Origin of the sequence: Ectobacillus funiculus (assembly GCF_004138295.1) — a bacterium.
GTDB lineage: Bacteria > Bacillota > Bacilli > Bacillales > Bacillaceae_G > Ectobacillus > Ectobacillus funiculus.
Window position 1 is genome coordinate 1 of sequence record NZ_SCFM01000006.1, and the last position, 115,343, is coordinate 115,343.

A 115,343-nucleotide genomic window follows, 5' to 3' on the forward strand; every position below is an offset into this window, starting at 1 on the left:
CTTGAAACCTCATTTTCGCATCATTGTAGACAAAAGAATCATTACTTTTATCTAAATAATCGTACTGAGCAGTAATTGTCGTATAGGAAGGAACCTGATAACGAATAAAACCACCTGCAAATCCAATCCCTTCCAAATGTTCATACAAACCAGCTATATATACATTGTAAACCTTTCTCTCACACCCAAATGCTCGTTCTAGGCGTATCGCTTGTTCTTCAGTGGGAACAATAGAAAAACGAAAACCAGAAGTGATCCAACCATCTGGTAAAGATTTTTTTGTTCCTTTTATATAAGTTCCATCTTCCCTAGTTGCCATGTTCAACACCAACTTCCATGTATTGGTAATAACATTATAACGAATGTGCGTTCGGTTCTCAATAACCAACTACAAAGAAGAGAAAAAATAGCCTTACGCCTACTGAAAATTCATCCCCCACCTACTCATTTGGGCTACGCCCTTCACATTCCTTGAGGAAGGGGACTTCTTTTCAGAAAATCTGTTAAAAGGAGATTCTTATGATCAAACTTGTACTCATCCGCCATGGGCAAAGTCTATGGAACCTCGAAAACCGCTTTACCGGCTGGACTGATGTAGACTTATCGGATAACGGACTAAACGAAGCAAGAGAAGCAGGCATCATCTTAAGAAAAAATGGATATACGTTTGACGTGGCTTATACCTCTGTTTTAAAAAGAGCGATTCGCACCTTATGGATTATTCTTCATGAAATGGATCTCGCTTGGGTTCCTGTCCATAAATCGTGGAGATTAAACGAACGCCATTACGGTGCACTGCAAGGTCTAAATAAAGCAGAGACCGCCGCAAAATACGGGGAAAAACAAGTGTATACATGGAGAAGATCGATGAACATTAGACCGCCTGAACTTGATAAAAATGATCCAAGATATCAGTATTCAGATCCTAGATATAAGAATGTGAAAGAAGAGGAATTTCCTCTTACCGAAAGTCTTGCGGATACAAAAAAACGCGTTTTGAAATACTGGGATGAAGCAATCGCACCTGCATTAAAGGGTGGACAAAGAGCCATCATCTCAGCCCACGGAAATACACTGCGAGCCATCATTCAATATCTGGATCAAATGTCCGAGGATGGGATTGCCACCTTAAATATCCCGACAAGCATACCGCTTGTATATGAATTTGATAATACTTTAAAGCCAATCCGGCATTACTACCTAGGTATGGATGGAGAAATGGCTCCGGGAATCATTCCAAAGCATATCCCGTCTGAACTGCTTGATAAAGAGGAAATTGCTGATTTTCATATCAATTCCTGGGAAGAATAAGACTCTCTAACCCTATTTATGGTAAACATGCCCCAGTTTTATAAATTCTTATCTTGCCAAGAAAGCAGTTCCTTTGTGAAGGTTGCCGGAAAGGTCCTTACTTTGAGTAAACAAAGAAATTTTTATAACTATACAAATAAAGAAGTTATTCGTCTGTATGTTAAATGAACTTTTTCAGTTCCCTCATTTTTAGAGATGTTTTTTCCTACAAAGTGTAAATACTATAAGAGCAAGGGGGTGCAGACTATGACCAATCACGTTAATAAAGGAAAACAAAAAAGCTCAGTAAGACAGTCCGGCAATGCATTTGATTCAGATCGCGCGAAAAGCGAGAAAATGGAGCGCCATCACCAGCTCCGCCAGCAACGTGAGAACGACTAGGAGAGGAAGATTACAATGGGAAAAAAACAAAAAAATCGTGGCACCGTTCAAGGAACTAGCGTAAACCCGCAGGGCCTAACGCCGGATGAAGCATCACGCGATCCAAAAACTGCTCTTGAAAATCGTGCTAAAAAAAGCAATACAAAAATCTAAAACACGAAGCCGCGGCTTCGTGTTTTTTTATTGCCTCTTTGTGAGAAAGAATATGCCTTTTATAAGCCATGTGCTTCTTCTTCGAACGATAAATCTGCACCCGCGATCGTCAGCAAATCATGTTTATCATACGAATCTTGGAGCAGAAGCCGCATCGCCTGGGAGCGGACTGACTTTTCTACAATGTTCCGCACATACCGCCCGTTGCTAAACGCTGTAATGGCAGAAGAATATTTCACTGCATTGAGATGATCTCGCAGCTTCCATTCCGCTTCCTTGGACAATTGGTACTCTCTCTCTTCATACATCTGCTTCCCAATTTCAAGCAGCTGATTGACTGTATAATCTGGAAATTCAATAATAAATGGAAAACGGGATTGAAGCCCTGGGTTTAAGGAAAGAAAATGATTCATCTCCCGTGAATACCCAGCTAATATGAGGACAAAATCATGCTGCTTATCCTCCATATGCTTGACGAGAGTGTCAATTGCCTCTTTGCCAAAATCCTTTTCTCCTCCTCTCGCCAATGAATACGCCTCGTCAATAAATAGAATGCCTCCTAGCGACTTTCGAATTAAATCACGCGTTTTTTGTGCTGTATGACCAATATATTCCCCAACGAGATCCGCACGCTCAGCCTCTATGAGGTGCCCCTTAGATAGTACGTTCATTTCAAATAGAAGTTTCCCAATGATACGCGCAACGGTCGTTTTTCCTGTTCCAGGATTTCCTTTAAAAAGCATATGCAGCACTTGCTTCTCTGCCTTAAGCCCTGTTTCCTGCCGCTTTTTGTTCACGTAAATCCAAGCATAGATTTCCTTAATAATAGATTTGACCTCGTTCATCCCAACGAGTTTGCTCATCTCTTCCTCTATTTGCTTTAGCATTTCATGCTTTGGGGACGGTTCCGTCAATATCGACTTTGGCGGCGGAACAGGGGCGGGCGCTTTGGTTCTCGTATTTAACACAATATTAATTTGATTATTATTTTTCTTCCGAATGGACTGTTCCATATAATCACCCCTAACCTTTTAGCACTCTCCTAACAATTCAACATTTATGCAGCATTTTCTGTTATAATTTAGAAAAAATATAATGGGTGGTGAGATGTTGGAGACAAAGCGAATTCAAAATGATGAATTGCTCGATACGATTCGTACATTTGCTGCTTACCTAACGAGTAAGGGCAGAAAGCAATCCACCATTAAACGTTACATGTACGATATCGAGGACTTTATCCACTGGCTTGAAAAAAAAGAAAAAGCTTCTTCTAACAATATATGGGCATCTCTATGTACAAAAGACTACGAAAATTACTTTTTTGAATTAAAAACGATTCGTCATTATTCCGAGAAAACGATACATCGCGTGTTCATCGTTCTCAATCGATTATATCAATTTTTCCAGTTATCCAATCCTGGGATGAAAAACCCTTTGAAAGAGATGGAAATGGTGATCCAACCAGACCGCGCACTGCGCACGTCTGATTTTATTACAGAACAGGAAGAGCATCGTTTGAAGAATATCCTTTCGTCTCTTGAACATTTATCGGAAAAGCAACTGCCGGCCCGTTCTTTACTAATTGACCGAAACATCAGCATCATTACGTTGCTTCTTGATTACGGATTATCTTTACAAGAGCTCATCTCATTAAATATGCACCATGTTCATTTTGAAACAAACACGCTCTCCATTCCGCCTGTTTCCGGTATCGCACGTACGATTACCCTTACCATCCAAGACAAAAAACAGCTCTACAAATACTATAAAATCATCCCAGAACCGGTTCGTCCAAAGTATCATTCTGATGATCCACTGTTTGTCGCATTTGACTTTAATCGCAATACGTACCGTTGGGTATATGAAAACGATGCCCCTAAGGCCTTAACCGAAATTGCTGTACAAAAGATGATTCGCCAGGAGGTTGCACGTGCAGGATTGCGAAAAGGAATCTCCGGCCAGCACTTCCGTAATACATTTATTCTCAGACTCATTGAACAAGAAGTGAGCGAACAGGAGATTATCAAGCGAGTAGGCTTTAAAACGAAGCTCTCTCTCAAACGATATTACGATTATGCAAAAAAAAACCCTCTTACTGAATAAGAGGGTTTCCTTATGTATACATGTATCCTATTCAAGCTCAATAGATACATTTTTTTGCGGCATGAATGTAGAAATCGCGTGCTTATAAATAAGCTGTTGCTTTCCATCTGTTTCCAGTAACACTGTGAAGTTATCGAAGCCTTTAATCAGACCGCGAAGCTGGAATCCATTTAGCAAGTACAGCGTTACAAACGTATTATCCTTGCGGAGTTGGTTTAAAAATTGGTCTTGGATATTGATAGATTGCTTCATGTCGAATCCTCCTCTTTTTCTCTACCTACGTATTATTCGCCTTTAACCGTAGGTTTCCTTCTACATAGCTGAAAATTTCTTCCTTTTTTTCGCCCTCTGTCATGTCAAACCATGTAACATCCATTTTATTGCGGAACCATGTTAACTGACGTTTTGCGTAACGCCTTGAGTTTGTTTTTAAAGCCTCTACAGCTTCCTCTAAGGTTGTTATCCCTTCAAAGTATGTATACAACTCCTTATATCCAATCGCTTGAATTGATTGACAATGACGCAAGCCCTGATCATACAGTGATTTAACCTCCTCGAGCAAGCCCTGCTCCATCATAAGATCGACCCGCTGATTAATGCGATTGTACAGTTTGTCCCGCGCCATTGTCAGACCAACAATAGCGGTGTCATATAGCAAGATTTGCTGCTGCCCTTCTAACGTTTCGCTCATCGTTTTTCCTGTTGTATGCAAAATCTCGAGTGCACGAATTACGCGGCGTACATTGTTTGGATGAATGCGTTCAGCACTTTGCGGATCAGCATGCTTTAGCATATCGTATACCGCCCCTACTCCATCCGTTTCTGCTAATCTTTCAAGGCTTTCGCGGTACGCCTCATCTCCCGGTGATTCTGAAAATTGGTAATCATACAAGACAGACTGTATGTACAGCCCTGTCCCGCCTACAATAATCGGCAACTTACCCCGTTTTGAGATATCATGAATGTGCATTCGTACAAGCTGTTGAAACTCTGCTGCCGAGAACGGTTCATCGGGGTCGCGAATGTCAATCATATAATGAGGAATTCCTTCCATTTCCTCTTTCGTTACCTTCGCTGTGCCAATATCCATCTCTCGATACACCTGCATAGAATCGCCGCTTATAATCTCACCATCGAATGCCTTTGCCATATCAATGCTTAGCTTCGTCTTACCGACCGCTGTCGGTCCGATAATGACAACGACCTTTTCTTGCTGTATTCCTCCCATATGGCTCCACTCTCTTTTTATATAAAGTTGTACATCTGATTATTATACCCAATTTCTGAAGTTTTAGAAGAGAAAAAGTATAAATTCCCCAATATGGTACATGAAATTTCATAAACAGACAGGCAGGCTCCCGTTATTTAAAAACGAATCTTTATTTCATTAATGGGACAGTATACCAAAAGAACTCTGTTCTATTTGGTATACTCTTAAAATCTTAATTCAGGGTAAATCACAGAATGATGCCAACTTATGGAGGAAAACATATGCTTGAAAAGGGTGGAATATCAGCTAAACAATTTGAAAAATTGGTTTTTATCTACTGTGGGGAGTTCAATATCAGGAGCTATACTTTCTTCAAACAAAAAACAGAATAAGCGCCCTATCTTGCAGGCTTATTCTGCTTTTCGCATGGTTTGGTTAGAGACTTGCAACAATCCACTTTCTATTTTCGCGTTCGTGCACCTCAACCGGAACGCCAAAAAAACGGCTTAATGCCTCAGCATCCAGCACTTGTTCTGTAGCACCCGTTTCAAATATCGTTCCTTCCTTGAGAAGAAGTGTATGCGTAAAGCATGGAACGATTTCTTCAATATGATGCGTTACATAAATAAGCGTCGGCGCATCGGGCTTAGAAGCGATGTCAGAAATCATGGCGAGCACCTGCTCGCGCGCCAATAAATCAAGACCTGTACATGGCTCATCCAAGATTAAAATATCTGGGGAAGCCATTAACGCTCTTGCGATTAATACCTTCTGCTGCTCTCCTTGCGAAAACGTATGATATTGCCTTCCAATAAGCTTTTCACATCCAAATAACACAAGCAGCTCCCGCGCCCTTTGTTCATCGTCTGCTTCTACCCCGTCATAAAGCCCAATCGTTGCAAATTTGCCGCTCATCACAACCTCTTCCGCTGTTTCATGACCGTAAAATCTTTGCTGCAAGGACGAACTGACAAGACCGATGCGCTTTCGGAATTCCGGCAGCTTAACCGTTCCATACCGTTGTCCTAACACTGTCACCGAACCAGTAGATGGCCAAATATAACCCGTTAAAATATTTAAAAGCGTCGTCTTTCCGGAACCGTTCAAGCCGACGAGGCACCAGTTCTCACCGCGATTAACTTGCCATGAAACATCAGTTAGAATTTGCTTACCTTGTCTAACCCACGAAATGTTTTGTAAATCGATGACCATAGAAACCCCTCTTTTTTCAACAAATTATGTATACATATTCCAAAACACTACTATATTAGCCATTCCGTATGTTGTTTGTGCCATCTGCCCATTTTTGTGCAGTTTATGGAACCAATCCCCTATAAACAAAGGATTGGTTCTTAGTATTTATCACATTACCCTTTTAAACATCTTCTCCAGCTCATACGTTGAATGATGCACAAGAATTGGTCTGCCATGCGGGCATGTATATGGGTTTGTTGTCTTACGCAAGTCCTCAAGCAACGCAAAAATCTCATCATTTGTAATATATTGATTTGCTTTAATAGAAGCCTTACAGCTCATCATAATCGCCGCTTCTTCCCGCAGCTTACGGATATCAACCCGCTTCAGTTTCAGCACCTGCTGCATCATTTCCTCAATAACTTCAACCTCTTGTCCTTTCGGAAACCATGTCGGATGCGAGCGCACAAGAAAGCTTTGATGGCCGAATGGCTCTAAAAACAATCCAACCTTCCGGAGCTCTTCCAGCTGCTCCTCAAGCCGCAAAAACTCGGGCAATGAAACATCGATACGGTACGGAACGAGCAGCTCCTGCACCTCAGAAGCAACCTGTCCAACCTTCTCACGAAAATATTCATAGTTGATTCTCTCCTGCGCCGCGTGCTGATCGAGTATATACAACCCTTGATCATTTTGAGCCAAAATATATGTGCCGTGCATTTGCCCGATTGGATATAGAGGAGGCAATTCATTTCCTGTTTGTGGCGGACACTCCTCGAACATCCCATCGTCGGCTCTTTCTAGCTCCTCTGCCATAAGCGTATCCCCTGCATCTGCTTCATACTGGATCTCCTCTTGTACAGCAGCTTTAGGGTGGATATATTTCTGCTTCTCTACCGCTGCCTCCTGCACAATAGGCGCAGCAGGCGGCTTGTACTCATTGACAAATGTACGAGTCGGAAGAGAAGCGGCAGGGGCCCCATGATCAAATTGAAAGGTCTCCTGCACACTTTCTTGTTTTATTTTTTTATTCGTTGTCACAGATGCATCGGGAATCAGCTGCAGGTTATGAAACGCCTGTTGAATCGCTGTTTCCATCAATTTTAAAAGTTCAGCCTCCTTGCTGAAGCGTACCTCAAGCTTTGCCGGGTGAACATTCACATCTACAAGCATCGGATCCATTTCGATTGATAAAAAACCAATCGGATACCGCCCGATTGGGAGCAGCGTATGATACCCTTGTTGAATCGCCTTTACTAGCGAAAAGTTCTTTACATAGCGTCCGTTGACAATCGTTGAAATATAATTTCGTGATGCCCGCGTAAGTTCCGGGAGTGCCATATAGCCTGTTATCGTAAAATCAAGAGACTCCGCTTGAATTGGAATCATTTTTTTCGCTGCCGTTACACCGTAAATGGCGGCTAACACTTGCTGAACATCGCCATTTCCAGACGTATGCAGCAGCTTTTTCTCATTATGAAACAATCGAAAAGAGACATCTGGATGAGACATCGCAAGGCGATAGACGATATCCGTAATACTGCCTAGTTCGGTATTAATTGTTTTCATATATTTTAAACGGGCCGGTGTGTTAAAAAATAAATTGCGAACCGTAATATCTGTTCCTTTTCGACTTGCCGCCTTTTCAAGGCGCATCACCTCGCCGCCTTTAATGACGAGATGCGTCCCTGCAGTATCCCCCGTACTTGTTATGAGTTCTAATTCACTAACAGATGCGATGCTTGGCAGCGCTTCGCCGCGAAAGCCAAGCGTACGGATGCGAAATAAATCGTTTTCGTCTTGAATCTTGCTTGTCGCGTGACGATCGAATGCCAATAGGCAATCATCTTCCGCTATACCATCGCCGTTATCAAGAATGCGAATACTCGACAAGCCTGCCTCCTCAAGGTGAATCTCAACTGTTGTACTATGGGCATCGACCGCGTTTTCAACGAGCTCTTTTACAACAGAAGCAGGGCGTTCTACGACCTCGCCCGCCGCAATGAGATTGGATAGCTGTTCGTCAAGCTTTCGAATTTTCCCCATGTTTTATCCCTTCTTTAGCTTTTTTTGCAGCTTGTACATTTCATTCAATGCTTCAAGCGGCGTCATGTCTAATAAATCCATTGTTTGGATTCGGTTCAATATCTCTTTTTCCTGTGAAGAAAGAGCATTCATTTGCATTGCAGCCGGACGTTCGTTTATAGAAAAGAAGGAGAGCTGCCCTTCCTTTGCAAGCAATGATTCCTCCTGCTGAACAGGCGGTGCATTTTCACGTACTTCCTGCCCTTCTAGTGATTCGAGCACATCCTTTGCACGTGCAATGAGCGAGGATGGAAGACCAGCAAGCTCGGCAACATGAATACCGTAGCTTTTATCCGCTGCCCCTTCTTTAATCTTATGAAGAAATACGACCTTGCCGTTTTCCTCAATTGCAGAAACATGAACATTTTGCAGCTTGTCCAACTGATCCGCCAATATCGTCAGCTCATGATAATGAGTAGAAAATAATGTTTTAGCCCCGATATGATGATGAATATATTCAATAATCGCCTGCGCCAGTGCCATACCATCATACGTGGATGTTCCGCGCCCAATTTCATCGAATAAAATCAGGCTTCTGTGCGTCGCATTTGCAATTGCATGCTTTGCCTCAAGCATTTCGACCATAAATGTACTTTGGCCCGAAATTAAGTCGTCCGCAGCACCGATACGTGTAAAAATTTGATCAAAGACCGGCAGAACTGCCTCTTTCGCTGGTACAAAGCAGCCGATTTGCGACATGACCGCAATCAGCGCCAACTGCCTCATATATGTGCTTTTCCCTGACATGTTCGGACCTGTAATAAGGAGCATATTCAAGTCCTCACGCATCACGCAATCATTCGGCACATATGTTTTCTTCTCCAGCACCTTCTCAACGACAGGATGACGACCGTCAATGAGAACAAGCTCCTGGTTCGCACTAAGCACAGGTCTTACAAACTGTTCCTCTTCGCTCACTGTCGCAAAGCTTTGAAACACATCCAGCTCGCTAATTGCTTTCGCAAGCTGCTGCAGCTTTGGAATATACGCTTTTACCTGCTCACGCAGCTGCAGGAATAAATCATACTCCAATTGAACAATTTTCTCTTCCGCTTCTAAAATCATCGCTTCTTTTTCCTTCAGCTCATCGGTTACAAAGCGTTCAGCATTCGCTAGTGTTTGCTTACGCTCATATCGTCCCTCTGGAAGAGAAGAAAGATTGGCACGGGTAATTTCAATATAATAACCAAAAATACGGTTATAGCCGATTTTCAGTGACCGGATGCCCGTTAGTTCACGTTCCCGTTTTTCCAAGTCAGCAATCCACGTTTTTCCGTTCTTGCTAACATACCGGTATTGATCAAGCTTTTCATGATAGCCATCCTTGATGATATCCCCATCCTTCACTGATAATGGCGGATTTTCTTGGATGCTTTTTTCAAGCAGCGCAGCCAGTTCCTCACACGGGTCAACCCCCCGCATAAGTTCAAGTATATATGGATTATCCAATTCTCCCATAAGCTGTAAAATCCCTGGCACTTGCAGGAGCGAGCGCTTGAGCTGAAGAAGATCTCTTGCGTTGACATTCCCATACGCTACCTTTCCGGACAGCCTCTCTAAATCATACACCTCTTTTAATTTTTCCTTTAAATCCTCACGAATGAAATAGCTGTTTACAAACGTCTCAACCATACCGTGGCGCTGTGCAATCTGCTCCTGACGCACGAGCGGACGCTCCATCCATTGCTTAAGCATGCGGGCTCCCATCGCTGTTTTTGTTTTATCAAGCAGCCATAGCAAAGATCCCGCCTTTTCCTTCGTACGAATCGTTTCCGTCAGCTCAAGATTGCGCTTTGAATGCACATCCATTTTCATAAAATGGTTGCTTTGATACATCTCTACTGGCTGCAAATGATCTAACGAACGCTTTTGCGTACGCCAAACATAACGAAGCAAGCGTCCGACCGTCTCGATGAGCTTTGTTTCCGGCAGATCCTGTGCGACATGCTCCAAGCCTTCCGGAATCGATGTGTCTTCCTCGTAGGAAATTGTAATTTTCAAAAGATCGGTCAACTTCTTCAGTTCATCTCCGGAAAATAAAGAGCTGACGACAACCTCCTTCGCCCCAAGTCCGTGCACTTCCAACAGCACGTCCTCCATAGAACCGCGCAGCAACGTGACCGTATTTTGTCCCGTTGTTAAGTCGTTGCACGCTAGACCATAGGAACCATCTTCAAAGCCTGTAATCGATACGAGAAAGTTATTCTCCTTCTCATCAAGAGAGCGTCCCTCCATCATCGTGCCGGGTGTAATCAGCTGCACAACTTCGCGGCGCACAACCCCCTTAGCTGTTTTTGGATCCTCTACCTGCTCACAAATGGCAACCTTATATCCTTTTTCAATCAGCTGCTCTATATAATTTTTAGCGGAATGATACGGTACCCCGCACATTGGAATGCGCTCGCTTCCACCGCCATCACGGCTTGTTAGGGTAATTTCCAATTCATGCGCCGCCTTTACGGCATCACCAAAAAACATCTCGTAAAAATCTCCGAGACGAAAAAATAAAAAGGCATCTTCATAGTCTGCCTTAATTGTTAAATATTGCTGTATCATAGGCGTATACTGTGCCATTTCAATCCTCCGGCTTTCTAGTTTCCTCATGTATTTCATCTTATTATAACATGTTCTCAAATATAGGGTACAATTAAAGAAGGCTCGCCGATTGGCAAGAGCAGCGGCGTCATTGCACTATATTCTTAACATTCCTGACCACTTCAAATAACTGCCACTGGAAATTTATACAGTCCTACAGTAAGATAAAAAGCTAGGAAGAAAACCTCCCTAGCTTCGTATTACTCTTCTTCGGAATCTAACATAAAGTTTGGATCTAGATCCTCAAATTCTTCATCATCCACGCTGTAGTAGTATTCTTCATCATCATGGCAGCCTTCCGGATTCACCCTCACGCATACCTTTGTTTCACCTACAACCTCGCAAATAAATTCACGTTCAACAGTCGCCACAATTTTGTTGCCGTTTGGAGAGATTACAGCCTCTAAGCAATTCGGATGCTGCAGCACGCGGGCAATAATTTCATGATCATCCCCTGTAAAGTTCTTGTCACGATAACGAACCTTTACCTCTTCCTCATAGCGAACACGTTCTGTAACAACCTCTGTTTTTGTATTTTCGTCATACGAGTACCATGTATTCACATCATAATAGCCCTCGATTTGCACGTACTTGCCGTACTTATTCGCTTCATATACATGGTTAATGACCCAGCAGCCTAAAATGCTCGTTGGATAGTTGTTCGGATCTACTGTATGAGTAGATTTTGTATACTTGCGGCCTTTTCCGACAACAGCCTTTGTAATAATCTCTCTATATTCGGACATTCCAAACCCTCCTCAATGAATATTCAATTCATCATATGCGTGACATTCGTGGAATGTGCTATCGCCTAAAAAAAAGAGATGGATGTACCATTTCCTTTTCGGAATTCGTACAATACATTGTATGCGGTAGCGCCCAAATATGTTCGTAGTTTTTCTATGAGTGCCCTATGAAAAGAACAGGAGAATTATGACAAGCACCTGAAGATGATTTATGTGTATTAGGAAAAGCAGTCGCAGCTTTAGAGAAGCCGGTTTATGGAAGGATTTCGTTTGTTCTTCATCATTAAAAAAGCGGACAAGGCCCGAAAAATTATACTTTCTTACAGTGCAAAAAGGCGTCCCCTTCTATTCAAGAGGAACGCCTTTCTTTGTCTTATGAACAACCACAGCCGGTGCCGCAGCTCCCGCTATGCTTGCTTTGCACTTCTGCGCCTGTTTCACCCATCAGCACATCTCCTCCTGTCGATAACAAAATCTCATCTGTTACCGTATTGGAAATGGTGTTAGCAACAAGCTGCAGCAAGTCATTCACATATGTCTGGGAGGACTGAAACTCCTGCACAATTGGAATTTCATCAAGCTTATCTTGCAATGCATCGATTTCAGCTTCTACCTTCTTCAATGCTTCCGTCTTTCCATAATGCTGCAAATTCACAGCCTGCTTTTGCAGCGCCTTAATTTGACTGATTGTTTGTTTAATTGTTTCATTTTGGTGAATTTTCGCCTCTGCACGCTTAAAGAAGTCTACTTCTTCTGTTTCAGAAATCATTTTCGCTAATTCCCTTGCCCGTGCAACAATATCATCTTTTGTATATTGTGTCATATACTACTTCACCTCAATTGGCTTTTCTAACAACTCTCCATCTAGTGTCCATGTTTTTGCTGCTATAATTTTTACCTGCACAAGCTGACCGATTGTAGACTTCGGAGCTTTGAAGTTTACAAGCTTGTTCTTACGTGTGTAGCCTGCAAGTACATCCGGGTTATTTTTACTTTCTCCCTCAACAAGCACTTCGACAATTTGTCCCTCATACGCCTTATTCTTTTCCGCAGATAGCTCGTTCACAAGTGCGTTCAAGCGCTGCAAACGCTCCTTCTTCACAGCCATCGGTACATTATCTTCCATCTTTGCAGCAGGCGTACCTTCGCGTGGAGAGTAGATAAATGTATACGCACTGTCATACCCTACTTCACGGTAAAGCGATAAAGTTTCCTCAAATTGTTCTTCCGTCTCATTCGGGAAGCCGACAATAATATCTGTTGTTAAGGTAACACCAGGAATAGCCTCTTTGATTTTGCGAACAAGCTCCAGATATTGCTCACGCGTATACTTACGCGCCATCATTTTCAATACTTCCGTGCTGCCGGATTGTACTGGCAAATGAATATGTTCTACAAGGTTTCCGCCCTTCGCTAAAATCTCAATAAGACGGTCATCAAAATCACGCGGATGGCTCGTTGTAAAACGGATGCGCGGAATATCAATTTTACGGATCTCATCCATTAAATCACCAAGACCATATTTCATATCCTCAAAATCTTTACCATAGGCGTTAACGTTTTGACCAAGAAGAGTAATCTCCTTATAACCCTGTGCTGCCAAATGACGAACTTCCTGAATGATGTCCTCTGGGCGACGGCTGCGTTCCTTACCGCGTGTATATGGCACAATACAGTACGTGCAGAACTTATCACAGCCGTACATAATATTTACCCACGCTTTAATATCGCCGCGGCGTACCTTTGGAAGGTTTTCGATTACATCACCTTCCTTCGACCACACCTCGACCACCGTTGCCTTTGAAAACATTGCTTCACGCAAAATGTTTGGAAGACGATGAATATTATGTGTACCAAATACCATATCAACAAATTGATGAGTTTTCATGATTTTGTTGACAACAGACTCTTCCTGCGACATACAGCCGCATACCCCAATTAAAAGATCAGGGTTTTTCATCTTAAGCGGTTTTAAATGACCAATTTCACCAAACACTTTATTTTCGGCATTTTCACGGATTGCACAGGTGTTAAGTAAAACGACATCTGCATCCTCAACCGTAAAAGTAGGCTCATAGCCAAGCCCCATAAAAATACCAGCCATTACCTCTGTATCATGCTCGTTCATTTGACAGCCATATGTGCGGATGTAAAACTTCTTGCCTGTCCCCATACCTAGGAATTCTTCAGGAATCTCGAAATCTCGATGAACTTGAATTTCCTCTTTCCCGCGTTTTTTTGCATCCTTTAAAGAAGGCGGCTGATACACTTTCTCAAAATATTTGCTGTAATCCTGATCGGATTTTTTGTCCGAAGAATTCACTTGTTGACTTTGCAATCGTTGTTGTTCGTTCACGACGAATCTCCCTCCATATCCAATTTCTTTGCATACTATCGTGCACCTTGTTTCTTTTGCACACATTATTATAGTATAAAGCGTTTGACCTAATTAAACAATATAGAGGGGCTTTGTCGATCACTGCATCTTAAGACAAGTTTATAACAATACAAACACTTATAAGTTTCCGTTACATTTCTGTCATTTTGAACTTCCCCAATTTGAATTACCCCCACCTACGCTACGCTTAGAAGTAGGGGTACTCTTTCAACAAAATCTGATAGAAAGGTTTACTACAATATGAAATTCCTTAAAGAAACTCGTCGAGTGGTGAGCCCTACCCTTAGGCGAAAACAGAAGCTTAGTTGCCCTTATACTGTATTTCTAGAATGTCTAGCCACGTCGAATTGTCTTCTAGCCAGGAAATTTATACTTTCCCACAGTGGTATACAAAAGCCCCCCTGTCACCAGAGAGGCTTCCTCGCTTACATAAATTCTGCTACAAGCTCATTAAACATGTCTTTGTCTAAAGAAAGGTTTGCTTGAGACAGAGGCTGCTCGCTATATCCTTTGATAAGCTCTTGGTAAGAAGGCTGCTGCTTATTCTGATAGATAATACCAGTGACAAGACCATCGTTTTCCATCAATGTCTGCATTGCCATCATACGGTTAGATGAATCATAGCCTTCTACCGTGCTTAATCGTTTTAAATTTTCTTTGAACCAGTCATATGTGTTCACCTTGTTATATGTTACACATGGACTAAACACATTAATTAAAGAAAATCCTTTATGGTTAATCCCCGCTTCAATGATTTGTGTTAATTCCTTCAAATCACTGGAGAAGCTTTGCGCTACAAAAGTCGCACCTGCTGTTAAGGCCATTTCCATAACAGACAATGCAGGTTCAATAGACCCTTGTGGCGTACTCTTTGTTTTGAAGCCAGAACTGCTTCGCGGAGATGTTTGTCCTTTTGTCAAACCATAGATTTGGTTATCCATGACAATATATGTTAAATCAATATTACGACGAATCGCATGAATTGTATGGCCCATACCAATCGCAAAACCATCCCCGTCGCCACCCGCAGCAATCACTGTTAAATCTCGGTTCGCCATTTTCACGCCCTGCGCAATTGGAAGAGCACGACCATGAATGCCGTGGAAGCCATACGAGTTGATGTAACCAGAGATACGGCCAGAACATCCGATACCGGACACAACTGCCATTTGCTCAGGCTCCAAGCCTGCATTTGCAGCGGCACGTTGAATTGCAGCTTGCACGGAGAAATCTCCGCAGCCTGGACACCAGTTTGGTTTTACATCATTGCGAAACTCTTTAAACGTTGCCATTTAAAACAACCCCTTTTTTGCATTCGTTGTAGATTTCTTTTGGCAGGAATGGATTTCCATCATACTTTAAGAAGCTGGAAATCTTCTCGCCATGGCCAAGGTTCATTTTAATAATGTTTGCAAGTTGTCCAGTCGCGTTGTTTTCTACAACAACCACTTTCTTTGCATTTTGCACAAGCGGCAGAAGCTCCTGTTTCGGGAATGGATGAATTAGACGAATATGGGCATGATTTACTTTCAAGCCAGATTGCTCTAAACGCTCCATCGCTTCTTCGATTGTCCCGCGCGTAGAGTTAAAACCGACTAGCAGGACGTCTGCTTCCTCGTGCTTTGCATTTTTGAATACAGGGGTGTCAAATTTAGAACGTAAACTATCTAGCTTACGCATACGTTTATCCATTTGGGCGATACGATTAGCTGCTGATTCAGATGGCTTTCCTGTTTCTGCATGCTCTACACCTGTTACGTGGTGAATACCATTTTTCGTTCCAGGAATCACACGTGGAGAAATGCCATCCTGAGTCACTTCATAACGCTTGAAGTACTCTTTTCCTTGTTTTTCCGGCTGCGCATTTAAGTCCAGCTTTCCGCGGCGAATTTGAATTTTATTATAATCTAACGGCTGTGCCGTTTGTTTTCCTAGGGATAATTGTAAATCTGTTAAAAGAATAACCGGGCATTGGTATTCTTCAGCAATATTAAACGCTTCCACAGCATCATAAAATGCCTCTTCTACTGTACTTGGCGCGATAACTACCTTTGGAATTTCTCCATGCGTACCGTAAATCATCGCCATTAAGTCAGATTGCTCTTGTTTTGTAGGGAGTCCCGTACTTGGACCTCCGCGTTGTGTATCTACAATAACTAACGGTGTTTCTGTGATTCCAGATAAACCAATTGCCTCCATCATAAGGGATAGACCCGGTCCTGCAGACGCTGTCAATGTCCGTACGCCACCGTAGTTCGCACCGATTGCCATTGTACAGGCTGCAATCTCATCTTCCGTTTGAATAACAGTACCGCCTACTTTCGGAAGCTTTTTAATCAAATATTCCATAATTTCAGAAGCAGGGGTGATTGGATACGCAGCCATAAAGCGGGCTCCGCCAGCTAGTGCCCCGAATGCGATTGCATCATTACCAATCATGAACATGCGCTGATTGCCATCAGCCTTCTCTAATTGCATTAAGCTTACTTTATCTCCAAGCAGTTCTTTCATGTATTGAGAACCGCGTTTAATAGCTTCCATATTCTTGTCCACAACTTGCTTCCCTTTGCGGCCAAAAATTTCTTCTACCACTTTCACATACACATTCTCATCTAAGCCTAAAACAGCGCTTGAAGCTCCAACAGCAACCATGTTTTTCATAAGAGACGTGCCTAGCTCCGTAGCCATATCTGTGAATGGAACCGCATACAAAGATACCGTAGCGCTCTCTGGAATTGTTGGATTAAATTTGGCATCTGCTACAACAATACCACCGTCACGCAATTCATGGAAGTTCACATCAATTGTTTCCTGATCAAAAGCTACCAGTATATCTAAGTCATCAGAGATTGAACGAACATCTGTTGTGCTTACTCTAATTTTATTGTTCGTATGACCGCCTTTAATGCGTGATGAGAAATGGCGATAGCCGTACAGGTAGTATCCTAAGCGGTTTAGTGCAATACAGAAAATTTCCCCCGTACTTTCAATACCTTCACCTTGCTGTCCCCCAACTTTCCAGGAAAGTTGACTAATCATCTCCTACACCCCTTTGGATTGCCTTCATTGTAGTGTATTTTATTACTCTTCCAGTTTACCACTTTCTAAAAAAAGAAACTACAATGTATACAAATTATACCTGTTCTAATTTGATAGGATTTTTGCATAGTCCTAATTCGTTTACAATTCTAGACCTCTTGACAAAAAAATGCAATAATTTGACATAAATTTATTAACATTTTTTTAAAATTTATTACAATCCCACATTCAGCAGGCTAGTTTTAGTATAATGGTAAGTTAAAATGTTACGCCCCTCATAAAATTCCCATATAAAAAAGAATGAACCTGCTCTTCTGTATAGTGCTTAACTAGTTCATTTTTTAAGTTTTCATATTCTGCATATCTTCCAAGATTATGTACAGTTTCTGTAATCCCATCAAAATCCGAACCAAATCCAACATGGTGCTCCCCCCCTAATGAGCATATATGCTCTAGGTGCTGTAGGATATGCGTAATCGCAGCAGGCCCCCCCTCTGTCAAAAACATGGGCACAAACGTAATACCAATCCTTCCGTTTCGTGCAATCAACGCACGAATTTGTTCATCCTTTAAGTTTCGGGGATGCGGGCAAAGCGAATAGCAATTAGAATGAGAGGCAATTGGAAAATGAGCGAGCTGCATCACATCCCAAAATCCCCGTTCTGACAAATGGGAGACATCTGTCCATAAGCGGTATTCGTTCAACTGTTGTACGACCTGCTTCCCAAAATCGGATAGCCCTGCTCCTCTCGTCTCTAGTGCACCATCTGCTACCGCGTTCGCATAATTCCAGGTTAATCCAACAGAGCGCACACCTAAACGATATAAAGTTTGCAAACGCGTTAAGCTGCTGCCGATCGCATCGCAGCCTTCTAATGTCAAAAGTGCTCCTATCTCTTCTTCTTGAAGCGCTAGGATGTCTTTTCTTGTTGAAACAAGTTTCATTTCTGGATGCTGCTTTAAAATATCTTCGTAGAAAATATGAATCATTTCTAGAGCGATCTCAAAACGCTGCTCGTGAGGCACCTCTTCCGGAACATAGACAGCAAAGCATTGCAGCTTTCCTTTTCCTTTTTTGAGACCTTCAAGAGTAACGTGCAAAGAATCATCTTTGTTAAAAGCAGCTCTTCTTTTCCTTTGCCATATTTGCCACAATACATCACAGTGTGCATCAAAGACTACCATTTTAATCTCCTTTCATATAGAAAACAGCCCGTTTGCTTCAGCAAACAGGCTGTTAAAATTAACGAGGTTCAATGATAAGCTTGATCGCAGTCCGTTCTTCGCCATCAATCATAATATCAGTAAAAGCAGGAATACAAATCAAGTCAACTCCGCTTGGTGCTACAAATCCTCTTGCGATCGCTACTGCCTTCACAGCCTGATTTAATGCACCAGCGCCAATGGCTTGGATTTCTGCGGAGCCGCGCTCACGAATCACACCGGCAAGTGCACCAGCTACAGAATTAGGGACCGAAGTTGCTTTAACTTTTAATATCTCCATTCGTCGTTTCCTCCTCGTTTTTCTTTCAAAGTTATAAGCGGTTATTAAGTTCACTTTACTTATATTCACGAGGAGGTTTTCATATTCCTGCTTATCCATCGGAAGTTTTCGAAAAAATTTTAATATATTGTCTATTCTAACAATTTATTGTCTACTTTTAAGAAATGTTGACATAAACTGTTTTTTGCTTCTATAGCAGCCATTCCGGGCTATCGCAGACAACGGACATCACGACCGTTCATGATCACTCAAAATCCCTCTAACGGCTTGTTACTCAAAAAATGTTTGGTCATCATTCAGCAAAATACGTTCAATTCTGCTCGCTTTGCCTGTCGATGGATTTACATCAATGAGAACCGCGCTAAGCTGAGTACGGCCTTCTGCCACCTCGAATCGTACCGGCAGCGCTGTTAAAAACTTTTTCAAAACAGCTCCACGTTCCATTCCCAATATCCCATCATACGGCCCCGTCATTCCCACATCCGTAATATACGCCGTACCGTTTGGTAAGATCCGGTTATCCGCTGTTTGTACATGCGTATGCGTTCCGACAACAGCTGTAGCTCTTCCGTCTACATACCATCCAAGTGCCTGCTTTTCGCTTGTTGCCTCCGCATGAAAATCGATAAAGATAATAGAAGTTCTCTTCTTTGCTTGTGCAATCAAATCATCCACCTTTTTAAATGGACAATCAAGCGGTGGCAAAAAGGTTCTTCCCTGCAAATTAATGATAGCAACCTCTATACCATTACAATTTAAGAAAATGAGCCCTTTTCCCGGTGTACCTTCCGGAAAATTCGCTGGTCTTACTAAATACTTGGCGTTATCTATAAATTCAAATATTTCACGATTATCCCACGCATGATTACCTAGCGTCACAGCTTGAGCGCCCGCTTCTAAAAAACTCCGGTAAATTTTTTCAGTAATCCCGCGCCCACCAGCCGCATTTTCACCATTTATAATAGTGACCGTTGGCGAGTACTTCTTTTTTAATTTTGGAACGTAGTCCTGAATCATCTGTCTTCCAGAGGAACCGACAACGTCCCCTACAAATAAAATTCTCATTGTTGCAACCCTTTCTCACATCGGCCTTGTTTTTATACTTTCCTGCTAATAAGAAAAGCAGATACAGCTCGCTTAAAGTGCAAAAAAATAAAGTGGTGCGAGACCACTTTATTTCCGATCACTGTCTTCTGCCTATCAGCATAAATCACGATCTGTTTTATTTAGCATATTCAACCGCACGCGTTTCACGGATTACCGTTACTTTAATATGTCCTGGGTAATCAAGCTCATTTTCAATGCGTTTACGAATATCACGTGCTAAGCGGTGCGCTTCAAGATCATCAATGGCATCAGGCTTAACGAGAATACGAACCTCGCGTCCAGCTTGAATAGCATATGATTTTTCCACACCTTCATAGGACTCTGAAATCTCTTCAAGCTTCTCTAGGCGGCGAATATAATTTTCCAGCGTTTCACTTCTTGCCCCTGGTCGTGCTGCAGACAATGCATCTGCTGCTGCAACGAGCACGGCAATGACAGATGTAGGTGCTGTATCACCGTGGTGAGATGCAATTGCGTTAATCACGATCGGATGCTCTTTATATTTCGTTGCAAGCTCCACGCCAATTTCAACATGGCTGCCTTCAACCTCATGGTCAATAGCTTTTCCGATATCGTGCAGCAATCCAGCCCGGCGTGCCAGCTTTTCGTCCTCACCAAGTTCAGCTGCCATAAGTCCCGCTAGATATGCAACCTCCATAGAATGCTTTAACACATTTTGACCGTAGCTCGTTCTAAATTTCAGACGACCTAAAATCTTGATTAAATCAGGATGCAATCCATGTACACCCACTTCAAACGTTGTTTGTTCACCCACTTCACGGATGTATTCATCCACCTCACGTCTCGATTTTTCAACCATCTCCTCGATACGGGCCGGATGAATGCGTCCATCTTGCACCAGCTTATCTAGCGCAATACGGGCTGTTTCACGACGAATTGGATCAAAACCTGATAAAATAACTGCTTCTGGTGTATCATCAATAATTAAATCAATACCTGTAAGCGTTTCTAGCGTACGGATATTCCGTCCTTCACGACCAATGATACGACCCTTCATTTCATCGTTTGGAAGGTTTACAACAGAAACCGTTGTTTCTGCAACATGGTCAGCTGCGCAGCGTTGAATCGCCATTGACAAAATTTCCTTCGCTCTTTTGTCAGCCTCTTCCTTCGCCCGCACTTCGCTTTCCTTAATCATAACGGCACTTTCATGCGAAAGCTCGTTTTCTACCTTTTCTAAAATAATCGCGCGCGCTTCCTCTCGCGTTAAGCTTGAGATACGCTCTAACTCGTCTTGCTGCCTTTGGACCAACTCTCCCACTTTGCTTTCCAACTCTTCAATCTGCTGTTGTCTGAGTGTTAGAGAATCCTCTTTCTTTTCAAGCAACTGCTCGCGTTTATCAAGCGATTCATCCTTGCGATCGAGGTTCTCCTCCTTTTGCATTAGACGATTTTCTTGTTTTTGCAACTCACTTCTTCGATCTCGAATCTCTAATTCCGCTTCTGTACGAAGTGTATGAATTTCATCCTTTGCTTCTAACAGCGCTTCTTTCTTCAATGCCTCTCCTTCACGCCTTGCCTCTTCGACAATTTGCTTCGCAGCATTGGTAGCACCGTTAATCTTCGCTTCCGCAATGGATTTTCGAACAAAAAATCCAACAACTGCACCGACGATAGCGGCAAGCAAAATGGAGATGAGTGCCACAACTATGCTCATAAATTCACCTCCTCTTGCTATGAATAGGAAAAGATTGCCGGCATGTACATTATCATGTCTCAATGTACAATAAATGACGTGCTGTCCTTTTTTAGGACCCTTTTCATTTTCATTAAAATTGACACCTTATAAGGTCATAGTTTAAAGCTCGGAACTAAAACACCGTCTGGCGGGTCTTGTCCGGAATTACAATCCTTCTTTTTCAAGAGAACTGTAAGGTTAGAAAAGAATATACATTCTTATTGTATCGGGCGCTATTTTCATTGTCAAGGGTTGCATCCTTTTACTTTCTTTACCTATAAACGTTTGACACGTTCTCCAGACGAAAAACCAGCTAAAAACCATACTGAAAGCAATAAAAAAAGACACATTGCTGTGCCTTTTTACCCTTTAGTCCTCTAAAAGTGAAAAATCATCATCTTCTGTTTCTGTAATCGTACGCGGTGCATCAGAATCGATGCCATAGTGCTCACGGATTTTGAATGAAATCTCATTAAGAATTTCTTTATTTTCTTTTAAGAAGGTTTTTGAATTTTCGCGTCCTTGTCCAAGGCGTTCCTCATTGTAGGAATACCAAGCTCCACTCTTTTGCACGATATCCAGTTCCGCTGCCATGTCGAGCGCTTCCCCTTCTTTGGAAATCCCTTCTCCATACATGATATCCACGTCTGCTTGACGAAACGGAGGAGCTACCTTATTTTTCACAACTTTAATTTTTGTTTTATTCCCCACAATATCATTGCCTTGCTTTAATTGCTCAGCGCGGCGCACTTCTAAACGTACTGTCGCGTAAAACTTAAGCGCGCGACCCCCAGGAGTTGTTTCAGGGTTACCGAACATTACGCCTACTTTTTCACGGATTTGGTTGATAAAAATTGTAATCGTTTTGGATTTATTGATAGCACCTGATAATTTACGAAGCGCTTGGGACATTAAACGTGCCTGCAAACCAACGTGAGCATCTCCCATGTCTCCTTCAATTTCCGCTTTCGGAACAAGGGCCGCTACAGAGTCGACAACAATAATATCAATCGCGCCGCTGCGAACCAATGCTTCTGCGATTTCTAACCCTTGCTCACCAGTGTCTGGTTGAGAAAGGAGCAGTTCATCGATATTTACTCCTAATTTTTGTGCATATACCGGATCAAGCGCATGCTCCGCATCAATAAAGGCCGCCTGTCCACCGCGCGCCTGTACTTCTGCAATCGCATGAAGTGCTACTGTTGTTTTACCCGAGCTTTCCGGTCCGTACACTTCGATGATACGACCGCGGGGAAATCCGCCGACTCCAAGTGCTACGTCCAATGCTAATGATCCACTCGGTACAGTGGAAATTTTACGCTCGGACTGCTCTCCAAGCTTCATAATGGAACCTTTCCCAAATTGCTTCTCTATTTGCTTTAACGCCATTTCTAACGCTGCTTGACGATCACTCACTAGATTTCCTCCTTTGTTCTATGACTATCTTTATTATACTTGTTTTTATTTAAAAATGCCACTAAAAATCGAACATTCATTCGTTTCTTTATTTTTCCTCTTTCTGTTACTCTGTTTTCCCTAGAGAAAAAGAAAAAGCTAGATGGACTAACCTTCTAGCTTTTTATATAAATGATACATGCCGTATCTCATCGCACGTTCTCGTATTTGCTGCCTTGTTCCCCATAGCTTGAGAGGAACTACTAACGTTTTCATACCTTTTCCCGCAATCCCGACAAACACTGTACCAGGCGGTTTCCCTTCTAGTTCCCCAGGTCCGGCCACGCCCGTAAAGCTAATCCCAATGTCCGCCTTCAACAGTTTGCTGACATTTTCAGCAAGCAAAGCTGCGGAAGCTTCACTGACCGCTCCGTCTGTTTCCAGGACGCCAGCAGGTACACCTAGCACATGCTGCTTCACTTCGTTGCTATAGCAAATAACTCCCCCGTAAAAGAAAGAGGATACGCCTGCTACTTCTGTGATTTTCTCACTGAACAGCCCACCCGTTAAGCTTTCCGCAGATGCCAGCGTCATTCCTTTTTTCTTTAGCAAGGAAACTAGCTTTCCTTGCAACGAATCTTGATCATAGCCGTAAAAGAATTCGCCTACTCTGTCTAATATCGCCCGTTCCACATTATCTATTAATCTGTTTGCTTCATCCTTTGAAGCATGCTTGGCCGTTAGACGAAGCGTCACCTCACCCTCTGCAGCAAGAGGAGCAATGGTTGGGTTCGTTTGTGTATCAATTAAATCCTGCAGTGTTTCCTCCAACTGTGATTCTCCGATACCGAAAAAGCGAAGCACACGGGAATGCAAGGTTTCCTTCGAGGTAAGGGGAAGTAAAAAAGGCTCCACATAGCTGTCATACATCGGTCTCATTTCCTTAGGCGGACCTGGTAGCAAAATATATGTCTTGTTATCTCGACGTAAGCCCATTCCCGGTGCCATACCATGATCATTCGGGAATACAACGCTACCTTCGAGTACAAGCGCCTGCTTCTTATTATTCTCTGTAAATGTACGCCCTGTTCGTGCATAGTATTCTTCAATGGATCTAAGAGCATCATCGTTATAGACAAGCGAGCTTCCTACAGCCAAGGCAATCGTTTCCTTCGTCAAATCGTCCTTTGTCGGCCCAAGACCTCCAGTAAAAATAAGAATATCAGCTCGCTGCTGTGCTGTCTCAATGGCAGAACGTAAACGATCGGCATTGTCACCGACTACTGTTTGGTAGTACATATTCATGCCAATTGCTGCTAGTTTTTGAGATAAGAACTGCGCATTCGTATTTAAAATTTGACCGAGCAAGAGCTCGGTTCCGACTGCAATAATTTCCGCATTCATCCCGATACCCCCCTATTTTGAATTTGCAAAAACAGCCTTATTTTTCACAAAATAATCCCATCCTGATAAAACGGTAAATACAACAGCAACTGCCATAGATACATCCGCAAGAGAGAATGGCAGCCATTGCAACGGAACATTATGAAGCAAATAAGCAGAAATTGCAACAACCTGCGTCCACATCTTTATTTTCCCCAACATTTTGGCTGCCGCTACCTCACCAGTTTCCGCGAGCAGCAACCGCAAGCCTGTAACAGCAAACTCTCTTGTAATGATAAGAATTGCAATCCAAGCATATATGTAATGAAGATCTACGAGTGCAACTAAGGCCGCCGATACAAGAAGCTTATCAGCGAGCGGGTCAAGGAATTTCCCTAAGTTTGTAACAAGATCGTATTTACGTGCATAGTATCCATCTACCCAATCTGTAGCAGACGCAATGATGAAGATAAGCGCCCCTACGAAATGCTGTATGGGCAAAACAACAGCCCCGATCGTATACGCCCCCCAATCAAACGGGACAAGCATCACAAGTAGAAACACCGGGATTAAAGCAATTCTTGAAACAGTAATTTTATTTGGCAAGTTCACAACTATTCCTCCATCATATGTAAAGCGGTTATTCATTGAAAAAAAGTCATCGCAATGATGACTATTGTTGAGCAGGTTGCCCTGCCTGTGATACACTCAAATTTTTAATAAGCAAAATTTGATGATAAAACTCTTTCGGATCCTGCGGATAAGCAACGGCTTGACCATTAATTTTGATGTCAGCATTTGGCGAACTTCCGATGTTCAAACGAACAGCTTCTTCGGCTGACATATCCTGCTGATGGCTTTCACCCTCATTTAACGTACCGCTGTAAAACATCTTTCCTGCACCATTCTTAATATCGATGTAGCATGGTCCTTTAGCGGTAATCTCCACAGTAAATCCTTTGTTATTACGAAGCTCCATCGTAGTAGTCTTTCCCGATGTTTGGACTGCCTTTAGTTCTTGCACAGGCTCCTGAGCCGGCTGTGTTTTTTCCGTCTTCGCTTTTTCTTCCTTAGGCTCCTCTTGCTGTTTGCCTAAAGTGGAATCCTTTGCCTCCTGTACTTGGGCGTCGGAGCTCGGCGTCACTTTTTCTGCTTGATGTTCCGACGGCTTTGCGAAAAGCTGTGCAGTAAGCCAAATCCCGACTCCAACAGCTATAACAAGCAATGCAATAAACATTTTCGGCATATGATCCATAATCTTGGAAGAAGCGTTGCGCGATACCGTTTCTCTCGGTTGTTGTGAGCGGAGCGGCACATCCTGCGTTGGTGTTACAGGCATCCTTCCGAAATGCTCCTGTGCAATCGCCTCCGGGTCGAGTCCAACAGTTTCCGCATACTGTTTAATAAAGCCACGAACGTAAAATTCCCCTGGCAGTGCGTCGTAATTTCCTTCCTCAATGCTGACCAAATAACGCTTTTGAATTTTTGTCATTTCCTGCAGTTGATCAAGAGAAAGGCCTTTTGCTTCTCTTGCTTCCCTGAGCTTTTGTCCTAGTTCTGTCACTGATAACACCTCGATATGTACCTAAAAATCAAACATGGAAAAGTTATTTTTCTTATCCAGCTCAATGTCGTCCACTAGATCGTACTTAATTTCTTCATCATCACTATTCCTTAACTCGATAATGTAATCAATATCATCCATTGTATACTCTGATTGACCTACAAAAATGTCCGGATGCTCAATTACCTTTGTGGCTGGGAGGCTCATAATTTCCCTCACGAGTTGCCAATGCCGTTCGTTTGCCCTTTTTGTAGAAACAATACCGTCTAAAATAAAAATATTGTTCTCGTTATACTCATCTTGAATAAGCTGACTGCGCACAGTTTGTTTAATGAGTGTCGAGGAGACGAAAATCCAACGCTTATTTGCACACACGCTTGAGGCTACAATGGACTCTGTTTTTCCAACACGAGGCATTCCGCGAATGCCGATTACCTTATGACCTTCCTTTTTCATCAATTCGGCCATAAAATCAACAAGCAACCCAAGCTCATCACGCACAAATCGAAATGTTTTCTTATCATCCGCATCCCTTTGGATATACCTTCCATGCCGGACAGCAAGCCGATCTCGAAGTTTTGGCTGACGATATTTCGTTACTGTTATGTTGTCCATTGTATTAAGAATTGATTCAAGCCTTGTAATCTGCTCCTGATTGTCACATCTAAGCAGCAGTCCTCGCCGGGAATTGTCCACCCCGTTAATCGTTACAATATTAATGCCCAGCATCCCTATTAAGGAAGCCACGTCACCAAGCAAACCAGGTCGATTCTTATGAATTTCATACTCGAAATACCATTCAATCATCTTCTAGCCTCCCCGCTTCCCTTACATCTACGTATTCTATATTATATGATTTTATATCAATAGGAAAGTTAAATTATGCTATCTGCCTCTTCAAATGTATACATACTTGAAAAAACTGGATCTCACACCATAAGAAAAAGAGAGGACAGCGCCTCTCTTTTTTCTTACTTATGTTGGACAATCTTAAGCATTAAGTTAGCAATTGTATGTTGCTCCTGCTCGTCTGCCACTTTCCAAAGGTCTGCTAACACGCGCTCTTCTGGATTGCGGGCTTCTACTTCGTTTGCCAAATAGTCGCCTATGCGGTATGCCATTTCATTGATAGAGTTGCCATCAAGACCTTTGCTATCTGCAGCATTTAAACGCTCTCCTAGAAAACCTTTCCATTGATCCCAATTGTCTAATACTGACATTACAATGCACCCCTTTGTAAAAGTAATAATTGGTTCACTCTTACTATGCGTCAGTTTCTTCGTTTTTATGTATCAACAATGCCATCCGCCGTTCACTCCAATAATTTGCCCTGTAATATAAGAAGCCTCCTTTGATAATAAAAAAGCTACGGTATTCGCGATTTCTTCCGGAACCCCGAGTCTGCCGAGCGGAATGTCATCCGCAAGAGCTCTTGTTTCGTCTTCTGAAAATATCCGGAGCATTTCTGTATCGATCGCACCGGGAGCAACAGCATTTACCCGAATACCGCTTAGTGCGACTTCCTTTGCTATCGCCTTCACATAGGTGTTTTGCCCTCCCTTGAGCATCGAATATAAAACCTCGCAGGATGCTCCAATCTGACCCCAAATGGAAGAAATAATCACGACACCGCCTGTGCGGCGGCGAATCATTGCAGGCAGAGCCAGGTTCACTAACTTATATACATTTGTCAGCTGCAGATGTGTCATCTGCTCTAACTCTTCATTTGTAACATCCGTCACAAGCCCAAACACACTTTTCCCAGCTGTATAGACAATTGCATCCAATTCATGCGTCACAGAACCCCACAATGCTTCTGCCCCGTCCCCGTCAGTTAAGTCTGCCTGAACGAGCGTAACCCCAATGTGCTTGGAAGCAAGCTCCTGCTGCAGCTTCCTTACAGCATTTTCATTGTGATGATAATGCAAATATAACGAATAGCCATCAGCCGCAAGTCGATGTGCAACTGCAGAACCAATGCCGCCGCTTGCTCCTGTAATCAATGCATATTTCCCCATGGTACATTCCTCCGTTTTTTGTAAAAAGGCACACTCGCCCTGTTTTGCTCCCAAGAGAGCCTATGCTCCTAAAGAAAACTCGCCGATTGGCGAGCCCTGCCCCCCGGGTGAAGACAGAGGCGTAGCCCTACTTATACTTTCTTCCTAAAATTTCTCGCTACGTCAAACGGGCTTCCAGCTAGAAATTTATACTTTCTTAAAGTGAAAAAAAAGCATCCTAAAGGAAGGATGCTTTTTTATCGCTTCGGAACCACCTGGCAAATACTCATTCGCTTCTCATTAATAAATTCCTGTGCAGCTGACTTTAAATCATCGATTGTAATTTCCTCTAGAATTGGCAAAGCATCAAACAAGCTAGAACCGTTAAACGCATAACGTGTAAATTGGTTGGCAATGAATTCCGGAGAATTCAGCGAACGCAAAACACCGCCAATCTTTTTCTTTTTCACACGGCTTAGCGTCTCTTCTGATAGCCCTTCATAATTTGTATCGAGTAAAATAGAACGCAAACGCTCCGCAAGCTCATCCGGTTGTTTCGTATCGCCCCCAACCATCGCAAATCCAAAATTGCTTTCTGCTGTGTAGTCATAGGAAAATGTATCATCAATCAAACCGTCCTGGTAAAGACGCTCATAGTTATCAGAGCTTCTTCCAAATAAATAATCCATGAGCAGCGTTGTTGCAATTTCAAATTTCAGCAGCTCGCGGCCTGTTTTCCCAGATTGCTTCGTTTTAATGCCTACTAAGCATTTGGGTGTTTGTACTGTCATTTGAATCACTGTTTTCTTTTCACTTACCTCTTCCGGCTCCTCCTCGAAGAAGCGCTCAATGCTCGGCTGATCCGTATACGGTTTATTGGCTTGATTGTCGCGTACAAGCTGCATCATTTTCTCTGGATCAATTGGACCAACAATAAACAGCAGCATATTGCTCGGATGATAAAACGTACGATAGCATTCATATAGCAAATCTTTTGTAATCTTGCTGATCGACTGAATTGTACCAGCAATATCAATCTTAACCGGATGTTTTTTATATAAACTTTCAATCAATCCAAAGTATAAGCGCCAATCTGCATTGTCTTGATACATTTGAATTTCCTGTCCGATAATCCCCTTTTCCTTTTCGACGGTTTGCTCCGTAAAATATGGATCCTGTACAAAATCGAGAAGTGTTTGTAAGTTCACTTCTACATTTGAAGTGCAGGAGAATAGATACGCTGTGCGCGTAAAGGATGTAAATGCATTGGAGGATGCCCCCTGCTTCCCAAAATCCTGAAACACATCCCGATCTTCTTTCTCAAACAGCTTATGTTCTAAAAAGTGGGCAATGCCATCTGGAACACGCAGCTTTTCATCCTTGCCAAGCGGTATAAACTCATTATCAATTGAGCCGTATTTTGTCGTAAAGGTCGCATATGTTTTATTAAAGCCGCTCTTTGGCAAGATATATACCTCAAGACCGTTCGGCTGCTTTTCATAATACAGCTGCTCTTTCAGCTGTCCATATTCAATTTTCTCCATGCTACGCCTCCTCCGATCCTTGCAATAAGTAAATCGTATCTAACTCAATTTTATTAGCAACTGCTATAATCTCATCTCGCGTTACACGATCTACATCACCAAGCCACGCTTCCATCGGACGCTTATAATCGGCAACAACATCATGATATAGTAATTCAATCAATCCGCGCGGTGTATCAAGAGTCTCTAGAATTTGATTTTTAATAACCGCTTTTGTTTGAGACAGATCCTCCTCTGTAAAATCACCATTTCGCATCGCCGTCAGTTGCTCCCCGATGATGTTCACTGCTTTTTCATAATTTTGCGCTTCAATTCCTGACATCACAAATAGGATTCCTTTGTGGCTCTCATACCGAGAAGCTGCATAATAGGCAAGACTATGCTTCTCCCGCACATTTCGGAAAAGCTTAGAATGTGCAAAACCGCCATATAAGCCATTAAATACTTGGAGTGCAAAATAATCATTATCTTTGTATGTAATATGTGTACGATAGCCAATATTCAACTTGCTTTGCTTTAAATCCTGCTTTTCCACTACCTCGCGTTCCTGCCTAGGGGCTACAGACTGAGCCGTTTGTTTCTGTTGCTGCTGCCGCACCGGGATAGAAAAATATTTTTCTACAAGTTGCAGCGCATTTTCCGTCACATCACCAACGATATATAAATCAATTTCATCCTCTAACAAAGCTTTCTTATAATATTCATACAATGACTGCGGCGTAATGGAAGACACAGCCTCCTCCTGGCCATTTGGACTAAGGCGATACGGCTCCTCCTTGCACATTTCCTCAATAAGACGTTGATTTGCGTAGCGCATTTTATCATCAAATGCTGATTCAATCCGCTGCAAAAGTGCGCGTTTTTCGCTTTCCACAATTGATGCAACAAAAGCACCATTCTCTTCTGCGGGGTGCAACAAAACATCCGCAAGCATTGCCACAGTTTTCTCCAACAAAGGAGGTGCATCTTGCAGATATGTCTCATTGGCAACATCCATATAAATTGAGATAACATGCTCTTCGCCCTTTTTATTCACATCAACAGCTAATGCAGCACCATACAAATCCTCTACATACTGGCGAATACTTTTAACAGATGGATGTTGCTTTGTTCCGCTTTGCAGAACATATGGTAAAATGGCGCGGTAGGTGACATTTTCCTCCGAAAGCGGCGCCTTCATGCGAAGCACAAGCGTATTTGTTTTATACTTAACGGTTGGAATGATATGTACAGTCAATCCTTCTAGACGGTGTATCTGCTGAGACACAACTTCCATTCTTGTTCCTCCTCTATTAAGAGATGTTCTTTTTCAATATACATTTTTTAGCAAACAGTATGCAAGTTTCTTGTACAAATGAAGCTAGTTATGTCTATTGTATGATAAAAAAGAAGATTATTTACGTTTTTGCTAAAGAAAACTCGCCGATTGGCGAGCCCTGCCTTTGGGCGAAGACAGAGGCGTAGTTGCACTTATACTTTATTCCTAAAATTTCTCACTACGTCGAATTGGCTCCTAGCTAGAAGCTTATCCCTCTTAAAGTATGATAAAAAGCCCATCCATGGGCTTTTTATCATCTCTTTCCTTTTTCATACGGTACGCCCAGAGCTTTCGGTGCTTCCGCACGTCCAACAAAGCCAACAAGGGCAAGAATTGTGAATACATAAGGCAGGATTGTTAAAATCACGCTCGGAACACCTCTTAAAAACGGGATGGTCCCACCCGTAATAGCAAGTGATTGAGCAAAACCAAAAAACAAAGCGGCACCAAGCGCACCAATGGGATGCCATTTTCCAAAAATCATTGCAGCTAATGCAAGAAAGCCCTGTCCAGTAATCGTTCCGCCAGAAAAATTGCCGGAAATTGATGTAGCAAATACTGCACCTCCGACTCCTGCAAACATCCCGGAAATACATACAGCGATATAACGCATTTTATACACATTAATTCCCATCGTATCTGCAGCCATCGGATGCTCCCCGACCGCTCGCAGACGCAAGCCAAACGGCGTCTTATAAATCATATACCATACAACAAAGGCAAGAATGATAGCAATATAGGATGTATACGGCACATCCGAGAAAAAGATTCTCCCGATAATCGGGATATCGGAAAGAATCGGGACATCCACCTTTTCAATGCGAAACTGAATAAAATCAGTTTGTCCCTTTCCAAAGATTTTCTTAATCGCAAACACTGTTAAGCCAAGAGCGAGAAAATTAATAGCAACGCCGCTCACTGTCTGATCTGCTTTTAGTGTGATGGATGCGACCCCGTGAAGCAGCGCAAACAAGCCGCTGGCAATCGCTGCAACAATCAGTGACACCCATGGCGCTGCCGTCCCCCAGGTATCGCCCATTAAAAGCGTTGTAACGATTCCGATAAACGCACCGAACAGCATTAATCCCTCCAGTGCGATATTGACAACGCCGGATCGTTCGCTAAATACCCCGCCAAGCGCAGTAAAGATGAGCGGTGTTGCTGTATAAAGCGTTCCGGAAACAATAATCCCTAATAACTCCAAGAAGCTCATCTACTTCCCCTCCTTACTCAAACGGGAAAGCAACCAACGAAGGACGTAGCTGCTTGCCACAAAGAAAATAATAAAGGCGATGATCACATTAATGAGTTCGGATGGAACGTTAGCTGTAAAGTTCATTTGCGGCGCAGCACTTTTTAATCCGCCAAATAATAAAGCTGCAAGCAAAATACCAAAGGCGTTATTACCCCCAAGTAAAGCAACAGCAATCCCGTCAAATCCAATTCCCGTAAAGGAGGACATGGCAGTCATATTCTGAAAGGTGCCCAATCCTTCCATTGCTCCGCCAATCCCAGCAAATGCCCCCGCAATCGACATTGAAAGTACAATATTCCGGGAGACCTTCATCCCAGCGTATTGCGATGCATATGTATTAAACCCCACAGCCTTCAATTCATACCCAAGAGCTGTACGATCAATCAAAAACCACATCAGGACAGCCATAATAAGCGCAACAACAATGCCCCAGTGCAAGCGTGAGCCTCCTGTTATATTCGAAAGCATAGTAGATGCTAAGGAGGCCGTTTCCTGGATGTCGTAAGATTTTTCATTTCCGGCATCTAAAAAGCGTTTGATAAAATCATACGTGAGATACAAGGCAACATAATTCAGCATAATCGTCACAATGACTTCATTCACTTTAAATTTTCCCTTTAAAAATCCCGGAATAAATCCCCAGATTCCACCCGCAATCGCCGCCCCTAAAATAGAAAGGGGAATATGAAGGACACTTGGCAAATGCAGCGCATAACCAGCCCACACAGATGCGAACCACCCTACAAGAAGCTGCCCTTCGACACCGATATTAAACAGACCTGTGCGAAATGCAAATGCAACGGATAAGCCTGCCAGCACAAGCGGAATCATCGTACGAAGGGTCTCTCCAAATGCCCGGGGTGTTCCGACCATCCCTTCCCATAATGCACCGTACCCAGCAATAGGATCATAACCGCTTACCATCATCACAATTGCGCCGACAAGCAGACCAAATACAGCTGATACAATTGGTACTAACACTCCAATCATCCGGGGCGATAATGTAATTTTAGGCATCTTCCTTCACCTTCTCTCTTTGCTTGCCGCCAGCCATTAGTAATCCAAGCTCTTGTTCATCTGTTTGCTTAGCATCTACAATATCAACAATTTGTCCCTCATAGATAACTGCAATCCGATCGCTCACATTAATAACTTCATCCAACTCTAAGGAAATAAGCAGTACTGCCTTGCCTTTATCACGCTGCTCAATGAGCTTTTTATGAATAAATTCAATGGCGCCAACATCAAGCCCCCGAGTTGGCTGCGCTGCGATTAACAATTCTGGATTACGATCCACCTCACGGGCGATAATAGCTTTTTGCTGATTTCCTCCAGACAAAGCGCGTGCAGGTGTATATTCACTCGGTGTGCGGACGTCGAATTGCTGAATCAGCATTTTTGCTTTCTCATACACCTTGTTAAAATTTAGAATGCCACCTTTTGAAAATGGCGGCTTATAGTAGGTTTGCAGCACCATATTGTCACCAATTGAAAAATCTAGTACAAGTCCGTGCTTATGACGATCCTGCGGAATATGCCCTACCCCTTCCTCTGTGATGCGGCGGGTCGGCCAATTTGTAATCTCTTTCCCGCTTAGCGTAATAGATCCTGACTCAACTTTTCGTAAGCCGGTAATGGCTTCAATCAGCTCGCTTTGGCCATTGCCTTCTATCCCGGCAATGCCCATCACTTCTCCCGCACGAACGGCTAAGTCAAGCCCCTTTACAGCAGGGAGGCCGCGGGTATCATGCACAGTCAAATTACGGATGCTAAGCACATCCTGACGAGGCTTTGCGTCTGACTTTTCTGTTTTAAAGCTCACTTGACGCCCGACCATCAACTCTGCTAATTTGTCCTCATTTGTCTCCGCAATTGTCACTGTTCCAATTCCTTTTCCTTTGCGGATAATCGTACAACGGTTGCTTACCTCCATAATTTCCTTCAGTTTATGTGTAATGAGAACAATGGATTTTCCCTCATGCACGAGACGCTTCATAATAGCGATTAGTTCATGAATTTCCTGCGGAGTTAATACTGCCGTTGGTTCATCAAAAATCAAAATTTCCGCACCACGGTATAGCGTTTTTAAAATTTCCACACGTTGCTGCATCCCAACAGAAATGTCCTCAATTTTCGCATACGGATCTACCGCCAAGCCGTATTGCTCAGACAGCTTTTTAATTTCTAGCGCAGCATCTGCAATATTAATTTTGCCACCCTTCGTCGGTTCATTTCCGAGAATGATATTTTCTGTTACAGTGAAATTATGCACAAGCATAAAATGCTGGTGCACCATGCCAATTCCTAAATCGTTTGCAACGTTTGGACTTGTAATCTTAACCGGTTTTCCTTTCACCCGAATTTCGCCTTCCTCGGGCTGATACAAGCCAAACAACACATTCATTAGTGTGGATTTTCCGGCACCATTCTCTCCTAGCAGTGCGTGAATCTCACCCTTTTTCACTTGAAGTGTAATATTGTCGTTTGCAACAATGCCTGGAAAGATTTTGGTGATGCCATTCATTTCAATTACATACTCATAGCTCATAGCAAGACCTCCTCCATTGGAAGCTCCATATAGTGTATGGTAAAGAAAACTCGCCGATTGGCGAGCCCTGCTTTTGGGCGAAGACAGAGGCGTAGTTGCCCTTATACTTTGTTCCTAAAATTTCTAACTACGTCGAATCGGCCTCCAGCTAGAAATTTATACTTTCTTAAAGTGTAAAGAAAACCCGCTGATTGGTGAGCCCTGCCCCCCGAGCGAAGACAGAGGCGTAGCCCTACTTACACTGTATTCCTAAAATTCCCCACTACGTCGAATTGACTTCTAGCTAGGAATTTATACTTTCTTACAGTGAAAATACATACGAAGGCTAGCTCTCTGAACTAACCCTCGCACTGCTTTTCTTCTCTACTTCTTTAAAGCAGCTTCATATGCCTTATATTCTTCTTCCGTAGCTGGAACCTTGATTTCACCGTTCAAAATTTTCTTCGTGAATTCCTCTACCTTTGTTTGCGCATCTTGACTGACATTATCTTTTGTAGGTGCAATGCCTACTCCCTCTTCCTTGAGGCCAAACTCAAGCGTTTTCCCACCCTCTAATTTGCCATCCTTCATTTCTTGAGCTACTTCAGCCACCGCTACATCAACGCGCTTGACCATAGAAGTTAATGTTACGTTTTCTGGCATGCCTTCTTGATGCTGATCACGGTCAACACCAATTACCCAGACCTTTGTGCCTTTTTTCGCACGATTTTTCGCCTCTGTAAATACGCCATTTCCAGTTGCGCCAGATGCATGATAAATAACATCCACACCTTGCCCATACATCGCCGATGCTAGAACAGAGCCTTTTTCCGGCTTATCGAACGCTTCCGCATACTCAGCGACAACCTCAATATTCGGATTCACTGCCTTTACTCCCGCTTTAAATCCATACTCAAACTTTTGAATGAGCGGACTTTTTGTTCCGCCGATAAAGCCGACCTTATTCGATTTTGTTGTTAGAGCCGCAACAACACCGACAAGAAAGGAACCTTCATTTTCCTTAAATGTAATGCTTGTGACATTCTTTTTGTCAATCACACTGTCAACAATCGCAAATTGGTTGTTTGGAAATTGATCTGCTACCTTTTCAACAGCTTCCTGCATTAAGTAGCCGATACCAAATGTTAGGTTATAGTTGCCTTCAGCGAATTTTGTTAGGTTTGGCTCATATTCAGAATCGCGAGTAGACTGCAAATAACGGTAGTCTTCATTCTCTTTCAAACTGTTCTTTTTACCAAACTCTGTTAATCCCTCCCAAGCGGACTGGTTAAAAGATTTATCGTCCACCCCGCCAACATCTGTAACCATGCCAACTTTAAAACCACTGGTTTTTTTCGTATCGCCAGCTTCCTTATTAGCGTTACCGCAAGCCCCTAACATAGTGCTAGCAGCCAGTGTTAAAGATAAAAGTAGCCCTGCTTTTTTCTTCATCCTCTATGTCCCTCCTAGTTGATATAAAAGAAATGGATATATATATCATGTCCCTTTCTTTCCTTCATCTTCCTAAAAAGAACAAATAAAATTACAATGGTTTCATTTTTTGTAAAACAAATAAAAGGTACAAACAGGAGAAATGCAAAATTGCGTTTCTCTCGTTTGTACCTTTTTTACACTGTAGGAAAGGATAAATTCCCAGCTGGAAGTTCATTCGACGCAGTGGGGAATTTTAGGAATACAGTATAAGTAGGGCTACGCCTCTATCTTCACCCAAGGACAGGCTTGCCAATCGGCGAGTTTTCTTTACGAACTTTTTTCTTGTACGTCCTTCACCAATACTTCGCGTGGCTTGCTTCCTTCATACGGACCAACAACTCCGTTCATTTCCATTGCGTCAATTAAACGGGCCGCACGCGTATAGCCAATCCGAAAGCGCCTTTGCAGCATAGAGACGGAAGCTGTTTGCATATCTACAACAAGTTGTACTGCCTCCTCATATAAATTATCCTCTACATCCTGCACACTCTCTGTTCCCTCTTTCGGGATCATATCCTCCTGATATTGCGCTTTTTGTTGCGATATGACATACTCCACAACTTTTTCGACTTCTTCATCAGATAAAAATGCACCTTGTACACGAATCGGTTTCGATGCCCCCACCGGAAGAAACAGCATGTCCCCGCGGCCAAGAAGCTTATCTGCTCCCCCTGTATCCAAAATGGTACGTGAATCAGTTTGCGATGAAACAGCAAAGGCGATCCTTGAGGGAATATTCGCTTTAATGACGCCCGTAATGACATCAACGGATGGACGCTGTGTTGCTAGTATTAAATGAATGCCGGCTGCACGTGCCATCTGGGCGAGACGCATAATGCTATCTTCCACATCTGAGGAAGCAACCATCATGAGATCAGCAAGCTCGTCCACAATTACAACAATATAAGGCAATGTTGGCTGCTTTGCATCCGCATGCTCATTATATTGGTTCACGTACTCATTATACCCTTCAATATTACGCGTTCCGCTATGAGCAAATAACTCGTAGCGTCTCTCCATTTCACTTACAACCTTTTTTAGTGCCTGTGATGCTTTTTTCGGATCTGTGACAACAGGTGCAAGCAGATGCGGCACACCATTATACATGTTCAGCTCTACCATTTTTGGATCGATCATCATCATTTTCACTTCATGCGGCTTTGTCCGCATCAAAATACTGATAATGATACCATTAATACAAACACTTTTTCCGCTGCCAGTTGCACCAGCAACAAGAAGATGCGGCATTTTATTAAGCCGTGCAACAACTGCCTCACCAGCAATATCACGGCCAAGACCAATCAATAGCTTCTCGTCCTGATGTTTGCTTGCTTTCCCTTCAAGAACCTCCCGCAGTGTGACCATTGCGATTTCCGAGTTTGGTACCTCGATACCAATTGCCGACTTCCCTGGAATAGGCGCCTCAATCCGTATATCCTTCGCAGCTAAAGCAAGTGCTAAATCATCACTTAAACTGACAATCTTACTAACCTTCACACCTGTCCCTGGATATACCTCATATTTTGTAACAGCCGGTCCCCTATGCACCTCTGTCACCTTAGCTTTCACACCAAAGCTTTTGAAGGTTTCTTCTAATATCTCAACATTTTCCTTTATTTTATCTGTATCATCAGCAATGCCCCGTTTGCTCGGCGATTTGAGCAAATCCAGCGACGGAATGGTATAATCCTTTGCTTCAACGTGCACAAACTGCAGGTTTGGCTCAGGAACAGCTATAACTGCTGGTTCTGCTGCGCCTTCCTCCTTCTGCGGCGTTGGAATGCCTAAATTAATCTTGATTGTCCGATTTTCCTCCTTTGGCGGTGCTGCTGGAGGCTCATCATCCTCCCCGTGCAAGGCATATGTATCATTAATAATAATAGGAGGCGTATCTTCTTCTTCATCCTCATCTGCTTGTTGCTCCATTATAGCTCTTTCATGACGCTCGCTTCTTGTTTTCGTAGCTTTCTTTTTCTCCGTTTTCTCCGCTGCTCTACTTTCCTTCCAACCTTTATAATCCTGACCAAATGCCGCTAGCTGTCCTCTGACAAGCATAAAAACCGGAGACAACACCTCGCCCAAATGCTTATTTGTAATACAAAGAAGACCAAGCACAATAAAAATCGCTCCAATAATGTAAGCTCCCATCGCATCAAATAAAAAATAACATGAGGCAAACATAAGCGCCCCGAGCATGCCTCCTCCTAGATCCTTAGAGCCAATTTCCCCTTTTGCTTCCATGAGGAACAAATCCTTCGTGTTCACAATAACAGACGGACTTGGAAGCTTTCCGTTGTTAGTTAGCATTTGAAACAATGTCACATGGCTGAACATTAAAATAGCCAGTACGATTAAATACACTCCAATCATACGTTTAGTCGCTAAATTCGGCCATTGCCGCTTTAGCACGAAATACACAGACAAACTGATTGCCCCAAGCAAGCCAATCATGTACCATTGGCCAAAGAAAAAGCGGAAAAACAAAACAAAAGCCTTTCCGATCACACCAAGCTGTAAAATTGTAATGAGAGAGAGTGCGAAAAGAGACAAACCGACAATCTCGTAGCGCATCGTTGGCCGCACTGATTGCCGTTCCTTCATTTTTTTACCTCTCTTTTGCTTTGTCATTTTTTCACCTCGAAACTTATTATACATAAAAAGCAGACACTGCTCGCCCTTGCTCCCGGCGTAAAACCCCCCGCGCACCAAACACACGGTTCGGGAAAAACTTATTCATAGAAGCTTTCCGTGTGTTCCTTGGCACACAAGGCGCTTTTTATCTTTTGTGCCGAAGGTTATTCCGGAGATCGGAGCAGGCCGTGGGAACTAGATAATTCCAAAATAAGGAATACTTTCTTAATTTGGAACGGAAGAAAGCAGCCTTGTTGGCTGCTCCATCTGTCGTTTTTCTTTATATTATACTATATATTCCTTTTAAATTCCTGCTTTTTATCATTTCCCTACAGAAGACCCCCACTTCAAGCACATAATGAGCGTAGTCCGTTGGTAAGTGGGGCGAGTTCAATGAATGATCACTTTTTGCCCGGGCTGGTATTGTAAGTAATGCTGCGGATCACTGCTCAATATTCGTACAACCTTATACTCGTTATCAGGCGTTGCCTCCACAACCAAATCGCAACCGCCGCAATTTACAAGCCTTTGCTTTGTAAATACTGTCTCATCTACTGGGTATAAGACTTCTTCCGGCAGGATTGTATATAAAATCATTGCAGCAGTCCCCCTCCTTCTTGGGGCTGCACACGGCTGTCAATCATTTCATTTAACTTGCGGAGGGCAGGACCTATTCCTCCCACCTCATCGATGAGACCGTATTTAACGGCATCAATCCCCACAACATTCGTGCCAATATCACGTGTTAAATTCCCCTTCGCAAACATAAGCTCTTTGAATCGATCTTCCGTCACCTTTGAATTCTTAGTGACAAACCGAATGACACGTTCCTGCATCTTATCCAGATATTCGAACGTTTGCGGAACGCCAATCACCAAGCCCGTTAAGCGGATTGGATGAATCGTCATTGTCGCTGTTTCTGCAATAAAGGAATAATTTGTAGAGACGGCGATCGGAACACCGATGGAGTGTCCTCCTCCCAGTACGATAGAAACAGTTGGCTTAGATAGAGAGGCAATCATTTCAGAAATGGCGAGACCTGCCTCCACGTCTCCCCCTACTGTATTTAATAAAATAAGCAATCCTTCAATTTTTGGATTTTGCTCGATGGCAACAATTTGCGGAATAACATGTTCATATTTTGTCGTTTTATTTTGAGGAGGGAGCTGTACATGTCCCTCAATTTGTCCAACAATTGTTAAGCAGTGAATGCGGGATTCATTTAGCTGCGGGACATTTGTTTGTCCAAGCTGCTGTATTTTTTCCACAATGCTATCTTTTACTTCTTCTTTTTTTTCCGTTCCTTCTTGGTTTATTATGTATTCGCGATCTGCCATAATCCTGCTCCTTTCGCCATTATACAAGTAGTATTTGTTACATTCCGTTTTTCATGCGGAGAAAGGACATGCATATGAAGTCAATATCGAATCTATAGGTGAGAAGGGTCATCCCGCTATCCAAAAACAAAGCGCTCCTGCCGGGAGCGCTTTGTTTTTATTTTAAGATAAGAAAGTATAACTTTTCGGGGCGATGTCTTCGCCAATCAGCGAGCCTGCTTTATTAGACTTCCATGATGATCGGTAAAATCATTGGCTTTCGCTTCGTTCTCTCAAATAAGAATTGACTGAGAGAGTCACGAATATTTTGTTTTAATGTAGACCATTCAATAGCGTATTCCCGAATGGATTGCTCAATAATTTCCTTCACTAGCCTCGCAGAACCATCAATAAGCTGTTCAGACTCTCGTACATATACAAAGCCGCGCGAAATGATCTCTGGGCCAGATACAATTGTTTTTGCTTCCTTGCTAAGCGTAATAACAACTACAAGGATGCCATCCTGAGAGAGCAGCTTCCGATCACGCAATACGATATTACCAACGTCCCCAACACCAAGACCATCAATTAACACATTACCAGCTTGTACCTTCGTTCCAGCTTTCGCTCTACCTTCCTTGAACTCGATAACCTCGCCTTTTTCTACAATAAAAGTACGGTGAGGTGAAATACCAGTAGCAGATGCAAGCTTCGCATGTGCCTTTTGCATACGGAATTCCCCATGTACGGGAATGAAATATTTCGGCTTCATAATATTTAACATTAACTTTAATTCTTCTTGACTTGCATGACCCGATACGTGAATTTTCTTTTCGCCGTAATATATAACATTAGCGCCAGCACGAAACAGCAGGTCAATCGTCTTGGACACAGATGTTTCATTCCCCGGAATCGGACTAGCTGCAATAATCACTGTATCACCTTTTCGAATGGCTACTTGTTTGTGTGCATTTTTAGCCATTCGTGAGAGTGCTGCCATCGGTTCTCCCTGACTGCCTGTTGTTAAAACTGCTATCTTACACTCTGGATAATTATCAATATCCTGCAGTGAAATTAACATGTCGTCTGGAATATGCAAGTAACCAAGATTGCGAGCAATATCCACAACCTTCACCATGCTTCGGCCCACGACTGCTACCTTCCGATCATTTTCAAAGGCTGCATCAAATACTTGCTGAAGGCGGTGAACATTTGATGCAAAGGAAGCAACAATAATCCGCCCCTCCGCATTATGAAATTCTTTTGAAATCTCTACACCTACTGATCTTTCAGAGCCGGTAAAGCCAGGACGCTCCGCATTTGTGCTGTCCGACAATAAACATAGCACACCCTCGTTACCGATTTGTGCCATCTTTCCAATGTCAGCGCCATATACGTCCACAGGAGTTTGATCAAATTTAAAATCACCTGTATAAACAATCGAACCTTGTGAGGTATGAACACATATCCCGACTGCATCAGGAATGCTATGCGTCACACGGAAAAATGAAACTTGTGCGGTTTCAAATTCCAAAACAGAATTTGCATCTATAGTTTTTAATGTTACACGTCCGAGCAATCCTGCCTCGCTCAATTTATCTTCAACTAATGCTAATGTTAAGCGTGTACCGTAAACCGGAACAGGTAGCTTTCTTAGTACGTATGAAACACCACCAATATGATCTTCGTGACCGTGCGTTAAGAAAATCCCTTTTACTCGTTCCTTATTTTCCTGCAAATACGTGATATCAGGGATTACAATATCAATTCCGAACATCTCTTCCTCTGGAAACATCAATCCAGCGTCTACGACAAAAATATCCGAATCTACTTCAATAACATACATGTTCTTGCCAATTTCCCCTACTCCACCTAGGGCGAATACTTTAATTTTTTCTGTCTCTTTCCTCACCTTTTAACCTCCAAATTTTGTTAAGTATACCCGTACTAAGTCACTTAGAGATATTATACCTGATACAAGAAATAGAATACAAGTTAATTTCTAGCAATGAACAGGGTTTTAACAGATCCCGCAACATGCCCGAACCGATAAAGAAAACTCGCCAATTGGCGAGCCCTACTTATACTTTATTCCTAACATTTCTCGCTACGTCGAATTGACATCGAGCTAGAAATTTATCCTTTCTTAAAGTGTAATAAAAACGAAAAGAAGCTAATCACCTACCGCTATATGTAGGTAATTAGCTTCCTTTTCTTCTAAAGCCGACTTTTTCAGCATCTTTGCAGCATAAAAACAAGTTGTGTTTTCTTTATTGACGCGGAATCGACTGAACGATTTGTGACAATTGCTTTTGCTCGCTTTCACTTAAAGGAGCGAGCGGCAAACGTACAGATCCAGCGTCTGTTCCGAGCATTTGCATTGCTGCTTTAACAGCAGTTGGATTTGGAGCCATAAAGAGCGCCTTTGTAATGCGCAGTACAAATTGATGAAGACGCTGCGCCTTTTTCGTGTCACCACTTCGGAAAGCAGCAATCATCGCCTGTATATCATTGCCGATTACATGAGCAGCAACGGAAATAACACCATTTGCGCCAACTGCAAGTGCTGGCAACGTTAAGCCGTCATCACCGCTGTAAACAGCAAAGTTTTCATCCGTTCTCTCAATAATTTCTGTCATCGCCAAAACGTCACCAGATGCATCCTTTAGCGCCATAACGTTTGGCAGCTGTGATAAACGAACGATTGTATCAACCGTCACATTTATGGAGGTACGTCCTGGGATATTATAAAGCATAACAGGAAGCTTCGTGCTCTCAGCAATCGTTTTGAAATGCTGATACAGTCCTTCTTGATTTGGCTTATTGTAGTACGGCGCCACAAGCATTACCGCATCTACACCTGTTTCTTCCGCTTTCTTCGTTAATTCAATTGAAGCTTGTGTGTTATTATTGCCCGTTCCAGCGACAACCGGAATTCTTCCTTTCACTACCTCTACAACATGGCGAAATAGCGCTAGCTTTTCGTCTGTTGTTAAGGTTGGGGATTCTCCGGTCGTCCCCGCTACTACAAGGGCTGTTGTTCCGTTATCGATTAAATATTCCACTAATTGCGTTGTTTTCGCGAGGTCAAGACGCCCATCTTGATCAAATGGCGTCACCATCGCAGTCGCAACTGCTCCAAAATCGATCATGCTCTCACTCCTTAATGTTCCACTTGCTTTGCTTCCGCTAATTGAAAGGCGCCGTGCAGAGCATTTACAGCCTCCACTAAATCGCTTTCCTTGACGAGCACCCAAATGGTCGTATAACTGTCGGCTGATTGTAAAATTTGAATCCCTTTCTCTGACAACGCCGTTACAATTTTGGACGTTACGCCTGGGACACCTGTAATACCAGCACCAACAATAGATACCTTTGCACATCGACGCGCAACAAGTGGCTCATAGCCGATGGCGCGCAGCACAGTAACGGCACGATCTGCTAAATCATCGCTCACTGTGTAGGCAACGCCTGTCGGAGAAATATTAATAAAGTCTACACTAATTCCTTCATTCGCCATTTCCTTGAACACTTGCGCATGCAAATCGTACGGGCCATCCTTAGCGAGCACCTTGATCTGTGTTACATTTGGTACGTGTGCAATTCCCGTTACAAGACGTTCCTGAACATCTCTCCCCTTCACTGCACCTCCATATGCTGTAACAAGCGTTCCAACACCGTCAGAATAAGTGGAACGAACACGGATGGGCACCTTTGCATGCATCGCAATTTCAACAGCTCGCGGGTGTATGACCTTCGCCCCCTGATACGCCATATTACAAATTTCATTGTATGTCACCACATCGAGCGGTCTTGCATCCTGTACAATACGTGGATCAGCGGTCATCACACCCTCTACATCTGTAAAAATGTCAATATATTCCACCTGGAGTGCCACTCCGAGAGCAGAAGCAGATGTGTCGCTGCCACCGCGTCCGAGCGTTGTCGGGTCACCGGTTTTCGTTTGTCCTTGAAAACCGGTGACAACTACGACATCAAACTCGCGCAACGTCTTCAATAAGCGGTCGCACTTCATTTCTATAATCTTTGCATTTGTAAAATCATCATTTGTGACAAAACCGGCCTGCGCTCCGGTAAAAGCAGAGGCGTTAATCCCATTCTCGTTTAACATGTTGGAAAACACGACAGCAGAAATTATCTCGCCACAGGATAAGAGAAGATCTTGCTCACGTTTAGAAATACGGGAGTTCTTATCCTTCACTAAGCTAAGAAGCGTGTCGGTTGCATACGGCTCTCCTTTTCGACCCATTGCCGATACAACTACAACAACCTTGTATCCTTCCTCTAATGCCCTTGCGATATGTTTGAACGCATGCTTTCTGCCGTTTTCATCGCGTACAGATGTACCGCCGAATTTTTGCACAATAATTTTCATGTTTGCACCCTCTTTGATGTTACACTAATCCTAGTTTCACCAATCGTTCTGCAATTTGAACTGAGTTCCAAGCGGCACCTTTTAACAAATTATCAGATACAACCCAAAGATGGAAGCCTTTGTCATTATTCAAATCTTTACGGATGCGGCCAACAAATACCTCGTTTTTGCCTGTTGCATCAAGAGGTGTTGGGTACAGCTGCTCCGCTGGATTATCTTGAAGCACAACGCCTTCTGCGCTCGCTAAAAGAGTACGAAGATCTTCCACTGTTACTCCGTCCTGTTCTATTTCAATATATACAGACTCAGAATGTCCCGATACAACTGGGAGACGTACGCAAGTTGCTGCGACTTCTAATTCTGGCATATGCATAATTTTTTTCGTTTCATTAATCATTTTCATTTCTTCATAAGTAAAGCCATTGTCCGTAAATTTATCAATTTGCGGAATTGCGTTGAACGCGATTGGATAATGTTTATCCAAGGCCTTCACAGGCAAGATATTTGCTTCTGGAGTTTCTCCATTGAGCATCGCTTGCGCTTGTGTTTTCAATTCTTCGATTGCAGTCACACCTGCACCAGATACCGCTTGGTATGTTGATACAATTACACGGCCTAATCCGTATGCTTGGCGAATCGGCTCAAGTGCTACAACCATTTGAATTGTAGAGCAGTTTGGATTTGCGATGATGCCGTTATGCTCAAGCAAATCTTTTTCATTTACTTCCGGCACTACAAGCGGTGTGTTTGCATCCATACGGAACGCACTTGTGTTATCAACAACAATGGCACCGCGCTTTGCCGCTTCCGGCGCAAGCTCTAAAGATACAGACCCACCTGCGCTAAATAAAGCGATATCCACTCCTTCAAAGCTCTCTGGAGTTGCTTCTTGGATTGTAAATTCTTCACCTTTAAATACTAGCTTCTTGCCCGCCGAACGTTTTGAAGATAAAAGTGTTAACTTTCCGATTGGAAAGTTGCGGTTTTCTAAAGTTTTTAACATTTGTTCTCCAACTGCGCCGGTTGCTCCGACTACAGCAACATGAAAAGCTTGTTTCTTTGTCATGACTAGACCCCTTTCAGCACTACTTGCTTGCAAAAAGATGGAGCCTATTGTCGTCTCCATCTTTATTAGAACAATTTTACCATACTTGTTGCAAAGTCATGAGATTTTTTTTTGAAAATTGTTGCGTTTTTTGAGTATTAATTCATATAACGGAATTTTTCTACAATTACTGGTTGGAATTGCTTTCCTTCTATGGAAGAAACAACTGTATCACGAAGCAGTTCCATACGAGCAACCATTGAATTCGGCTTTTTCTCTGGCGCATCCTGCCCAAATGGAACAAAATAAATATTTTTTGTTGCCATCAAACGCATAAGATTTACACCATTTAGTCCGAGGGCATCATTCGTTGAAATCGCAAGCACAACCGGCTTGCAATTGCGCAATGTTGCTTTTATTGCCATAAGCACCGGGGAATCTGTCATCGCATTGGCAAGCTTGCTCATGGAGTTTCCTGTCATCGGAGCAACGACCATGCAATCAAGCGGAAGCTTAGGACCAAGGGGCTCAGCTCCTACAATACTGTCAATCACCGGAAATCCCGTAATTTCTTCGATTTTCCGAACCCATTCTTCTCCTTCTCCAAAACGGGTATTTGTTGATTTTAAGGTATAGGAAACAACAGGCCGCACCTCTGCCCCCTCATCGACAAGCTGCTGCAAATAGGGCATAACTTCTGCATACGTACAATGGGATCCTGTAAATCCAAACCCAATGCGTTTTCCTTTTAAACTCATTTGCCATTCTCCTTTCTTACCTTTAAATCCTCTGTGAATAAGGAGGATAGTACATTTGCAAGAATTTGCCCCGCAGTTTTCGGTGCAACAATACCTGGAAGGCCTGGTGCCAAAAAGGCCTTGACGCCCCTTTTCTCAGCATAGCGAAAATCAGTCCCGCCCGGCTTTGATGCTAAGTCGACAATCAGTGTATGCGCTGGCATCTTTGCAATCACACTTGCCGTTACGATAAGATGCGGAATCGTATTAATTACGATATCAACATCATGCACTTCTTTCTCTAAATCCTGCATCTGAAACGGTGTAAATGTCATTTCTGTAATGCGGGCAATGTGCTCAGAGCGGCGTGCCCCCACTTTCACATGTGCTCCTAGCGCTTGAAACGTACGCGCTACACTCATTCCTGTTCTTCCAAAGCCAAGCACCATTACCTTCGAACCATGTATTGTATAATCGGTATGCTGAATTACCATCATAATGGTGCCTTCTACGGTTGGAATCGAGTTATAAATAGCCACGTCATCGCGCTCAAATAACTTAACGAGCTTTCTTTGGCAGGACGAAGCCAAGTTATCTAAGTAAGCATTGCTAATCCCAGAATATATAGTGAAATGCGGCGGCGTTCTTTCTATTTGTTCTTTTGTCAGCACTACTTTCTCGTTTGAAAAAATTGTATCAATTCCGCCTTCTGTATTTGTCCCGGCTACCGGTAAAACCACTGCATCTAACGAGGCGAAGTCCAATTCGTGCATGTGTTCCTTAGAAGCTCCCGTAAATCCATGATCCAACTGATCGAAGCCGACTAATGACAACTTTGCATCCAATTCAATTAGCTTTCGGATGACCTCAAGCTGTCTCGCATCTCCTCCTATCACAGCTATATGCATGTCAGTTAACATATTCCGCTTCACCTTCTTTTTCAGCTAATCTATATAAGCAAATCGCCTAACTCTTTAGTTTCCTCCACATCATATGTATCGTACAAGAGTAAGGTGATTGTATAGCAGGAAAAAGAACATGAAAAAAGACGGCTATCGGGCCGCCTCTCATACACTATTCCTGATAATCTGATAAATCAAAAATAATCATGTCCTGCCCAACCTTTTTCAAGCGGCTCCAAGAAACACGCGTCTCCTGTTGTGAACGTTTGAATGCATTCCACTTACCAAGCGGAATAATCAGAGCTTGAATCTTTCCATCCTGTTCATCAATTTCTAAATCCGCATGCCCAAGTATCCCCATCCGCTCTGCACGCTCTAAATCGACAATCTCCTTTCCGCTTAACTCACTTAACCTCATTTTTCTCACCCCCGTCTACTTACTACGTATTCGGACAACTAAAAAAAAATACCTACAAGTTAAGACTTGTAGGTAATACCTTTTGGAAGCGTTCCTGTCGGGCTAATAAGCGCCGCAGAAAATTCATCCGTAAAGGTGCTGCGAATAAGTTGATCCACATGTTCTTTAGTCACACTGTTTACGCTCTCAATAATCTCATCAAGAGATCGGTGTTTTTTCAACAGCAGCTCATTTTTACCGTTTCGGCTCATGCGGCTGTTCGTGCTCTCAAGGCTGAGCATTAAACTCCCCTTCAGCTGCTCCTTGCTATTGCGAAGCTCCTTCTCTGTAATCCCGGTACCCTTGAGCTTATCGAGCGTTTGTCCAATCGTTTCATATAGGGTTTCAAGCTGCTGGTTTCCTGTACCTGCGTAAATCGTTAGCATCCCTGTATCTTCATAAGAAGAGTGGTAGGAGAAAACGGAATACGCTAACCCGCGCTGTTCACGCACTTCTTGAAATAAACGGCTGCTCATGCTTCCTCCCAAAACATTGTTCAGCACGATAAAGCTGTATACATCCTCAGACCCAATGCTCAGCCCTTTATATCCTAAGCATAAGTGAGCCTGTTCCGTTTCCTTCTTGCGGGATACACGATTTGTATGAAATTGCGGCTTATGTACAGATTGACGGTTTGTCACTCCCTCATAACCACCGAAGTAGGATTCTACTGTTTGCATGAATGATTCATCTACATTACCAGCAATTGAAATTACAACATTTTCGGGCGTATAATGATCTTTTATGTATTGGCGAAGCGTATCACCAGTAAATGTGGCTAACGTCTCCTCTGTTCCCAAAATCGGATACGCAAGCGGATGGGATTCATATGTTGCCTTTGTCAGCAAATCATGCACGATATCATCTGGTGTATCTTCATACATTTTGATTTCTTCATATACAACATTTCTTTCCTTTTCGAGTTCTTCCTCCACAAATGTTGAATTGAAAAACATATCTGCTAAAATCTCAAGCGCATACTTAGCATGCTCATCCAATACCTTTGCGTAATAGCACGTATATTCCTTTGAAGTAAACGCATTGACTTGTCCGCCGATGCTATCAAAGGATTCGGCAATATCCCGCGCTGTGCGTGTTGTTGTCCCTTTAAAAAACATATGCTCTAAAAAGTGAGAGATGCCGTTGTTTTTCTCATTTTCATTGCGCGAACCCGTATGAATCCACACACCGATGGCAACGGAACGAACGGTAGGGATATGTTCAAATACAATTCTTACACCGTTTTTACAAGTATATTTATTAATCAAGTGCCATCCTCCTATAGTTCAATTTTGCTCTTGCTAGAAATATGGTGCTATCATTTAATCATATCAATTTTATAAAGCTCTGTCATGTAAATCTGTTTAATCTATTCGTTTTTCATCAAGCAGCATGGATACGCTTCCGATTTTATATCCTTTTTTCTTTAATTGTACAATGAGTGTATCAAGAGAACGCGCAGTAGGCGAGGTAGGATGCATCAAAACAATGGCACCTGGATGCACTTTTGTAAGTACACGATTCAATAATACGCTTGGCTCAGGCCGCTGCCAGTCAATTGTATCTACCGTCCACATAATCGTTCCCATTCCATGCTTGGCAGCAAGTGTTACAACCTCATCACGAAAACTGCCGCTTGGGGGTGCAAACCAACGCACCTGTTGATTTGTTGTTACTTCAATCATAGCATTTGTTTTTGTTAACTGCTCCTCAATCGCTCTCGCCGATAGTGTTTTCATATTCGGATGCGTATATGAATGATTCCCTACCTCTTGGTCTGCTTCTGCAATCATTTTTGCAAGACTTGGATTCTCCTTTACCCAGCGTCCCTCTAAAAAAAAGGTGGCTTTTACATTATGCTTTTTTAATGTTTCTAACATATTTGGGAGATATTCATTTCCCCATGCGACATTAATCGTAAGAGCTACCATTTTTTTCTCAGGATGCCCCCGGTAAACCGGTGCGGGTGATAAATCCTGTAAATGTACCTTTGGAGGCACCTCTTCAAAAACAAGTTTATTTTTATCAAATACACCTTGCTTTTCCATATTCCTATATGAGGCCTGTACATCAACAATACGGCCGTTATAGCCCGGCACTGCCTTCCATATCTTATCAATCTTTGCGTCGTCAGCAGGAATATTGTATTCCTTTGCTTTTTGCGCAATCTCTTCATACAAAGGTGCTTGCAATTTAGCAGCCTGTACAGCCTCCATTTTCATATCCTGTAAATAATGAGCTGTATATGGATTTTGAACTGATATGTAGACAAGCGCAACTAGACAAAAAAAAGCGGCAATGCGATATAGCTGTTTCCTCATCTGTTATACCTCCTCCTCACACACTATGTATACCTCTTTCACAGTAGAACAAAAAACGCGGACATGTCTCGTGTTGCCCGTAAACAGGATCCTCTTACCTAGTAAGAGTTTTTTCAGCGAGGTTTGTCCCAACAGCGAGCAGGTCAAGAATCCTTCATCGCTCTCTAGCATGGCCCCTTTCTTATTGTATAAAAAAAGGCCACAGGTTATCCCGTGGCTGCTGAAAAAGTACTTGTTTTGCGTAAGAAGCAAGTTCGTTAGTTATACACAGATAGAGAAAACTCGCCGATTGACAAGCCTTGCCCTTAGGTGAAGACAGAGACGTAGTTGCCCTTATACTTTATTCCTAAAATTTCTAACTACGTCGAACTGTCTTCCTGCTAGAAATTTATACTTTCTTAAAGTGTAAAGTGAAAAGAAGCTAACCTCCTGCAGATTTGTAGGCGGTTAGCTTCTTTTTCTTTTGAAAGGAATATTTCAGATGCTCTTGTTACCTGAGGATCTGCTTATCCTTATTCCTGCGTTTGCTGTTCTCTTTCTCTTTGTTCTCTCTGCTCTTTTAGGAGCACTTTACGGGATAAATTCACACGGCCTTGCTTATCAATTTCAATAACCTTGACAAGAACCTCATCACCGATTGCGACAACGTCCTCTACTTTAGGAACGCGCTCCTCTGCCAATTCGGAAATATGAACAAGACCATCTTTTCCACTGAACAGTTCCACAAATGCACCGAACTTTTCAATGCGTTTGACTTTGCCTAAGTAGATTTGACCAACCTCTACTTCACGCACAATATCTTCGATGATTTTCTTCGCTTTTTGATTCATCTCTTCATTTGTTGAAGCAATGAACACTGTACCATCTTGTTCAATATCAATTTTCACGCCAGTTTCTTCGATGATCTTATTGATTTGCTTTCCGCTTGGTCCAATGACATCGCGAATTTTATCTGGATTAATCGTCATCGTTAAAATTTTTGGTGCATATTGTGACAGCTGTGTGCGTGGCTCATTAATCACAGAAAGCATATGCTCTAGGATTTGCATGCGGCCAACCTTCGCTTGCTGCAGCGCTTCCTCTAAAATTTCACGAGATAAGCCTTCAATTTTAATGTCCATTTGCAATGCAGTTACACCTTTTGCCGTTCCTGCTACCTTAAAGTCCATATCACCAAGGTGGTCTTCCATACCTTGAATGTCTGTTAACACTGTATAATGCTCTCCGGACTGCACAAGACCCATCGCAATCCCTGCCACTGGCGCCTTAATCGGAACACCTGCATCCATCATCGCAAGTGTGCTTGCACAAATACTTGCTTGTGATGTAGAGCCGTTTGATTCCAATACCTCAGACACAAGGCGAACTGTATATGGAAAATCCTTTTCAGACGGCAGCACTGCTTCTAGCGCCCGCTCTCCTAGGGCACCATGACCAATTTCACGACGGCCTGGCCCACGTAATGGACCCGTTTCCCCAACGCTGAAGGATGGGAAGTTATAGTGGTGCATGAAGCGTTTAGACTCTTCAATCCCTAAGCCATCCAAAATCTGCACATCACCTAAAGCACCTAATGTACAAATGCTAAGTGCCTGTGTTTGCCCGCGCGTAAATAATCCAGAGCCGTGTGTACGTGGAAGAATTCCTACTTGAGAAGCTAACGGACGGATTTCATCCACCTTACGGCCGTCTGGGCGAACTTTTTCTACCGTAATGAGACGACGTACCTCGCCCTTGACAATTTTATATAAGATTTCACTAACTTGTCCCAATGTTTCAGGTGTTGCTTCATTTTCTTCATAATGCGCAAGAATGCGTTTTTTCACTTCATTGATTGCTTCCTCGCGCGCATGCTTTTCATGCACTTGAATAGCTGCAACCATGTCAGCCTCTGCCATTTGGCGAACCTCTGCTTCTAAAGACGCATCTACTTCATACAAAGTAACTGCGAGCTTCTCCTTACCAACTGCTTGAACAACTTCCTCCTGGAAGGCAATTAGACGCTTGATTTCGTTATGTCCAAACATAATGGCTTCTAGCATCACTTCTTCAGGCACCTCGTCTGCACCTGCTTCTACCATGTTAATGGCATCCTTCGTTCCCGCTACCACAAGGTGAATGTCACTTTGCTCTGCCTGCTCAACGCTTGGATTGATGATAAATTCACCATTGATGCGGCCAACGATCACACCGGCAATTGGTCCCTCAAACGGAATATCTGAAATAGAAAGCGCTAAAGAAGATCCAACCATTGCAGCGATTTCGGAAGAACAATCTTGGTCCACGCTGACAACTATGCTGATAACCTGCACTTCGTTACGGAAACCGTCTGCGAACAATGGACGAATTGGACGGTCGATCAGACGACTAGCCAAAATGGCTTTCTCACTCGGACGGCCTTCCCGTTTAATAAAGCCTCCGGGAATTTTCCCTACTGCGTATAAGCGTTCTTCATAGTTCACGGTTAATGGAAAGAAACTCACATTTTTTGGTTCTTTTGAAGCTGTTGCTGTAGATAATACAACGGTATCACCGTATCTTACAAGAACAGCGCCATTTGCTTGCTTCGCAAGCTGTCCCGTCTCAATTACGAGCGGACGCCCTGCTAAATCTATGGAAAAGACTTGCTTTTCTTGAGCCATTAAAGTACCCCTCTCAAATTAAAATATAAGTAACTGCCTCTATGTAAAGAAATTATATATTAGCATATATCCTTCCCTAGTATTGCCAGAAAGCGGGAAGGGTATGAAGAGAATAAACTTTTTTCCCTAACAAAAAAGCGGGAATATTCCCGCTTTTGTTGACTATCGACGTAATCCAAGCTTTTTAATCAATTCACGGTAGCGAGTTACGTCTTTGTTACGAAGGTAGTTAAGTAAGTTACGACGCTTACCAACCATCTTCAAAAGACCGCGACGTGAGTGATGATCTTTCTTGTGAGTGCGTAAATGTTCATTTAAAGTGTTGATTTGCTCAGTTAGGACAGCGATCTGAACCTCTGGAGAACCAGTGTCAGCTTCGTGAGTTTTAAATTGAGCGATGATTTCGTTTTTACGTTCTTGTGCTAAAGCCATCCTATTCACCTCCTCATCATAATCCCCAATTCCCTAGCATACGTTGGTGAAGCGTTATGCCAAGCAATGGTTCCAATAAAGTACATAAATTAGAATACTATCTTTTACTAGAAAAAGCAAGCCGATTTCTCGAGCTGCTGAAAATATTGTTGGGCCTTTTCTTTATCCCGCTGAATTTGCGCGACTAGTTCTGCAATACCATTAAATTTCTGTTCGGCACGAATACGAATATGCCATTCCACCTCTACACACTCATCATAAATGTCTTCCTGAAATTCAAAGACATGCACTTCGATAGAAAGAATCTTCTCATCCTGCTCAAATGTCGGTTTATAGCCAATATTACATACTGCTGGATACCAATGCTCTTTTACCTTCAAACGAACGGCGTACACACCGACAGGAGGCAAAATATAATCATCATTTAAGGCAACATTTGCAGTAGGGAATCCAATTTGTCTGCCACGCTTGTCACCGTGCACAACTGTTCCTTCTACTCGATAGTATCTTCCCAAAATAGATGGGACTTCTTCCATCTTTCCTTCCCTGATAAGACCTCGAAGCAAAGTAGAGCTAATTTTCTCTTCTTGAAATTCCACTTTTTCAATCACAGTCTGTGTAAACTCCCCTCTTGCATGAAACGGCAGCGTCTCCATCGTTCCTTTTCCAAGACGACCGTAAGTAAAGTCAAAGCCCGCTACAACATGCTTCACCTGAAGACTTATAATATAATCATCTACAAACTGCTGCGGCAGCAACTTTGCAAAAGCTTCATCAAATTTCACGATATAAAGAATATCAATACCTAAGTTTGCAATGATATCCTCCTTCATCTTCAAAGGAGTAATCGATTCGACGTGCGCCTCCGCCCGTCGCAGCACAACTGACGGATGCGGATAAAATGTCATTACAGCACTTTTAAAGCCCCGTTCCTCCGCAATTCTCTTCGCGGTCAGAATGACTTCCTGGTGCCCAAGATGAATGCCATCAAAATATCCAAGTGCCATGACACTTGGCTCTTCTTCCTTCCACTGATGAGGGTGAGTCAAATGAATTAATTTCACGCTCGAATTCACCTTTTTCTGTTATAATGCTTCCATTTCCTCATTATAGCTTTAATTCTTGATTATTCACAAGCACTTTTGTCGGCTTTAATAAACCGACTTGCTTAGGATGCGGCTCATAAATCGCCAGGCACTGCCCGCTTTTGTCAAAAACCGTAAAAAAACTGGCAGCCGTGTTCTGCTCATTCCGTAAAAACGCTCCATTTTTCACCTTTTCCGCCTGCTCGTCCCCGACAATGAGCTTCGGAAATTCAGTAAGCGCTTCTTCAATAGACAAAAGGCTTTCTTGCATCGTTCCGCTTTCTATTTGCTGCTGAATCTCTTCAAACGTAAGGCAGCGATCTAACGTGAAGTGTCCGGAAGCTGTTCGGACCAAATGTGACATATGCGCTGGAAATCCAAGCTTCTCTCCAATCATCACCGCTAATGTGCGAACATACGTCCCTTTGCTGCACGTCACACGAAAGCGGAGAGATACTGTAGGACCACTCCATTCTTCCTCTTCGCTAAGCAATGTGAATTCATGAATGGTAATCGTTCGAATAGGACGCTCCACCTCTATGCCTTGCCGTGCATATTCATATAGCTTCCGCCCATTCACCTTGACGGCAGAAAACATGGGCGGCATTTGTTCAATCGTCCCCGTTAGAGCCCGGAGCACTTCCTCAACCTCAGCGCGTGTAATCACGCGGCTTACATCCTTGCGTTCCACTAGTTCACCGGAAGCATCCTCTGTTGTAGTGGAGAAGCCAAGCGTCACTTCTCCCTCATAGGTTTTTGTTTCACTCGTTAAAAATTGGGCAATTTTCGTTGCCCTTCCAATACAAATCGGTAAAACACCGGTTACATCCGGATCGAGCGTACCTGTATGGCCAACCCGCTTTTCTCTTAAGAGCTTTCTCACCTTAAAAACACAATCATGAGAAGTCATGCCCGTTGGTTTATGTAATAGCAATACACCTTCCATGCGTTACACCCTCCATTATTTAGACAGAAAAAAGGGATAGACAATGACGTCTACCCGCTACTCTTCCTAGTTATCATCCTTGTTTATCTCATGCAAGAGCGTTTCAATTCGGTGACCGTAATCAATCGATTCATCAAATTCGAAGGAGATTTCCGGTGTTTTACGCAAGCGAATACGCTGGCCAATTTCAGAACGAATGAATCCCTTCGCTTTCGCTAGCCCTTTGAGTGTATTTTGTCGTTGCTCATCATCTCCCAATACGGAGATATATACCTTCGCTAGCTGCAAATCACCGCTTACTTGTACATCTGTAACTGTGACAAATCCAATGCGCGGGTCTTTAATTTTACGACCAATAATGTCGCCTAGCTCTTTTTTCATCTGTTCCCCCACGCGGTTCGCACGTAGCTTCATGTTATCACCTCATTCAATACCATTCCATCCTCGTTATCGTGCGTTCAATCTCCGGAAAGGAATCCATCATTTCCAGTGCTTTTTGAAGTTCTCTTTCACACGCCACCCGACTGGATGAAACAGAGACAATTGCAATTTCTGCACGTTGCCACAAATCCTGATACCCGATTTCAGCAACGGACACATTGTACCGCTGCCGAAGCCGGGTGAGAATACGCTGCAAAACTGCACGTTTATCCTTCAGCGACTGTGCTTCATAGAAAATGCATTCGCAAAAGAGGGAAGCAATCACTTCCGCTCTACCTCTTGCATTACGTACGCCTCGATAATGTCGCCTTCTTTCACATCATTAAAGCGTTCGACTGTAATACCGCACTCATAGTTTTGTGCAACTTCCTTTACATCATCCTTGAAACGTTTTAATGTATCAAGCTTGCCTTCAAAAATGACAACACCGTCACGAATCACACGAACGCTACTATCACGCGTAATTTTTCCATCTGTTACATAACAACCAGCAATTGTACCAACTTTTGATACTTTAAAGGTTTGACGAACCTCTGCTTGTCCGATTACCTTTTCCTCAAATTCTGGATCAAGCATTCCCTTCATCGCTGATTCAATTTCTTCGATTACATTGTAAATAATACGGTGTAAGCGAATATCAACATTTTCTGTTTCAGCTGTACGCTTCGCATTCACGTCCGGACGAACGTTAAAGCCGATTACAATGGCATTTGATGCAGACGCGAGGATAATATCAGATTCAGTAATTGCACCTGCACCTGTGTGAATAATTTTCACTTTCGCGCCTTCTACTTCAATCTTTTGAAGCGATGCCGCCAATGCCTCTACAGAGCCCTGTACGTCCGCTTTGACGATTAAGTTAATTTCCTTTACATCGCCTTGCTGGATTTGCTGGAACAAGTCCTCCAAGCTTAGCTTCGCTTTATCGCTGCGCTGCTCAACTACAGCGCGCTGGGATCTAGATTCCCCAACTTGACGAGCTGTCTTTTCGTCACTAAATACTAAGAAGCGATCCCCTGCATGCGGCACATCATTTAAGCCTGTAATTTCAACCGGAGTCGATGGACCAGCTTCCTTCACGCGGCGGCCAATATCATTAACCATGGCGCGCACACGTCCGTACGCAGCACCAACAACAATCGGATCTCCCACTCGAAGTGTACCGTTTTGTACAAGAAGTGTCGCAACTGGTCCTTTTCCTTTATCAAGCTGCGCTTCAATAACTGTTCCGTGCGCAAGGCGTTTTGGATTTGCTTTGTATTCCTCTACCTCACTCACAAGAAGAATCATTTCCAATAGGTTGTCGATTCCTTCACCTTTTAATGCAGAAATCGGTACGAAAATCGTTTCGCCGCCCCAAGCTTCTGCTACTAAGCCATATTCCGTTAATTCCTGCATCACGCGGTCTGGATTAGCAGCCTCTTTATCCATTTTGTTAACCGCTACAATAATTGGCACACCTGCAGCTTTTGCATGGTTGATTGCTTCAACTGTCTGTGGCATTACACCGTCATCTGCCGCAACAACAAGAATCGTAATATCTGTTACCTGTGCTCCGCGAGCACGCATTGTTGTAAACGCAGCATGGCCTGGTGTATCTAAAAACGTAATCTGCTTATCGTTGATTTCAACCTGGTACGCACCGATATGCTGGGTAATACCACCAGCTTCTCCTGCTGTTACCTTGGAGTTGCGAATTGAATCAAGAAGTGTTGTTTTTCCATGGTCAACGTGACCCATAATTGTAACAACAGGCGGACGCTCTTCAAGCTCTTCCTCTTCATGTACTTCATCTAGATGTGTTTCAAAATTTGTTTCATCAAAAACAACTTCTTCTTCAACTGAAATACCGTATTCCCCAGCAATTAACTCAATTGAATCTTTATCTAACTCTTGATTGATTGTCGCCATAATGCCAAGCATAAATAGCTTTTTAATGATTTCAGAAGGCTCTTTTCCTAATTTCTTTGCCAATTCACCAACTGTTAAAGAACCAACAAATGTAATTTGGTTCGGCGTTTCGCTCGACTGATTTTGTCGCCCTTGATGCGCACCTCTGCCTACTGCAGCAAACCGCGCATTATCTCCAGTTCCTTGCTTTTTCTTCTTCTTTTTGTTGCTGTTTTTCTTGCTTGTGTTTACTACCTCTGCCTCTTTATCAGCTTCCTCGTCGAATTCTTCCACAATTGAACGTTTTGGAGCTTTTGTTTCTGCAGTGCTTCCCTGATACTCTTGGTCTAATTTTCCAACTACATCGTCATCTAACATTGTCATATGATTTGAAACCTCTATATTCATTTCTTTTAGTTTTGATATTACGTCTTTACTTGATACATTGTACTTCTTTGCGTATTCATGAACACGAATTTTACTCATACATTCACCCCCGATAAGTTGTATCGAGCATGCTAAGCAGCTTTTTCGCAAAGCCTTCATCTAGCACGGCTACGACTACCCGCTCATCTCTCCCTATTGCATGCCCTAGTAACTGACGATTTTCCACATGCCTTAGCGGCACCTGATAGTACGTCGTTTTATCCGTCATTCGTTTTGCTGTGTTTTTTGATGCATCCTGCGCAAGCAATACGAGCTTGGCCTTGCCGCTGCGAATTTCCTTTAAAACGAGCTCCTCGCCGGAAATGATCCTTCTTGCCCGATTGGCTAAACCTAAAAATGATGCCCAATCTCCCACTTACACTGACTCCTTTTCAGCAAGTTCTAACAACTGCTCATAAAGGGATGGATCGATCTTCGCCTTTAAATGATGCTCTAGCACATGCTTTTTTTGCGCGTTTAAAATACATTCCTTATCTTTAGAGAGATAGGCTCCACGACCTGATTTCTTTCCCGTTAAATCAATGGAAACTTCCCCTTCTTTCGACCGGACAATACGAATGAGTTCGCGCTTCGGCTTCATTTCCTGCGTCGCAACACACTTGCGTAACGGAATTTTTCGATTGCTCACGCTATCACCTCTTATTCGATTTCATATTCCCCATTGTCGAATGTGTCAGCGCTGGCTGCTTGACTAAGAATACCCGCTTTTTCCGCTTCAGATTCGCTTTTAATATCAATCTTCCAACCTGTGAGTTTAGCAGCCAAACGTGCGTTTTGTCCACGCTTGCCAATCGCAAGGGATAACTGATGATCCGGCACGATAACCGTCGTTGCTTTTTCCTCCTCGTTCACGCGAACTTCCACGACCTGTGAAGGACTTAATGCATTTGCTACGTACTCTACTGGGTCATTGGACCAACGAACGATATCGATTTTTTCACCTTTTAATTCGTTGACGATTTGCTGCACACGTTGTCCTTTTGGACCAACGCAGGAACCAACTGGATCTACATCCGCGTTGTCGGAGTGCACCGAAATCTTCGAACGGTCTCCCGCCTCCCTCGCAACAGAGCGAATCTCAACTGTTCCGTCATAAATTTCTGGAACTTCCAGCTCAAACAAGCGCTTCAGCAGTCCTGGATGTGTGCGGGATACAAAGATTTGTGGACCCTTCGTTGTTTTCTCTACCTTTGTAATATACACGCGGATACGATCATGCGGCTTATAATGCTCATTTGGCATTTGCTCGCCTACTGGCAGCAGCGCCTCTACCTTACCCAAGCTCACATAAATGAAACGCGCATCCTGACGCTGCACAATTCCAACCATAATATCTTCTTCGCGATCAATAAATTCAGAATAAATCACACCGCGCTCTGCTTCACGAACACGCTGCGTTACTACCTGTTTCGCTGTTTGTGCAGCAATGCGTCCAAAATCCTTTGGCGTTACTTCAAGTTCTACAATATCGCCTACTTGGAAGTTTGGATTATATTCCCGCGCCTTTTCTACTGAAATCTCAAGACGAGGGTCAAACACACTGTCCACTACATCTTTTCGAGCCAGCACTTTAATCGTTCCCGTTGTAGGATTAAAGCTGACGCGTACGTTTTGTGCTTGATTGAAGTTACGTTTGTAAGCTGAAATTAATGCAGCTTCAATCGCTTCAATAATAACTTCTTTGCTGATGCCCTTTTCTTTTTCTAAGACGAGCAAAGCATCAATTAATTCAGTGCTCATGATGGTCCCCCTTCTTACTAAAACATCACTGCAAGGCGCGCACTTGCAACATTCTCCATTGAAATTTGAATTTCCTTTTTGCGCGTTTTAATCGTAATTAAAACTGTCAATATCGTACCGTCGTATGCCAGCAGCTTTCCTTCAAACACAGATTCACCATTAATTGGTTCATTCGTTTGAATCGCTACTTGCTTCCCGACTGCTTTTACAAAATCTTGTTCCTTCTTTAGAGGTCGTTCCGCACCAGGAGACGACACATCTAAGAAATATAAATGAGGGATTGGGTCCTTTTTATCTAACACTTCGCTTAAACGCTCGCTTACCGTACCGCAATCCTCAATATCCACTCCTGTTTCAGAGTCGATAAAGACGCGCAAAAACCAATCTTTGCCCTCTTTTACATACTCGACGTCAACAAGTTCTAAATCCATGTCCTCGACAATCGGTCTTGCTAGCTGCTCTACAACTTCTGTTACTTCATTGCTCACAAAACAGCCTCCTTTCAAAGTGCTTATACAACACAAAACGGTCCTAGTACACTACGTATACGACCAAACTAATCCGTTTCTTAGCATGAGTTAGCCCTGCTCCTAAAAATAAATGAGCGTAGGATAACAAAAGCCCCTGCTAAAAGCAGGGAATATCTGTCTTAGTATTGCCAAATTCAAGCAGTAAAACGTGTAGAAAAATATGTATATAAATCAGCAGCTTTAGGGCCTGAAAGAAGTAGATAGTAATACGAAAGAGTGGGTTGCCCCACTCTTCTACATACAATATACACGACATGAATAATTCATTTTTTACTGTAACATATATTGCTATATTTTGCAAAGACTTTCTCTCTAAGAAAGCTGTACGGTTCAGACGAAGCCGATTCGTAAAAGCTTTCCGCATATCCTTTGGCATAGAAGATATTTTTTCCTTTTTTGCCGAAAACTATTCCAAATGCTGAAGCAGGTTATCAAAGCTAGACATCATCCTCTAAAAGTTATACCTTCCTAGCTTTTAAAATAATGACAGCTGGTTTTGATCCGGCAACGCCTCTAAGCAGCCTAGACTGTCTAAATACTCAAGGATTGTTTTCGAAATTTTACTGCGCTGCTGTAAATCCTCCTTTGATAAGAATTCTCCCTCCTGCCTCGCCTTTACAATATTCAGCGCCGCATTCGTACCAAGACCGGCAACTGCATTGAACGGCAAGATAAGAGAATTCCCGTCAATAATGAAATCAGTTGCGCTAGAGCGGTATAAATCCACCTTTTGGAAAGAATACTCACGCTCACACATTTCAAGTGCCATCTCGAGCACAGTAAGTAAGCTCTTCTCCTTCGGGGATGCATCCAATCCCTTTTGGACAATCTCTTCAATTTTCGCACGAATCGCAGCTGAGCCTCTTACCATTGACTCCACATCAAAATCATCCGCTCGCACTGTAAAATATGCTGCATAGTACATAAGCGGGAAATGCACCTTGAAATAGGCAATGCGTACCGCCATTAATACATAAGCAGCGGCATGGGCTTTAGGAAACATGTATTTTATCTTTTTGCATGAATCAATATACCACGCTGGTACATTATTTTTGCGCATTTCCTCTTCCCATTCCGTCGGAACCCCTTTCCCCTTACGTACGGATTCCATAATTTTAAATGCAAGCGATGGCTCTAATCCTTGATAAATCAAATACACCATAATATCATCACGACAACCGATTACCTCGCTTAGCGTACACGTTCCGCTATAAATGAGCTCATTGGCGTTGCCGAGCCATACATCTGTCCCGTGCGACAGTCCCGAGATTTGGACAAGCTCGGAGAAGGTTGTCGGTTTCGTTTCCTCTAGCATTTGACGAACGAATTTTGTTCCGAATTCCGGAATTCCAAGTGTGCCTGTTTTACAGTTGATTTGTTCCTCGGTAACGCCAATTGACTCCGTCCCTGAAAAAATCTTCATGACCTCTGGGTCGTCCGTTGGAATTGTTTTTGGATCAATGCCGCTTAAATCCTGCAGCATACGGATAACAGTCGGATCATCGTGTCCGAGTATATCGAGCTTTAACAGATTATCGTGGATGGAATGGAAATCAAAATGTGTCGTTCGCCACTCAGCTGATGTATCGTCTGCCGGAAATTGAATCGGCGTAAAGTCAAATACGTCCATGTAATCCGGCACAACGATAATGCCGCCTGGATGCTGACCTGTTGTCCGCTTTACACCCGTGCATCCTGTCGCAAGACGCTCTACCTCAGCGCCACGAATGGTTAGGTTACGATCAGATGCATAGCCTTTTACATAACCAAAAGCCGTTTTGTCAGCAACAGTACCAATCGTTCCAGCACGGTACACATTATCCTCACCAAAGAGTATCTTCGTATAGTTATGGGCGCGCGGCTGATACTCGCCGCTGAAGTTGAGATCGATATCCGGTACCTTATCTCCTTTAAAACCAAGAAATGTTTCAAATGGAATATCATGCCCATCCTTTTTATATCTTGTACCACACTGCGGACAATCGGCATCTGGCAAATCAAAACCGGAACCGACCGAACCATCATTAAAGAAATGCGAGTGCTTGCAATTTGGACAAACATAATGCGGCGGCAACGGATTAACCTCTGTAATCTCCATCATGGTCGCAACAAGCGAGGAACCAACCGAGCCACGCGAACCTACAAGATAACCATCATCAAGCGATTTTTTCACGAGCTTATGGGAAATTAAGTAAATCACCGCAAAACCGTGACCGATAATACTCTTTAGTTCCTTTTCAAGGCGTGCTTCTACGATTTCCGGAAGCGTTTCACCATAGATGCTTCTTGCCATCACATAGCTCATTTCACGTGTTTCTTCATCGGCTCCTTCAATGCGCGGGGTATATAGGTCATCCTTAACCGGCTTTACGTCCCCAATCATCGAAGCGACTTTTTGGGTGTTTGTTACAACAATTTCCTTCGCTTTCTCTTCGCCTAAAAAAGAAAAGGCGTCTAGCATTTCATTTGTTGTGCGGAAATATACCGGCGGCAGCTGATGGCGATTCAGCGGATTTGCGCCTCCCTGTGAGCCGATGAGAATCTTGCGGTATATGCTGTCCTCTGGATTTAGGTAGTGAACATTCCCGGTTGCCACAACCGGCTTCTCAAGCGTTTCTCCGAGCTTCACAAGATTTGAAATAATGGTGCGCAGCTGGCCTTCATCCCGCACTAATTCTAGTTCAATTAAATGCGTCAGCACCTGAGGAGGCATTACTTCGATATAATCGTAAAATTGCGCGACCTCTTCCGCTTCTTCAAACGACTTTTGCATCATCGCTTCAAATACTTCTCCCTTGTCACAAGCTGTACCAATGAGAAGACCTTCGCGATGCTTTTTCAAGAGTGATCGCGGCAAACGCGGTACGCGGTAGTAATATCGCAGATGCGCATATGACACAAGCTTATACAGGTTTTTCAATCCTTCATCTGACACGGCTAAAATGGTTGCGTGACTCGGGCGGCCTCTTTTATAGGAATCACCTTGTCCCATACTGTCGTTGAGCTGGTCATGGTATTCTATCCCGCGTCCGACCGCTTCCTTGAGCATTTTTGTCAGCAAATAGCCTGTTGCCTCCGCATCATAAATCGCACGGTGATGCTGCGTTAGTTCAATGTCAAACTTCTTACATAGTGTGTTGAGACGATGGTTTTTCATTTCTGGATGCAAAAAGCGTGCTAGCTCAAGCGTATCAATGACAGGGTTAGTTGGCTTTGCCAATCCGTATTTTTTAAAGCCAACGTTAATAAAGCCCATATCAAATGACGCGTTATGCGCAACGAGTGTATCATTCGCAATCCAGCCTGCAAAGTTTCGGAGAACAACATCAATATCCGGCGCATCTTTTACCATATCATCCGTAATGCCTGTGAGTTCAATCGTAGTAGCAGATAAAGGGTGATGCGGATTGGCGAATGCCTCAAATCGATCTACAATTTCACCGTCTCGGATTTTAACTGCCGCCAGTTCAATAATCGTATCATATACAGCGGACAGACCCGTTGTTTCTACGTCAAAGACGACATATGTTTCATCAGCAAGAGAGCGATGCACCTCGTTATACGCAATCGGTACGCCATCATTTACAAGATTGACCTCTACACCATATATCACCTTAATGCCCGCTTTCTTTCCAGCCGCATATGCCTCTGGGAACGACTGCGCGACTGCGTGATCCGTCACGGCAACAGCCGGATGCCCCCATTTTGCAGCTTGCGCAATTAGCTTAGACACCGGTGTGACTGCGTCCATTTGGCTCATCGGTGTATGCAGGTGAAGTTCAACCCGTTTCTCTTCTTCAGGCGCTGTATCCTTCCTGGATGGACCTTTTACTTCATTAATATCGTTTGCAATCATAACAAGATCGCGGACAAATGTGTCGTTTTGTACAGAACCGCGTACCTTTAGCCACATTCCTTTTTTAATTGCTTGTACGAGCGGAACATCCTCTTTATCGCGTGAAAACATTTTTACTATTAGCGAATCTGTATAATCGGTAATTTTCAACGTTAATAATGTCCGGCCGCTGCGAAGCTCCTTTGTCTCTACATCAAAGACATAGCCTTGAATGGTCTTTCGTTTCTCTTCATCCTGAATCTCACGAATGGAGACAATCTCTTCATCCCCGCGAATGAGATAGCCGATTACAAGAGGTTCATCAGATGGTGGCGCACCAGCACCCGCTTCATCCTCACGCTTCGCCATATCTTCGATTGCCTTTTGCACCTTTTCGCGGTCTTCTTGTTCTTTTTGCTCCATAAAGCGCTGCATTTCTTCCTGGTTCTGCTGCACAGTTGTATCCAGCTGAAAACGCGGAAATCCGAATGACTCGTAACGATCCCCAATCGGTTTTGCCCAGTTTTTCTTAACAGTCGCTTCCTCAAGCTCATTTTTCACTGTGACAGTGAGTCTTACGCCGCTTATATGCGGAAGCTGATCCTTTAAATACAGGAACATCGGCGACAGTGACAGCTTATTCATACAAAGCGGCCAATACGATTGCACGTCATGCTCCGTATATTGTCCATCATCCGTCTGCAGCGTAAACGACACATCGGCAATGTGTGAAAATGCTTGCACGAGCTGATTTTCTAACAGCTCATATATATTTGCGGGCAACAGACGCGGCAATGCAAATTGAAAGCACCAAGCTTTGTTTGGTTTATCCACGACAAGTTTTGTAATACCGCCGCCAGCAAAATACTCCGTTTGCATTGCTTCAGGAAACCCCAGCTGCCCAAGTAAAATTTGAAAGCGCTCCTGCTGCTCCGTTGTTAACACTGCCATCATCTTCCTCCTCCCTTATCATAAGCAAGGAAAGGTACCTCAATGAGGTACCTCTTCTCTTATTGTAAAATATTTGTGATATATTGGTATAGTCCTTCAATATGCACTTCTTCAGATTCACCTGTCGCGCGCACCTTTACTTCAACAATGCCTTCTTCTGCCTTTTTGCCTACTGTAACGCGTACAGGAATTCCAAACAGGTCAGAATCGGCAAATTTCACACCAGCACGTTCTGGACGGTCATCAAGCAAAGTATCTATACCTTGTTTCTTTAACGATTGATAGATATACTCCGCTTTCTCTCTTTGAATATCTGTTTTTACATTTACCGGAATCACATGTACATGGAACGGTGCGACTGCAGATGGCCATAGCAAGCCGCTTTCATCGTTAAACTGCTCCGCAATGGCCGCCACCACACGGGAAACGCCAATGCCGTAGCAACCCATGATAAGCGGCTGTGTTTTTCCGTTTTCATCTAGATACGTAGCGTCCATCGCTTCACTATAACGTGTACCAAGCTTGAAAATATGCCCTGCTTCAATACCAAGAGCAAACTTGATCGTGCCTTGTCCATCTGGAGAAGGATCTCCTTCCTCGATGAAACGTAAATCCGCGTACTGACTTACTGTAAAATCACGACCCGGGTTGACATTCACATAATGATAGCCCTCTTCATTGGCCCCGCAGCTTCCGTTTACAATTGCAGCTACCGCATGATCTGCAATAATCTCAAGCTCATCGGATACACCGATTGGACCAAGGGAACCAAATGTACAATTCATGAGGCGCTGTACATCTTCAGGAGATGCCAGTTCAACAACAGAAGCACCATATAAATTTTTCACCTTTACGTCGTTTACTTCATGGTTGCCGCGTACAAGAACGAGTACAAACTTGTCGTCCACCTGAAAGACCATCGACTTAATACAAGATGTCTCCTCCATTTGCAAGAATGCAGCCACCTCATCGATTGACTTTTGATTTGGTGTTGCTACCTTCTCTAGCTCTTTCATTGCTTCACTGCTTTTTTCATAAGTTGCGACAACTTCTGCCATTTCAACATTTGCCGCATAATCCGATGTATCGGAATACGCAATTGTGTCTTCACCAATATCAGACAAAATCATGAACTCATGTGTACCCTTTCCGCCTATCGCACCAGCGTCTGCGATAACAGCGCGGAAGTTTAAGCCGCAGCGGCGAAACACATTTGAATATGCTTCATACATTTTATTATACACTTCATCCAAGCTTTCCCGCGAGCTATGGAAGGAATAGGCATCCTTCATTAAAAACTCTCTGCCGCGTAATAAGCCAAAACGCGGACGTTTTTCGTCACGGAATTTTGTTTGGATTTGGTACAGCGTCAGCGGAAGCTTTTTATACGATTTTACCTCGTCCCGCACAAGGGCTGTAATTACCTCCTCATGCGTAGCTCCGAGCGCGAACTCGCGCGAATGACGATCGTTCATACGCATAAGCTCTGGACCATACGAATACCAGCGCCCTGATTCCTGCCATAGCTCTGCTGGCTGAAGTGCTGGCATCAACAGCTCCATTGCCCCCGCATTTTCCATCTCCTCACGAATAATACCCTCAACCTTTTGCAATACTTTTAGTCCAAGCGGTAAAAAGCTGTATATACCGGATGCATTTTGGCGCATGAAGCCGGCGCGAAGAAGCAGCTGATGACTTCTTACTTCTGCATCAGATGGCACTTCTCGCAAAGTTGGACTAAACATCATACTTTGTCTCATTGACGTACACCTCTCCATTATAATGCCGACGCTGCTAAACAAGCAGCGTCAGACGTAATTTCTCCATTTCTATAAGAAAAGTTTTTTTATATCATTCCATGTTACAACAAGCATAAGCAGCATCAGTAACGCAAAGCCAATAAAATGGACAAGACCTTCCTTTTGACGATCAATTGGCTTTCCACGCAATGCCTCTACTAAGAAAAACATTAAACGTCCGCCATCGAGTGCCGGAACCGGCAGCAAATTAAATAAGCCAAGATTGATGCTCAAAGCAGCCGTTAATCCAAGTAAATTCACAAAGCCTGACTCCGCAACCTTTCCTGTTAGATTATAAATACCAACTGGACCGGACAAAGCATCAATACTAAATTGTCCAGTTACAAGCTGCACGAGTGAAACAAAGACCAGTTTTGTCCATTTATACGTTTGTTCCGCTCCAAGCTTCAAGGAGCCAAGCAGCGATTTCTCAACCGGGCCGTACACCCCTAGGCGGCCAACCTCCTGCTTTCCTTCCTTCTCAGCAGTTGGGGTCACTTTTAGGACAATTCTTTCCTTATTCCGTTCCAACTCCATCGTCATTTCATTCCCAGGATTTTTCCTAATAATGGTTGTCACGTTTGTCCACGTGTCTACTTCAGTGCCGTTAATCGATTTGATAACGTCTCCTTGGTGCAGCCCTGCCTTTTCACCAGCACTATTTGGCACAAGTTCTCCGATAATCGGCTTATCAACAGGGATTCCTTGCATAAGGCCGATAATGACAAACAGTAAAAACGCAAGCACAAAGTTCATCGCAGGACCGGCAAAAATAGCAAGAGCTCGCTGTCCCAACGATTTGGAGCCAAACTGCCGGTTATACGGGGCAATTTGAATTTCTTCTCCACCAGATACATAATAGGCCTTCTCGTGAACACGGAACGTTTGCAGCTCTTCCTCGTACTCCTCGTACCCAGAAATCGTAAGGGCATGCTCTAAATCCGCGCGTTCTACCTCGATTACTCTAGCATTCGGGTACTTATCGCGATTGTCTAATACGAGCTTGATGACTTCTTCCTTCTCATTCAATAACAATCCGACCTTTGCACCAGGCTTTAGTTCAATCGTTTCCGGATCCTCCCCAGCCATGCGCACGTAGCCGCCAAGCGGAAGCAAGCGAATCGTATAGACTGTTTCATTTTTGGTAAATGAAAAAATTTTAGGACCGAAACCAATCGCAAACTCTCGGCAAAGAATACCAGCGCGCTTTGCAAAATACAGATGTCCTAACTCGTGGAAAAAGACGAGTGCTCCAAAAACTAAAATAAAGGCAATCGCTGTGTTCAACTCAATACCCACCTTTGCTAAATTTGTTCCATCACATATCGTCTTGTCGCCCAGTCAATCTCCCGAATCTCATCTAAGTTCGGATGAGAGATGACACTGTGATGGTGCATCGCTTTCTCTATTAGCTCTTCAATGGTCAAAAAGCCGATCTTCCCTTGCAAAAAGGCAGCAACAGCTGCTTCATTTGCTGCGTTCATAACAGCCGGCAAGCTGCCTCCCGTTCTTCCTGCTTCGTAAGCAAACTGCAAGCAGCGGAATCTGCCAAAGTCCATTTGCTGAAAATGGAGCGCTCCAATTTCCCATAGCTGCAGCTGCTTTGTCGCTTGAAGCGGCAAACGCGTTGGATACGTAAGCGCATATTGAATCGGGACACGCATATCTGGTGTTCCTAGCTGCGCAATAACGCTTCGATCCCCAAACTCTACAAGTGAATGTACGATGCTTTCCTTATGTAGTAGCACATCAATTTGATCATAAGGGATGTTAAATAGCCAATGCGCTTCGATAACCTCTAATCCCTTATTCATCATTGTAGCAGAATCGATTGTAATTTTCGAACCCATCGACCAATTTGGATGCTTCAAAGCATCCTCCACTGTAACATGTGTAAGCTCCTCCCGTGTTTTGTCTCGGAAACTTCCACCAGAGGCTGTTAAAATAAGACGAGAAATCTGCTCTCGCTTCTCACCATTTAAGCATTGAAAAATCGCAGAATGCTCACTATCTACAGGGAGCAAATCAACACCATACTTGCAGGCAGCCTCCATTACGAGATGACCTGCTGTTACAAGTGTTTCTTTATTGGCAATGGCAATTGTCTTTCTTGCTTCAATTGCACTAAGCGTCGGCATTAAACCTACACTCCCGACTACTGCATTCACGACAACGTCAGCAGCTGTGTGCAAAGCAACCTCAAGCAGCCCTTCTTCTCCCCAAACGACTTTCACGTTGCCAAGCATCACTCGCAGTCGCTTTGCGTCCTCTTCCTTTTGCACCGATATGAGCTGCGGAAGAAATTCTCGAGCCGCTTGCACCGCAAACTCAATATTGCTTCCTACCGAGAAAGCAACCAATTGAAAATGTTCCGGATGCAGCCGAATCACGTCAAGTGTCTGTACCCCAACAGATCCACTCGCTCCGAGCACACTAATTTTTTTCATTGTTCCATCTCCTTGTTTGACGAAACGAGTTTACATATCATGCAGATAATAGAGACTGCCGCCATGCTTTGGTCAAGGCTCTATGAAATAAAATGCAAAAAGTGCAACAGCGGCAATACGAACAGCACGCTATCTAGACGATCCAAAATTCCGCCGTGTCCCGGCAAGATGTTACCAGAATCCTTAACTCCGTAATGGCGCTTAAATGCCGATTCTACAAGATCGCCAATTTGCCCAAATACAGAAACAGCTGCTGTTACGGCAACTAACATTCCTATATTGTCCGCGACAGGTGAAAAATGGTTGTACACCAGAGCCACTATAACAGCGCAAATAACACCGCCGACCGCTCCCTCTACCGTTTTATTCGGACTAATTTCCGGCCACAGCTTCCGCTTGCCAATGGCCCGGCCAATAAAATATGCCCCCGTATCCGTTGCCCAAATCACGAACAGTGTATATAGAATATACTTCAAGCCTTCCATTCTCGTTTCGTTTAAATAGTAAAATCCCATACCTACATAAAGAGTTGCCATCAGCAAAAAAGATGCATCATCAAAAGTAAATGTATTCTTGGAAAGAACCGTATATGATAAAAGAAGCAGGACAACCAAAAACGTTATTTCTGCTTTTGTCAGATGCAGCACTTCTACAACCTCATGGCTGGCTACCGTGCTTGGCAGTAAAACCACCGCAAGCAAAAAGGCTGCTAGGAAGGTTGGAACAGAAAAAAGCGGCAACTGCTTCATACGTACTAGCTCATACAGCCCGATAAAAGCAAGTCCATACACAAGCCATAAAAATGGCTTTCCTCCGTACCATACGAATGGAACAAATAAGGCCAATGCCACAAACCCTGTAATCAATCGTTGTTTCAAAAACAAGACCTCACTTTCTTATACGCCACCGAACCTGCGACCTCTCCTTTGAAAGTTTATGACGGCTTCAAGCAAGTGGGACTCCGTAAAGTCTGGCCAATAACGATCTGTAAACCACAGCTCCGTATAAGCAATTTGCCAAAGCATAAAATTACTGATACGAATTTCGCCACTCGTACGAATTAACAAATCCGGATCCGGCAACTTACTCGTCATTAAATAGGAGGAAATCACTTCCTCGGTGATGTCATCTGCGTTAAGTTTTCCACTGTTACTATCTCTAACCAAATCCCTCACCGCATAAACCATTTCATCACGGCTTCCATAGTTTAACGCAAAATTTAAGATTAAACCTGTGTTATTTGCAGTGTCTTGCATAGCTTTCTCTATTGCCGCAAGCGTATGAGCCGGAAGTCCCTCTTTTTGTCCCATTAAGCGAACCTGTACGTTTTCTTCTACAAGCTCCGGCAAGAAGGTACCTAAAAACTCCTGAGGAAGCTTCATTAAATAATCCACTTCCAACTTTGGTCGCTTCCAGTTCTCTGTTGAAAATGCATAAAGTGTTAATACCTTCACGCCAAGTCGACTAGCGCATTTTGTAATTTTCCGCACTACTTTCATACCCTCATGGTGACCGGCAATACGCGGCAAACCTCTTTTCCTTGCCCATCTGCCATTCCCATCCATAATGATGGCAATATGCTGCGGAATTTCCCCTTGCTGTACTTCCTCCATTAGCTCCTCAAACGATGAAACCGTCTTATCTTTCCAAATGGAAAATCTCTTTAACATGTTTGAAACCTCCACGAGCACACGTATTCCATAAAAGTGTAAAAAGACCCCCTTAAGCAGAGGGTCGTGCATAGACAAAAATGAGGATTACACTTCCATAATCTCTTTTTCTTTGTCCTTTGTAATATCATCAATTTTTGCAATGTGCTTGTCTGTTTCTTTTTGAACTGTTTCTGTATGACCGCGCAGCTCATCTTCAGTAATTTCACCATTTTTCTCAAGCTTCTTCAGCTCATCGTTTCCATCACGGCGAACATTACGAACAGCTACCTTTGCCTCTTCCGCATACTTTTTCACAGTTTTCACTAAGTCGCGACGGCGCTCTTCTGTTAACGCTGGAAACACAATGCGAATAATGGAACCGTCGTTAGATGGATTTAATCCCAAATCAGATGTTTGAATCGCCTTTTCAATGTCTTTTAAGGAAGACTTATCATACGGCTGAATCACAAGCATCCGCGGTTCTGGTACAGTAATATTTGCCAGCTGGATAACAGGTGTTGGGGCACCGTAATAATCCACCGTAATTTTCTCAAGTACACCTGCGCTCGCACGTCCTGCACGGATCGAAGCTAATTCACGTGTATATGCGGAAATTGCTTTCTCCATTTTTTCTTTTGTATTTTTTAATACTTGCTGCGCCATGGTTTATTTCCCCCTTACAATTGTTCCGATGTTTTCGCCAAGAACGGCACGTTTAATATTTCCTTCTTCCATGATCGAGAACACAATCAACGCGATGTCATTATCCATACATAGGGAAGAAGCTGTGGAATCCATTACGCCTAATCCTTCTTTTAAGACATCTAAGTATGTTAACGTATCATATTTCGTCGCTGTTTCATCAATTGTCGGATCTGCACTATATACGCCATCCACATTATTTTTAGCCATAAGGATCACATCAGCTTCAATTTCAGCTGCACGTAAGGCTGCTGTCGTATCTGTTGAGAAGTACGGATTTCCTGTCCCAGCAGCAAAAATAACAACGCGTTTCTTTTCCAAATGGCGGATTGCTTTTCTGCGAATATAAGGCTCCGCAACCTGTCTCATTTCAATTGACGTTTGCACGCGTGTTTGAATACCTAAATTCTCTAAACTGTCTTGCAGTGCAAGGGAATTCATTACAGTGGCTAACATCCCCATGTAATCGGCTGTAGCCCGATCCATTCCCATCTCGCTTCCCGTTTTGCCGCGCCAAATGTTCCCGCCGCCAACAACAACTGCTACTTCTACGTCAAGTTCAGCAATTTCCTTCACCTGTTGCGCAATTGATTTAATAACGGTCGGATTAATTCCAAATCCATGACTACCTGCTAAAGCTTCTCCGCTTAGTTTTAGTACAACTCGTTTATATTTAGCTTGACTCATAATGAACCTCCGTTGCTCCGATCTTTATCTGCACCCTCGCTGCCCATTGCCTGGCGGCAGTGCACTTGGTTATTTTAAAAAAGGGAACACTACGTGTCCCCTTATCTTTATTAGTTGTTGCCTCTTACTTGGTTCATTACTTCTTCTGCGAAGTTATCTTGACGCTTTTCAATACCTTCTCCTACCGCATAGCGAACGAAGGATTTTACAGCAGCGCCTTTAGATTGTACATATTTTCCAACCTTTGTATCTGGGTCTTTTACAAACGCTTGGTCTACTAAGCAGATCTCTTCAAAGAATTTGCCTAGGCGGCCTTCTACCATTTTTGCAACGATATTTTCAGGCTTGCCTTCGTTTAACGCTTGTTGCGTTAATACTTGACGCTCGCGCTCGATTTCTTCTTCTGTTACCGCACTGCGATCTACATATTTCGGATTTACTGCAGCAATATGCATAGATACGTCTTTTGCAAGAGCGTCATCATTTGTTCCTGTAAGAACAGACAATACGCCAATACGGCCGCCCATATGAAGATATGCACCAAATGCATCAGCATCTGTTTTTGTTACGATTTCAAAGCGGCGAAGAGTTAGTTTCTCACCGATTTTTGCAACCGCTGTGTTGATATGATGCTCTACTGTTACACCGCTGTCCATTGTTTGAGCCAATGCTTCTTCAACAGATGCAGGCTTTTTCGCTAATAAATGAGCTGCCAATTCTTTTGTTAACGCTTGGAAGCCTTCATTTTTTGCTACGAAGTCTGTTTCAGAGTTTACTTCAAGAATTACTGCTTCGTTTCCTTTTGTTTCGATTGCTGTTAAACCTTCAGCAGCAATGCGGTCCGCTTTTTTCGCAGCTTTCGCGATTCCTTTTTCACGAAGAAAATCGATCGCTTTTTCCATATCGCCATTTGTTTCTGTTAACGCGTTTTTGCAATCAAGCATGCCCGCGCCTGTTTTTTCACGAAGCTCTTTTACCATTTGTGCAGTAACTGCCATGTTCTTCATCCTCCTGTTATGTATATAACTCAGAAAGAGCAAATATACTCTTCCTAGACATATGATTTTCTTACTTTAAAAAAGGTGATAAAAGGCTTACCCCCTTATCACCTTTCCCATCTGTTACGCAGTAACTGTTTCTTCTCCTTGCTTTGCTTCAAGGATAGCGTCAGCCATTTTAGATGTAAGAAGTTTTACAGCGCGAATTGCGTCATCGTTCGCAGGAATTACATGGTCAATTTCATCTGGATCACAGTTTGTATCAACAATACCGATTAACGGGATGTTTAACTTACGTGCTTCCGCAACAGCGATGCGCTCTTTGCGTGGATCTACGATGAAGATTGCATCTGGAAGATCCTTCATATCTTTAATTCCGCCTAAGAATTTCTCAAGACGCTCTAATTCTTTTTTAAGCTGAACAACTTCTTTTTTAGGAAGTACATCGAATGTGCCGTCTTCTTGCATTCTTTCGATGTCTTTCAAACGTTTTACGCGTTTTTGGATTGTTTGGAAGTTTGTTAATGTACCACCTAACCAACGTTGGTTTACGAAGTACATACCTGCGCGTTCTGCTTCTTCTTTAATCGCATCTTGCGCTTGCTTTTTTGTACCAACGAAAAGAACAGTACCGCCGTTTGCTGCGATTCCTTTCATTACGTTGTAAGCTTCTTCAACTTTTTTAACTGTTTTTTGAAGATCGATGATATAGATGCCGTTACGCTCAGTGAAAATGTAACGTTTCATTTTAGGGTTCCAACGACGTGTTTGGTGTCCGAAATGTACACCTGCTTCAAGCAATTGTTTCATAGAAATTACTGACATGCTTAGTTCCTCCTGAATGGTTTTATTCTCCTCCGTTTACTTCACCTTTAAGCGTAACTGCACAAGAAGCAGCACCAACACTTAAATCTGTAAACGTGTGTATTCACACCATTGACTACTATATCATAACAAGATATGACATTCAAGTCGAAAATTAGTGTTTTTGCGAAACTTCTTGAATTTCTTTTCAAGAGAGTTAGCAATCTTTTTAAACCTTGTACATAAAATCGTAATTCTCACTTCTACAGTATTACCACTTTTCCATCATTTCAAAACAAAAGCCCTCCAAATCCGGAGAGCTTTTGCTTTAATTTGCTTTTAATTTTGATAGTTCCTGCAAAAACTTATCATTGAGCACCTTAATATACGTTCCCTTCATTCCAAGAGAGCGTGATTCAATTACACCCGCACTTTCAAGCTTGCGAAGTGCGTTGACAATAACAGAACGAGTAATTCCAACACGATCCGCGATTTTACTAGCAACTAGCAAGCCTTCCGTTCCATTTAGCTCTTCGAAAATATGTTCAATCGCTTCTAATTCACTATAAGATAAGGAACTGATGGCCATTTGAACAACCGCTTTGCTGCGAGCTTCTTCTTCAATTTCCTCTGCTTTTTCGCGTAAAATCTCCATGGCTACTACTGTTGCTCCATACTCTGCAAGAATTAAATCCTCATCCAAGAACTCTTTTGCTAAGCGAGCTAGCTCCAGTGTACCTAAACGTTCGCCGCCTCCGACAATTGGCACAATCGTTGTTAATCCGTCTTGAAACAAGTCCTTATTTTCAACCGGAAAAGCAGTGTATTCGCTGTGAATATCCAAGTTTGGAGATGTTTCTGTAATATTGAAGAGGCTTTTTGTATACTCCTCCGGAAATTGTCGCTCTGCCAGCATTTGCTTCATCCGATCACTTTCAATGTGTTGATGAATTGCATGACCAAGCAATTTCCCCCGGCGACTTACGATAAACACGTTTGCTTCAATTACACCGCATAGCGTGTCAGCCATTTCTCTGAAGTTTACAGGCTTTCCTGCAGCCTGCTGCAGAAGAGCATTAATTTTTCTTGTTTTGTCTAATAGTGCCATTGTTCTTTTTTCCTCCCACACCGCGCATCCTCCCTCCCTATTTCACGGGAGGGAGGCATCACACGGGATACTTTCCTTATAAAATAAATTGACTTACATCCTTGTTTTTTGCTATGCTAACTAACTTTTCCTCAACATATTGAGGAGTGATGGTTATTTTTTCCAAAGTGATTTCAGAGGCCTCAAACGACAAATCTTCCAACAGCTTTTCCATAATCGTATGCAGTCTTCTTGCCCCGATGTTATCCGTATCCTGGTTTACCTCGTAAGCAATCTCAGCAATTTTACGAATAGCTTCGTCAGAAAATTCAATCTCTATACCTTCTGTCGATAACAATGCACGATATTGTTTAATCAAAGCATTATCTGGCTCTATAAGTATTTTAATAAAATCCTCACTAGAAAGCTTTGTCAGCTCTACACGAATCGGAAAACGACCTTGCAGCTCCGGAATGAGGTCAGACGGCTTTGACATATGAAAAGCGCCGGCTGCGACGAATAAAATATGGTCGGTTTTCACAGGACCGTACTTCGTAACAACCGTCGAACCTTCGACAATCGGTAAAATATCACGCTGTACACCTTCTCGAGAAACATCGGCGCTATTTGCGTTTTTCCCAGCAATCTTATCGATTTCATCAATGAAGATGATGCCAAGCTGCTCCGCCCGATAAATCGCCTCCTGCGTCACTTCTTCCATATCGATGAGACGCTGTGCTTCTTCATTCGCAAGCACCTTTCTCGCTTCTTTTACAGTCAGCTTGCGGCGCTTTGTTTTCTTTGGCATAAGGTTTCCTAACGCATCTTGAAAGTTCATGCCCATCTGCTCCATGCCTGTGCCTTGAAGCATATCAAACATAGATGGCTGCTGCTCTTCCACCTCAATCGAAATGACCTCATCTTCAAGAAGACCGGCAGCTAGTTTTTGCTCTATTTCTTTTTGTTTTAACCGTGTGTCCGCTTCCTCTTGGTGAGCTTCCGTTTTCGTATCATTGTTTTGCTGTCCGCCAAACAGCATTTCGAGCGGATTCTTGAATGTATGCTGCTTCGGTTTTCCCGGTACGATCGCTTCGATAATGCGTTGATTTGCCAGTTCTTCCGCTTTATCCTTGACGCGAACCACTTTCTCTTCTTTTACAATACGAATTGATGTTTCCATTAAGTCCCGAACCATCGATTCAACATCTCGCCCTACATATCCGACCTCAGTAAATTTCGTTGCCTCTACCTTGAGGAATGGCGCGCCAACAAGTTTTGCTAAACGTCTGGCAATCTCTGTTTTACCAACCCCCGTCGGCCCAATCATTAAAATGTTTTTTGGGGCGATTTCATCGCGAATGGCTTCATCCAGCAAGCTTCGGCGATAGCGGTTACGCAACGCAACTGCCACCGCTTTTTTTGCATTTTTTTGGCCGATAATATATTGGTCAAGCTTCTCGACAATTTGACGTGGTGTAAAATGTAAATGCATTAGTACATCCCCCTTTACAGTTCCTCAACGATGATATTTCCGTTCGTATACACACAAATATCGCTTGCAACCTCAAGGCTCGCCTTTGCGATCTCTTTCGCTGTCAACCCTTCCCCTGCAAACTGCTTTAAAGCGCGACCTGCAGCAAGGGCATAGTTGCCTCCTGATCCAATCGCTAAAATGCCATCATCTGGTTCGATCACTTCGCCCGTACCAGAGATGAGGAGTAAATTTCTTTCATCCATCACGATGAGAAGCGCCTCTAATTGACGAAGCATCTTATCGCCCCGCCATTTCTTAGCCATTTCCACAGCAGCCCGCGGCAAATTGCCATTGTACTCCTCTAGCTTCCCTTCAAACATTTCAAATAAAGTAAACGCATCAGCAACTGAACCAGCAAAGCCAGCAAGCACTTTTCCCTGAAACAGTTTACGAACCTTGCGCGCTGTATGCTTCATAACAACCGCATTTCCAAATGTCACCTGACCGTCTCCTGCCATTGCACATTTTCCTTTATGATGAATGGCAAATATCGTTGTCGCATGAAAGTTTCCCATAGAAAAACTCCTTTTACCTTGTCGTTTTGTCACACCAATACCATTATATGGAGCATTCTGTCATTCTAGCATCATTATGCTCTCGGATGATGCTTTGTATAAACAAATCGCAATCTCTCCTTGGAAACATGCGTATAAATTTGAGTTGTGGATAAATGAGCATGTCCAAGCAGCTCTTGTACAGTACGTAAATCTGCGCCTTCATCCAGCATATGAGTTGCAAACGTATGCCGCAGCACATGCGGACTTAAACGCATTGTTAAGGAAGCCTTTTCAATGATTTCATTCAAAACGTACCGTACACCCCTTTCCGTTAAAGGGGCTCCTTTTGCATTTAAAAACAAAGCTGCGCTCTCCTGTCGGCTCTTCTTACACAATTCCTGCCTTCCGCTTTTGATATATGTATGTAGCGAATCATAGGCGTAGCTCCCAAATGGAACATAGCGCTGTTTTTTTCCCTTTCCAGTGACTAGAATCGTTCCAACCGTGAAATCAACATCTGCCAGACATAGCTGACAGCATTCACCTACTCGAATACCAGTTGCGTATAGAAGCTCCAGCAACGCTTGGTTGCGCTGCCCAAGCGCTGTACCCTGATCACAAACGGCAAATAGCTTCTCCAGCTCCTCAGCATATAGAAACTCGGGAATCGCCTCTTCCTTTTTTGGAAGGGATGCAAAAGAAAACGGATTATCCTCGCAATACCCCTCTCTCATGAAAAATCTATACAGGCTGCGCAGACTCGATATTTTCCTGGCCACTGTTTTTCGTGCCAGCTTTTTGCCGTGAAGCACAGTTAAATATAAACGAACATCGGAATATACAACATCCTCAAACGAAGCAATTCCTTGCTGCATCATAAATGTCATAAAATGTTCAAAGTCATCTTCATAACTTGCAAGTGTATATTTCGAATAATTTCGTTCAATTTGTAAATACTCGACAAACAGATTTAACTTTTCCTTTATATCCATAGATTTCTCACCTTTTAAGCAAGAAAGGCTACTAAATCGTATCACAACGTAGTAGCCTTTGCAAGTAAATTGACTAAATATTTACAAAATTTTGAATTATTCCTAAAGCCCGCTGTGCGTACGCTTCGTAACGCTCCAGCTTCTTCTTAATTTTTGTTTCCAGCGGCGGGAACAGTCCGAAGTTTGCATTCATCGGCTGAAATGTTTTCGCGTTTGTTGATGTAATATAATGCGCCATACTGCCCATCGCCGTTTCTGGAGGCAGCGAGATCAGCTCCTGCCCCTTTACCATTCTAGCGGCATTAACTCCTGCAAGCAAGCCAGACGCCGCAGATTCTACATAGCCTTCTACACCTGTCATTTGCCCCGCAAAGAATAAATCCTCGCGCTGCTTATATTGGTAGGTAGGAAGAAGCAGGTTTGGTGAGTTAATAAACGTATTACGGTGCATAACACCATAACGGATGATTTCCGCATTTTCAAGCCCCGGAATGAGACTGAGTACTTCTTTTTGAGCGCCCCACTTTAAATGCGTTTGGAAGCCTACAAGATTGTACAACGTTCCTGCCGCATCATCCTGACGAAGCTGCACGACCGCAAACGGGCGTTTTCCTGTACGAGGATCCTCTAACCCAACCGGTTTCATTGGACCGAATAATAAGGTTTGCTTTCCGCGCTGCGCCATAACTTCCACAGGCATGCAACCTTCAAAGTAAATTTCTTTCTCAAATTCTTTAAGCGGCACAACCTCAGCAGAGATAAGCGCTTCGTAAAAACGGTTAAATTCCTCCTCTGTCATCGGACAGTTGAGATATGCCGCCTCTCCCTTATCATAACGCGATTTTAAATACGCAACCTCCATATTGACGCTCTCTTTCTCAATAATAGGTGCGGCTGCATCGTAGAAATAAAAATAGTCTTCTCCTGTTAGCTCCTTCAGCCTGTCAGATAATGCTTTAGAAGTAAGCGGACCTGTCGCAATTATGGTCGGTCCAGCCGGTATTTCAGTTATTTCCTCCGTTACAACGGTTATATTCGGATGATTTTTCACATAGTCTGTTACCTTCGCCGCAAATTCATGACGATCGACCGCAAGCGCTCCACCTGCTGGCACAGAGCACTCATCCGCTGCCCGAATGATGACGGAATCTAACCGCCGCATCTCTTCCTTCAGCACACCAACCGCATTCGTTAAACTATTCCCTCTAAGAGAGTTACTACATACAAGCTCAGCAAATTTATCTGTATGATGAGCAGGCGTCTGCTTCACCGGTCTCATCTCATACAGCATAACCTTTACACCGCGCTTGGCGATTTGATACGCTGCCTCACTGCCAGCTAAGCCAGCTCCGATTACATGAACTGTTTGTTCCATTTCTATCACCTTTTCTCTTTCTTTTCCGAAAAAAATGTGAGCATTTTCGGCTCACATTTGTTGTTCCTCTTCATAATCACAAGATACACATTGCACCTGAAGACCTTTTTTGAGCTTCTTCTCTACAAGCATTCCTTCACATTTTGGACATTTTCTGCCCACTGGCTTATCCCAGGATAGAAAATCACAGTCCGGATACGTGCTGCAGCCATAGAAAGTACGTTTTTTCTTATTACTGCGCCGTTCGATGATTTCGCCTTCGCCGCATTTCGGACAATCGATATCAATCCCCTTCATGATTGGCTTTGTATTACGACAATCTGGGAAGTTCGAGCACGCCATAAATTTTCCATAGCGGCCCATTTTAAATACCATCGCATTTCCGCATTGCTCGCAATCTTCACCGGCTGGCTCATCCTTAATCTCAACTTCCCGCATTTCTTTCTCTGCTTTTTCAAGATGCTGTTCAAAGCCTCGATAAAATGCATCGATAACTTTGACCCAATTTGCCTCTCCATCTTCAATTTTATCTAAGCTATCCTCCATATTGACTGTAAACTCAATATTGATAATGTCTGGGAAGAATTCAAGGATGAGTTCAATAACAATCTCCCCAAGCTCAGTAGGCACAAAGCGTTTATTTTCAAGTGCCACGTAGCCGCGTTTTTGGATGGTTTCGAGCGTCGGCACATACGTAGACGGGCGGCCAATCCCAACCTCCTCCAGCGTTTTTACAAGCCGAGCCTCTGTATAGCGCGGCGGCGGCTGCGTAAAATGCTGCTTCGGCTCGATATCCTTCGAAAATACCGTTTCACCAATTTCAAATGGCGGAAGTAAACGATCTTTTTCTTCCACGCCATCATCGTTTGACTCAACATACACTTTCATAAACCCAGGAAACTTCACAACCGAGCCATGAGCGCGGAACTGCACTCCGTTATTGACCAAGGCAACCGTTACGGTATCCATGACAGCGGGTGCCATCAGGCTCGCGACAAAACGCTCCCAAATCAGCTTATACAGGCGGTATTGGTCCTTGCTTAATACAGCCTTTAGTTCCTCTGGCTTCCGAAGCGTTGAAGTTGGACGAATCGCTTCATGCGCATCTTGCGCATTCGTATTCTTCCCTTCCTTTCGCTTCTCCGTAGCTACATAGTCAGACCCGAATTTTTCCTCAATATAGTTCCTTGCTTCTGCCTGCGCTGTTTCAGATATACGAGTAGAATCTGTTCTCATATATGTAATTAAACCAATGGTCCCCTCTTTACCAATGTCAATTCCTTCGTATAGCTGCTGCGCAAGCATCATGGTCTTTTTCGCTCTCATATTAAGTTTACGGGCCGCCTCCTGCTGTAAGGAGGACGTCGTAAACGGAACAGCCGGATTACGCTTTCGTTCGCGCTTCGTAACGCTTTCAACAGCAAAGGTGTTTGTATCTAATTTTGCTAAAATTTCTTTTACCTCTTGCTCATGCTTCGGCTCCTTCTTTTCTCCGTCTACACCGTAAAAGCTAGCCTCAAATACATCCTTACCTTTTACAAACTCGCCTTTAATTGTCCAAAACTCTTCCGGGATAAATGATTTAATTTCCTTTTCGCGTTCCGAAATTAACCGAACTGCTACAGATTGAACACGTCCTGCACTTAAGCCCTTTTTCACTTTCTTCCATAATAGTGGGCTAATATTATATCCGACAAGACGATCCAGAATACGGCGTGCCTGCTGCGCATCGACTAAATGCATATTAATTGCACGCGGCTTTTTAAAAGACTCTTTCACAGCATCCTTTGTAATCTCATTAAAAACAACGCGGCATTCCGATGATATATCCACATTTAATGTATGGGCCAAATGCCACGCAATCGCTTCTCCCTCACGATCCGGGTCGGCTGCGAGATAAATTTTCTTTGCTTTTTTTGCGGCTGCCTTCAAGTCCTTTACAACAGGCCCTTTGCCTCGTATCGTGATGTATTTCGGTTCATAGTTATTTTCGACCTCAATGCCCATCTGACTTTTTGGCAAATCGCGTACATGTCCCATGGACGCTACTACTTTATATTTCTTCCCTAAATATTTTTCAATCGTCTTCGCCTTTGACGGTGATTCAACAATTACGAGATACTCTGACATCTTGGTTTCCTCCCTCAAGAGGTGAATTCAAGTCTTCATTTATAGTATTGATTCGCCTTCTTTTTGTCAATTCAGAATGAATATAAAATAACACATATGATGGAGGAGTTGTCAATATTTCTTTCGCAAAAACATGAAAATTGTCCATAAAATAGTAATTTTTTCAAAATTCTTCGGTAATATCAGCTGCATGCAGCACAAGCTTCGCCCCTTGTTGAATAAGCCAATTTGTGCCTGCTGATGTTTCCATATGGATGGGTCCCGGAATAGCAAACACTTCCCTGTTCTGTTCTAGGGCACAGTCAACTGTAATAAGGGAGCCGCTCCTCTCCTTTGCCTCCACTACAACAACGCCCTTTGACAACCCGCTTATAATACGATTTCGCCTTGGGAAGTACCACTTTTGCGGCCGAAAGTGCGGCGGATATTCTGTTACATATAAAACATACTGAGAATGCTTTTGTAATACAGTATAGTTGTCTTTTGGATATATATACCGAAAACCTCCTCCAAGCACAGCAATTGTATACCTATTTTGGTGTGCAGCGCTAATATGCGCTGCCATATCAATGCCATATGCCATACCGCTGACGATCACCCAATCCTCTTTCAAAAGCTCTGACAAAATAGATTGTACGCTCAAGATACCGTAATGAGAGGGGCGTCTTGTACCAACAACAGCCAGTTTTTTCTCATGCTGCATAAGAAAAAGATCACCCTTCCCATATAATACAAACGGCGGATCAGCAATCTCTTTTAGAAGGCTCGGGTATGTATCATCAAAGATAGTAGTATAACATATATCATGACGCTGTAACTCATCTAAAATAGAGGAAATCGTAATGGAATGAAGGGTAGAATAAAGCTGAGCAGCTCGTTTGGAGGAAATAGCGAGCAACGAGGAAAAATCATGAGGAGAGAGGTTATACAACTGCTTTAAGTCTGGGTCCCAGCGCAGCAAACGTTCCATTGCCCGCCAGTTATCAGCAAGACTGTGATGCAAATGAAGCAAACGTTCCCGTTTCGCTTTCATAATACGCCCCCTTTACCGTAACCTAATGGTATGCAAAATAGAAGGGCACTCTCCTAAAAGAGAGCATCCTTCTATTTTCATCTTTCAGCGTCTTTCCATGAGAAAGCAGCCGCCTCAAGCCCAAGATGAAGCAAACTATTACATTAGTGTGTTTTGCAGGATTCTAATAATCCCTTTTCTTCTAGCACAGAGATTAATGTCTCGCCCATCACGGATGGAGTTGGTGCTACTTTAATGCCGCACTCCTCCATTGTTTTAATCTTCTCAGCAGCTGTGCCTTTGCCGCCAGAAATGATAGCACCCGCATGGCCCATACGTTTGCCGGCAGGCGCAGTTTGACCGCCGATAAAGCCTACAACCGGCTTTTTCATATTTGCGCGTACCCACTCAGCCGCTTCCTCTTCCGCTGTACCGCCAATCTCACCAATCATGATGACAGCGTATGTATCCTGATCCTCATTAAACGCTTGCAATACATCGATGAAGTTTGTGCCATTTACAGGATCCCCGCCGATTCCAACGGCTGTAGACTGACCAATTCCAGCCACAGTTAATTGATGTACCGCTTCGTATGTTAAAGTACCGGAGCGAGACACAATGCCAACGTGACCTTTTTTGTGAATATAGCCAGGCATAATACCGATTTTGCACTCTTCAGGCGTGATTACACCAGGGCAGTTTGGTCCCACTAAACGTGTTTTCTTGCCTTCCATGTACTTTTTCACCTTAACCATATCAAGGACAGGGATACCCTCTGTAATACATACTACTAAATCAAGTTCCGCATCTACCGCTTCCATGATAGAATCAGCGGCGAACGCAGGTGGAACGTAAACAACAGAGGCAGTTGCACCCGTCGCTTGCACTGCTTGCTCAACTGTATCAAAAACAGGTACGCCAATAACCTCCGTACCGCCTTTGCCAGGAGATGTGCCGCCAACGATTTGCGTTCCGTACTCGATCATTTGTGTTGCATGAAATAAACCTTGTTTACCTGTAATACCTTGTACGATTACCTTTGTATCCTTATTAATAAATACGCTCATCTTTCTCCCCCGCTTTCTGTTAGCCCACAAGCGAAACGATTTTTTGTGCACCGTCTGCCATCGATTCAGCAGCTGTAATATTCAAGCCGGACTCACTTAAAATTTTCTTGCCAAGCTCTACATTTGTGCCTTCTAGGCGCACAACAAGAGGCAGCTCTAGACCAACCTGCTTCGTCGCTTCCACAACACCGTTTGCAATCACATCACACTTCATAATACCGCCAAAGATGTTAACGAAAATTCCTTTTACATTTTGGTCAGAAAGGATGATTTTAAACGCTTCCGTTACCTTTTCTGTTGTTGCGCCGCCGCCTACATCCAAGAAGTTTGCAGGGTCCCCGCCGTAATACTTAATGATATCCATTGTTGCCATCGCAAGACCTGCACCATTTACCATACAGCCAATATTGCCATCTAAAGAAATGTAGTTTAGGTCATATTTAGAGGCTTCAATCTCTTTTGGATCTTCTTCATCTAGATCGCGAAGCGCAAGAATATCCTTATGGCGATATAATGCATTAGAGTCAAAGTTCAGCTTCGCATCAAGCGCCATAACTTTGCCGTCTCCTGTTACAACAAGCGGATTGATTTCCGCAATGGAACAGTCCTTCTCCACAAATGCTGTGTACAAGCTCATCATGAACTTCGCAGCCTGCCCGACAAGCTCCTTTGGAATATTGATATTGAACGCAATACGGCGTGCTTGAAAGGCTTGTAAGCCTACAGCCGGGTTGATATATTCTTTAAAGATTTTTTCTGGGGTTTTCTCTGCTACTTCCTCAATTTCAGTTCCGCCTTCTTCAGAGGCCATCAATACAACTTGTGAAGTAGCACGATCTAATACTAAACCAACATAATATTCTTTTTTAATGTCACAGCCCTCTTCAATAAGTAAGCGCTTTACTTCTTTGCCCTCTGGACCTGTTTGATGGGTTACAAGCGTGCTACCTAAAATTTGCTCCGCATATGTACGAACTTCCTCTAGGCTTTTTGCTACTTTCACGCCTCCAGCTTTGCCGCGTCCACCGGCATGGATTTGTGCTTTAACTACGCATACAGCTGTTCCTAATCCTTTTGCAGCTTCTACAGCTTCTTCTACTGTGAAAGCCACTTTCCCATTAGGAACGCTTACACCATAGTTTCTAAGGACCTCTTTGCCTTGATACTCATGGATATTCATGGTTCCCATCCTCCCCATTGTTAGTGAACGAATAAAACACTTCGGTATTATTGTATAAAATCTCACAAAGACTGTCTATAAGAAAGTATCAAGAATAAAAATATTCTAAAAATATAGAATTTATATTTTTATTGAAGCAATGGAAAACCGGCCCCCTCTGCAGGAGGACCGATAAAGATAGCTACTGTTAAGTTTGTCCCATTCTAGAACAGAACTTTCACTTGCCAGCTTCTTATATACCAAACCGCATATTTATACCATATGTTTAATAGGAGCAAATGATTTTCGATGTTCCGGCAATATCCCATGATGCTCAATCGCAGCTAAATGCTCCTTTGTCCCATAGCCTGCGTGCTTTTCAAAGCCATACTGCGGATAGCGCAGACCAAGCTCCTTCATCATCCGGTCACGCGTCACCTTTGCGACGACAGAGGCAGCTGAAATGGATATGCTTTTGGCATCACCTTTGATAATGGACGTTTGCGCAATCGGAAGCGGCAGCTTCATTGCATCGATGAGCAAATGCTGCGGTGTGATAGATAAACTTCCAATCGCCTCTATCATCGCCTTTTTTGTTGCTTCGTATACGTTGATTTCATCAATTTCTTCAGCGCTGATAATGCCAATCCCAATGGCAAGCGCCTGTTCTTGAATAATAGAGAAAAAAGCTTCTCGCTTCGCTTCACTGAGCTTTTTCGAATCGTTCAATCCCGCTAAATAAAAATTTCCAGGCAAAATAACCGCCGCCGCTACAACCGGTCCAGCCAGCGGACCTCTGCCAACCTCATCAACGCCCGCTATAAGCGTAATGCCTTGAGAGCGAAGCGCTTTTTCATACGTTGACATGTAAGAAAACAATTGCTGATCCTGCTGCTGCAGCTGTTTTTGTTTTCGCCAACTAGCTATGAGCTTTTGCACTCCTTTTCGTTCATCCTGCAGCAATTCGACAAAGCGCTGATCCTGTTCCGTTTCTATTTCCTCTAGCAACAGCTTTATTAATTTAATCGTCCGCACTGCCATATAGTCCCCCCCCTAATAAAGAAAACTCGCCGACTGGCGAGCCCTGTCCTTGGGCGAAGCCAGAGGCGTAGCCCTACTTATATTTTATTCCTAAAATTTCTCACTACGTCGAGCTGTCTTCCAGCTAGAAATTTATCCTTGCTTAAAGTGATATAAAAGGCACGCATATGCGCACCTTTTATGCTTCTATTTCTGCATATTCATTCGGCTCTTCGAAAGTAATTCGCCCTAGCTTACCAGCTCGCAACTCTCTCAGCACAATTTCTGCCGTTTTATCGTAATCAATGATGCCGCCGCTTAATAAGCAGCCTCTTCGCTTTCCGATGTCATCAAATAACTCCACAATATCCTCAGAAAGATGGGTGAGATTATAGCGTTCCTTTAACTTTTCTGGATAATGTGCAGAAAGGAAGCGGAGCGCATAGACAGCCACATCTTGTAAATTTAAAATGGCGTCCTTAATTGCACCGGATGTGGCTAGGCGAAGCCCAACTAGCTCATCTTCGAATTTTGGCCAAAGAATCCCCGGCGTATCAAGCAATTCAAGTTCCTTACCAACCTTAATCCATTGCTGCGCAGTCGTTACCCCTGGCCGGTCACCTGTTTTGGCAATATTCTTTTTCGCAATTTTATTGATCAACGTTGATTTTCCTACGTTCGGAATCCCAACAATTAATGCACGGACCGCCCTTGGATTGACACCTTTAGCAATCATTCTATCGAATTTTTCCTTCACCAATTCCTTACAGGCAGCGGTAATTTCTTTCATCCCCTGCCCCGCTTGCGCATTAATAGAAATGGCTTTAAAGCCCTTTTGCTCAAAATACGCAATCCATTTGCGTGTTAGCCTCTCGTCCGCCATATCAGCTTTATTTAATACAACGAGACGGGGCTTATGAGCAATAATTTCATCAATCATCGGATTTCGGGACGAAGCAGGAAGACGGGCGTCAACGAGCTCAATCACTACATCGATTAGCTTTAACTGCTCCGTTACTTGGCGCCTTGCTTTTGCCATATGTCCGGGAAACCATTGAATTGTCATATTATCACCTGCTTACGATTAATACTAGCCTGCCGATCGACAAGCTGGTTTGTGTTTCTATCTATTTTTCGATAACGCGGGCATCTTTAATCGGCCAGTACACAATATTTGCCTTGCCGATGACTTGATCCATAGAAATGGTTCCGATTGTTCGGCTATCCTTGCTAAAACGGCGGTTGTCACCCATAACAAACAGCTGCCCCTTAGGTACAGTACGAGCTCCTGTAACTTCTTCAAGTGTGAAGTCATATGTAAGAGATCCTTCTGTTACTTGCTTTTTATATGTCTCTAAATACGGCTCTTCATACGCTTTCCCATTTACATATAATACATCATTCTTATACTCGATACGATCGCCCGGCAGTCCGATAACCCGCTTAATATAGTCTTTATCCTCTGTTGCCCGAAACACAATAATATCAAACCGTTTCGGTTCTCCGAGATTATATCCGAGTTTATTCACAATCATACGATCCCTGTTATGTAATGTCGGCATCATGGAAACACCATCAACTAAAATCGGCGCAAAGAGGAAGTGACGAATGACAGCTGCAAGCACAACGGCTACAACAATCGCTTTAATCCATTCCCACGTTTGGCTTTTTTCCTTCGCCATATATATTCTCCTCCATAGGTGGTGTGTATAGGCCATATCGGAAAAAGGGAGCTTGTACATACAAGCTCCCATACAGTCATTATCGAATTTCTTTGATACGTGCTTTTTTACCGCGAAGGTTACGCAAGTAGTACAATTTCGCACGGCGAACTTTACCGCGACGCATTACTTGGATTTCCGCAATACGTGGTGTGTGTAATGGGAATGTACGCTCAACGCCTACACCGTAAGATACTTTACGAACTGTAAATGTTTCGCTGATTCCGCCGCCACGACGTTTGATTACAACGCCTTCGAACACCTGGATACGCTCGCGAGTACCCTCTACTACTTTTACATGCACACGCACTGTGTCCCCTGGACGGAATGCAGGTAAATCAGTCTTTAATTGGGATTTTGTGATTTCTTCAATCAATTGTTGCATTTCTGATTCTCTCCTTTTAAACCGATGCTCTTACACTCTATCTCCTGCAGCGGAACATCGTTGTTAATGCGACGTAAGTCACAAGGGATATCTTAACACATATGAACCTAGCTTGCAATAGCTATCTAGGAAAGTGTTAAGCCTTTTTACTTGTCTTCTTCAAATTCACGCAGCCACTGCTGCTCCTGCTTTGACCAGTCACGCCCCTCAAGCAAATCGACACGGCGCATATACGTGCGGCGTAACGATTCCTTCCGGCGCCATTCCTCTATCTTGGCATGATTGCCCGATAGCAAAACATCCGGAACCTTCATCCCCCGGAAGTCAGCGGGACGTGTATAGTGGGGATGCTCTAACAGACCTGTGCTGAACGAATCCTGAACGTGCGACTCCTCCTTGCCAAGCACCCCTGGCAGCAAACGAACAACACTGTCTGTGACAACCATGGCGGCCAGTTCGCCGCCTGTTAAGACATAGTCCCCAATAGAAATCTCATCCGTTACGAGATGCTCCCGGATCCGTTCATCGTAGCCCTCATAATGGCCGCAAATTAAAACGAGATGCTCTTCCTCTGCCAACGCTTCCGCTTTTCGCTGCGTCAGGCGCTCTCCTTGCGGGCACATGAGAAGAACACGCGGCTTTGTTTCAGCAGTGCCTGTAAGCTGCTCCACCGCATCAAAAATCGGCTGCGGAGCAAGAACCATACCTGCCCCTCCTCCGTACGGATAGTCATCCACGCTGCCATGCTTGCTTGCTGAGTACTCCCGGAAATTTACAACACGGATGGATACAGCTTCTTTTTCCTGCGCTTTTTTTAAAATCGAAGAACCGAACACACCTGTGAACATTTCAGGAAACAATGTTACGATATCGATTTTCATTCTAACAACCCTTCCATCACATAAATTACGACAAGTTTATTTGCCACATCAACCTTTAATACAACATCTGCAATATATGGGATATAGGCTTCTTTTCCGTTCGGACGCTTCACGACCCAAACATCATTTGCACCTGGAGATAGAATCTCTGTAACCACGCCAAGCTCTTCTCCATCCTCGGAAACAACCTTACAATCAATAATTTCATGGTAATAATACTCATTTTCCTCAAGCTTGCCAAGCTGGTCCTCTGACACCTTTAAAAAGGAGCCCTTAAACTGTTCGACGTCGTTGATATTGTCATAGCCCACAAATGTAAGAAGATCAAAGGTTTTATGCGTACGGTGCGATGCAACCTTCACTTCAATCGGCTCTTTGCTTTTCTCCTTCCAAATGTATAGCGTACTGCCTTTTTTGTAACGCTCCTCAGGAAAGTCTGTGCTAGAAATCACACGGACTTCTCCTCGTAAGCCTTGCGTATTCACAATCTTCCCAACGTTAAACCATTTTGCCATAGGATGATCCACTCCGTTTTCTCATTTATGTATATTAGTTTCTCCATAACTTTCTTCGCTTAATAAAGAAAAGCGGACAAGGCCCGCCTTTTATGGCAGCGTAGGGGTGAGCCGGAGTAAAAGGCGCTTTTTGCCTTTTGCGGAGGTTCAGCCCGGAGTCTGCCATTTTGGGCCTTGGGAGCTAGACATCGCCCCTAAAAGTTATATTTTCTTATCTTGTACAGAAAACTCGCCGATTGGCAAGCCCTGCTCTTGGGCGAAGACAGAGGCGTAGTTGTACTTACACATCGCCTTACATTTTCCTAAATTGCAAAAAAGGGAGAGGAACAATCGTCCTCGCCCTTTTTCCCGCTATTGAATTTCAAGCGTCAGCTTTTCGTTTTTTTGATGACCAGCCGCATAAACGACGGTCCGAATCGCTTTTGCAATACGGCCTTGCTTGCCGATTACTTTTCCAACATCCTCAGGATGTACAGTTAATCGATATATGGTAGCTCCATTAGTCGTGTCTTGTGTAACCTTTACATCCTCAGGATAATCCACAAGGGCCTTGACAATCGCTTCGATTAACCCCGTCATACGCCGATTACTTGCCTTGACGTGCTACGTGGAACTTCTCTAAAATACCTTGTTTAGAGAACAAGTTGCGAACTGTGTCAGATGGTTTCGCACCGTCTGCCAACCATTTTAATGCTGCTTCTTCGTTGATTTTGATTTCAGCTGGTTGCGCAACTGGATTGTAGTAGCCGATTTCCTCGATGAAACGTCCATCACGAGGAGAACGAGAATCTGCAACAACTACACGATAGAAAGGAGATTTTTTAGCTCCCATACGTTTTAAACGAATTTTAACTGCCATTTATAAAGCACCTCCGAATTTGTTTCACACAGATACTAATATTAGCAAATGTGTTTAGGGTTGTAAAGTATAAATTCTTAACAGCTTATTTTTTCCTTCAGCTATCTTGCTATTTACATGAAGGGAAACTTAAAGCCGCCTTTTTTCTTGCCTTTTTGCATACTTGTCATTGTTTTCATCATCTTCTTCATATCATCAAACTGCTTGAGAAGACGGTTTATCTCTTGAACAGTCGTCCCGCTTCCCTTTGCGATCCGCTTTTTGCGGCTGGCATTGATGATTTCCGGCTGCTCCCGTTCTAGTTTTGTCATTGAACGAATAATAGCCTCAACATGACCAATTTGCTTTTCGTCCACCTGAACGTTTTTCAGGCCCTTCATTTTGTTGGCACCAGGAATCATACCAAGCAATTCATCAAGTGGTCCTAGTTGACGCACTTGTCCCAATTGCTCCAAAAAGTCATCTAACGTAAATGACTGTGTACGCATTTTTTCTTCAAGCTCTTTTGCTTTTTCCATATCAACAGTGGCTTGTGCTTTCTCAATAAGCGTCAGCACATCCCCCATACCTAAAATACGGGAAGCCATACGCTCCGGATGAAACGGCTCAAGCGCATCAAGCTTTTCGCCCATACCTGCAAACTTGATTGGCGTGTTTGTGACAGCTTTAATAGACAGAGCGGCGCCTCCGCGCGTATCACCGTCTAGCTTCGTAAGCACAACGCCCGTCAAGCCAAGCTGTTCATGAAAACTTTGTGCCACATTGACTGCATCTTGTCCTGTCATCGCATCAACAACAAGGAAAATTTCATCAGGTTTTGTAACCTCTTTTACTTGTTTGAGTTCATCCATAAGCGTTTCATCAATATGAAGACGACCTGCTGTATCGATAAGTACATAGTCACGATGCTCTTCTTTCGCCTTTTCGATCGCTTGTTTTGCAATCTCCACTGGGCTTACTTGATCACCAAGGGAAAAAACAGGCATATCAAGTTGCTTTCCAAGTGTTTCAAGCTGTTTGATAGCGGCAGGACGGTAAATGTCGGCTGCTACAAGCATTGGCTGGCGATTATACTTTTTGCGAAGCAAATTTGCAAGCTTTCCTGTTGTTGTCGTTTTACCAGCGCCCTGCAGACCTACCATCATAATGACAGTCGGCGGACGGCTTGCGACAGCAATTTTGCTTTGCTCACCGCCCATAAGCTGCGTGAGCTCATCCTGTACAACCTTGATAACCTGCTGCCCAGGCGTTAAGCTTTTCATCACATCTTGCCCAACAGCACGCTCAGACACGCGTTTCACAAAGTCTTTTACTACTTTAAAGTTAACATCCGCTTCCAGCAAAGCAAGACGCACTTCGCGCATCATTTCTTTTACATCGGCTTCGGTAACTTTCCCTTTGCCGCGGATTTTCTGCAATGTCTGTTGAAGTCGGTCGGCTAATCCTTCAAATGCCATAATGCCGTCCTCCTACTCTAAATTTTCAATAGCTTCAACAATGTGCTTCACTTCTTCATTTACATGCTCGTGTTTATTAAGTACATCCTGCATCTCTGCAAGAAGCTGCTGCCGTTTTTGAAACTTTTCAAACAATAACAGCTTTGCTTCATACTCCTCAAGCATTGCTTCTGTACGCTTAATATTGTCGTATACTGCTTGGCGGCTTACTTCAAACTCCTGAGCAATCTCACCGAGCGAGTAGTCGTCTAAATAATAAAGAGACATATAGCTTCGCTGCTTCGCAGTTAACAACGATTGATAAAAATCGTATAAATAATTCATTCTCGTTGTCTTTTCGAGCACGTTGATCACCCTTTGTTAAGTGAATTCCCTTTACAACATTAGTGTACAGAGAAATAAAACACGTGTCAAGCTTTTCCTCTTGCAAGCTCTATTCTGCTTCCTTATCGATCAAGTCTCCAAACAAGCCGTATACATACTGTTCAGGGTTAAATTCTTGAAGATCGTCCATTTTCTCACCAAGACCAACAAACTTTACAGGCACCTTCATTTCATTTCGGATTGCAAGCACAATCCCGCCTTTTGCTGTACCGTCAAGCTTCGTTAATACAATCCCGCTTACGTCCGTCACTTCACGGAAGGTTTTTGCCTGACTTAAGCCGTTTTGTCCTGTTGTCGCGTCAATCACAAGCAGCACTTCATGAGGTGCACCGGGAACCTCGCGCTCAATAACGCGCTTTACCTTCTCAAGCTCCTTCATGAGATTGACTTTATTCTGAAGGCGGCCTGCCGTATCGCAAAGCAGTACATCTACCTTGCGCGCTTTCGCTGCCTGAACCGCATCGTACATCACAGCTGCCGGGTCAGATCCTGACCCTTGCTTAATGACATCCACACCTACACGCTCTCCCCATACTTCGAGCTGCTCGATGGCACCGGCGCGGAAAGTATCCCCAGCCGCCAGCAAAACTGTTTTTCCTTGGCTCTTCAATCTGTGTGCAAGCTTACCGATTGTTGTTGTTTTTCCTACACCGTTGACGCCTACAAACAAAATGACAGTAAGCCCATTTTCTTGCAGATGCAATTCGCCGTTAAAATCATCGTCGCTTTTATAAATTTCTACGAGCTTCTCAGAAATAACCGCCTGCACGTCCTTTGTATCCTGAATATTACGGCGCTTTACCTCATCCTTTAGCTCTTCAATCAGCTCCATTACTGTTGTCACACCAACATCGGCGCCAATTAGAATTTCTTCTAGCTCTTCAAAAAAATCCTCATCTACTTTTCGATACCGGTATACAAGATCATTCACCTTTTCGGAAAAGGAAGTACGTGTTTTTTCAAGACCTTGTCGAAACTTTTCTGTTACTGATTCTGTTTGACGAGAAATTGTTTCCTTTAACTTTTTAAAAAAACTCATTACGCCACATCCTTTCTAATCATTCGCAATTGTTTTAGCATCATCATCAAGCCGAACAGAAACAAGCCTAGAAACGCCAGACTCCTGCATGGTAACACCATAGAGCACATCGCATTCCTCCATTGTTCCCTTTCGGTGCGTAATGACGATAAATTGTGTTTCTTGACTGAACTTCCGTAAATACTGCGCAAAGCGCGATACGTTCGCTTCATCGAGTGCCGCCTCTACCTCATCAAGTACACAAAACGGAACAGGCCGCACCCGTAAAATAGCAAACAAAAGTGCAATTGCGGTGAACGAACGCTCCCCGCCAGACAGCAGTCCAAGATTTTGCAGCTTTTTCCCAGGCGGCTGTGCTACGATATCAATGCCTGTGTTCAATAAATCCTTTTCGTCTGTCATAATCAAGTCTGCTCGTCCACCCCCAAACAGCTCGCGAAACACCGCTTGAAATTCAGTGCGAATTGCCCCAAATGTATAAGCAAACCGCTTCTTCATCTCTTCATCCATCTCGCTGATGACCCCATGCAGCGTATTCTTTGCCTCCTGTAAATCACCGCGTTGTTCGAGAAGGAAATGATAACGTTCGGACACTCTCTCATATTCTTCAATCGCACCTAAGTTCACTGTGCCAAGCTCCTCAATAGACAGCTTGATCAGCTTTACCCGTTTACGCGCCTCTTCTACAGGCATCATAAGCGAATATTTCAGTTTCGCCGCTTCATACGAAATTGTATACGTTTCACGCAGATGCTGCAGTCGATTCTCCAATTCTACATCGAGACGCCCTAGCTGCACTTCCTGATCTTTGACGACATCCAGTACATATTTATGCTGCCGCTTTGTTTCCTTCGTTTCTCTTTCCGCATCCTCTAATGCAGTTTGAAGACCGAGACGCTGCTCCCGGCGCGCACTAATCAATTCAACTGTCTGATTCCGATCATGCGCCTTTTTCTCAATTTGCTCCGACAAATGAGCCTCTCCGCTTGAGCTGGAAGCTGTCTCGCGCTTCAGCAGATCTAAATCCCCCTCTGCCCTAGACAGTATTTCATTTGCATCACCCTGTTCCCGTAGCAACCGAGCCACCGTTTCCTTCTGATTCTGCAAACGCTGCTGCTCCTGCGCAACCTGTACTTTGATATCTGTAATTTCGGTCTGCAGCTTTTCCTTGGAGGAGCGCTGCTCACTTTTTTGCTTCGTTAAACTCTTCATCTGTTCGTCTAACGTTGCAATCGTTCCACTGATTTGCTCAAGCTCTTGCTGCAGCACTTTTTCTCTCTCCGCTGTCTTTGTGTGCTCCTCATGAAAATCATTCATCTCTAAATCGTAAAGAGCAAGACGGTCATTGATGCGATGCTCTTCCACTTCTAACTGGGTAATCTCTTCTTTTTGCGCACGCTCATTTGCCCGGATATTCTCAATAATCGTCCGAAGCTCAGACGCCTTCTTTTCCAGCCCGCCGATTTCACTTTTTAAAGATTGAATATATTTCTCTAGGGCACTCGTTTTACGCTCCATATCCGCCAGCTTCTCCGTCCATGCCTCAAGCTCTCGCTGCCGTCCAAGCAACGATGTTTTCGCCTGCTTTACAGCGCCCCCTGTCATGGATCCGCCTGGGTTCACCACATCCCCCTCAAGCGTAACAATGCGGTATCGATATTGCAGCAATCGCGCCAGCTCATTCGCACCTTTTAAATCACTCGTCACAATAACTGTCCCGAGCAAATTTGTAATTACACTCCGGTACGGTGGCTGATACGCAATAAGCTCAGACGCCACACCTATAAAAGCTGCATGCTGCTGCGCAGCCTGCAAAATGTCAGATGATATATATCTGCCCTTGATTGCTGTCATTGGCAAAAACGTAGCACGCCCATACTGATGCTTCTTCAAAAAAGCAATTGCTCCTCTGGCATGCTGTTCCTCTTGGACAACAATGTGCTGGGCCGCGGCGCCTAATGCTGTTTCAATAGCGGTTTCATATTTCTCGGGTACAGTAATAAGCTCAGCAACAGCTCCTTCGACTCCATCCAGCCGTCCGCCGCGCTCTTTCAGCACTTCCCTGACGCCTTGATAAAAACCGGTATATTCCTCTTGCATTTCCTCAAGCATTTCTTTACGGGAACGCGCCTTTTGTAAATATTGGTACGCTTGATACAGCTTCGCTTCATCCTCTGTTTGCTGCGTTCTCATACGTGCAACCTTTTGCTCAGTCTCCTGCAGCAGCGAGATGTGCTGGGCCATAGCTGACTGAAGTGCTTCATACTCGACATTTAAACGTGCCTTCTTCTCTTCAATAGAAGTTCGCAACTCTAAAAATTTACTATTTTCTTCGTTTAGACGTCTCGTTTTAAATTCCTTCTGCTTCGTTTGCTCGCCTATTAAAACCAACTCATTCCGAAGACCAGCCTGCTTGTTCAACAACTCGATATAGTCGCCTTGCAGCTTCTCAATTTCTTCCTCGACGTTTTGTTCATATGTCATCATGACCTGCTGATGCTGATGGAGACGCTGCTCTAGTTCCTTTACTGAATGAGCGAATGCTTGCAGCTGGCTCTTTTCTTGCTTCACATCCACTTCATATTGCTGAAGTTTTCTCGTTAAGTCCTGGATGGTTTTCTCGAGCTGTGTGCGGTTGACAGCCGCATTCTTTTTCCGCTCCTTTAGTACTTCCCTTTGCCCCTCAAGCTTCTCAAGCTCCTTACTTGATAGGAGAAGCACCTCCTGCAAAGAAGCGATTGACTCATCAATAGCATGCATATGCTCGCGATGCTCCTCCGTCTTCGCCTCACCTGCTTGCAGCTTTGCGGACAGCTTGACTTCGTGATCTTTATTGTTTGCAAGCTCTTCCTGCAGGCGTTCCCATTTCGTATGCAGCTCCTCAATTTCATATACGATCAGGGCTGTTTCTACCTTTTCCAGCTCTTCCTTCTTTTCCAGATAATCCTTCGCAACAGAGGATTGGATGCGAAGCGGCTCAACCTGGCTGCTCAGTTCGTGGATAATATCCTCAACACGATTTAAATTTTCCTGTGTTTCCTCGAGCTTCGCCTCTGCCTTTTTCTTGCGTGTTTTATATTTCAACACTCCGGCTGTTTCCTCAAAAATCCCCCGGCGATCCTCAGATTTACTGCTTAAAATCTCCTCGACCTTCCCTTGGCTAATAATCGAAAACGCTTCCCGGCCCATGCCCGAATCCATAAATAAATCAACGATATCCTTAAGGCGGCATGATTGCTTATTAATCAAAAAGTCACTATCCCCAGAGCGGTATACGCGCCGCGTTACACTTACCTCATTATATTCAATGGGCAGCTGCTGATCCTCATTATCAAGCGTTAATGTTACCTCCGCTATGTTGAGCGATTTACGCGAATCACTGCCAGCAAAAATAATATCCTCCATTTTTGCACCGCGCAGTGATTTAACAGATTGCTCGCCAAGAACCCAGCGAATCGCATCTGTAATATTGCTTTTACCACTTCCATTCGGACCGACTACCGCCGTGACACCTGGAACAAAGTCAATGGCCACGCGCTCTGCGAACGATTTAAATCCAACGATATCTAGTCTTTTGAGGAACATTTATCACTTTCCCCCTTTTTACGCAGAATGAATCCCCCTTTGATCAGGGGGATTCATTCTTGATGTTCTTTTAGCTTTTTTAACGCTTCCTCTGCGGCATGCTGCTCCGCTTCCTTTTTTGATTTTCCGCTTCCCAGGCCCAAGGCCACTCCATTTAAAGTAACACGGGAAATAAACTCACGATTATGCGCAGGACCCTTCTCCTGCAAAATTTGATACTCAATGCTCCCGCTGCCGTCACGCTGAATCAATTCCTGCAGCTGACTTTTAAAATCCATCACATGAGAAAAAGCACCCTCGTTAATTTTCGGATACACGATATGTTTTAAAAATTCCCAAACGCGCTCTAACCCTTGATCTAAGTACAGCGCCCCAATAAATGCCTCAAACACATCGGCCAATAGCGCCGGGCGTTCACGTCCACCTGTCATCTCCTCGCCTTTCCCTAGTAAAACAAGCTCACCAAATGACAATTCATTGGCAAATTGCACAAGAGATGGTTCACAAACGATAGCAGCGCGAAGCTTTGTAAGCTCCCCCTCGCTCATAGTCGGGTATTTTTGAAACAAATATTGTGAGATGGTTAGTTCCAATACCGCATCTCCTAAAAATTCCAAACGCTCGTTATCTTCATGAGGTTTTTTGCGATGCTCATTCACATAAGATGAATGCGTGAAAGCTTGAATTAGCAGCTTTTCATTCTGAAATGCAATGCCCGTCCTGTCTTGAAACTGTTTGAAAGCCTCGCGATATTTCGCTTCAAATCTTTTGTCTCTATGTCTTCTGTACGGCATAGGTTCCTCCTAAACATCCGCAGGTATGCATATATGCTGAGAAAGCCCCGTAGAAACGGGACTTGCTCAAAATCTTATACGTGGCTCTCTATGTAGCTAACAGCATCGCCAACAGTTGCGATTTTCTCTGCATCCTCATCGGAAATTTCCATTTCGAACTCATCTTCTAACTGCATAACAAGTTCTACTACATCTAAAGAATCCGCACCTAGATCCTCTTTAAAATTAGCAGAAGGGACTACTTCTGTTTCGTCTACTCCAAGACGATCTACGATGATTTTTGTTACACGCTCTAAAACGTCTGACATTATGGTTCACCTCCCCTCAAGTATTATATTAGATATTGTACAGAAAAACTAGACAAAATCAATTCTTTGTTATATAAAGGGACCCCTACATGCTCATGCCGCCGTTGACATGCAGCGTATGGCCTGTAATATAGCCGCTGCGATCGGATGCAAGGAACGTTACCGCATGCGCAATATCATCCGCCTCACCGAATTTTGCAAGCGGAATCAGTTTTAGCATTTCCTGCTTTACCTCTTCTGTCAGTTTGTCCGTCATATCTGTTACGATAAAGCCAGGCGCAACCGTGTTTACCGTGATATTGCGAGGCGCAAGCTCCTTTGCCGCAGTTTTCGTTAAACCAATCACACCAGCCTTCGCTGCCACATAGTTTGCTTGTCCAGGGTTTCCTGTTACCCCAACAACAGAGGCGATGTTGATAATGCGACCAGCGCGCTGCTTCATCATGTGGCGGGATACTGCTTTTGTTGTCAAAAATACGCCTTTTAGGTTCGTATTAATGACTGCATCCCATTCTTCTTCCTTCATACGCATTAACAGATTATCTTTTGTAATGCCGGCATTATTGACAAGAATGTCAATTTTTCCAAATGTATCTACAGCTTGCTTGATCATCGCGTTTACTTCCTCACCGTTTCCGATGTCAGCCTTTACTGCAATCGCTTCGCTGCCAAGCTTTTGAATTTCATCGACTACTTCCTTTGCCTTTAGTTCGTTGCCTGCATAGTTAACAACTACCTTTGCGCCGTTCTTTGCCAATTCAAGCGCTACAGCGCGGCCGATTCCGCGGGACGCTCCTGTTACAACTGCAACCTTATCTTGTAGCATCAGCCTTCTCCTCTCAATTTTGAAATTGTGCTCTGAAGCGTTTCTTCATCGTAAATTGCATATGTCTGCACAGATGGAGCGATTGATTTCATCAATCCTGCCAACACTTTACCTGGACCAATTTCTACAACTGTATCTACACCTAGTTCTGCCATACGTTCAATTGCTGGATACCAAAGCACTGGAGAATAGAGCTGCTCGACTAGCTTTTCCTTGATTTCTTCTTTGTTTGTTATCACGTCTGCTGTTACGTTTGCCACTACCGGGATGCTCGCGTCATGCATTGCGATCCCATCAAGGACCGCACGGAATTTTTCTGCAGCCGGCTTCATAAGAGAGGAGTGAAACGGACCGCTCACGCGAAGAGGAATCGCCCGCTTGGCACCGTTTTCCTTCGCTTTTTGTGATGCAAGCTCCACACCTGTTTTCGTTCCGGAAATTACGATTTGCGCGCGGCTGTTCATATTCGCAATTTGCACTGGGTGTCCTTGCTTTGTTACTTCCTCTGTTACATCCCGAAGTAAAGCAGGATCCATGCCTAAAATAGCTGCCATTGCGCCTTCGCCGTTTGGCACTGCTTCCTCCATATATTCACCGCGCTTGCGCACTGCATAAATGCCATCTTCAAATGAAAACGCGCCCGCAGCTACCAGCGCACTATATTCACCGAGGCTATGCCCTGCTACATAATCAGGCGTAATGCCAGATTGCTTTAAAGCCGTTAGAATAGCAACGCTTGTTGTTAGAAGAGCTGGCTGTGCATTTGTTGTTAATGTCAGTTCCTCCTGAGGTCCTTCGAATATGAGCTTTGAAAGCGATACACCTAGGATCTCATCAGCTTTCTTGAACACTTGCGCAACCTCTTCATACTGATCTGCTAATTGTTTCCCCATGCCAACAGCTTGCGACCCTTGACCTGGGAACAAAAATGCGATTTTTCCCATTTATTTTACCTCCTCTGTTTGCCTCTCAACCGCCTCTGTAATCGTTGCAACCATATTATTTGCTATCATTTCTCTTGTTTGACGAATCGCGCTGAATACCGCGTGCTCATCAGAGGATCCATGCGCCTTAATCACAGGTGCCTTCAAACCGAACAAGGCTGCTCCTCCATACTCAGAATAATCCATTTGCTTCTTTAATCCAAGCAGCTTGGGCTTTAACATTGCTGCCGCCAGCTTGCTGATAAACGAGCTTGTCAGCTGCTTTTTCAGCAGGGAAAATATAGAAAGAGCCGCACCCTCAAGCGCCTTTAATGCGATATTTCCTGTAAAGCCATCGCTCACAACCACATCGGCAGCCCCTTCTAATAAATCCCGCGCCTCCACGTTTCCAACAAAGTTTAAGGAAGAGTTCTTCAGCAAATCAAATGTCTGTTTTGTTAATTCATTTCCTTTACCGTCTTCCGTTCCTACATTCAGCAGCCCGACGCGCGGCGCTGAAATCCCTCTTACCTTTTCAGCATAAATGCTGCCCATCACTGCATACTGATACAAATGCATCGGCTTCGCATCTACATTTGCGCCAACATCCAGCATAATAAATCCTTTTCCGTCAGTTGTCGGCATTGTCGGAGATAGCGCTGGACGTTCAATGCCCTCAATGCGCCCAATTACAAACAATCCAGCTGCCATAAGCGCACCTGTATTGCCTGCTGAGATACACGCATCTGCGTCCCCTTCCTTTACCTGTTGAGCGGTCAATACCATGGAGGCATTCTTCTTACGACGCACCGCTCGTACTGGCTCATCTGTTGCTTCAATCACTTCATCTGTATGTAAAATGGAAATGCGTTCTTCCTTCGTTAAGTATTTGCGAATTTCCTCTTCTTTTCCAACTAGCGTAATATGTATGTCTGAAAACGTTTCGACAGCCTTGATCGCGCCAAGCACAACGGCTTTAGGCGCGTGATCGCCGCCCATCGCATCGATTGCAATTTTCATTTGCTGCTCCCATCCTCACTGTTTTTACTCGACCGATACATTTCAAACTTCCCGGTAAACACAATTTCATTTCCGACAAAACTTCTGACCTCTACCACCGTTCTGCCTTTGTCATTTTCAATATTAGACACGCGCGCTTTTGCCACAACACGCTCCGCTAGCTTTACAGGGCGCACATATTGAATTGTTGCTTTTGCAGTTAGGGCCAATTCTTCATCAATTAAAGCAACCGCCAATGAATTTGCCTGTGCAAACAAATGGTGTCCCCGCGCGATGTTATTTCGCTTAAATACATGCTCTATTCCGATATCTAAAATCGAAATCCCCTGTACGTCAAGCTCCATATCAATAATTTCTCCAACAACTTCATCAAGCGGCAACGATTTGACATTTTCCTCTAATTGCTGTACCGCTACATGCTTAATGCGCTCACGAAGCTCAGGAATCGATAATTCCAAGCGGTCAAGGCGAATCGTTTGAATACTCACTTGAAATTTCTCTGCCAGTTCCTCATCCGTAATGAACGGATTATCCCGTATCGTTTTCTTTAGCAGCTGTTGCCGTTCCTTCTTCTGTCTTCTCATTAATTTCGCGCCTTCCGATCTTATGACTAGGTACTAATAGTAGTATATAAGCAAAAAAAGCAGAATGCAACAAAAAAGTTTGTTGCCTCTGCTCCCTTAATCTAGCTTCTCTCCTTGAAATACACCGCTCTCCTCTAAATATAGCCGAAGCCCTGCGTATTGCGAAGTATGCCAAAACGCATGTGACTCGACAAGAATTGCGGCATCGCTTCTTGCCGTTTCAAGAGCACGGTAATCATGGACCATATCTGCCACCTTAAAATCGGGTAAGCCGCTTTGCTTTCTTCCAAAAAAGTCACCCGGCCCGCGAAGCTCTAAGTCTTTTTCTGATAAAACGAAACCATCATTTGTTTCTGTCATAATACGCATGCGCTCTTTTCCAACTTCTGATTTCGGATCGGCGATGAGCATGCAATACGACTGCTCACTCCCCCGCCCAACGCGGCCACGCAGCTGATGAAGCTGAGATAACCCAAATCGCTCTGCATCGTAAATGACCATCACTGTCGCATTTGGCACATTTACCCCGACCTCTACAACCGTTGTAGATACAAGAAGCTGTACTTCATTTTGGCTGAAGGCCCGCATTACCTCATCCTTTTCCTGTGAGGATAAACGTCCATGCATCAGCCCAACGTTACATTTGTTAGCGAAATAATGAGAAAGCATACTGTGTAAGTCAATTGCATTTTGCACATCCAGCTTGTCTGATTCTTCAATAAGCGGACAAATCACATATGCTTGTCGTCCTTTTTGCAGTTCTTTCTCGACAAATGCCAGCACACGATCCAGCATATCATGCTTCGCCCAATAGGTTTCAATGGTCTTGCGCCCAGCCGGCATTTCATCAATTACCGATACATCCATTTCGCCAAAGGCAGTAATGGCCAGTGTACGCGGAATGGGTGTTGCCGTCATAAATAAAACATCAGGATTTTCTCCCTTTTCCCGTAACACACGGCGCTGCGCCACACCAAAGCGATGCTGCTCATCCGTGATGACAACTCCAAGCCGGTGAAAGTTCACCTCATCCTGAATTAACGCATGGGTTCCGACAAGGATATCAACCTCTCCAGCATGCAAACGCTCCAGCATTTCACGGCGGCGCCCCCCTTTTACAGAACTTGTTAATAGCTCCACCCTCACATCAAATGCTTCAAATATATTAAAGAGAGATTGATAGTGCTGCTCCGCCAAAATTTCCGTCGGCACCATCAGCGCTCCCTGATAACCCGCAAGCTTTGCCGCATACAACGCAATCGCCGCAACAACCGTTTTTCCCGATCCAACATCACCTTGCAACAATCGATTCATTCGATATGCCGATGATAGATCACGTAAAATTTCAGAAACGACCCTCTCTTGCGCCCCTGTAAGCGGGAATGGAAGAGAGGAGATAAACACGCGCAGCTCCGCCTCATCATATTCCTTCTTTGTCCCCGCTGAATTCTCACGCTGCAGTTTGCGCAGCGCCTGCATTTTCAACTGAAACAAAAAAAACTCTTCATATACAAAACGTCTGCGTGCTTGTTTCACATCCTGTTGTCCGCCCGGAAAATGAAGAGCCTGCAGCGCAGCGCGCCGCGGCAGCAGCTTATACCGCTGCAGCAAACCATCCGGCAGCGGATCGTTCACGTATTGCCCATATTGCTGCAGCGCTTGTGAAATAAAGCGTCTCATTTGCTTTACTGTCAGCTTTCCTTTAATCGAATATACCGGCTCTACGTCCTGTTGCCGGACAAGTGCACCGAAATGTACCTCCGTAACAGAAATCGTTTGCCGATGCTGATCCCACTTTCCTGTAATGGTAACTGTTTCATCCATCTTCACTTTATCTTTATAATAAGGCCGATTGAAGCATACTGCGTTAATCAAATAACGCTCAACAAGCACGCGAAATGTTAACCTCGATTTTTTCTTGCCGTAATATTGCAAAACTGGAAAGCTATGCACCTTGCCTTCTACGGTAACGCGCTCTTCATGCTTTACTTCTGCAAGATCCCTCATCGCATAATCTTCATACCGATATGGAAAATGCTCAAGTAAATCTTCTACCGTAAATAATCCCATTTCATGCAAGATCACCGCGGTTTCTTCACCAATACCTTTCAAATCTGTAACCGGTGTTTCCAATGTCACGCACATCACCTCCTGCTCCTTATATTGTAACATACATTGCTAGCGCAACGTTTTTGCGTCTATCAACAAGAAACGAGCAAAAAGCCCTGTCTTGTGAGACAGGGCTTTCCCTTATTCGGCAGAAATAATAAATGAATATAGTGGTTGATTCCCTTTATAAACCTCTACCTCTACATCCTCAAATGTAGCCTCAATAAAAGATTGCAGCTCCTCCACTTGTTCATCGGATGCATCTTCCCCCTGCAAAATTGTCACAATTTCATCGTCTTCAGTAACCATATGCGCCAGAAGCTTCTTCGCTGCTTCCACTTTATCACCAGCCGCGGCAACAATTGTTCCTTCTGCAATCCCCATATAGTCATCCTTCTTAATGTCAACGCCGTCTATCTGTGTATCGCGCACAGCATACGTCACCTGACCCGTTTTCACAGAAGAAAGGGCTGCTTTCATATTGCTTGCATTCTCTTCAAGCGTAAGCGCAGGATTAAACGCAAGCACAGCTGCCATTCCTTGAGGAACCGTTTTTGATGGCACAACAACAGCATGCTCCCCGACGACTGACGCAGCCTGCTGTGCAGCCATAACGATATTCCCATTATTCGGCAAGAGTATTACCTGCTCTGCATTTGCCTCTTCAATCGCTTTTACAATATCCTCTGTGCTCGGATTCATTGTTTGGCCGCCCTCAATTACTTGAACCGCACCCATGCTTTCAAACAGCTCTTTAATCCCTGAGCCCATCGCAACTGTGACAATGCCGTACGGCTGCTTTTGCGCTTCGTTCTTTGCCGGTACTACCGCATGCGCCGCACTCTCACCATGCAATAAATGCGTATGCTGCTCGCGCATATTTTCAATTTTAATTTTGATTAAACTGCCGTAGCGCTGCCCATAGTTCATGGCATCTCCCGGATGCTCTGCATGAATATGAACCTTAACGAGTTCATCATCTGCCACGACGAGCAATGAATCACCGTACGCACTCATATCCTCACGAAACTTTTGCTCAGAAAATGGATGTTCTTTTATCTTTTTTGGATCAAGCTTCACCATAAATTCCGTGCAATAGCCGTATTCAATATCTGCTGTGCTGAGTTGGCTTTGGACAGTACGATGATGCTCTGCCTGCACCATATCCTCTATAGATGCTATCGGCTCTTTTGCTGCAATGACTTCTCCCTTTAATTCGGCTAAAAAGCCCTCATATACAATGCAAAGCCCTTTCCCGCCGCTGTCGACAACCCCGACTTGTTTTAATACTGGCAAAAGATCCGGGGTACGGTTTAAAGATGCGTTTGCTTCCTGGACAATTTCCTCCATAAACGACATGAAATCCGTTTGCCTTTTCGCTGCTGTCACCGCTCTTTTCGCAGTATCTTTTGCCACTGTTAAAATTGTACCTTCAATCGGCTTCATCACCGCTTTGTAGGCTGTTTCCACACCAGCCTCAAGCCCTTGGGCAAAATCTGCTGTTGTCAACATTTCCTTTTGTTCGATTGCCTTTGCAAACCCGCGGAACAATTGGGATAAAATAACACCAGAGTTCCCGCGCGCCCCCATTAGCAGCCCCTTTGCGAGACTCGCTCCAACCTTCCCGGCGTGATCGGAAACATTCCCTTGCACTTCCTTTGCTCCCGATGTCATAGACAAGTTCATGTTTGTACCCGTATCACCGTCTGGAACAGGAAAAACGTTTAGCGAATCTACAAGTTTCACATTGTTTGTTAAGTTTGTCGCGCCTTGTAAAATCATTTGTGCTAAACGCTTTCCATCAATTTGTTTTATGGACACAGACCTTCCTCCTTATTGCACCTTACAAGTTCGTTACTTTAACTCCTTGCACGTAAATATTTACCGAATCCACAGCCAATCCGACAGTTTGATTTAGCGTGTATTTCACTTTTGTTTGCACATTATGGGCTACCTCTGAGATTTTCGTACCGTAGCTCACGATAATATACATGTCAATATGTACTTCACCGTTCTCATCACGAACAACCACACCGCGCGTAAAGTTCTCTCTTCGCAAAATATCCGTTAACCCATCTTTGAGCTGATTCTTGGAAGCCATTCCTACAATCCCGTAACAATCTACTGCAGCACCTCCGGCGATTGTTGCGATTACATCCGTACTAATATCGATTTGTCCATATTCCGTCTTCATTTCAATTGACATATGGTTTCCCCCTTTGGAAATATTCAAAGCGAGTTGAACTGCTTATTTCTATCATATACGCTTTTCAGGGAAAATGCTATTTCCCGTTTACGTTGCTACCTTTTCTTACAGCGTAGGAAAGTATGAATTTCCGGCTGAAAGCAAATTCAGCGTAGTCGGAAATTTTAAGAATACACAAAATTGCCCATCGTTATTATACAACATTTGGCAAGATGTTATGTCAAGGAATTTTTCTTGATTTCTTTTTTGAACACTGTTGCATTCTAATTATACTTGTGTTAAATTATAGTAGTGTTTTTGGGGCTAAAACCGCCCTTAAGCCCTTGAAAAATAAGGTACGTTATGGTAGTTAGGAGGGAAATATAGATGGCTCGTGTTTGTGCAATCACAGGTAGAAAAGCTCGTTCTGGTAACTCACGTTCTCACGCTATGAACGCAACTAAGCGCAAATGGGGTGCTAACCTTCAAAAAGTTCGCATCGTCGTTAACGGTAAAGTAAAGCGTGTGTACGTTTCTGCTAGAGCATTAAAATCCGGCAAAATCGAACGCGTTTAATCATAAAAGAGTCCAAATTGGGCTCTTTTTGCATTTTAGTCATAAAAGCGGGCCTTGGGAGTTAGACATCACCCCGAAAAGTTATACTTTCTTTATATGTAAAAGGCAAAAAGCACCGATTTCGGTGCTCCTTAACCCTTCTTAAAGGTATTTAACATCGCTCTTACAAGACCACCTAGGAATTTTGGCAACTTAATTGTATAAAATCTCATGGTTTCCCTCCTAATCCCCATTACTCCAAATCTCTTTGTAATATATTCATAAGTGCAAAAAGCGTTTCTTTAATCCCTGCTTCTTACCACCATTAATATGCCCGACTGAAAAGAAAAAGTACCTTTTTCCTCGACGAGTTCATTGCTCACACAGAGTGTCGATCCCCAACGAATCGTTTCGTTTTCAAGCGGATATTTGAAGCCGCTCAGAGCAATGCCCGTGACTATTTCAGTCATCGGCAGGAAGGAGATATAAGGAAACAACTCGTTGCTCTCAATTATATATATGCCTGGTGTTTGTATAGATATTTCATTTTTATGATCAATAATTGTAATGGGAATTCCCTGATCCATCCCTCGTACCAGCATTTGTACATTTGCAAACGCATGGTCAAGACGCCCTCCTGTCGCTCCAAAAATCCGAATGCTGTTCGGCCGTTGCTCGAGCGCCCAACGAAGCGCCAACTCCAAATCGGTTTCATCTTTTTCCTTCGGCATAATATGAAGATCATGCTTTTGCCACTGCATCCATTCCAGCTCTTCTTCTGTTACAGAGTCATAGTCGCCAAATGCTGCAGCCGGTACAATGCCGCGCTTTAATAAGTAATATACGCCGCGGTCTGTCGCGGCCCAAACAACCTGCTCATCCTCATATTGTGAAAAATCCGGATGATGATCTAGCGGTCCGCCTGCTAAAATATGAACAATCATTTTCTAAACCTCCTATATAGCATTTTCTAGATGTGCTTTAGCTATATCATCCTCATTGCAGTAAAGAAAATTCTCGGATTAGCGAAGATAGAGGCATGGTCACACTTACGCTTCATTCTTAAAATTTCTTACTACGTCGAATTGGCATCCAGCTAGAAATTTATACTTTCTTAAAGTGTTACAAAAACAGCTGTCCCTATTACAGGACAGCTGTTTTTGCGTATAAGACTTATTATTCTCCGCGAATGACTCGAATTGCCTGCGCACGATCTTTTTCATTATAGATAGCAGACCCCGCAACAAGAACATTTGCACCCGCCTCAACACAAAGTCGCGCTGTTTCTGCGTTTACACCGCCATCGACCTCAATGTCCACCTGCAAGCCGCGCTCACGTACCATACGTGACACTTCTTGAATTTTTGGCAATACGGCATGAATAAATGACTGTCCGCCAAATCCAGGGTTCACTGTCATTAGCAGCACCATATCAATATCCTCTAGCACATGCTGGATTGTGGAAACAGGCGTGTGTGGATTTAACACGACACCCGCTTTAATGCCAAAGGATCGAATCAATTGGATTGTCCGATGCAAATGCGGACATGCCTCCACATGAACCGTAATAATGTCTGCTCCTGCTTTTGCAAACTCCGGAATATATCTATCCGGCTGTTCAATCATCAAATGCACATCAAGCGTCAGCGAAGTAATCGGACGAATCGCTTCCACGATTAACGGACCAATTGTAATGTTCGGCACGAAATGCCCGTCCATTACATCCACATGAATATAATCTGCTCCCCCTTTTTCAACATCCTTGATTTCCTCTCCCAGCCTTGCAAAATCTGCTGACAGAATAGATGGTGCAATTTTAATCATCATTAGTACCTCGGCTTTCTATCTCTAATTTCCTGAACAAATTCCACATAATGATCATAGCGGTAGCGGGCAATTGCGCCCTCGTCTACCGCTGTTTTCACTGCGCATTTTGGTTCAGCTATATGTGTACAACCTCTAAACTTACAATATTGACTTTGTTCTTTTAACTCAGGGAAACAATTTGTTGCGTCCTCTACCTCAATATCAATAAAATCAAGGGAGCTAAAGCCTGGCGTATCAGCAACAAGACCATCACCGACCTCAATCAGCTCTACATGTCTTGTCGTATGCTTCCCACGACCTAAATGAGCGGAAATACCGCTCGTTTTCAGTTCCAGTTCCGGACGAAGCAAATTCAAAAGTGTCGATTTTCCAACTCCAGATTGACCGGCAATAACCGATACTCGTCCATCTAAAAAGGGGCGCAGCCTGTCCACACTCTCCGCTGCGGTTTTCGAGGTAAACATCACCTCATACCCAATTTCCCTGTAATTGTGTGCGAATGCCTCCACTCGTTTTCTTGTGTCATCATCCGCTAAATCCATTTTGCTAATACAAATAATTGGCGTAATGGCATTATACTCAATCAGCATAAGAAAACGGTCTAACAGAAGTGAACTAAAGCCCGGCTCAACTGCGGAAAATACAAGAATAGCTTGATCAATGTTTGCAATTGGCGGTCTGACAAGCTCATTTTTTCGTTCTAACACTTCTAATATATAACCATCCGTATTGTTCTCTGCCTGAAACACAACTTCATCGCCAACAAGAGGGTTCACTTTATTCTTCCGGAACACTCCTCTTCCACGGCATTGCGTAATACCTTCTTCGTGTGCCACGTAATAAAATCCGCTTAAAGCCTTGATGATTTTTCCAGCTGGCATACACTCACTCCTTGTTCCACTAATCAGCCGGGTATGGAATTTCTTTTTCTACAATGGTTGTTCCATCACGCACAATTTTATAGCGAGCGCTTTTTTCATACTCGATCAAAAGATCGATAGAAATCGTAGTCGTCGCTGTAATTGTCCTCGTTTCAACCGGTCTTTCCATAGTATGCTCCGCATCCTCTTTATAAATTTCAACAGTTTGCGGCTTAGGCGACTCTTGAGCAGGCGTCTCAGTCCCAGACCCAGCTGCCCCAGACTCAGCAGACTCAGATTCAGCAGGCTTAGATTCGGCAGGCTTAGATTCGGCAGGCTTAGATTCAGCAGACTTAGATTCAGCAGGTTCATATGGGATGGTGATATTACTAATTGTTACCGTCTTGCGCGGTTTCTCTTTTGCGCCAGCGGAAATTACAATAGAAATTTTATCTCCCTCTTTTAAAAGTGTGCCTGCCTTTGGATCCTGTGAAATTACCATTCCTTTTTCTACCTTATCAGAGTAATCTTGCTTAAATTCGGTAACAAGATTTTTCTCGGAAGCATAGTTATTCACACTGCTTTCTGTCCAACCGGTAAAATCAGCTACTGCCATTCTTTTCGGACCTTCACTAATCCAAATGCGCACTTCCTGCTCCTTCTCAATGATAGAATCCCCGGCCTTCGGAAATTGATCGAGAATTTGCCCCTTAGCTTGCTCGCTTTCCGTATAGTATGTAACCACATTCGCATATTGTGCTGCCAATGATGCCTTTATACTATCATATTGAAGACCAATAAGCTGCTGCATCTCCTTCTTTTTCTTGCCACCCGACTTAAAAATTGTAATCTTTGTATTTTCTTTAACAATCTTTCCCGCTTCAGGACTTGTCTTAATCGTATCACCCTCCGCAACCTCGTCGCTGTAAATAATTTGCGGTGACGTGACATCAAACCCTTTTGCTACTAGGGTTGTTACTGCTTCTTCATACGGCTTGCCCGTAACGTCAGGAACCGCCACTTCCTTTGGAGCAAAGAGTTTAGGAACGACCGTGACCGCAAACGCCCCTCCTAAGCCTAGAAGTAAAACCAAGGTAAGGAGAACCTGCCACACCTTTTTCTTCTTTTTCACTTTCTTCGGCTGTTCTTCCGGCTCTGACTCTGGCTCTTTCTTTGCCCCCTCCCACTTCCCGCTCATAATGATCGTTTCATCACTAGCACTTTCCTGAAATGCTTCTTGACGGATAATCGGGATTGCTTTTGTTGCTTCCATATCGTCTGGGATAGAGAATCTCTCTTCATTCGCCCGCTCCGGATACAATGCCGTCATAATATCTTCTTTCATTTCATTCACAGAGTCATATCGATGAAAGGGATCTTTTGAAGTTGCTTTTAAAATGATATTTTCCACACTTTGTGGGATATCCGGATTCCAGCGCTTCGGTGACGGCGTTTCGTTTTGTAAATGTTTAAGCGCAATCGATACTGCCGACTCTCCGGAAAATGGCGGACGGCCGGTCAATAGTTCAAACATGACAATACCGAGTGAGTAAATGTCAGACTTTTTATTCGCAATGCCTCCACGTGCCTGCTCAGGCGATAGATAATGAACAGAGCCAAGCACAGAGTTCGTATGTGTAATTGTTGTAGCACTCGTCGCAGTGGCAATCCCAAAATCAGTGACCTTTACGAGACCATCGTCGCGAATTAAGATGTTTTGCGGCTTAATATCCCGATGAACAATTTCAAAATGGTGCGCATGCGCCATCGCTGACGTAAGCTGCTCCATAATATCAAGAGATTCTCTGACCGAGAGCATCCCCTGCTGTTGTATGTATTGCTTTAAGGTTTGACCGGGAACATATTCCATAACAAGATAATAAATTCCATCCTCTTCTCCAACATCATAAATATTTACGACATTTGGATGAGACAATGAGGTGACAGATTGTGCTTCACGGTGGAAACGCTTAATAAACTCCTCGTTATTCGAATAATCTAAACGAAGAATTTTCACTGCCACCTCTCGGTCTAAAATAACGTCATGCCCCAAATATACATTGGCCATGCCGCCTCCCCCAATTACTTTCAACAGCTTGTAACGGTCATTGAGACGTTTTCCAATCATCACGTTCCCCCTCACCTGCTTCCATCTGACGAATCGGTATAGTGAACGATTACAAGCGTAATATTATCCTCTCCACCACCGTCATTGGCGAGTTGGATGAGCTGCTCGCCCTTTTTCTCGATTTCTCCATCAGCATGCAAAATATGCTTGAGTTGCTCGTGGGAGACTTTGTTGGACAAACCGTCTGAACAAAGAAGCATTTGGTCTCCTTGCTCAAGCACCAATGTCTTCACATCTAAATCAACAGTCTGTTCCGTTCCAAGCGCACGCAGCAGCACATTTTTTTTCGGGTGGGACTCGGCATCCTCCTTCGTAATCTCTCCATGCCGAACGAGCTCATTTACGAGGGAATGATCTTCTGTTACTAAAGAGAGTTCATCCTCAGATAGAATATAGCAGCGACTATCTCCAATATGGCCAATTGTAACAAACTGGCTTGTACAAAGCGCTGCGACAATCGTCGTTCCCATACCTTGACACTCTTCATGGCTTTCAGCATATTTGTACAAACGCTCATTAATGATGTGAACATGATCTCTCAGCCAGCTCTCCATCTTTTTCGGCGTATCCATGTTGTACGTTTGCTTCCAATAATCATGAAACAGCTGGATGGTCATCGAGCTGGCTACATCGCCTGCCCGATGACCTCCCATCCCGTCTGCTACAATGGCTAAAATGTCACCGTCTAAATTTTGAAACACTCCGGCACAATCTTCGTTATGCGGGCGAACTTTTCCCCGGTCGGATAGAAAAACGGTCCTCATTTTGTCACCTCGTCTCCTCTTTGCGCTCCTTTGCTCGCAATTGTCCGCAGGCCGCATCAATATCATGGCCCTGCTCACGGCGAATCGTTACGTTCACTCCATGGTTTTTCAAGATCTTTTCAAAGCGAAAGATTTGCTCACGCGGCGTTCTTACATAATTCCGCTCAGGCACGTAATTAACTGGAATCAGGTTAATATGACATCTTAAACCTTTTACAAGCTTCGCCAATTCTTCTGCATGCTCATCCTGATCATTCTCTCCCCCGAACAATCCATATTCAAAGGTAATGCGGCGGCCTGTTTTTTCTGTGTAGTGCTTGACTGCTTCAATCAGGTCCGGCAATTTATATGCCCGGTTAATTGGCATGAGCTTAGAACGAAGCTCCGTATTTGGCGCATGCAATGAAATCGCAAAATTGATTTGTAAATCCTCTTCTGCAAATTTATAAATTTTCGGGATAATTCCGCTCGTTGATACCGTAATATGACGCGCCCCGATATGAAGACCCTTATCATGATTCATAATACGCAAAAACGACATAAGATGATCGTAGTTGTCAAATGGCTCACCGATTCCCATTACAACAATTGAGCTGACACGCTCCTCTGTCTCATCGAGTGCCCGCTGCACCTCAACAACCTGCGCTACGATTTCCCCTGCCTCTAGGTTCCGCTTCAGCCCGCCAAGCGTAGAAGCACAAAATGTACAGCCAATGCGGCAGCCGACCTGTGTTGTCACACAAATGGAGTTGCCATACTCGTGTCTCATGAGCACTGTTTCAATCGAATAACCGTCATGCAGCTCAAACAAAAACTTAATCGTTCCATCAGAGGACGTTTGCTTCACTAACGTTTTTAATGTGGTGATGCCAAAAGAATTCGACAATTTCTCACGCAATCCTTTTGAAATGTTCGACATTTCTTCAAAAGATATCGCACGTTTTTTATAAAGCCAATCGTAAATTTGTCCAGCGCGGAATTTCGGCTCTCCCTGCTCCTTGATCCATTGCTCTAACTCATGCAGCTGCAAGGAATAAATGGACGGCTTGTTTTCTTGTTTTGTTTCTTTCTTCGTTACTGTTGTTTCCATGTTGTTACACCTTCCTTCGCAAACAAGCAATATAAAATCCGTCTGTCGCAAAGTAATGCGGCAAAATTTGCACCTGCCCATCATGCGTATACGGTTCTAATGCCTTTGGAAGCCTTTCTTTCATTGAAATATCCCACTCAAACTCTGGATGGGATTGTAGAAATTGCTGCATTACATTCTCATTTTCTGTTTTCTCAATTGTACACGTACTATATACAAGACGTCCTCCCCGTTTTAAAAGAGGCGCCACCTCATGTAAAATTGCAAGCTGGATATGGGAGAGCCTTTCGCTATCCTCTGGCTGCTTGCCAAGCTTTATGTCCGGCTTTCTGCGAATTACGCCAAAGCCTGAGCACGGTGCATCAACTAAAATTTTATCAAAGCTCTCTGGACGGAAAGCTTCCCCAACCTTTCTCGCATCCATCGCTTTTGTGTCGACATTGGCTAAGCCAAGACGATCTGCCTGCTGCCGGATGAGCTTCACCTTATGGGGATGCAAATCGAGGGAAAGCACACGCCCCGTTCCATGCAATCGTTCTGCAATATGTGTTGTTTTCCCGCCAGGCGCCGCGCAGCTATCTAGGACATCATCCCCTTGCTCAGGTCCAAGAGCACGGGCCACAAGCATGGAACTTTCATCCTGGATAGATAAAAATCCGTCCTGAAAGGCGCGTGTATGGGCGACATTGCCCTTCTCAATCAAAATAGCATCCTCTGCCAATTCCCCGCGTCTCGCCTCAACACCTTCTTCCTTCAGCCTGACGAGCGCCCCCTCTACCGTTGTTTTACTCACATTCACCCGTGCGGTCGGTACAGGCGGCAGCATATTTACTTCACACATTTTTCTCGCTGCGTCTATGCCATACTCCTCGATCCATTCCTGCACGAGCCATTTTGGATGACTTGTCTCCACCGCAAGGCGCTCGGCCGGATTACTAATCGTTTCAAGCGAAGGAACACCTTGGCGCTGCACAGAACGAAGCACGCCGTTTACTAAAGAAGCAATCCCTTGATGACCTCGCTTCTTCGCAATCTCTACCGCTTCATGAATCACCGCATGAGGTGGTACTCTATCTAAAAACAGCATTTGATATAAGGATAAGCGAAGAAGGATTTTGACCCACTGCTCTGGCTTTTTTTTCAAAAACGGCTGCAAATAAAAATCCAGCGCTTCTCGTCTTTGGATCGTGCCATAGACGATTTCTGTCAAGAGGCCTGTATCCTTTCCCTCCATCTTATTCTTTTCAATTAAGCTGTTAAGCAAGAGGTTGCTGTAGGCTCCGCTTTTTTCAACCTGCAGCAGCCCCTCTAACGCGAGCTCACGAACGTTTTTTTTCATTCTTCCGCTCCTAACTGGATACCTGTTTGCAGCTTCATGCCGCGCAAAAACTCAGTACCGCTCATCCGCTTCTTGCCGGCAGGCTGCAAATCTGTAATTTTAATTGCCGTTTCATTACCAGTCGCAACAACAAAGCCATCAGCTTCAATGGATAAGATCATTCCCGGTTCATTTCTTGAAGCATGAATCTTCTCTCCCCACCATACTTTAACCACTTGGCCTTGCAATGTTGTATACGCAACCGGCCACGGATGCATGCCGCGAATATGGTTATAAATCTCTTCTCCAGATTTGGACCAATCGATTTTCTCCTGCTCCCGTTTAATATTGTACGCAAATGTTGCGTGTTCTTCATCCTGCTTAGCTGGAGTAATCTTTCCATCCAATAATAAAGGTATCGTATTGGATAAAAGCTCCGCGCCAGCAGCACTTAGTTTATCATGCAGCGTGCCAACCGTATCACGCTCTTCAATCGGTACCTCTACCTGAGTTAACATATCGCCGGCATCCAATTTTTCTACCATATACATAATCGTAACGCCTGTTTTTTCTTTTCCTTGTATAATCGAATAGTGGATCGGTGCGCCGCCGCGCAGCTCCGGCAGTAAGGAGGCATGCACATTAATACAACCGTGTGCAGGCGCCTCTAAAAGCTCTTTTGGCAAAATTTGTCCAAAAGCCGCTGTTACAACTAAATCCGGCTGTAATGCCATCACCTTTTCATATTCCTCTTTCTCTCGGATTCTCTGCGGCTGCAGTACCAAAATCCCGTGCTTTTCAGCCTCTACCTTCACTGGCGGCGGCGTAAGCACCTTTTTTCTGCCGACCGGCCGATCTGGCTGTGTGACAACTCCTATTACCTCATAGCCGTCTTTAATAATTTGACGCAAAACAGGAACAGAGAAATCAGGCGTTCCCATAAATACTACCTTTACCATTTGTTTATTCTCTCCTTATGCCTCTTCTAGCTCACCCGGCTCGTAATAACGCGTCACCTTAGACGTAAACAATACGCCATTTAGATGATCAATTTCATGCTGAATCGCACGTGCCAAAAATTCTCTTGCCTCTAACAGAAACACTTTTCCCTTACGATTTTGCGCCCGTACCTTCACATAATCGGCGCGCTTGACCTCCCCAAACACATCCGGAAAGCTTAAGCATCCCTCGGGGCCCACCTGTTCGCCGCGTGCCTCTAAAATGACTGGATTAATTAACTCAATACGGCCATGCTTGTCTCCAACATCGACGATTGCCACTTGCTTTAATACGCCGACCTGCGGCGCCGCAAGACCAACACCGTCAGCCTCAAGCATCGTCTCATACATATCGTTTAACAGTTTCACTAATTTTTTATCAAAATCCAAAACGCGGTTACATGCTGTTTCAAGAACCTCGTTCGGATGCGTTACAATTTGTAAAATGGTCATGCCTGTCCTCCGCTACATTAACATAGTTGGGTTGAAATCAATCGAAATTTGCAAATCCTTGCCTAGC

The 115,343-nt window shown here is 43.7% G+C and carries 106 protein-coding genes and 3 pseudogenes (1 of these 109 running past the window's edge); 5 read left to right on the forward strand and 104 right to left on the reverse strand.

All coding sequences use genetic code 11. From position 1 onward, the window contains the following. Nucleotides 1-388: helix-turn-helix domain-containing protein (locus tag EP737_RS04400; protein WP_205650880.1), on the reverse strand; the 388-nt coding region annotated here is incomplete at its 3' end. Nucleotides 389-519: 131 nt separating this feature from the next. Here EP737_RS04400 and gpmA point away from each other — a divergent pair. From gpmA to sspL, 3 genes are all read left to right on the forward strand, one after another. Beyond that, a complete protein-coding gene (gene gpmA / locus EP737_RS04405; RefSeq protein WP_129726716.1) occupies nucleotides 520-1,311 on the forward strand; it encodes a 2,3-diphosphoglycerate-dependent phosphoglycerate mutase in 792 nt (263 codons plus the stop codon). Between the two features lie 246 nt (nucleotides 1,312-1,557). Next, nucleotides 1,558-1,692: a hypothetical protein gene (locus tag EP737_RS26500; protein WP_281278873.1), complete on the forward strand. Its 135-nt coding sequence runs from the start codon at nucleotides 1,558-1,560 to the stop codon at nucleotides 1,690-1,692. Between the two features lie 15 nt (nucleotides 1,693-1,707). Further along, the gene (gene sspL / locus EP737_RS04410) at nucleotides 1,708-1,845 is read left to right on the forward strand and encodes a small, acid-soluble spore protein L (RefSeq protein WP_129726717.1); all 138 of its coding nucleotides are present in this window, start codon (nucleotides 1,708-1,710) and stop codon (nucleotides 1,843-1,845) included. Between the two features lie 59 nt (nucleotides 1,846-1,904). Here sspL and spoVK read toward each other — a convergent pair whose 3' ends face one another. Then, a complete protein-coding gene (gene spoVK / locus EP737_RS04415; RefSeq protein WP_129726718.1) occupies nucleotides 1,905-2,858 on the reverse strand; it encodes a stage V sporulation protein K in 954 nt (317 codons plus the stop codon). An 82-nt stretch (nucleotides 2,859-2,940) separates the two neighbouring features. On the opposite strand from spoVK, the gene EP737_RS04420 reads away from it, so the two are divergent. Continuing rightward, a complete protein-coding gene (locus EP737_RS04420) occupies nucleotides 2,941-3,948 on the forward strand; it encodes a tyrosine-type recombinase/integrase (RefSeq protein ID WP_246040176.1) in 1,008 nt (335 codons plus the stop codon). Between the two features lie 27 nt (nucleotides 3,949-3,975). Here EP737_RS04420 and hfq read toward each other — a convergent pair whose 3' ends face one another. The 91 genes and pseudogenes from hfq to EP737_RS04870 all read right to left on the reverse strand — a co-directional run bounded on the left by hfq (nucleotide 3,976) and on the right by EP737_RS04870 (nucleotide 105,304). Next, a complete protein-coding gene (hfq, locus tag EP737_RS04425) occupies nucleotides 3,976-4,200 on the reverse strand; it encodes an RNA chaperone Hfq (RefSeq protein ID WP_129726720.1) in 225 nt (74 codons plus the stop codon). Nucleotides 4,201-4,225: 25 nt separating this feature from the next. Further along, nucleotides 4,226-5,176 (reverse strand): tRNA (adenosine(37)-N6)-dimethylallyltransferase MiaA, encoded by a 951-nt coding sequence (miaA, locus tag EP737_RS04430; RefSeq protein WP_129726721.1) that lies wholly within the window; start codon nucleotides 5,174-5,176, stop codon nucleotides 4,226-4,228. Nucleotides 5,177-5,593: 417 nt separating this feature from the next. Beyond that, nucleotides 5,594-6,370: an ABC transporter ATP-binding protein gene (locus tag EP737_RS04435; protein WP_129726722.1), complete on the reverse strand. Its 777-nt coding sequence runs from the start codon at nucleotides 6,368-6,370 to the stop codon at nucleotides 5,594-5,596. A gap of 150 nt (nucleotides 6,371-6,520) precedes the next feature. Beyond that, nucleotides 6,521-8,398, reverse strand: a complete 1,878-nt coding sequence (mutL, locus tag EP737_RS04440) for a DNA mismatch repair endonuclease MutL (RefSeq protein ID WP_129726723.1) — start codon at nucleotides 8,396-8,398, stop codon at nucleotides 6,521-6,523. Between the two features lie 3 nt (nucleotides 8,399-8,401). Beyond that, on the reverse strand, nucleotides 8,402-11,011 hold the full coding sequence (gene mutS, locus EP737_RS04445) for a DNA mismatch repair protein MutS (protein ID WP_129726724.1): 2,610 nt from the start codon (nucleotides 11,009-11,011) through the stop codon (nucleotides 8,402-8,404). Between the two features lie 221 nt (nucleotides 11,012-11,232). Beyond that, on the reverse strand, nucleotides 11,233-11,778 hold the full coding sequence (locus tag EP737_RS04450) for an outer spore coat protein CotE (protein WP_129726725.1): 546 nt from the start codon (nucleotides 11,776-11,778) through the stop codon (nucleotides 11,233-11,235). A gap of 373 nt (nucleotides 11,779-12,151) precedes the next feature. Next, entirely contained in the window at nucleotides 12,152-12,601 is a 450-nt protein-coding gene (locus tag EP737_RS04455; protein WP_129726726.1) for a YlbF/YmcA family competence regulator, read from the reverse strand. A gap of 3 nt (nucleotides 12,602-12,604) precedes the next feature. Then, nucleotides 12,605-14,134, reverse strand: a complete 1,530-nt coding sequence (gene miaB / locus EP737_RS04460) for a tRNA (N6-isopentenyl adenosine(37)-C2)-methylthiotransferase MiaB (protein WP_129726727.1) — start codon at nucleotides 14,132-14,134, stop codon at nucleotides 12,605-12,607. A 467-nt stretch (nucleotides 14,135-14,601) separates the two neighbouring features. Continuing rightward, entirely contained in the window at nucleotides 14,602-15,468 is an 867-nt protein-coding gene (locus tag EP737_RS04465; protein ID WP_129726728.1) for a 2-oxoacid:ferredoxin oxidoreductase subunit beta, read from the reverse strand. After that, entirely contained in the window at nucleotides 15,455-17,215 is a 1,761-nt protein-coding gene (locus EP737_RS04470; RefSeq protein ID WP_129726729.1) for a 2-oxoacid:acceptor oxidoreductase subunit alpha, read from the reverse strand. Before EP737_RS04470 ends, EP737_RS04465 begins: the two co-directional genes overlap by 14 nt. A gap of 258 nt (nucleotides 17,216-17,473) precedes the next feature. Next, nucleotides 17,474-18,400 (reverse strand): dipeptidase, encoded by a 927-nt coding sequence (locus EP737_RS04475; RefSeq protein ID WP_129726730.1) that lies wholly within the window; start codon nucleotides 18,398-18,400, stop codon nucleotides 17,474-17,476. Between the two features lie 58 nt (nucleotides 18,401-18,458). Next, the gene (gene spoVS, locus EP737_RS04480; protein WP_129726731.1) at nucleotides 18,459-18,719 is read right to left on the reverse strand and encodes a stage V sporulation protein SpoVS; all 261 of its coding nucleotides are present in this window, start codon (nucleotides 18,717-18,719) and stop codon (nucleotides 18,459-18,461) included. A gap of 270 nt (nucleotides 18,720-18,989) precedes the next feature. Then, on the reverse strand, nucleotides 18,990-19,784 hold the full coding sequence (locus EP737_RS04485) for a TIGR00282 family metallophosphoesterase (RefSeq protein WP_129726732.1): 795 nt from the start codon (nucleotides 19,782-19,784) through the stop codon (nucleotides 18,990-18,992). 157 nt (nucleotides 19,785-19,941) lie between these two features. Next, a complete protein-coding gene (gene rny / locus EP737_RS04490) occupies nucleotides 19,942-21,504 on the reverse strand; it encodes a ribonuclease Y (RefSeq protein ID WP_129726733.1) in 1,563 nt (520 codons plus the stop codon). A gap of 390 nt (nucleotides 21,505-21,894) precedes the next feature. Beyond that, complete coding sequence (gene recA / locus EP737_RS04495) at nucleotides 21,895-22,941, reverse strand: recombinase RecA (RefSeq protein ID WP_129726734.1); 1,047 nt, start codon at nucleotides 22,939-22,941, stop codon at nucleotides 21,895-21,897. 147 nt (nucleotides 22,942-23,088) lie between these two features. Further along, on the reverse strand, nucleotides 23,089-24,324 hold the full coding sequence (locus EP737_RS04500) for a competence/damage-inducible protein A (RefSeq protein WP_129726735.1): 1,236 nt from the start codon (nucleotides 24,322-24,324) through the stop codon (nucleotides 23,089-23,091). A 12-nt stretch (nucleotides 24,325-24,336) separates the two neighbouring features. Next, nucleotides 24,337-24,915 (reverse strand): CDP-diacylglycerol--glycerol-3-phosphate 3-phosphatidyltransferase, encoded by a 579-nt coding sequence (pgsA, locus tag EP737_RS04505; RefSeq protein ID WP_129726736.1) that lies wholly within the window; start codon nucleotides 24,913-24,915, stop codon nucleotides 24,337-24,339. 61 nt (nucleotides 24,916-24,976) lie between these two features. Continuing rightward, nucleotides 24,977-25,876, reverse strand: a complete 900-nt coding sequence (locus EP737_RS04510; RefSeq protein WP_205650881.1) for a helix-turn-helix domain-containing protein — start codon at nucleotides 25,874-25,876, stop codon at nucleotides 24,977-24,979. A 12-nt stretch (nucleotides 25,877-25,888) separates the two neighbouring features. Beyond that, nucleotides 25,889-26,674 (reverse strand): DUF3388 domain-containing protein, encoded by a 786-nt coding sequence (locus EP737_RS04515; protein ID WP_129726738.1) that lies wholly within the window; start codon nucleotides 26,672-26,674, stop codon nucleotides 25,889-25,891. A 164-nt stretch (nucleotides 26,675-26,838) separates the two neighbouring features. After that, the gene (locus EP737_RS04520; protein WP_129726739.1) at nucleotides 26,839-27,087 is read right to left on the reverse strand and encodes a DUF3243 domain-containing protein; all 249 of its coding nucleotides are present in this window, start codon (nucleotides 27,085-27,087) and stop codon (nucleotides 26,839-26,841) included. A gap of 72 nt (nucleotides 27,088-27,159) precedes the next feature. Further along, entirely contained in the window at nucleotides 27,160-27,885 is a 726-nt protein-coding gene (gene ymfI / locus EP737_RS04525; protein ID WP_129726740.1) for an elongation factor P 5-aminopentanone reductase, read from the reverse strand. A 236-nt stretch (nucleotides 27,886-28,121) separates the two neighbouring features. Continuing rightward, complete coding sequence (gene yfmH / locus EP737_RS04530; protein WP_129726741.1) at nucleotides 28,122-29,408, reverse strand: EF-P 5-aminopentanol modification-associated protein YfmH; 1,287 nt, start codon at nucleotides 29,406-29,408, stop codon at nucleotides 28,122-28,124. A 1-nt stretch (nucleotide 29,409) separates the two neighbouring features. Beyond that, nucleotides 29,410-30,684, reverse strand: a complete 1,275-nt coding sequence (gene yfmF / locus EP737_RS04535; RefSeq protein WP_129726742.1) for an EF-P 5-aminopentanol modification-associated protein YfmF — start codon at nucleotides 30,682-30,684, stop codon at nucleotides 29,410-29,412. 295 nt (nucleotides 30,685-30,979) lie between these two features. Continuing rightward, the gene (locus EP737_RS04540; RefSeq protein WP_129726743.1) at nucleotides 30,980-31,939 is read right to left on the reverse strand and encodes an ABC transporter permease; all 960 of its coding nucleotides are present in this window, start codon (nucleotides 31,937-31,939) and stop codon (nucleotides 30,980-30,982) included. Beyond that, nucleotides 31,940-32,998: an ABC transporter permease gene (locus EP737_RS04545; protein WP_129726744.1), complete on the reverse strand. Its 1,059-nt coding sequence runs from the start codon at nucleotides 32,996-32,998 to the stop codon at nucleotides 31,940-31,942. Further along, nucleotides 32,991-34,529 (reverse strand): ABC transporter ATP-binding protein, encoded by a 1,539-nt coding sequence (locus EP737_RS04550; protein ID WP_129726745.1) that lies wholly within the window; start codon nucleotides 34,527-34,529, stop codon nucleotides 32,991-32,993. Before EP737_RS04550 ends, EP737_RS04545 begins: the two co-directional genes overlap by 8 nt. Before the next feature lie 363 nt (nucleotides 34,530-34,892). Further along, nucleotides 34,893-35,960: a BMP family lipoprotein gene (locus EP737_RS04555; protein ID WP_129726746.1), complete on the reverse strand. Its 1,068-nt coding sequence runs from the start codon at nucleotides 35,958-35,960 to the stop codon at nucleotides 34,893-34,895. Nucleotides 35,961-36,269: 309 nt separating this feature from the next. Further along, nucleotides 36,270-37,724 (reverse strand): annotated as a pseudogene (locus EP737_RS26830) (DNA translocase FtsK); the annotation flags it as partial. Between the two features lie 147 nt (nucleotides 37,725-37,871). Then, nucleotides 37,872-38,630: pseudogene (locus EP737_RS26835) on the reverse strand (cell division protein FtsK); the annotation flags it as partial. A 393-nt stretch (nucleotides 38,631-39,023) separates the two neighbouring features. Further along, nucleotides 39,024-39,230, reverse strand: coding sequence for a YlzJ-like family protein (locus EP737_RS04565; protein ID WP_129726748.1), 207 nt, complete (start codon nucleotides 39,228-39,230; stop codon nucleotides 39,024-39,026). Then, nucleotides 39,227-39,970: a ClpP family protease gene (locus EP737_RS04570; RefSeq protein ID WP_129726749.1), complete on the reverse strand. Its 744-nt coding sequence runs from the start codon at nucleotides 39,968-39,970 to the stop codon at nucleotides 39,227-39,229. Before EP737_RS04570 ends, EP737_RS04565 begins: the two co-directional genes overlap by 4 nt. Nucleotides 39,971-40,193: 223 nt before the next feature. Next, nucleotides 40,194-41,861, reverse strand: coding sequence for a ribonuclease J (locus EP737_RS04575; protein ID WP_129726750.1), 1,668 nt, complete (start codon nucleotides 41,859-41,861; stop codon nucleotides 40,194-40,196). Nucleotides 41,862-42,219: 358 nt separating this feature from the next. Further along, nucleotides 42,220-43,101 carry a 4-hydroxy-tetrahydrodipicolinate synthase gene (gene dapA / locus EP737_RS04580; protein ID WP_129726751.1) on the reverse strand — a complete coding sequence of 294 codons (882 nt, stop codon included), beginning with the start codon at nucleotides 43,099-43,101 and terminating at the stop codon, nucleotides 42,220-42,222. A gap of 11 nt (nucleotides 43,102-43,112) precedes the next feature. Continuing rightward, nucleotides 43,113-44,345: an aspartate kinase gene (gene dapG, locus EP737_RS04585; RefSeq protein ID WP_129726752.1), complete on the reverse strand. Its 1,233-nt coding sequence runs from the start codon at nucleotides 44,343-44,345 to the stop codon at nucleotides 43,113-43,115. Nucleotides 44,346-44,364: 19 nt separating this feature from the next. Further along, nucleotides 44,365-45,411, reverse strand: a complete 1,047-nt coding sequence (asd, locus tag EP737_RS04590) for an aspartate-semialdehyde dehydrogenase (protein ID WP_129726753.1) — start codon at nucleotides 45,409-45,411, stop codon at nucleotides 44,365-44,367. A gap of 137 nt (nucleotides 45,412-45,548) precedes the next feature. Then, nucleotides 45,549-46,148: a dipicolinate synthase subunit B gene (locus EP737_RS04595; RefSeq protein ID WP_129726754.1), complete on the reverse strand. Its 600-nt coding sequence runs from the start codon at nucleotides 46,146-46,148 to the stop codon at nucleotides 45,549-45,551. Beyond that, on the reverse strand, nucleotides 46,145-47,047 hold the full coding sequence (dpaA, locus tag EP737_RS04600) for a dipicolinic acid synthetase subunit A (RefSeq protein ID WP_129726755.1): 903 nt from the start codon (nucleotides 47,045-47,047) through the stop codon (nucleotides 46,145-46,147). Before dpaA ends, EP737_RS04595 begins: the two co-directional genes overlap by 4 nt. Nucleotides 47,048-47,201: 154 nt before the next feature. Beyond that, nucleotides 47,202-47,447, reverse strand: coding sequence for a YlmC/YmxH family sporulation protein (locus tag EP737_RS04605; RefSeq protein WP_129726756.1), 246 nt, complete (start codon nucleotides 47,445-47,447; stop codon nucleotides 47,202-47,204). A 59-nt stretch (nucleotides 47,448-47,506) separates the two neighbouring features. Then, nucleotides 47,507-48,754: a M16 family metallopeptidase gene (locus EP737_RS04610; protein WP_129726757.1), complete on the reverse strand. Its 1,248-nt coding sequence runs from the start codon at nucleotides 48,752-48,754 to the stop codon at nucleotides 47,507-47,509. A gap of 96 nt (nucleotides 48,755-48,850) precedes the next feature. Continuing rightward, complete coding sequence (locus tag EP737_RS04615; RefSeq protein ID WP_246040187.1) at nucleotides 48,851-49,708, reverse strand: polysaccharide deacetylase family protein; 858 nt, start codon at nucleotides 49,706-49,708, stop codon at nucleotides 48,851-48,853. Between the two features lie 611 nt (nucleotides 49,709-50,319). Next, the gene (gene pnp / locus EP737_RS04620) at nucleotides 50,320-52,449 is read right to left on the reverse strand and encodes a polyribonucleotide nucleotidyltransferase (RefSeq protein WP_129726759.1); all 2,130 of its coding nucleotides are present in this window, start codon (nucleotides 52,447-52,449) and stop codon (nucleotides 50,320-50,322) included. Nucleotides 52,450-52,611: 162 nt separating this feature from the next. Beyond that, entirely contained in the window at nucleotides 52,612-52,881 is a 270-nt protein-coding gene (gene rpsO / locus EP737_RS04625; RefSeq protein ID WP_129726760.1) for a 30S ribosomal protein S15, read from the reverse strand. Between the two features lie 97 nt (nucleotides 52,882-52,978). Beyond that, nucleotides 52,979-53,945: pseudogene (gene ribF, locus EP737_RS04630) on the reverse strand (bifunctional riboflavin kinase/FAD synthetase). A gap of 43 nt (nucleotides 53,946-53,988) precedes the next feature. Then, nucleotides 53,989-54,912 (reverse strand): tRNA pseudouridine(55) synthase TruB, encoded by a 924-nt coding sequence (gene truB / locus EP737_RS04635; protein WP_129726762.1) that lies wholly within the window; start codon nucleotides 54,910-54,912, stop codon nucleotides 53,989-53,991. A 66-nt stretch (nucleotides 54,913-54,978) separates the two neighbouring features. Then, nucleotides 54,979-55,326, reverse strand: a complete 348-nt coding sequence (gene rbfA / locus EP737_RS04640) for a 30S ribosome-binding factor RbfA (RefSeq protein ID WP_129726763.1) — start codon at nucleotides 55,324-55,326, stop codon at nucleotides 54,979-54,981. A 13-nt stretch (nucleotides 55,327-55,339) separates the two neighbouring features. Further along, nucleotides 55,340-55,618, reverse strand: a complete 279-nt coding sequence (locus tag EP737_RS04645; RefSeq protein WP_129726764.1) for a DUF503 domain-containing protein — start codon at nucleotides 55,616-55,618, stop codon at nucleotides 55,340-55,342. Then, nucleotides 55,615-57,729, reverse strand: a complete 2,115-nt coding sequence (gene infB, locus EP737_RS04650) for a translation initiation factor IF-2 (RefSeq protein ID WP_129726765.1) — start codon at nucleotides 57,727-57,729, stop codon at nucleotides 55,615-55,617. The genes EP737_RS04645 and infB overlap by 4 nt, the downstream gene beginning before the upstream one ends. Before the next feature lie 4 nt (nucleotides 57,730-57,733). Next, complete coding sequence (locus tag EP737_RS04655) at nucleotides 57,734-58,045, reverse strand: YlxQ family RNA-binding protein (protein ID WP_129726766.1); 312 nt, start codon at nucleotides 58,043-58,045, stop codon at nucleotides 57,734-57,736. Continuing rightward, complete coding sequence (rnpM, locus tag EP737_RS04660; RefSeq protein ID WP_129726767.1) at nucleotides 58,046-58,318, reverse strand: RNase P modulator RnpM; 273 nt, start codon at nucleotides 58,316-58,318, stop codon at nucleotides 58,046-58,048. Nucleotides 58,319-58,329: 11 nt separating this feature from the next. Beyond that, nucleotides 58,330-59,430: a transcription termination factor NusA gene (nusA, locus tag EP737_RS04665; RefSeq protein ID WP_129726768.1), complete on the reverse strand. Its 1,101-nt coding sequence runs from the start codon at nucleotides 59,428-59,430 to the stop codon at nucleotides 58,330-58,332. Nucleotides 59,431-59,447: 17 nt separating this feature from the next. Next, nucleotides 59,448-59,918: a ribosome maturation factor RimP gene (rimP, locus tag EP737_RS04670; protein WP_129726769.1), complete on the reverse strand. Its 471-nt coding sequence runs from the start codon at nucleotides 59,916-59,918 to the stop codon at nucleotides 59,448-59,450. Nucleotides 59,919-60,435: 517 nt separating this feature from the next. After that, nucleotides 60,436-64,749: a PolC-type DNA polymerase III gene (locus EP737_RS04675; protein ID WP_129726770.1), complete on the reverse strand. Its 4,314-nt coding sequence runs from the start codon at nucleotides 64,747-64,749 to the stop codon at nucleotides 60,436-60,438. A gap of 56 nt (nucleotides 64,750-64,805) precedes the next feature. Further along, nucleotides 64,806-66,506, reverse strand: a complete 1,701-nt coding sequence (locus EP737_RS04680; protein ID WP_129726771.1) for a proline--tRNA ligase — start codon at nucleotides 66,504-66,506, stop codon at nucleotides 64,806-64,808. 69 nt (nucleotides 66,507-66,575) lie between these two features. Then, nucleotides 66,576-67,832 carry an RIP metalloprotease RseP gene (gene rseP, locus EP737_RS04685; RefSeq protein ID WP_129726772.1) on the reverse strand — a complete coding sequence of 419 codons (1,257 nt, stop codon included), beginning with the start codon at nucleotides 67,830-67,832 and terminating at the stop codon, nucleotides 66,576-66,578. Between the two features lie 17 nt (nucleotides 67,833-67,849). Further along, the gene (dxr, locus tag EP737_RS04690) at nucleotides 67,850-68,992 is read right to left on the reverse strand and encodes a 1-deoxy-D-xylulose-5-phosphate reductoisomerase (protein ID WP_129726773.1); all 1,143 of its coding nucleotides are present in this window, start codon (nucleotides 68,990-68,992) and stop codon (nucleotides 67,850-67,852) included. Nucleotides 68,993-69,072: 80 nt separating this feature from the next. Then, entirely contained in the window at nucleotides 69,073-69,870 is a 798-nt protein-coding gene (locus EP737_RS04695) for a phosphatidate cytidylyltransferase (protein ID WP_129726774.1), read from the reverse strand. 18 nt (nucleotides 69,871-69,888) lie between these two features. After that, a complete protein-coding gene (locus EP737_RS04700) occupies nucleotides 69,889-70,662 on the reverse strand; it encodes an undecaprenyl pyrophosphate synthase (protein WP_129726775.1) in 774 nt (257 codons plus the stop codon). A gap of 87 nt (nucleotides 70,663-70,749) precedes the next feature. Continuing rightward, nucleotides 70,750-71,307, reverse strand: coding sequence for a ribosome recycling factor (gene frr, locus EP737_RS04705; RefSeq protein WP_129726776.1), 558 nt, complete (start codon nucleotides 71,305-71,307; stop codon nucleotides 70,750-70,752). 3 nt (nucleotides 71,308-71,310) lie between these two features. Next, entirely contained in the window at nucleotides 71,311-72,033 is a 723-nt protein-coding gene (pyrH, locus tag EP737_RS04710; protein WP_129726777.1) for a UMP kinase, read from the reverse strand. A 110-nt stretch (nucleotides 72,034-72,143) separates the two neighbouring features. Continuing rightward, the gene (gene tsf, locus EP737_RS04715; RefSeq protein ID WP_129726778.1) at nucleotides 72,144-73,031 is read right to left on the reverse strand and encodes a translation elongation factor Ts; all 888 of its coding nucleotides are present in this window, start codon (nucleotides 73,029-73,031) and stop codon (nucleotides 72,144-72,146) included. 123 nt (nucleotides 73,032-73,154) lie between these two features. Further along, on the reverse strand, nucleotides 73,155-73,856 hold the full coding sequence (gene rpsB, locus EP737_RS04720) for a 30S ribosomal protein S2 (RefSeq protein WP_129726779.1): 702 nt from the start codon (nucleotides 73,854-73,856) through the stop codon (nucleotides 73,155-73,157). Nucleotides 73,857-74,163: 307 nt separating this feature from the next. Continuing rightward, nucleotides 74,164-74,943: a GTP-sensing pleiotropic transcriptional regulator CodY gene (gene codY, locus EP737_RS04725; RefSeq protein WP_129727053.1), complete on the reverse strand. Its 780-nt coding sequence runs from the start codon at nucleotides 74,941-74,943 to the stop codon at nucleotides 74,164-74,166. Between the two features lie 76 nt (nucleotides 74,944-75,019). Beyond that, the gene (gene hslU / locus EP737_RS04730; RefSeq protein ID WP_129726780.1) at nucleotides 75,020-76,414 is read right to left on the reverse strand and encodes an ATP-dependent protease ATPase subunit HslU; all 1,395 of its coding nucleotides are present in this window, start codon (nucleotides 76,412-76,414) and stop codon (nucleotides 75,020-75,022) included. Nucleotides 76,415-76,428: 14 nt separating this feature from the next. After that, nucleotides 76,429-76,971, reverse strand: coding sequence for an ATP-dependent protease subunit HslV (gene hslV / locus EP737_RS04735; RefSeq protein WP_129726781.1), 543 nt, complete (start codon nucleotides 76,969-76,971; stop codon nucleotides 76,429-76,431). A 74-nt stretch (nucleotides 76,972-77,045) separates the two neighbouring features. After that, nucleotides 77,046-77,945, reverse strand: coding sequence for a tyrosine recombinase XerC (gene xerC / locus EP737_RS04740; RefSeq protein WP_129726782.1), 900 nt, complete (start codon nucleotides 77,943-77,945; stop codon nucleotides 77,046-77,048). A 73-nt stretch (nucleotides 77,946-78,018) separates the two neighbouring features. Continuing rightward, complete coding sequence (trmFO, locus tag EP737_RS04745) at nucleotides 78,019-79,320, reverse strand: FADH(2)-oxidizing methylenetetrahydrofolate--tRNA-(uracil(54)-C(5))-methyltransferase TrmFO (protein ID WP_129726783.1); 1,302 nt, start codon at nucleotides 79,318-79,320, stop codon at nucleotides 78,019-78,021. A gap of 51 nt (nucleotides 79,321-79,371) precedes the next feature. Then, nucleotides 79,372-81,450: a type I DNA topoisomerase gene (topA, locus tag EP737_RS04750; protein WP_129726784.1), complete on the reverse strand. Its 2,079-nt coding sequence runs from the start codon at nucleotides 81,448-81,450 to the stop codon at nucleotides 79,372-79,374. 163 nt (nucleotides 81,451-81,613) lie between these two features. Next, nucleotides 81,614-82,483: a DNA-processing protein DprA gene (gene dprA, locus EP737_RS04755; protein WP_129726785.1), complete on the reverse strand. Its 870-nt coding sequence runs from the start codon at nucleotides 82,481-82,483 to the stop codon at nucleotides 81,614-81,616. Nucleotides 82,484-82,626: 143 nt separating this feature from the next. After that, entirely contained in the window at nucleotides 82,627-83,529 is a 903-nt protein-coding gene (sucD, locus tag EP737_RS04760) for a succinate--CoA ligase subunit alpha (RefSeq protein WP_129726786.1), read from the reverse strand. Between the two features lie 19 nt (nucleotides 83,530-83,548). Further along, nucleotides 83,549-84,709, reverse strand: a complete 1,161-nt coding sequence (sucC, locus tag EP737_RS04765) for an ADP-forming succinate--CoA ligase subunit beta (protein ID WP_129726787.1) — start codon at nucleotides 84,707-84,709, stop codon at nucleotides 83,549-83,551. 252 nt (nucleotides 84,710-84,961) lie between these two features. Further along, nucleotides 84,962-85,729, reverse strand: coding sequence for a ribonuclease HII (locus EP737_RS04770; RefSeq protein WP_129726788.1), 768 nt, complete (start codon nucleotides 85,727-85,729; stop codon nucleotides 84,962-84,964). Nucleotides 85,730-85,907: 178 nt separating this feature from the next. Next, nucleotides 85,908-86,774, reverse strand: a complete 867-nt coding sequence (gene ylqF, locus EP737_RS04775; protein ID WP_129726789.1) for a ribosome biogenesis GTPase YlqF — start codon at nucleotides 86,772-86,774, stop codon at nucleotides 85,908-85,910. Nucleotides 86,775-86,835: 61 nt separating this feature from the next. Further along, the gene (lepB, locus tag EP737_RS04780) at nucleotides 86,836-87,390 is read right to left on the reverse strand and encodes a signal peptidase I (protein WP_129726790.1); all 555 of its coding nucleotides are present in this window, start codon (nucleotides 87,388-87,390) and stop codon (nucleotides 86,836-86,838) included. Between the two features lie 79 nt (nucleotides 87,391-87,469). Next, nucleotides 87,470-87,814 carry a 50S ribosomal protein L19 gene (gene rplS / locus EP737_RS04785; RefSeq protein WP_129726791.1) on the reverse strand — a complete coding sequence of 115 codons (345 nt, stop codon included), beginning with the start codon at nucleotides 87,812-87,814 and terminating at the stop codon, nucleotides 87,470-87,472. 146 nt (nucleotides 87,815-87,960) lie between these two features. After that, nucleotides 87,961-88,695 (reverse strand): tRNA (guanosine(37)-N1)-methyltransferase TrmD, encoded by a 735-nt coding sequence (gene trmD, locus EP737_RS04790; RefSeq protein ID WP_129726792.1) that lies wholly within the window; start codon nucleotides 88,693-88,695, stop codon nucleotides 87,961-87,963. Continuing rightward, nucleotides 88,692-89,210: a ribosome maturation factor RimM gene (gene rimM, locus EP737_RS04795; protein WP_129726793.1), complete on the reverse strand. Its 519-nt coding sequence runs from the start codon at nucleotides 89,208-89,210 to the stop codon at nucleotides 88,692-88,694. The genes trmD and rimM overlap by 4 nt, the downstream gene beginning before the upstream one ends. 351 nt (nucleotides 89,211-89,561) lie before the next feature. Continuing rightward, nucleotides 89,562-89,789 carry a KH domain-containing protein gene (locus EP737_RS04800; protein WP_129726794.1) on the reverse strand — a complete coding sequence of 76 codons (228 nt, stop codon included), beginning with the start codon at nucleotides 89,787-89,789 and terminating at the stop codon, nucleotides 89,562-89,564. A 7-nt stretch (nucleotides 89,790-89,796) separates the two neighbouring features. Continuing rightward, entirely contained in the window at nucleotides 89,797-90,069 is a 273-nt protein-coding gene (gene rpsP / locus EP737_RS04805) for a 30S ribosomal protein S16 (RefSeq protein WP_129726795.1), read from the reverse strand. Between the two features lie 113 nt (nucleotides 90,070-90,182). Further along, nucleotides 90,183-91,526, reverse strand: coding sequence for a signal recognition particle protein (ffh, locus tag EP737_RS04810; RefSeq protein WP_129726796.1), 1,344 nt, complete (start codon nucleotides 91,524-91,526; stop codon nucleotides 90,183-90,185). Nucleotides 91,527-91,538: 12 nt separating this feature from the next. Then, on the reverse strand, nucleotides 91,539-91,871 hold the full coding sequence (locus tag EP737_RS04815; RefSeq protein WP_129726797.1) for a putative DNA-binding protein: 333 nt from the start codon (nucleotides 91,869-91,871) through the stop codon (nucleotides 91,539-91,541). Between the two features lie 88 nt (nucleotides 91,872-91,959). After that, the gene (ftsY, locus tag EP737_RS04820) at nucleotides 91,960-92,949 is read right to left on the reverse strand and encodes a signal recognition particle-docking protein FtsY (protein WP_129726798.1); all 990 of its coding nucleotides are present in this window, start codon (nucleotides 92,947-92,949) and stop codon (nucleotides 91,960-91,962) included. A 15-nt stretch (nucleotides 92,950-92,964) separates the two neighbouring features. Further along, nucleotides 92,965-96,534, reverse strand: a complete 3,570-nt coding sequence (smc, locus tag EP737_RS04825) for a chromosome segregation protein SMC (RefSeq protein WP_129726799.1) — start codon at nucleotides 96,532-96,534, stop codon at nucleotides 92,965-92,967. Between the two features lie 53 nt (nucleotides 96,535-96,587). After that, nucleotides 96,588-97,328, reverse strand: coding sequence for a ribonuclease III (gene rnc, locus EP737_RS04830; protein WP_129726800.1), 741 nt, complete (start codon nucleotides 97,326-97,328; stop codon nucleotides 96,588-96,590). A gap of 74 nt (nucleotides 97,329-97,402) precedes the next feature. Continuing rightward, nucleotides 97,403-97,636, reverse strand: coding sequence for an acyl carrier protein (locus tag EP737_RS04835; RefSeq protein ID WP_129726801.1), 234 nt, complete (start codon nucleotides 97,634-97,636; stop codon nucleotides 97,403-97,405). Nucleotides 97,637-97,721: 85 nt separating this feature from the next. Further along, entirely contained in the window at nucleotides 97,722-98,462 is a 741-nt protein-coding gene (fabG, locus tag EP737_RS04840; protein WP_129726802.1) for a 3-oxoacyl-[acyl-carrier-protein] reductase, read from the reverse strand. After that, nucleotides 98,462-99,406 carry an ACP S-malonyltransferase gene (fabD, locus tag EP737_RS04845; RefSeq protein ID WP_129726803.1) on the reverse strand — a complete coding sequence of 315 codons (945 nt, stop codon included), beginning with the start codon at nucleotides 99,404-99,406 and terminating at the stop codon, nucleotides 98,462-98,464. Before fabD ends, fabG begins: the two co-directional genes overlap by 1 nt. Continuing rightward, complete coding sequence (gene plsX, locus EP737_RS04850; RefSeq protein WP_129726804.1) at nucleotides 99,407-100,405, reverse strand: phosphate acyltransferase PlsX; 999 nt, start codon at nucleotides 100,403-100,405, stop codon at nucleotides 99,407-99,409. Next, a complete protein-coding gene (gene fapR / locus EP737_RS04855; protein WP_129726805.1) occupies nucleotides 100,402-100,989 on the reverse strand; it encodes a transcription factor FapR in 588 nt (195 codons plus the stop codon). The genes plsX and fapR overlap by 4 nt, the downstream gene beginning before the upstream one ends. A gap of 96 nt (nucleotides 100,990-101,085) precedes the next feature. Further along, nucleotides 101,086-103,134: an ATP-dependent DNA helicase RecG gene (gene recG, locus EP737_RS04860; RefSeq protein ID WP_129726806.1), complete on the reverse strand. Its 2,049-nt coding sequence runs from the start codon at nucleotides 103,132-103,134 to the stop codon at nucleotides 101,086-101,088. 105 nt (nucleotides 103,135-103,239) lie between these two features. Continuing rightward, on the reverse strand, nucleotides 103,240-104,919 hold the full coding sequence (locus tag EP737_RS04865; protein WP_129726807.1) for a DAK2 domain-containing protein: 1,680 nt from the start codon (nucleotides 104,917-104,919) through the stop codon (nucleotides 103,240-103,242). 22 nt (nucleotides 104,920-104,941) lie between these two features. Next, nucleotides 104,942-105,304 carry an Asp23/Gls24 family envelope stress response protein gene (locus EP737_RS04870; RefSeq protein ID WP_129726808.1) on the reverse strand — a complete coding sequence of 121 codons (363 nt, stop codon included), beginning with the start codon at nucleotides 105,302-105,304 and terminating at the stop codon, nucleotides 104,942-104,944. Nucleotides 105,305-105,670: 366 nt separating this feature from the next. Here EP737_RS04870 and rpmB point away from each other — a divergent pair, with 366 nt between their 5' ends. After that, nucleotides 105,671-105,859 (forward strand): 50S ribosomal protein L28, encoded by a 189-nt coding sequence (rpmB, locus tag EP737_RS04875; RefSeq protein ID WP_129726809.1) that lies wholly within the window; start codon nucleotides 105,671-105,673, stop codon nucleotides 105,857-105,859. A gap of 131 nt (nucleotides 105,860-105,990) precedes the next feature. Here rpmB and spoVM read toward each other — a convergent pair whose 3' ends face one another. From spoVM to priA, 11 genes are all read right to left on the reverse strand, one after another. Continuing rightward, entirely contained in the window at nucleotides 105,991-106,071 is an 81-nt protein-coding gene (gene spoVM / locus EP737_RS04880) for a stage V sporulation protein SpoVM (protein ID WP_034670092.1), read from the reverse strand. A 69-nt stretch (nucleotides 106,072-106,140) separates the two neighbouring features. After that, a complete protein-coding gene (locus EP737_RS04885) occupies nucleotides 106,141-106,782 on the reverse strand; it encodes a thiamine diphosphokinase (RefSeq protein ID WP_129726810.1) in 642 nt (213 codons plus the stop codon). A 232-nt stretch (nucleotides 106,783-107,014) separates the two neighbouring features. Beyond that, complete coding sequence (gene rpe, locus EP737_RS04890; RefSeq protein WP_129727054.1) at nucleotides 107,015-107,662, reverse strand: ribulose-phosphate 3-epimerase; 648 nt, start codon at nucleotides 107,660-107,662, stop codon at nucleotides 107,015-107,017. 2 nt (nucleotides 107,663-107,664) lie between these two features. Then, on the reverse strand, nucleotides 107,665-108,546 hold the full coding sequence (gene rsgA, locus EP737_RS04895) for a ribosome small subunit-dependent GTPase A (protein ID WP_129726811.1): 882 nt from the start codon (nucleotides 108,544-108,546) through the stop codon (nucleotides 107,665-107,667). Between the two features lie 19 nt (nucleotides 108,547-108,565). Further along, the gene (gene pknB / locus EP737_RS04900; protein WP_129726812.1) at nucleotides 108,566-110,656 is read right to left on the reverse strand and encodes a Stk1 family PASTA domain-containing Ser/Thr kinase; all 2,091 of its coding nucleotides are present in this window, start codon (nucleotides 110,654-110,656) and stop codon (nucleotides 108,566-108,568) included. A gap of 8 nt (nucleotides 110,657-110,664) precedes the next feature. Next, nucleotides 110,665-111,417, reverse strand: a complete 753-nt coding sequence (locus EP737_RS04905; protein ID WP_129726813.1) for a Stp1/IreP family PP2C-type Ser/Thr phosphatase — start codon at nucleotides 111,415-111,417, stop codon at nucleotides 110,665-110,667. Between the two features lie 4 nt (nucleotides 111,418-111,421). Then, nucleotides 111,422-112,507 carry a dual-specificity RNA methyltransferase RlmN gene (gene rlmN / locus EP737_RS04910; RefSeq protein ID WP_129726814.1) on the reverse strand — a complete coding sequence of 362 codons (1,086 nt, stop codon included), beginning with the start codon at nucleotides 112,505-112,507 and terminating at the stop codon, nucleotides 111,422-111,424. A 4-nt stretch (nucleotides 112,508-112,511) separates the two neighbouring features. Beyond that, a complete protein-coding gene (gene rsmB, locus EP737_RS04915; RefSeq protein ID WP_129726815.1) occupies nucleotides 112,512-113,846 on the reverse strand; it encodes a 16S rRNA (cytosine(967)-C(5))-methyltransferase RsmB in 1,335 nt (444 codons plus the stop codon). Then, nucleotides 113,843-114,784, reverse strand: a complete 942-nt coding sequence (fmt, locus tag EP737_RS04920) for a methionyl-tRNA formyltransferase (RefSeq protein WP_129726816.1) — start codon at nucleotides 114,782-114,784, stop codon at nucleotides 113,843-113,845. Before fmt ends, rsmB begins: the two co-directional genes overlap by 4 nt. 15 nt (nucleotides 114,785-114,799) lie before the next feature. Then, nucleotides 114,800-115,276, reverse strand: a complete 477-nt coding sequence (gene def, locus EP737_RS04925; RefSeq protein WP_129726817.1) for a peptide deformylase — start codon at nucleotides 115,274-115,276, stop codon at nucleotides 114,800-114,802. A 12-nt stretch (nucleotides 115,277-115,288) separates the two neighbouring features. Continuing rightward, a protein-coding gene (gene priA / locus EP737_RS04930; protein ID WP_129726818.1) for a primosomal protein N' crosses the window boundary here: on the reverse strand, nucleotides 115,289-115,343 show its final stretch. The gene runs 2,345 nt beyond the window's last position; the window shows 55 of its 2,400 coding nt (coding positions 2,346-2,400); the start codon falls outside the window, past its right edge; the stop codon is at nucleotides 115,289-115,291.

Excerpts from the sequence above, each read along its gene's own strand:
- gpmA (WP_129726716.1), top strand. The coding sequence starts at position 520 with ATGATCAAACTTGTACTCATCCGCCATGGGCAAAGTCTATGGAACCTC.
- EP737_RS26500 (WP_281278873.1), top strand. The coding sequence starts at position 1,558 with ATGACCAATCACGTTAATAAAGGAAAACAAAAAAGCTCAGTAAGACAG.
- sspL (WP_129726717.1), top strand. The coding sequence starts at position 1,708 with ATGGGAAAAAAACAAAAAAATCGTGGCACCGTTCAAGGAACTAGCGTA.
- spoVK (WP_129726718.1), bottom strand. The coding sequence starts at position 2,858 with ATGGAACAGTCCATTCGGAAGAAAAATAATAATCAAATTAATATTGTG.
- EP737_RS04420 (WP_246040176.1), top strand. The coding sequence starts at position 2,941 with ATGGGTGGTGAGATGTTGGAGACAAAGCGAATTCAAAATGATGAATTG.
- hfq (WP_129726720.1), bottom strand. The coding sequence starts at position 4,200 with ATGAAGCAATCTATCAATATCCAAGACCAATTTTTAAACCAACTCCGC.
- miaA (WP_129726721.1), bottom strand. The coding sequence starts at position 5,176 with ATGGGAGGAATACAGCAAGAAAAGGTCGTTGTCATTATCGGACCGACA.
- EP737_RS04435 (WP_129726722.1), bottom strand. The coding sequence starts at position 6,370 with ATGGTCATCGATTTACAAAACATTTCGTGGGTTAGACAAGGTAAGCAA.
- mutL (WP_129726723.1), bottom strand. The coding sequence starts at position 8,398 with ATGGGGAAAATTCGAAAGCTTGACGAACAGCTATCCAATCTCATTGCG.
- mutS (WP_129726724.1), bottom strand. The coding sequence starts at position 11,011 with ATGGCACAGTATACGCCTATGATACAGCAATATTTAACAATTAAGGCA.
- EP737_RS04450 (WP_129726725.1), bottom strand. The coding sequence starts at position 11,778 with ATGTCCGAATATAGAGAGATTATTACAAAGGCTGTTGTCGGAAAAGGC.
- EP737_RS04455 (WP_129726726.1), bottom strand. The coding sequence starts at position 12,601 with ATGACACAATATACAAAAGATGATATTGTTGCACGGGCAAGGGAATTA.
- EP737_RS04465 (WP_129726728.1), bottom strand. The coding sequence starts at position 15,468 with ATGGCAACGTTTAAAGAGTTTCGCAATGATGTAAAACCAAACTGGTGT.
- EP737_RS04470 (WP_129726729.1), bottom strand. The coding sequence starts at position 17,215 with ATGATTAGTCAACTTTCCTGGAAAGTTGGGGGACAGCAAGGTGAAGGT.
- EP737_RS04475 (WP_129726730.1), bottom strand. The coding sequence starts at position 18,400 with ATGGTAGTCTTTGATGCACACTGTGATGTATTGTGGCAAATATGGCAA.
- spoVS (WP_129726731.1), bottom strand. The coding sequence starts at position 18,719 with ATGGAGATATTAAAAGTTAAAGCAACTTCGGTCCCTAATTCTGTAGCT.
- EP737_RS04485 (WP_129726732.1), bottom strand. The coding sequence starts at position 19,784 with ATGAGAATTTTATTTGTAGGGGACGTTGTCGGTTCCTCTGGAAGACAG.
- rny (WP_129726733.1), bottom strand. The coding sequence starts at position 21,504 with ATGAGCATAGTTGTGGCACTCATCTCCATTTTGCTTGCCGCTATCGTC.
- EP737_RS04500 (WP_129726735.1), bottom strand. The coding sequence starts at position 24,324 with ATGAATGCGGAAATTATTGCAGTCGGAACCGAGCTCTTGCTCGGTCAA.
- EP737_RS04515 (WP_129726738.1), bottom strand. The coding sequence starts at position 26,674 with ATGATTGAATGGTATTTCGAGTATGAAATTCATAAGAATCGACCTGGT.
- EP737_RS04520 (WP_129726739.1), bottom strand. The coding sequence starts at position 27,087 with ATGTCAGTATTAGACAATTGGGATCAATGGAAAGGTTTTCTAGGAGAG.
- ymfI (WP_129726740.1), bottom strand. The coding sequence starts at position 27,885 with ATGGGGAAATATGCATTGATTACAGGAGCAAGCGGCGGCATTGGTTCT.
- yfmH (WP_129726741.1), bottom strand. The coding sequence starts at position 29,408 with ATGGAGAAAATTGAATATGGACAGCTGAAAGAGCAGCTGTATTATGAA.
- yfmF (WP_129726742.1), bottom strand. The coding sequence starts at position 30,684 with ATGGAAGTTGTGTCTCAGCAGATACACCGTCTAGAAGGATTGACTGTA.
- EP737_RS04540 (WP_129726743.1), bottom strand. The coding sequence starts at position 31,939 with ATGAGCTTCTTGGAGTTATTAGGGATTATTGTTTCCGGAACGCTTTAT.
- EP737_RS04545 (WP_129726744.1), bottom strand. The coding sequence starts at position 32,998 with ATGCCTAAAATTACATTATCGCCCCGGATGATTGGAGTGTTAGTACCA.
- EP737_RS04550 (WP_129726745.1), bottom strand. The coding sequence starts at position 34,529 with ATGAGCTATGAGTATGTAATTGAAATGAATGGCATCACCAAAATCTTT.
- EP737_RS04555 (WP_129726746.1), bottom strand. The coding sequence starts at position 35,960 with ATGAAGAAAAAAGCAGGGCTACTTTTATCTTTAACACTGGCTGCTAGC.
- EP737_RS04565 (WP_129726748.1), bottom strand. The coding sequence starts at position 39,230 with ATGATTTTATATACAATCCTGCCGGAAGAAGTCTTATACCCAGTAGAT.
- EP737_RS04570 (WP_129726749.1), bottom strand. The coding sequence starts at position 39,970 with ATGGCAGATCGCGAATACATAATAAACCAAGAAGGAACGGAAAAAAAA.
- dapA (WP_129726751.1), bottom strand. The coding sequence starts at position 43,101 with ATGATCGATTTTGGAGCAGTTGCGACTGCGATGGTGACGCCATTTGAT.
- dapG (WP_129726752.1), bottom strand. The coding sequence starts at position 44,345 with ATGAAAATTATTGTGCAAAAATTCGGCGGTACATCTGTACGCGATGAA.
- asd (WP_129726753.1), bottom strand. The coding sequence starts at position 45,411 with ATGACAAAGAAACAAGCTTTTCATGTTGCTGTAGTCGGAGCAACCGGC.
- EP737_RS04595 (WP_129726754.1), bottom strand. The coding sequence starts at position 46,148 with ATGAGTTTAAAAGGAAAACGCATTGGGTTTGGATTTACAGGATCCCAT.
- dpaA (WP_129726755.1), bottom strand. The coding sequence starts at position 47,047 with ATGTTAACTGACATGCATATAGCTGTGATAGGAGGAGATGCGAGACAG.
- EP737_RS04605 (WP_129726756.1), bottom strand. The coding sequence starts at position 47,447 with ATGAGGTTAAGTGAGTTAAGCGGAAAGGAGATTGTCGATTTAGAGCGT.
- EP737_RS04615 (WP_246040187.1), bottom strand. The coding sequence starts at position 49,708 with ATGAAAATGGAGGCTGTACAGGCTGCTAAATTGCAAGCACCTTTGTAT.
- pnp (WP_129726759.1), bottom strand. The coding sequence starts at position 52,449 with ATGGCTCAAGAAAAGCAAGTCTTTTCCATAGATTTAGCAGGGCGTCCG.
- rpsO (WP_129726760.1), bottom strand. The coding sequence starts at position 52,881 with ATGGCTTTAGCACAAGAACGTAAAAACGAAATCATCGCTCAATTTAAA.
- truB (WP_129726762.1), bottom strand. The coding sequence starts at position 54,912 with ATGGAAGGTGTATTGCTATTACATAAACCAACGGGCATGACTTCTCAT.
- rbfA (WP_129726763.1), bottom strand. The coding sequence starts at position 55,326 with ATGAAGCTACGTGCGAACCGCGTGGGGGAACAGATGAAAAAAGAGCTA.
- infB (WP_129726765.1), bottom strand. The coding sequence starts at position 57,729 with ATGAGTAAAATTCGTGTTCATGAATACGCAAAGAAGTACAATGTATCA.
- nusA (WP_129726768.1), bottom strand. The coding sequence starts at position 59,430 with ATGAGCACTGAATTAATTGATGCTTTGCTCGTCTTAGAAAAAGAAAAG.
- EP737_RS04675 (WP_129726770.1), bottom strand. The coding sequence starts at position 64,749 with ATGATGGCAGTGTTAACAACGGAGCAGCAGGAGCGCTTTCAAATTTTA.
- EP737_RS04680 (WP_129726771.1), bottom strand. The coding sequence starts at position 66,506 with ATGAGACAAAGTATGATGTTTAGTCCAACTTTGCGAGAAGTGCCATCT.
- dxr (WP_129726773.1), bottom strand. The coding sequence starts at position 68,992 with ATGAAAAAAATTAGTGTGCTCGGAGCGAGTGGATCTGTTGGGGTACAG.
- EP737_RS04700 (WP_129726775.1), bottom strand. The coding sequence starts at position 70,662 with ATGTTAAAGAGATTTTCCATTTGGAAAGATAAGACGGTTTCATCGTTT.
- frr (WP_129726776.1), bottom strand. The coding sequence starts at position 71,307 with ATGGCGCAGCAAGTATTAAAAAATACAAAAGAAAAAATGGAGAAAGCA.
- pyrH (WP_129726777.1), bottom strand. The coding sequence starts at position 72,033 with ATGAGTCAAGCTAAATATAAACGAGTTGTACTAAAACTAAGCGGAGAA.
- tsf (WP_129726778.1), bottom strand. The coding sequence starts at position 73,031 with ATGGCAGTTACTGCACAAATGGTAAAAGAGCTTCGTGAAAAAACAGGC.
- rpsB (WP_129726779.1), bottom strand. The coding sequence starts at position 73,856 with ATGTCAGTAATTTCTATGAAACAATTGCTTGAAGCAGGTGTACATTTC.
- codY (WP_129727053.1), bottom strand. The coding sequence starts at position 74,943 with ATGGCACTATTAGACAAAACAAGAAAAATTAATGCTCTTCTGCAGCAG.
- hslU (WP_129726780.1), bottom strand. The coding sequence starts at position 76,414 with ATGCATTTACATTTTACACCACGTCAAATTGTCGAGAAGCTTGACCAA.
- hslV (WP_129726781.1), bottom strand. The coding sequence starts at position 76,971 with ATGGGAAACTTTCATGCGACAACGATATTTGCCATTCATCATAAAGGA.
- xerC (WP_129726782.1), bottom strand. The coding sequence starts at position 77,945 with ATGGATATAAAGGAAAAGTTAAATCTGTTTGTCGAGTATTTACAAATT.
- trmFO (WP_129726783.1), bottom strand. The coding sequence starts at position 79,320 with ATGGAACAAACAGTTCATGTAATCGGAGCTGGCTTAGCTGGCAGTGAG.
- topA (WP_129726784.1), bottom strand. The coding sequence starts at position 81,450 with ATGTCAGAGTATCTCGTAATTGTTGAATCACCGTCAAAGGCGAAGACG.
- dprA (WP_129726785.1), bottom strand. The coding sequence starts at position 82,483 with ATGAAAGCGAAACGGGAACGTTTGCTTCATTTGCATCACAGTCTTGCT.
- sucD (WP_129726786.1), bottom strand. The coding sequence starts at position 83,529 with ATGAGCGTATTTATTAATAAGGATACAAAGGTAATCGTACAAGGTATT.
- sucC (WP_129726787.1), bottom strand. The coding sequence starts at position 84,709 with ATGAATATCCATGAGTATCAAGGCAAAGAGGTCCTTAGAAACTATGGT.
- EP737_RS04770 (WP_129726788.1), bottom strand. The coding sequence starts at position 85,729 with ATGGCAGTGCGGACGATTAAATTAATAAAGCTGTTGCTAGAGGAAATA.
- ylqF (WP_129726789.1), bottom strand. The coding sequence starts at position 86,774 with ATGACAATTCAATGGTTTCCCGGACATATGGCAAAAGCAAGGCGCCAA.
- lepB (WP_129726790.1), bottom strand. The coding sequence starts at position 87,390 with ATGGCGAAGGAAAAAAGCCAAACGTGGGAATGGATTAAAGCGATTGTT.
- rplS (WP_129726791.1), bottom strand. The coding sequence starts at position 87,814 with ATGCAACAATTGATTGAAGAAATCACAAAATCCCAATTAAAGACTGAT.
- trmD (WP_129726792.1), bottom strand. The coding sequence starts at position 88,695 with ATGAAAATCGATATCGTAACATTGTTTCCTGAAATGTTCACAGGTGTG.
- rimM (WP_129726793.1), bottom strand. The coding sequence starts at position 89,210 with ATGGCAAAATGGTTTAACGTTGGGAAGATTGTGAATACGCAAGGCTTA.
- EP737_RS04800 (WP_129726794.1), bottom strand. The coding sequence starts at position 89,789 with ATGACGGGGTTAATCGAAGCGATTGTCAAGGCCCTTGTGGATTATCCT.
- rpsP (WP_129726795.1), bottom strand. The coding sequence starts at position 90,069 with ATGGCAGTTAAAATTCGTTTAAAACGTATGGGAGCTAAAAAATCTCCT.
- ffh (WP_129726796.1), bottom strand. The coding sequence starts at position 91,526 with ATGGCATTTGAAGGATTAGCCGACCGACTTCAACAGACATTGCAGAAA.
- ftsY (WP_129726798.1), bottom strand. The coding sequence starts at position 92,949 with ATGAGTTTTTTTAAAAAGTTAAAGGAAACAATTTCTCGTCAAACAGAA.
- smc (WP_129726799.1), bottom strand. The coding sequence starts at position 96,534 with ATGTTCCTCAAAAGACTAGATATCGTTGGATTTAAATCGTTCGCAGAG.
- rnc (WP_129726800.1), bottom strand. The coding sequence starts at position 97,328 with ATGCCGTACAGAAGACATAGAGACAAAAGATTTGAAGCGAAATATCGC.
- EP737_RS04835 (WP_129726801.1), bottom strand. The coding sequence starts at position 97,636 with ATGTCAGACGTTTTAGAGCGTGTAACAAAAATCATCGTAGATCGTCTT.
- fabG (WP_129726802.1), bottom strand. The coding sequence starts at position 98,462 with ATGCTACAAGATAAGGTTGCAGTTGTAACAGGAGCGTCCCGCGGAATC.
- fabD (WP_129726803.1), bottom strand. The coding sequence starts at position 99,406 with ATGGGAAAAATCGCATTTTTGTTCCCAGGTCAAGGGTCGCAAGCTGTT.
- plsX (WP_129726804.1), bottom strand. The coding sequence starts at position 100,405 with ATGAAAATTGCAATCGATGCGATGGGCGGCGATCACGCGCCTAAAGCC.
- fapR (WP_129726805.1), bottom strand. The coding sequence starts at position 100,989 with ATGAGAAGACAGAAGAAGGAACGGCAACAGCTGCTAAAGAAAACGATA.
- recG (WP_129726806.1), bottom strand. The coding sequence starts at position 103,134 with ATGTGCGTGACATTGGAAACACCGGTTACAGATTTGAAAGGTATTGGT.
- EP737_RS04870 (WP_129726808.1), bottom strand. The coding sequence starts at position 105,304 with ATGTCAATTGAAATGAAGACGGAATATGGACAAATCGATATTAGTACG.
- rpmB (WP_129726809.1), top strand. The coding sequence starts at position 105,671 with ATGGCTCGTGTTTGTGCAATCACAGGTAGAAAAGCTCGTTCTGGTAAC.
- spoVM (WP_034670092.1), bottom strand. The coding sequence starts at position 106,071 with ATGAGATTTTATACAATTAAGTTGCCAAAATTCCTAGGTGGTCTTGTA.
- EP737_RS04885 (WP_129726810.1), bottom strand. The coding sequence starts at position 106,782 with ATGATTGTTCATATTTTAGCAGGCGGACCGCTAGATCATCATCCGGAT.
- rpe (WP_129727054.1), bottom strand. The coding sequence starts at position 107,662 with ATGATTAAAATTGCACCATCTATTCTGTCAGCAGATTTTGCAAGGCTG.
- rsgA (WP_129726811.1), bottom strand. The coding sequence starts at position 108,546 with ATGCCAGCTGGAAAAATCATCAAGGCTTTAAGCGGATTTTATTACGTG.
- EP737_RS04905 (WP_129726813.1), bottom strand. The coding sequence starts at position 111,417 with ATGAGGACCGTTTTTCTATCCGACCGGGGAAAAGTTCGCCCGCATAAC.
- rlmN (WP_129726814.1), bottom strand. The coding sequence starts at position 112,507 with ATGGAAACAACAGTAACGAAGAAAGAAACAAAACAAGAAAACAAGCCG.
- rsmB (WP_129726815.1), bottom strand. The coding sequence starts at position 113,846 with ATGAAAAAAAACGTTCGTGAGCTCGCGTTAGAGGGGCTGCTGCAGGTT.
- fmt (WP_129726816.1), bottom strand. The coding sequence starts at position 114,784 with ATGGTAAAGGTAGTATTTATGGGAACGCCTGATTTCTCTGTTCCTGTT.
- def (WP_129726817.1), bottom strand. The coding sequence starts at position 115,276 with ATGACCATTTTACAAATTGTAACGCATCCGAACGAGGTTCTTGAAACA.